At 58.5% G+C, this 115,343-nt stretch carries 88 protein-coding genes and 1 other RNA gene (2 of these 89 only partly in view); 49 read left to right on the top strand and 40 right to left on the bottom strand.

Features of this window, described 5'->3' with window-relative positions; translation table 11 throughout:
• Window positions 1-472 carry the 5' portion of a lipoprotein-releasing ABC transporter ATP-binding protein LolD gene (gene lolD, locus CKW20_RS05885; protein ID WP_020700644.1) on the bottom strand. It extends 212 nt beyond the left edge of the window, so the window shows 472 of its 684 coding nt (coding positions 1-472); its start codon is at window positions 470-472; the stop codon falls past the left edge of the window.
• A gap of 7 nt (window positions 473-479) precedes the next feature.
• The gene (locus CKW20_RS05880) at window positions 480-1,730 is read right to left on the bottom strand and encodes a lipoprotein-releasing ABC transporter permease subunit (protein ID WP_095052068.1); all 1,251 of its coding nucleotides are present in this window, start codon (window positions 1,728-1,730) and stop codon (window positions 480-482) included.
• A 94-nt stretch (window positions 1,731-1,824) separates the two neighbouring features.
• On the opposite strand from CKW20_RS05880, the gene CKW20_RS05875 reads away from it, so the two are divergent.
• Together CKW20_RS05875 and CKW20_RS05870 are read left to right on the top strand one after the other, a co-directional pair.
• The gene (locus CKW20_RS05875; protein ID WP_095052066.1) at window positions 1,825-2,406 is read left to right on the top strand and encodes a PilZ domain-containing protein; all 582 of its coding nucleotides are present in this window, start codon (window positions 1,825-1,827) and stop codon (window positions 2,404-2,406) included.
• 14 nt (window positions 2,407-2,420) lie between these two features.
• Window positions 2,421-3,143, top strand: a complete 723-nt coding sequence (locus tag CKW20_RS05870) for a glycerophosphodiester phosphodiesterase family protein (RefSeq protein WP_095052064.1) — start codon at window positions 2,421-2,423, stop codon at window positions 3,141-3,143.
• A 42-nt stretch (window positions 3,144-3,185) separates the two neighbouring features.
• Here CKW20_RS05870 and sthA read toward each other — a convergent pair whose 3' ends face one another.
• From sthA to CKW20_RS05855, 3 genes are all read right to left on the bottom strand, one after another.
• On the bottom strand, window positions 3,186-4,580 hold the full coding sequence (sthA, locus tag CKW20_RS05865; protein WP_095052062.1) for a Si-specific NAD(P)(+) transhydrogenase: 1,395 nt from the start codon (window positions 4,578-4,580) through the stop codon (window positions 3,186-3,188).
• Window positions 4,581-4,786: 206 nt separating this feature from the next.
• A complete protein-coding gene (locus CKW20_RS05860) occupies window positions 4,787-5,731 on the bottom strand; it encodes an FAD:protein FMN transferase (RefSeq protein WP_256585002.1) in 945 nt (314 codons plus the stop codon).
• A gap of 273 nt (window positions 5,732-6,004) precedes the next feature.
• Complete coding sequence (locus CKW20_RS05855) at window positions 6,005-7,468, bottom strand: glyceraldehyde-3-phosphate dehydrogenase (RefSeq protein ID WP_095052060.1); 1,464 nt, start codon at window positions 7,466-7,468, stop codon at window positions 6,005-6,007.
• 355 nt (window positions 7,469-7,823) lie between these two features.
• Here CKW20_RS05855 and mfd point away from each other — a divergent pair, with 355 nt between their 5' ends.
• From mfd to CKW20_RS05840, 3 genes are read left to right on the top strand one after another with little or no spacing between them, the layout of a single operon-like run.
• A complete protein-coding gene (gene mfd, locus CKW20_RS05850) occupies window positions 7,824-11,273 on the top strand; it encodes a transcription-repair coupling factor (RefSeq protein WP_095052059.1) in 3,450 nt (1,149 codons plus the stop codon).
• Window positions 11,274-11,283: 10 nt separating this feature from the next.
• A complete protein-coding gene (locus tag CKW20_RS05845; protein WP_095052057.1) occupies window positions 11,284-11,862 on the top strand; it encodes a CsiV family protein in 579 nt (192 codons plus the stop codon).
• Window positions 11,863-11,873: 11 nt separating this feature from the next.
• Complete coding sequence (locus CKW20_RS05840; RefSeq protein WP_095052056.1) at window positions 11,874-14,567, top strand: DEAD/DEAH box helicase; 2,694 nt, start codon at window positions 11,874-11,876, stop codon at window positions 14,565-14,567.
• A 123-nt stretch (window positions 14,568-14,690) separates the two neighbouring features.
• Here the strand turns inward: CKW20_RS05840 and CKW20_RS05835 are convergent, their stop codons facing one another.
• The 3 genes from CKW20_RS05835 to CKW20_RS05825 form a co-directional block, all read right to left on the bottom strand.
• A complete protein-coding gene (locus CKW20_RS05835) occupies window positions 14,691-15,428 on the bottom strand; it encodes an S-methyl-5'-thioinosine phosphorylase (protein ID WP_095052054.1) in 738 nt (245 codons plus the stop codon).
• Window positions 15,429-15,440: 12 nt separating this feature from the next.
• A complete protein-coding gene (gene nagZ, locus CKW20_RS05830; RefSeq protein WP_095052053.1) occupies window positions 15,441-16,451 on the bottom strand; it encodes a beta-N-acetylhexosaminidase in 1,011 nt (336 codons plus the stop codon).
• Between the two features lie 158 nt (window positions 16,452-16,609).
• On the bottom strand, window positions 16,610-17,317 hold the full coding sequence (locus tag CKW20_RS05825) for a TetR/AcrR family transcriptional regulator (protein WP_095052051.1): 708 nt from the start codon (window positions 17,315-17,317) through the stop codon (window positions 16,610-16,612).
• Window positions 17,318-17,546: 229 nt separating this feature from the next.
• Between CKW20_RS05825 and lexA the strand changes: the two genes are divergently transcribed.
• Together lexA and sulA are read left to right on the top strand one after the other, a co-directional pair.
• The gene (gene lexA / locus CKW20_RS05820) at window positions 17,547-18,155 is read left to right on the top strand and encodes a transcriptional repressor LexA (RefSeq protein WP_007907770.1); all 609 of its coding nucleotides are present in this window, start codon (window positions 17,547-17,549) and stop codon (window positions 18,153-18,155) included.
• A 10-nt stretch (window positions 18,156-18,165) separates the two neighbouring features.
• The gene (sulA, locus tag CKW20_RS05815; protein WP_008073066.1) at window positions 18,166-18,639 is read left to right on the top strand and encodes an SOS-induced cell division inhibitor SulA; all 474 of its coding nucleotides are present in this window, start codon (window positions 18,166-18,168) and stop codon (window positions 18,637-18,639) included.
• A gap of 93 nt (window positions 18,640-18,732) precedes the next feature.
• Here the strand turns inward: sulA and CKW20_RS05810 are convergent, their stop codons facing one another.
• The 7 genes from CKW20_RS05810 to CKW20_RS05780 all read right to left on the bottom strand — a co-directional run bounded on the left by CKW20_RS05810 (window position 18,733) and on the right by CKW20_RS05780 (window position 27,190).
• Window positions 18,733-18,966, bottom strand: coding sequence for a hypothetical protein (locus CKW20_RS05810; RefSeq protein ID WP_095052267.1), 234 nt, complete (start codon window positions 18,964-18,966; stop codon window positions 18,733-18,735).
• 141 nt (window positions 18,967-19,107) lie between these two features.
• The gene (locus CKW20_RS05805) at window positions 19,108-19,632 is read right to left on the bottom strand and encodes a DUF6586 family protein (protein WP_095052049.1); all 525 of its coding nucleotides are present in this window, start codon (window positions 19,630-19,632) and stop codon (window positions 19,108-19,110) included.
• Window positions 19,633-19,775: 143 nt separating this feature from the next.
• A complete protein-coding gene (topA, locus tag CKW20_RS05800) occupies window positions 19,776-22,403 on the bottom strand; it encodes a type I DNA topoisomerase (RefSeq protein ID WP_095052048.1) in 2,628 nt (875 codons plus the stop codon).
• Window positions 22,404-22,517: 114 nt separating this feature from the next.
• Window positions 22,518-22,754, bottom strand: coding sequence for a DUF1653 domain-containing protein (locus CKW20_RS05795; protein WP_007907781.1), 237 nt, complete (start codon window positions 22,752-22,754; stop codon window positions 22,518-22,520).
• A 98-nt stretch (window positions 22,755-22,852) separates the two neighbouring features.
• Entirely contained in the window at window positions 22,853-24,028 is a 1,176-nt protein-coding gene (fadA, locus tag CKW20_RS05790) for an acetyl-CoA C-acyltransferase FadA (protein ID WP_095052046.1), read from the bottom strand.
• A 30-nt stretch (window positions 24,029-24,058) separates the two neighbouring features.
• Window positions 24,059-26,206, bottom strand: coding sequence for a fatty acid oxidation complex subunit alpha FadB (gene fadB / locus CKW20_RS05785; protein ID WP_095052045.1), 2,148 nt, complete (start codon window positions 26,204-26,206; stop codon window positions 24,059-24,061).
• 546 nt (window positions 26,207-26,752) lie between these two features.
• Window positions 26,753-27,190, bottom strand: coding sequence for a hypothetical protein (locus tag CKW20_RS05780; RefSeq protein ID WP_095052044.1), 438 nt, complete (start codon window positions 27,188-27,190; stop codon window positions 26,753-26,755).
• 104 nt (window positions 27,191-27,294) lie between these two features.
• On the opposite strand from CKW20_RS05780, the gene CKW20_RS05775 reads away from it, so the two are divergent.
• On the top strand, window positions 27,295-27,732 hold the full coding sequence (locus CKW20_RS05775) for a universal stress protein (RefSeq protein WP_030128421.1): 438 nt from the start codon (window positions 27,295-27,297) through the stop codon (window positions 27,730-27,732).
• A gap of 183 nt (window positions 27,733-27,915) precedes the next feature.
• Here CKW20_RS05775 and CKW20_RS05770 read toward each other — a convergent pair whose 3' ends face one another.
• The gene (locus CKW20_RS05770) at window positions 27,916-29,835 is read right to left on the bottom strand and encodes an ATP-binding cassette domain-containing protein (RefSeq protein WP_095052042.1); all 1,920 of its coding nucleotides are present in this window, start codon (window positions 29,833-29,835) and stop codon (window positions 27,916-27,918) included.
• Between the two features lie 213 nt (window positions 29,836-30,048).
• Here CKW20_RS05770 and CKW20_RS05765 point away from each other — a divergent pair, with 213 nt between their 5' ends.
• The gene (locus CKW20_RS05765) at window positions 30,049-31,977 is read left to right on the top strand and encodes a transglycosylase SLT domain-containing protein (protein WP_095052041.1); all 1,929 of its coding nucleotides are present in this window, start codon (window positions 30,049-30,051) and stop codon (window positions 31,975-31,977) included.
• A 79-nt stretch (window positions 31,978-32,056) separates the two neighbouring features.
• On the opposite strand, the gene CKW20_RS05760 is transcribed toward CKW20_RS05765, so the two are convergent.
• On the bottom strand, window positions 32,057-33,841 hold the full coding sequence (locus CKW20_RS05760; RefSeq protein ID WP_095052266.1) for an ABC transporter transmembrane domain-containing protein: 1,785 nt from the start codon (window positions 33,839-33,841) through the stop codon (window positions 32,057-32,059).
• A 266-nt stretch (window positions 33,842-34,107) separates the two neighbouring features.
• Here CKW20_RS05760 and CKW20_RS05755 point away from each other — a divergent pair, with 266 nt between their 5' ends.
• On the top strand, window positions 34,108-34,287 hold the full coding sequence (locus CKW20_RS05755) for a PA1571 family protein (protein WP_007907798.1): 180 nt from the start codon (window positions 34,108-34,110) through the stop codon (window positions 34,285-34,287).
• A gap of 187 nt (window positions 34,288-34,474) precedes the next feature.
• Here CKW20_RS05755 and pdxB read toward each other — a convergent pair whose 3' ends face one another.
• Entirely contained in the window at window positions 34,475-35,617 is a 1,143-nt protein-coding gene (gene pdxB, locus CKW20_RS05750; RefSeq protein ID WP_095052039.1) for a 4-phosphoerythronate dehydrogenase PdxB, read from the bottom strand.
• Between the two features lie 277 nt (window positions 35,618-35,894).
• On the opposite strand from pdxB, the gene CKW20_RS05745 reads away from it, so the two are divergent.
• Window positions 35,895-37,304, top strand: a complete 1,410-nt coding sequence (locus CKW20_RS05745) for an MATE family efflux transporter (RefSeq protein WP_095052038.1) — start codon at window positions 35,895-35,897, stop codon at window positions 37,302-37,304.
• Here the strand turns inward: CKW20_RS05745 and tusA are convergent.
• Both tusA and rlmM read right to left on the bottom strand, forming a co-directional pair.
• Window positions 37,301-37,552, bottom strand: a complete 252-nt coding sequence (tusA, locus tag CKW20_RS05740) for a sulfurtransferase TusA (RefSeq protein WP_095052036.1) — start codon at window positions 37,550-37,552, stop codon at window positions 37,301-37,303. The two genes, CKW20_RS05745 and tusA, sit on opposite strands and share 4 nt — an antisense overlap.
• Before the next feature lie 185 nt (window positions 37,553-37,737).
• Window positions 37,738-38,811, bottom strand: a complete 1,074-nt coding sequence (rlmM, locus tag CKW20_RS05735; protein WP_095052035.1) for a 23S rRNA (cytidine(2498)-2'-O)-methyltransferase RlmM — start codon at window positions 38,809-38,811, stop codon at window positions 37,738-37,740.
• A 222-nt stretch (window positions 38,812-39,033) separates the two neighbouring features.
• Between rlmM and acnA the strand changes: the two genes are divergently transcribed.
• The 7 genes from acnA to CKW20_RS05700 all read left to right on the top strand — a co-directional run bounded on the left by acnA (window position 39,034) and on the right by CKW20_RS05700 (window position 47,877).
• Window positions 39,034-41,775 carry an aconitate hydratase AcnA gene (gene acnA / locus CKW20_RS05730; RefSeq protein ID WP_095052034.1) on the top strand — a complete coding sequence of 914 codons (2,742 nt, stop codon included), beginning with the start codon at window positions 39,034-39,036 and terminating at the stop codon, window positions 41,773-41,775.
• Between the two features lie 257 nt (window positions 41,776-42,032).
• Window positions 42,033-42,824, top strand: a complete 792-nt coding sequence (locus CKW20_RS05725; protein WP_095052032.1) for a CPBP family intramembrane glutamic endopeptidase — start codon at window positions 42,033-42,035, stop codon at window positions 42,822-42,824.
• A 457-nt stretch (window positions 42,825-43,281) separates the two neighbouring features.
• Window positions 43,282-43,983 (top strand): ABC transporter permease, encoded by a 702-nt coding sequence (locus tag CKW20_RS05720; RefSeq protein ID WP_256580733.1) that lies wholly within the window; start codon window positions 43,282-43,284, stop codon window positions 43,981-43,983.
• Between the two features lie 13 nt (window positions 43,984-43,996).
• Window positions 43,997-44,650, top strand: a complete 654-nt coding sequence (locus tag CKW20_RS05715) for an ABC transporter ATP-binding protein (RefSeq protein ID WP_030128432.1) — start codon at window positions 43,997-43,999, stop codon at window positions 44,648-44,650.
• 48 nt (window positions 44,651-44,698) lie between these two features.
• Window positions 44,699-45,805, top strand: coding sequence for an ABC transporter permease (locus CKW20_RS05710; RefSeq protein ID WP_095052031.1), 1,107 nt, complete (start codon window positions 44,699-44,701; stop codon window positions 45,803-45,805).
• Between the two features lie 40 nt (window positions 45,806-45,845).
• Window positions 45,846-46,925: a polysaccharide biosynthesis/export family protein gene (locus CKW20_RS05705; RefSeq protein ID WP_095052029.1), complete on the top strand. Its 1,080-nt coding sequence runs from the start codon at window positions 45,846-45,848 to the stop codon at window positions 46,923-46,925.
• A 163-nt stretch (window positions 46,926-47,088) separates the two neighbouring features.
• The gene (locus CKW20_RS05700; protein WP_095052027.1) at window positions 47,089-47,877 is read left to right on the top strand and encodes a YqiA/YcfP family alpha/beta fold hydrolase; all 789 of its coding nucleotides are present in this window, start codon (window positions 47,089-47,091) and stop codon (window positions 47,875-47,877) included.
• A gap of 185 nt (window positions 47,878-48,062) precedes the next feature.
• On the opposite strand, the gene CKW20_RS05695 is transcribed toward CKW20_RS05700, so the two are convergent.
• The 6 genes from CKW20_RS05695 to CKW20_RS05670 form a co-directional block, all read right to left on the bottom strand.
• Window positions 48,063-49,082 (bottom strand): SGNH/GDSL hydrolase family protein, encoded by a 1,020-nt coding sequence (locus tag CKW20_RS05695; RefSeq protein WP_176466855.1) that lies wholly within the window; start codon window positions 49,080-49,082, stop codon window positions 48,063-48,065.
• Between the two features lie 242 nt (window positions 49,083-49,324).
• The gene (locus tag CKW20_RS05690) at window positions 49,325-50,251 is read right to left on the bottom strand and encodes an FkbM family methyltransferase (RefSeq protein WP_095052024.1); all 927 of its coding nucleotides are present in this window, start codon (window positions 50,249-50,251) and stop codon (window positions 49,325-49,327) included.
• Entirely contained in the window at window positions 50,248-50,928 is a 681-nt protein-coding gene (locus CKW20_RS05685) for a 6-hydroxymethylpterin diphosphokinase MptE-like protein (protein ID WP_095052023.1), read from the bottom strand. Before CKW20_RS05685 ends, CKW20_RS05690 begins: the two co-directional genes overlap by 4 nt.
• Window positions 50,915-51,880: a hypothetical protein gene (locus CKW20_RS05680; RefSeq protein WP_095052022.1), complete on the bottom strand. Its 966-nt coding sequence runs from the start codon at window positions 51,878-51,880 to the stop codon at window positions 50,915-50,917. Before CKW20_RS05680 ends, CKW20_RS05685 begins: the two co-directional genes overlap by 14 nt.
• Window positions 51,864-54,014, bottom strand: a complete 2,151-nt coding sequence (locus tag CKW20_RS05675; RefSeq protein ID WP_176466854.1) for a glycosyltransferase — start codon at window positions 54,012-54,014, stop codon at window positions 51,864-51,866. Before CKW20_RS05675 ends, CKW20_RS05680 begins: the two co-directional genes overlap by 17 nt.
• Before the next feature lie 208 nt (window positions 54,015-54,222).
• Complete coding sequence (locus tag CKW20_RS05670; RefSeq protein WP_095052020.1) at window positions 54,223-55,158, bottom strand: SIS domain-containing protein; 936 nt, start codon at window positions 55,156-55,158, stop codon at window positions 54,223-54,225.
• 266 nt (window positions 55,159-55,424) lie between these two features.
• On the opposite strand from CKW20_RS05670, the gene CKW20_RS05665 reads away from it, so the two are divergent.
• The 7 genes from CKW20_RS05665 to CKW20_RS05635 all read left to right on the top strand — a co-directional run bounded on the left by CKW20_RS05665 (window position 55,425) and on the right by CKW20_RS05635 (window position 64,571).
• Window positions 55,425-56,480: a phosphotransferase family protein gene (locus CKW20_RS05665; RefSeq protein ID WP_095052019.1), complete on the top strand. Its 1,056-nt coding sequence runs from the start codon at window positions 55,425-55,427 to the stop codon at window positions 56,478-56,480.
• A 412-nt stretch (window positions 56,481-56,892) separates the two neighbouring features.
• Window positions 56,893-58,908, top strand: coding sequence for a capsular polysaccharide biosynthesis protein (locus CKW20_RS05660; RefSeq protein WP_095052018.1), 2,016 nt, complete (start codon window positions 56,893-56,895; stop codon window positions 58,906-58,908).
• A 38-nt stretch (window positions 58,909-58,946) separates the two neighbouring features.
• Window positions 58,947-60,179: a capsule biosynthesis protein gene (locus CKW20_RS05655; RefSeq protein ID WP_256584990.1), complete on the top strand. Its 1,233-nt coding sequence runs from the start codon at window positions 58,947-58,949 to the stop codon at window positions 60,177-60,179.
• Window positions 60,176-60,952: an SDR family oxidoreductase gene (locus CKW20_RS05650; RefSeq protein WP_095052016.1), complete on the top strand. Its 777-nt coding sequence runs from the start codon at window positions 60,176-60,178 to the stop codon at window positions 60,950-60,952. Before CKW20_RS05655 ends, CKW20_RS05650 begins: the two co-directional genes overlap by 4 nt.
• Before the next feature lie 67 nt (window positions 60,953-61,019).
• The gene (locus CKW20_RS05645) at window positions 61,020-62,489 is read left to right on the top strand and encodes an LTA synthase family protein (RefSeq protein WP_095052265.1); all 1,470 of its coding nucleotides are present in this window, start codon (window positions 61,020-61,022) and stop codon (window positions 62,487-62,489) included.
• 10 nt (window positions 62,490-62,499) lie between these two features.
• Complete coding sequence (locus CKW20_RS05640) at window positions 62,500-63,111, top strand: N-acetyltransferase (protein ID WP_095052015.1); 612 nt, start codon at window positions 62,500-62,502, stop codon at window positions 63,109-63,111.
• A 71-nt stretch (window positions 63,112-63,182) separates the two neighbouring features.
• Entirely contained in the window at window positions 63,183-64,571 is a 1,389-nt protein-coding gene (locus CKW20_RS05635) for a capsule biosynthesis protein (protein ID WP_256584989.1), read from the top strand.
• Window positions 64,572-64,661: 90 nt separating this feature from the next.
• On the opposite strand, the gene CKW20_RS05630 is transcribed toward CKW20_RS05635, so the two are convergent.
• Both CKW20_RS05630 and CKW20_RS05625 read right to left on the bottom strand, forming a co-directional pair.
• On the bottom strand, window positions 64,662-66,011 hold the full coding sequence (locus tag CKW20_RS05630) for an aminotransferase class I/II-fold pyridoxal phosphate-dependent enzyme (protein WP_095052013.1): 1,350 nt from the start codon (window positions 66,009-66,011) through the stop codon (window positions 64,662-64,664).
• 8 nt (window positions 66,012-66,019) lie between these two features.
• Window positions 66,020-73,582: a type I polyketide synthase gene (locus CKW20_RS05625; protein WP_095052012.1), complete on the bottom strand. Its 7,563-nt coding sequence runs from the start codon at window positions 73,580-73,582 to the stop codon at window positions 66,020-66,022.
• 324 nt (window positions 73,583-73,906) lie between these two features.
• On the opposite strand from CKW20_RS05625, the gene CKW20_RS05620 reads away from it, so the two are divergent.
• Window positions 73,907-75,472, top strand: a complete 1,566-nt coding sequence (locus CKW20_RS05620) for a PAS domain-containing methyl-accepting chemotaxis protein (protein ID WP_095052011.1) — start codon at window positions 73,907-73,909, stop codon at window positions 75,470-75,472.
• Between the two features lie 176 nt (window positions 75,473-75,648).
• On the opposite strand, the gene CKW20_RS05615 is transcribed toward CKW20_RS05620, so the two are convergent.
• Complete coding sequence (locus tag CKW20_RS05615; RefSeq protein ID WP_095052010.1) at window positions 75,649-76,326, bottom strand: alpha/beta family hydrolase; 678 nt, start codon at window positions 76,324-76,326, stop codon at window positions 75,649-75,651.
• Window positions 76,327-76,421: 95 nt separating this feature from the next.
• Between CKW20_RS05615 and ccoN (CKW20_RS05610) the strand changes: the two genes are divergently transcribed.
• The 18 genes from ccoN (CKW20_RS05610) (at window position 76,422) to CKW20_RS05520 (ending at window position 92,874) form a co-directional block, all read left to right on the top strand.
• Entirely contained in the window at window positions 76,422-77,846 is a 1,425-nt protein-coding gene (ccoN, locus tag CKW20_RS05610) for a cytochrome-c oxidase, cbb3-type subunit I (protein WP_095052009.1), read from the top strand.
• A 10-nt stretch (window positions 77,847-77,856) separates the two neighbouring features.
• A complete protein-coding gene (gene ccoO / locus CKW20_RS05605) occupies window positions 77,857-78,465 on the top strand; it encodes a cytochrome-c oxidase, cbb3-type subunit II (RefSeq protein WP_095052008.1) in 609 nt (202 codons plus the stop codon).
• A 3-nt stretch (window positions 78,466-78,468) separates the two neighbouring features.
• Complete coding sequence (locus tag CKW20_RS05600) at window positions 78,469-78,666, top strand: cbb3-type cytochrome c oxidase subunit 3 (RefSeq protein WP_095052007.1); 198 nt, start codon at window positions 78,469-78,471, stop codon at window positions 78,664-78,666.
• Window positions 78,663-79,616 carry a cytochrome-c oxidase, cbb3-type subunit III gene (gene ccoP, locus CKW20_RS05595; protein WP_095052006.1) on the top strand — a complete coding sequence of 318 codons (954 nt, stop codon included), beginning with the start codon at window positions 78,663-78,665 and terminating at the stop codon, window positions 79,614-79,616. The genes CKW20_RS05600 and ccoP (CKW20_RS05595) overlap by 4 nt, the downstream gene beginning before the upstream one ends.
• Before the next feature lie 482 nt (window positions 79,617-80,098).
• Window positions 80,099-81,541, top strand: coding sequence for a cytochrome-c oxidase, cbb3-type subunit I (ccoN, locus tag CKW20_RS05590; RefSeq protein WP_095052005.1), 1,443 nt, complete (start codon window positions 80,099-80,101; stop codon window positions 81,539-81,541).
• Window positions 81,541-82,149 carry a cytochrome-c oxidase, cbb3-type subunit II gene (gene ccoO, locus CKW20_RS05585; RefSeq protein ID WP_009042961.1) on the top strand — a complete coding sequence of 203 codons (609 nt, stop codon included), beginning with the start codon at window positions 81,541-81,543 and terminating at the stop codon, window positions 82,147-82,149. The genes ccoN (CKW20_RS05590) and ccoO (CKW20_RS05585) overlap by 1 nt, the downstream gene beginning before the upstream one ends.
• Window positions 82,150-82,154: 5 nt before the next feature.
• Complete coding sequence (locus CKW20_RS05580) at window positions 82,155-82,340, top strand: CcoQ/FixQ family Cbb3-type cytochrome c oxidase assembly chaperone (RefSeq protein WP_003175465.1); 186 nt, start codon at window positions 82,155-82,157, stop codon at window positions 82,338-82,340.
• Window positions 82,337-83,320 (top strand): cytochrome-c oxidase, cbb3-type subunit III, encoded by a 984-nt coding sequence (gene ccoP / locus CKW20_RS05575; RefSeq protein ID WP_095052004.1) that lies wholly within the window; start codon window positions 82,337-82,339, stop codon window positions 83,318-83,320. The genes CKW20_RS05580 and ccoP (CKW20_RS05575) overlap by 4 nt, the downstream gene beginning before the upstream one ends.
• A 183-nt stretch (window positions 83,321-83,503) precedes the next feature.
• Window positions 83,504-83,758, top strand: a complete 255-nt coding sequence (locus tag CKW20_RS05570) for a type II toxin-antitoxin system Phd/YefM family antitoxin (protein WP_095052003.1) — start codon at window positions 83,504-83,506, stop codon at window positions 83,756-83,758.
• Entirely contained in the window at window positions 83,758-84,168 is a 411-nt protein-coding gene (locus CKW20_RS05565) for a type II toxin-antitoxin system VapC family toxin (RefSeq protein ID WP_095052002.1), read from the top strand. The genes CKW20_RS05570 and CKW20_RS05565 overlap by 1 nt, the downstream gene beginning before the upstream one ends.
• A gap of 206 nt (window positions 84,169-84,374) precedes the next feature.
• Window positions 84,375-85,790, top strand: a complete 1,416-nt coding sequence (ccoG, locus tag CKW20_RS05560) for a cytochrome c oxidase accessory protein CcoG (protein ID WP_095052001.1) — start codon at window positions 84,375-84,377, stop codon at window positions 85,788-85,790.
• An 11-nt stretch (window positions 85,791-85,801) separates the two neighbouring features.
• Window positions 85,802-86,341 carry a FixH family protein gene (locus CKW20_RS05555; RefSeq protein WP_095052000.1) on the top strand — a complete coding sequence of 180 codons (540 nt, stop codon included), beginning with the start codon at window positions 85,802-85,804 and terminating at the stop codon, window positions 86,339-86,341.
• 135 nt (window positions 86,342-86,476) lie between these two features.
• Window positions 86,477-88,927 carry a heavy metal translocating P-type ATPase gene (locus CKW20_RS05545; RefSeq protein WP_095051998.1) on the top strand — a complete coding sequence of 817 codons (2,451 nt, stop codon included), beginning with the start codon at window positions 86,477-86,479 and terminating at the stop codon, window positions 88,925-88,927.
• Window positions 88,928-88,949: 22 nt separating this feature from the next.
• Entirely contained in the window at window positions 88,950-89,168 is a 219-nt protein-coding gene (gene ccoS / locus CKW20_RS05540) for a cbb3-type cytochrome oxidase assembly protein CcoS (protein ID WP_095051997.1), read from the top strand.
• The gene (locus tag CKW20_RS05535; RefSeq protein WP_095051996.1) at window positions 89,161-89,844 is read left to right on the top strand and encodes a sulfite exporter TauE/SafE family protein; all 684 of its coding nucleotides are present in this window, start codon (window positions 89,161-89,163) and stop codon (window positions 89,842-89,844) included. The genes ccoS and CKW20_RS05535 overlap by 8 nt, the downstream gene beginning before the upstream one ends.
• 192 nt (window positions 89,845-90,036) lie before the next feature.
• Complete coding sequence (gene hemN, locus CKW20_RS05530; protein ID WP_095051995.1) at window positions 90,037-91,419, top strand: oxygen-independent coproporphyrinogen III oxidase; 1,383 nt, start codon at window positions 90,037-90,039, stop codon at window positions 91,417-91,419.
• Between the two features lie 92 nt (window positions 91,420-91,511).
• A complete protein-coding gene (fnr, locus tag CKW20_RS05525) occupies window positions 91,512-92,246 on the top strand; it encodes a fumarate/nitrate reduction transcriptional regulator Fnr (protein WP_095051994.1) in 735 nt (244 codons plus the stop codon).
• Between the two features lie 79 nt (window positions 92,247-92,325).
• The gene (locus CKW20_RS05520) at window positions 92,326-92,874 is read left to right on the top strand and encodes an adenine phosphoribosyltransferase (protein ID WP_095051993.1); all 549 of its coding nucleotides are present in this window, start codon (window positions 92,326-92,328) and stop codon (window positions 92,872-92,874) included.
• A gap of 67 nt (window positions 92,875-92,941) precedes the next feature.
• On the opposite strand, the gene CKW20_RS05515 is transcribed toward CKW20_RS05520, so the two are convergent.
• The 4 genes from CKW20_RS05515 to dnaX form a co-directional block, all read right to left on the bottom strand.
• Window positions 92,942-94,090 (bottom strand): acyl-CoA dehydrogenase family protein, encoded by a 1,149-nt coding sequence (locus CKW20_RS05515; RefSeq protein ID WP_095051992.1) that lies wholly within the window; start codon window positions 94,088-94,090, stop codon window positions 92,942-92,944.
• Window positions 94,091-94,288: 198 nt separating this feature from the next.
• Entirely contained in the window at window positions 94,289-94,891 is a 603-nt protein-coding gene (gene recR, locus CKW20_RS05510; protein ID WP_095051991.1) for a recombination mediator RecR, read from the bottom strand.
• Between the two features lie 344 nt (window positions 94,892-95,235).
• The gene (locus CKW20_RS05505) at window positions 95,236-95,574 is read right to left on the bottom strand and encodes a YbaB/EbfC family nucleoid-associated protein (RefSeq protein ID WP_007905413.1); all 339 of its coding nucleotides are present in this window, start codon (window positions 95,572-95,574) and stop codon (window positions 95,236-95,238) included.
• A gap of 67 nt (window positions 95,575-95,641) precedes the next feature.
• Window positions 95,642-97,756 (bottom strand): DNA polymerase III subunit gamma/tau, encoded by a 2,115-nt coding sequence (gene dnaX, locus CKW20_RS05500; protein ID WP_095051990.1) that lies wholly within the window; start codon window positions 97,754-97,756, stop codon window positions 95,642-95,644.
• 145 nt (window positions 97,757-97,901) lie between these two features.
• Between dnaX and CKW20_RS05495 the strand changes: the two genes are divergently transcribed.
• Window positions 97,902-98,648, top strand: a complete 747-nt coding sequence (locus CKW20_RS05495; RefSeq protein ID WP_095051989.1) for an ABC transporter substrate-binding protein — start codon at window positions 97,902-97,904, stop codon at window positions 98,646-98,648.
• An 11-nt stretch (window positions 98,649-98,659) separates the two neighbouring features.
• Here CKW20_RS05495 and CKW20_RS05490 read toward each other — a convergent pair whose 3' ends face one another.
• Window positions 98,660-100,360: a bifunctional diguanylate cyclase/phosphodiesterase gene (locus tag CKW20_RS05490; protein ID WP_095051988.1), complete on the bottom strand. Its 1,701-nt coding sequence runs from the start codon at window positions 100,358-100,360 to the stop codon at window positions 98,660-98,662.
• A 419-nt stretch (window positions 100,361-100,779) separates the two neighbouring features.
• Here CKW20_RS05490 and CKW20_RS05485 point away from each other — a divergent pair, with 419 nt between their 5' ends.
• The gene (locus CKW20_RS05485; protein WP_007933342.1) at window positions 100,780-101,094 is read left to right on the top strand and encodes a helix-turn-helix domain-containing protein; all 315 of its coding nucleotides are present in this window, start codon (window positions 100,780-100,782) and stop codon (window positions 101,092-101,094) included.
• Between the two features lie 185 nt (window positions 101,095-101,279).
• Here CKW20_RS05485 and ffs read toward each other — a convergent pair.
• The 6 genes from ffs to CKW20_RS05455 form a co-directional block, all read right to left on the bottom strand.
• Window positions 101,280-101,376, bottom strand: an RNA gene (gene ffs / locus CKW20_RS05480) — signal recognition particle sRNA small type.
• A gap of 157 nt (window positions 101,377-101,533) precedes the next feature.
• Window positions 101,534-102,697: a putative zinc-binding metallopeptidase gene (locus CKW20_RS05475; RefSeq protein ID WP_095051987.1), complete on the bottom strand. Its 1,164-nt coding sequence runs from the start codon at window positions 102,695-102,697 to the stop codon at window positions 101,534-101,536.
• 154 nt (window positions 102,698-102,851) lie between these two features.
• Window positions 102,852-105,209: an NAD-dependent DNA ligase LigA gene (gene ligA, locus CKW20_RS05470; protein ID WP_095051986.1), complete on the bottom strand. Its 2,358-nt coding sequence runs from the start codon at window positions 105,207-105,209 to the stop codon at window positions 102,852-102,854.
• A gap of 177 nt (window positions 105,210-105,386) precedes the next feature.
• Window positions 105,387-106,238 carry a cell division protein ZipA gene (zipA, locus tag CKW20_RS05465; RefSeq protein WP_095051985.1) on the bottom strand — a complete coding sequence of 284 codons (852 nt, stop codon included), beginning with the start codon at window positions 106,236-106,238 and terminating at the stop codon, window positions 105,387-105,389.
• Window positions 106,239-106,495: 257 nt separating this feature from the next.
• Window positions 106,496-109,984 (bottom strand): chromosome segregation protein SMC, encoded by a 3,489-nt coding sequence (smc, locus tag CKW20_RS05460; protein ID WP_095051984.1) that lies wholly within the window; start codon window positions 109,982-109,984, stop codon window positions 106,496-106,498.
• A gap of 2 nt (window positions 109,985-109,986) precedes the next feature.
• Entirely contained in the window at window positions 109,987-110,646 is a 660-nt protein-coding gene (locus CKW20_RS05455) for a GntR family transcriptional regulator (protein WP_095051983.1), read from the bottom strand.
• A 266-nt stretch (window positions 110,647-110,912) separates the two neighbouring features.
• Between CKW20_RS05455 and xdhA the strand changes: the two genes are divergently transcribed.
• The 3 genes from xdhA to xdhC all read left to right on the top strand — a co-directional run.
• The gene (gene xdhA / locus CKW20_RS05450) at window positions 110,913-112,367 is read left to right on the top strand and encodes a xanthine dehydrogenase small subunit (RefSeq protein WP_095051982.1); all 1,455 of its coding nucleotides are present in this window, start codon (window positions 110,913-110,915) and stop codon (window positions 112,365-112,367) included.
• Window positions 112,360-114,756 carry a xanthine dehydrogenase molybdopterin binding subunit gene (gene xdhB, locus CKW20_RS05445; RefSeq protein WP_095051981.1) on the top strand — a complete coding sequence of 799 codons (2,397 nt, stop codon included), beginning with the start codon at window positions 112,360-112,362 and terminating at the stop codon, window positions 114,754-114,756. The genes xdhA and xdhB overlap by 8 nt, the downstream gene beginning before the upstream one ends.
• Window positions 114,757-114,881: 125 nt before the next feature.
• Window positions 114,882-115,343 carry the 5' portion of a xanthine dehydrogenase accessory protein XdhC gene (xdhC, locus tag CKW20_RS05440; protein WP_095051980.1) on the top strand. The gene runs 384 nt beyond the window's last position, so the window shows 462 of its 846 coding nt (coding positions 1-462); it begins with the start codon at window positions 114,882-114,884; its stop codon lies off the right edge, out of view.

Raw genomic sequence — 115,343 nt, 5'->3', positions numbered from 1 at the left:
CAATGGCCACACGCTGGCGTTCACCACCGGACAATTCCGCCGGTTTGTGCTCCAGACGATGGCCCAGCCCTACCCGCTCCAGCAACGCCGTCGCACGCTGACGCGCTTCCGGGATCGCGGTTTTACCGATCAGCAACGGCATGCAGACGTTTTCCAGCGCGGTGAACTCAGGCAGCAAGTGATGGAACTGGTAAACGAAACCCAGCGACCGATTGCGCAGCAGGCCACGGGCCTTTTCGTTCAATGCCGAGAGTTCTTCACCGGCCAGCCAGACACTGCCCTTGGTCGGCGTATCGAGGCCGCCCAGCAGGTTGAGCAAGGTACTTTTGCCCGAACCCGAGGTACCGACGATCGCCACGCGCTCACCCGGATGCAGCTCCAGCTGCAGACCGGCCAGAACCTCTACCGATTCCGGGCCTTCCACGTAGGATTTGCCCAGGTTGCGGCAGCTCAAGATTGCTTTATCACTCATGCCCGACTCACTCATAACGTAGCGCCTCCGCAGGCTGGGTGCGCGCGGCACGCCAGGCTGGATACAGGGTGGCGAGGAAACTCAGGACCAACGCGGCGGCGCAGACCATCAACACGTCCTGGCTCTGCACTTGCGACGGCAGGTAATCGATGAAATACACGTCGGCGTTCAGGAATTTGTGGCCGATCAGCCCTTCAAGGGCCGAAATCGCGGCGCTGACGTTCAACGCGGCGAAGATCCCGACCACGGCGCCGATCAGCGTCCCGACCACGCCAATGACCGTGCCCTGGACCATGAACGTCGCCATGATCGAACCCGGCGTGGCGCCGAGGGTGCGCAGGATCGCGATGTCGCCCTTCTTGTCGTTCACCACCATCACCAGCGTGGAAATGATGTTGAACGCCGCAACAGCGACAATCAGCAGCAATAACAAGCCGATCATGGCTTTTTCCATGCGGATCGCCTGATACAGATTGCCGTGGGTGCGGGTCCAGTCGCGGGCGTAATACTGATCTTCGCCGAGCTGCTGGGCGATGGTCCACGCGACGCGTGGCGCCTGGAACAAGTCGTCGAACTTCAAGCGCAGGCCCTGGACCTGATCCGGCTTCCAGCGATGCAGCTTTGCCAGATCCTGCAGGTTGGTGATGCCCAGATACCCGTCGATTTCACCGGCGCCGACATGGAAGATGCCGACCACGGTAAAGCGTTTCATCCGCGGGAACATCCCGGCCGGGGTCACCGTGACTTCCGGCGCGACAAACGTCAGCTTGTCACCGACCGCCACGCCGAGCTTGGCCGCGGCTTTGTCGCCGATGACGATGCCGAAACTGCCCGGCGCCAGGTCGTCGAGTTTGCCCTGCTGCATGAAGTTATCAATGATCGACACCTGCCGTTCCTGCACCGGGTCGATGGCATTGAGCAGCACTTTGGAGACCTTGCCGTTGTTGGTCAGCAGGCCCTGCATCTGAACGAAGGGCGCAACCGCCGTCACCTGCGGGTTCTGCTTGACCTTGGCGGCCAGGCTTTGCCAGTCGCTGATCGGCTCACCGGACTCGATGGTCGCGTGGGGCACCATGCCCAGCACGCGGGTGCGCATCTCATGATCGAAGCCGTTCATGACCGACAGCACGACAATCATCACGACCACGCCGAGGGCGAGTCCGATCATCGAGGTCAGGGAAATGAACGACACAAAATGATTGCGACGCTTTGCACGGGTATAACGCGTGCCAATAAATACGAAGAGAGGTCTGAACATGTCGGGGCTTGTTCGGAGGGAAAAGGAACGTCCTTGTGGCGGGGGTCGATAACCAGCTTTACACTCAGACCACCGCCGCTACCATGGGTTCGCCATGTCGACATTAGATGAAGAAGATCGCCGCGAATACTACCGTATCGAGGACACGATCGCACTGGAAATTCGGCCCCTGTCCGCTCCCGAAGCCGCAGGCCAGGAAGTGTTGCAGGATGCTTCCCCGCTGTTCAACCTGCTTAGCGAACTGCACCTGAGCGAATTCGAGTCGCAACACCTGCTACGCCAGATCAGCGAACGCGACCGGACCATTGCCGCGTTCCTGAAATCCCAGAACAAACGCATCGATCTGCTGAGTCAGGTGGTCGCCCTGACGGTGCCTGGACAGATCGGCGAGCCGCAGCCAGTGATCATCTCCGAAGGGGGCATCGATTTTCAGTATCCGACGCCCATCGCCACCGGCGCGCACCTGTCGGTGAAACTGGTGCTGATGCCGCAAGCCCTTGGCCTGTTGCTGCGAGCCCGTGTCACCCATTGCGACCGCAAGGGCGACGGCTACGACATTGGCACCGAGTTCGAATACCTGTCCGATGCCCAGCGGCAATTGCTGGCCCGTTACATCTTGCAGCGACAGGCACAAGAACGACGCCTGGCGCGCGAACAAAACGAATCAGGCATTTAATTTAAGGAAGAACCGTGACTCTCATCTACGGCCATCGCGGCGCCAAGGGCGAAGCACCGGAAAACACCCTGACCAGCTTTCAGGAATGCCTCAAGCACGGCGTACGCCGTTGCGAACTGGACTTGCACCTGTCCAGGGACGGCGAGTTGATGGTGATCCACGACCCGACCCTCAAACGCACCACTGACCGGCGCGGCAAAGTGGTCGAACACACGACTGCGGAATTGGTGACCTACGACGCACGCAAAGGCGGCCCGGGCTGGATCAAACCCTGCCCGATCCCAACGCTGGAGGAACTGTTCGAGAAATGCGATTTCGAGCACTGGCAGCTGGAAGTCAAAAGCGCTTCACGCACCCGCGCCGCGACCACCGTATTGGCGATTCGCGAAATGGCGCAGCGTTTCGGTATGCGGGACAAGATCACGATTACGTCGAGTTCACGCGAAGTATTGAAAGCCGCGCTGGACCTGGTGCCGGACGTGTCTCGCGGATTGGTGGCCGAGTACGCCTGGCTCGACCCGTTGAAGGTCGCGCAAAACTATGGCTGTGAGATTCTGGCGCTGAACTGGACCCTGTGTACGCCGGAACGCCTGCAGAAGGCGCAGCGTCAGGGGCTGCATGTGTCGGTATGGACAGTCAACGAGCCCGCGCTGATGCGCAGACTCGCCGACTTCGGCGTTGACAGCCTGATTACAGACTTTCCCGGTTTGGCCATCGCCACGCTCGAGAATTGCTGAAATCGGTCTCCCCGACCGGCTCAGGCCACCGGCCGGAGCCGCTCAAAAAAGCCGGTTGAGGCCATCGTATGCCGCTACCCGATAGGCTTCGGCCATGGTCGGGTAGTTGAACGTCGTGTTGACGAAGTACTTCAGCGTGTTCAGTTCGCCCGGCTGGTTCATGATCGCCTGACCAATGTGCACGATCTCCGACGCCTGATAACCGAAGCAGTGAACGCCCAGCACTTCCAGTGTCTCGCGGTGGAACAGGATCTTCAGCATGCCTTGCGGCTCGCCAGCGATCTGCGCACGCGCCATGCCCTTGAAGAACGCCTTGCCCACTTCGTACGGCACCTTGGCCTGAGTCAGCTCCTGCTCGTTCTTGCCAATCGAGCTGATCTCCGGAATGGTGTAGATGCCGGTTGGCACGTCGTTGACGAAGCGCCAGCTGCCATTGTCGACAATGCTGCCAGCGGCCGAACGGCCCTGGTCGTGGGCGGCACTGGCCAGGCTCGGCCAGCCGATCACGTCACCGGCGCCATAAATATTCGGCACGCAGGTACGGTAGTTTTCATCGACTTCGATCTGGCCACGACTGTTGACCTTCACGCCAATATTTTCCAGACCCAGCTGATCGGTGTTGCCGGTACGGCCGTTGCACCAGAGCAAGGCATCGGCCTTGATCTTCTTGCCGGACTTCAGGTGCAGGATCACACCGTTGTCCACGCCCTCGACGCGGTCGTAGTCTTCGTTGTGGCGAACCGTGATGTTGTTGTTGCTGAAGTGGTAACTCAGGGCCTGGGAAATTTCCGAGTCGAGGAAGCTCAGCAACTGACCGCGGTTATCCACCAGCTCAACCAGCACCCCCAGACCACTGAAGATCGAGGCGTATTCGCAACCGATCACGCCAGCGCCGTAAACGATGAGTTTGCGCGGGGTGTGGCCGAGACTGAGGATGGTGTCGCTATCGTAGATACGCGGGTGATGGAAATCGATGTCCGCCGGGCGATAAGGGCGCGAACCGGTGGCAATGATGATGTGCTTGGCCACCAGTTTTTCAACCACGCCGTTGGCGCAGACCACTTCGATGGTTTGCTCGTCGGCGAAGCTGCCGGTGCCGAAGAACACGTCGACGCGGTTACGAGCGTAGTAGCCGGTGCGCGAAGCGACTTGTTTGGAGATGACTTTTTCGGCGCTTTTCAAAACGTCCGGGAACGAAAACCAGCGCGGCTCACCAATGGCCCGGAACATCGGGTTGGTGTTGAACTGCATGATCTGCCGGACCGAGTGACGCAAGGCCTTGGACGGGATGGTGCCCAGGTGGGTGCAGTTGCCGCCGACCTGGCGACGACTATCGACCATCGCCACCTTGCGTCCTGCTTTGGCGGCATTCATTGCCGCGCCTTCTCCCGCCGGGCCGGAACCCAACACCACCACGTCGTAGTTGTAGACAGCCATGCATACTCCTCAGAACAGGCCGCGGTGCCCTCGGCACCTGCGGCTAAATCACGCCGATCTGCGGCGTGAAGGAACAATTTGGGGCCAGTGCAGAACCCGGACACAGTCTATAGAAGCGTCAACGCCGGGCACATTAACCCTTGGTCGCGTCGTAGGCTAGTTTTGCCTGCACTACAACGCCATCAAAAATGCTTTTGATGCCGCAATCACTTGGTTTTCTCCGCGGCCAGGCGCTCAAAAGCCTGAGTGGTGCGGACGTCAAAACCTGTATCGGCACGCATCACAAAAAATGCACCAATGCCATGCGCTTCGGCATAGTCCCAACCCCGTTCAGGACCGAGAATCAGCAGCAGCGTCGATAGGCCATCGGCCATTAATGCTGAAGGATGAATCACGGTGACTGATGCCAGTGTGTGTAGGACCGGCGCTCCGGTGCGGGCATCGAAGGTGTGGGAATAGCGCTGGCCGTTCTGTTGAAAATAATTGCGGTAGTCGCCGGAGGTGGACATGCCGTAGCCGTCGATGGCGATGATCCGCTTGGCCACTTGTTGGTCATCGCGGGGTTCTTCCAGAGCAATGCGCCACGGTGAGCCGTCGAGCTTTTTGCCGGCGGCCTTGAGTTCGCCAGTCACTTCAGTGAGGTAGTTGCGGATGCCTAGCGCTTCGAGCCTTGCGGCAATCGTGTCGACCGCGTAACCGGCAGCGATGCTGTTGAAGTCGACCTCAACCGCAGCGTCCTTGCACAATTGATCACCGTCGATACTCAAGTGGGTGTGACCAACGCGCCTCTGCACCTCAGCGAGCGCTTCGGCGCTCGGAACTTTTTCTTCACGCGCCTGCGGACCGAATCCCCAGAGGTTGAGCAGCGGCTCTACCGTCAAGTCGAAGGAACCTTCACTCAGCGAGGACAATCGCTCGCCGACGCGGACCAATTCGAGGATCGGCGCGGGCATTTTCTGACAATGATTGGCGGGGAGAACGTTGAACCGTTGGATATCGGAGTCGCTACGATAGGTCGACATTTGCTGATCGACTTCAGCGAGGACTTTTTCAACCTGGACGCGGACGTCTGCCGGGGCGGGAAGATCGGCGTGGCGCAGGTATTTGATCGAATAACTGCTGCCCATGGTGGGACCGCCGAAGCTTTCCATCGAATCGCCGTTGCCGCAACCGGATAAGGCGCCTATCAGAACCACGAGGCCGCACAGCCGCCATCTCAACAAATCTCGCCCTCCCTGAAACCAACAAAACGGCCATTATGCACCACCTCTGTAGGAGCGGGCTTGCCCGCGAAAGCGGTGTGTCAGGCGACATCAATGTTGACTGTACTGCCGTCTTCGCGGGCAAGCCCGCCCCTACAAGGATCACCCCACAAACAAAAACGCCCCGAACAAAGTCGGGGCGTTTTCATGTTCGGCTAAGGCTTAGCGCGGGAATGCTGGCGGGTTTACACCGGCCATGTCTTCCATCACGCGAACTACCTGGCAGCTGTAGCCGAACTCGTTGTCGTACCAAACGTACAGAACAACGCGATTGTCCTGAACGATGGTCGCTTCAGCGTCCACAACGCCTGCGTGGCGCGAGCCAACGAAGTCGGTGGAAACCACTTCCTGCGAATTGACGTAGTCGATTTGCTTGTGCAGATCGGAGTGCAGCGCCATGTAGCGCAGATACTCGTTCATCTCTTCACGGGTGGCGGCTTTCTCAAGGTTCAGGTTGAGAATGGCCATCGACACGTTCGGCGTCGGAACGCGGATCGCGTTACCGGTCAGCTTGCCGGCCAGCTCAGGCAGCGCCTTGGCAGCAGCGGTGGCAGCACCAGTCTCGGTGATGACCATGTTCAGCGCTGCGCTACGGCCACGGCGATCGCCTTTGTGGAAGTTGTCGATCAGGTTCTGGTCGTTGGTGTACGAGTGAACGGTTTCGACGTGACCGTTGATGATGCCGAACTTGTCATTCACAGCTTTCAGCACCGGCACGATGGCGTTGGTGGTGCAGGAAGCGGCGGAAACGATCTTGTCGTCAGCAGTGATTTCACCGTGGTTGATGCCGTGAACGATGTTCTTCAGCTTGCCTTTGCCAGGCGCGGTCAGAACAACGCGGTCGATACCCGGGCATGCCAGGTGCTGGCCCAGGCCGTCGGCGTCACGCCATACACCGGTGTTGTCCACCAGCAGCGCGTTTTTGATGCCGTACTGGGTGTAGTCCACCTCAGTCGGGTTCTTCGCGTAGATAACCTGGATCAGGTTGCCGTTGGCGGTGATGGTGTTATTGGCTTCATCAATGGTGATGGTGCCATTGAACGAACCGTGCACCGAGTCGCGACGCAGCAGGCTGGCACGTTTGACCAGATCGTTCTCGGCGCCCTTGCGGACAACGATGGCGCGCAGACGCAGGCCGTCGCCACCACCGGTTTTCTCGATCAGGATGCGCGCCAGCAGGCGACCGATACGACCGAAGCCATACAGGACAACGTCGGTGCCAGTACGGCCGGAACCATTCTGCTTGCCGACCACATCGGCCAGTTCGTCACGGACGAACGCTTCGGCGGTACGGCCATTACCTTCGGCTTTGAATTTGACAGCCAGCTTGCCCAGATCTACCGAAGCAGCGCCGAGCTTGAGCTCGCTCATTGCCTTGAGCAGCGGGAATGTTTCGTGGACGGACAATTCGCTGTCATCGGACTGGCGATGGCGAGCAAAGCGGTGAGCTTTGAGAATCGCGATGACAGACTGGTTGATCAGACTGCGGCCATAGATCGAGCTCACCACGTTGTTATTGCGGTAGAGCTGACCGATAAGCGGAATCATCGCTTCTGCGAGTGCTTCACGGTCGATCCATTCACCAAGACACTGGTCGGGCTTCTGAGTCACGGGAACCTTCCACATGTAGGGGCAGAAAAAAGGGGCTACATTATGCCGCCGAGTGCCTCCCGTAGCAATGCGCGCTTGTCGCACAAGCAGTAACAAAATCCCGTTCAAAAAAAATTACGCTCCGCTCCAGCCCAGTAAAACCGGGGCTTTCAGCACAGTCAATTTTTCGACGATAACGCAACCGTGTCCGTAACCCTCCGAAACACTGACCGGTTTCGGCACTACATTTTCAGTATCAAACCGCCATTTTTTGTCATAACCACTACATTTCACCCAACCTGTGCATATAGACACAGTCTGCAACTGACAGCCGGCACCTGAGGCCGTTACAATTGTCGACTTTGTCGCAACGCTTGGAGCTCAACCTTCCGTGCCCGTTCTGCGTCTACCGCTTCTCCCTGCCGCGGCAGGTAAACAGCACTGGGGCAACCTGCCCGGTGCCGCCCTGAGCCTGGCCATAGCCGAGGCCGCCAGCGCTGCCAAGCGCTTTACCCTGCTACTGACCGCCGACAGCCAGAGTGCCGAACGGCTGGAACAGGAGCTGAGTTTCTTCGCCCCGGATTTGCCTGTTCTGCATTTCCCCGACTGGGAAACCCTGCCCTACGACCTGTTCTCGCCACACCAGGACATCATCTCCCAGCGCATCTCCAGCCTGTATCGGCTGCCGGAGCTGGCGCATGGGGTGCTGGTCGTGCCGATCACCACGGCTCTGCACCGTTTGGCGCCGACCAAGTTTCTGCTCGGCAGCAGCCTGGTGCTGGACGTCGGCCAGAAGCTCGATGTCGAGCAAATGCGCAGCCGGCTTGAAGCCAGCGGCTATCGTTACGTCGATACAGTCTATGAGCACGGCGAATTCACCGTACGCGGTTCGCTGATCGATCTGTTCCCGATGGGCAGCAAACTGCCCTTCCGCATCGACCTGTTCGATGATGAAATCGAGACCCTGCGTACCTTCGATCCGGAAAACCAGCGCTCCATCGACAAGGTGGACACCGTCCGCCTGCTGCCGGCGCGGGAATTCCCGCTGCAAAAGGACGCGGTCACCCGTTTCAAGGCGCGCTTCCGTGAGCGTTTCGATGTCGACTTCCGCCGCTGCCCGATCTTTCAGGACTTGAGCAGCGGGATTACACCGGCGGGTATCGAGTACTACTTGCCGTTGTTCTTCGACGAAACCTCCACCCTGTTCGATTACCTGCCCCAGGACACTCAAGTGTTTTCCCTGCCTGGAATCGAACAGGCCGCGGAGAATTTCTGGAACGACGTACGCAATCGCTATGAAGAGCGTCGCGTCGATCCATCCCGTCCTTTATTGCCACCGGCCGAGCTGTTCTTGCCCGTGGAAGATTGCTTTGCCCGCCTGAAGAGCTGGCCCCGTGTGGTTGCCAGTCAACAGGACGTGGAAACCGGTGTCGGTCGCGAGCGCTTCCCGGCTCAGCCGCTGCCGAACCTGGCCATCGAAGCCAAGGCCACTCAGCCGTTGGCGGCGCTGGCGGGCTTCCTCGACGAGTTCCCTGGCCGCGTGCTGTTCACCGCCGAGTCCGCGGGCCGTCGTGAAGTGCTGCTGGAATTGCTGGAACGCCTGAAGCTGCGGCCGAAAACCGTCGACAGCTGGCCAGACTTTGTTGCGAGCAAGGAGCGCTTGGCGATCACTATCGCGCCGCTCGACGAAGGTCTGTTGCTGGACGATCCAGCCTTGGCCCTGGTCGCTGAAAGCCCGTTGTTTGGTCAGCGCGTGATGCAGCGCCGCCGCCGCGAGAAACGCGCCGACGCCAACAACGATGCAGTGATCAAAAACCTCACCGAGCTGCGCGAAGGCGCACCGGTTGTGCACATCGATCATGGTGTCGGCCGTTATCTGGGGCTGACGATCCTGGAAATCGATAATCAAGCCGCCGAATTCCTGACCCTTGAATATGCCGAAAACGCCAAGCTGTACGTCCCGGTAGCCAACCTGCACTTGATCGCTCGTTACACCGGCAGCGACGATGCCTTGGCGCCACTGCACCGCCTCGGCTCCGAGACCTGGCAGAAAGCCAAACGCAAAGCCGCCGAACAGGTGCGCGACGTGGCCGCCGAGTTGCTCGACATCTATGCCCGTCGCGCCGCTCGCGAGGGCTATGCCTTCGCCGATCCGAAAGCCGATTACGCGACGTTCAGCGCCGGTTTCCCGTTCGAAGAAACCCCGGACCAGCAGACCACCATCGAAGCGGTGCGCGAAGACATGCTCGCACCGAAACCGATGGATCGCCTGGTCTGCGGCGACGTCGGTTTCGGCAAGACCGAAGTAGCGATGCGCGCGGCGTTCATCGCGGTGCATGGCGGTCGTCAGGTGGCGATTCTGGTGCCGACCACCCTGCTCGCCCAGCAACACTACAACAGTTTTCGCGACCGCTTCGCCGACTGGCCGGTGAGCGTGGAAGTGATGAGCCGGTTCAAGTCAGCCAAGGAAGTCAACACCGCAGTCGCGGACCTGGCCGAAGGCAAGATCGACATCGTTATCGGCACGCACAAGCTGCTGCAAGACGACGTGAAGATCAAAAACCTCGGGCTGGTGATCATCGACGAAGAGCACCGTTTCGGTGTCCGTCAGAAAGAACAGCTCAAAGCACTGCGCAGTGAAGTCGACATCCTGACGCTGACCGCCACACCGATTCCACGCACGCTGAACATGGCGGTATCGGGCATGCGCGACCTGTCGATCATCGCCACGCCGCCGGCCCGCCGCCTGTCGGTACGGACCTTCGTCATGGAGCAGAACAAGAGCACGGTCAAAGAAGCCCTGCTGCGTGAGTTGCTGCGTGGCGGTCAGGTCTACTACCTGCACAACGACGTGAAGACCATCGAGAAATGCGCCGCCGACCTCGCCGAACTGGTGCCGGAAGCGCGGATCGGCATCGGCCATGGGCAGATGCGTGAACGCGATCTCGAACAAGTGATGAGCGACTTCTACCACAAGCGCTTCAACGTGCTGATCGCCTCGACCATCATCGAGACCGGCATTGACGTGCCGAGCGCCAACACCATCATCATCGAGCGCGCCGACAAGTTCGGTCTGGCGCAGCTGCACCAATTGCGTGGCCGCGTCGGTCGCAGTCACCACCAGGCGTATGCTTACCTGCTGACACCGCCGCGCCAGCAAATCACTCCCGACGCGGAAAAGCGTCTGGAAGCGATCGCCAATACCCAGGACCTCGGCGCGGGCTTCGTACTCGCCACCAACGACCTGGAAATCCGTGGCGCCGGCGAACTGCTGGGCGACGGTCAGAGCGGGCAGATCCAGGCCGTCGGTTTCACGCTATACATGGAAATGCTCGAGCGCGCGGTGAAGTCGATCCGCAAGGGCGAACAGCCGAACCTCGATCAGCCGCTGGGCGGCGGTCCCGAAGTCAATCTGCGTGTACCGGCATTGATTCCCGAGGACTATCTGCCAGATGTTCATGCTCGATTGATTCTCTACAAACGCATTGCCTCAGCCACCGATGAGGAAGGCCTCAAAGACCTGCAAGTGGAGATGATCGACCGTTTCGGCCTGCTGCCTGAGCCGACCAAGAATCTGGTGCGGATCACGGCGCTGAAATTGCAGGCCGAACAACTGGGCATCAAGAAAGTCGACGGCGGCCCGCAAGGCGGTCGAATCGAATTCGCGGCCCAGACCCCGGTCGACCCGCTGACGCTGATCAAATTGATCCAGAGCCAGCCCAAACGCTACAAATTCGAAGGCGCCACGATGTTTAAATTCCAGGTGCCAATGGAGCGCCCGGAAGAGCGTTTTAATACCGTAGAGGCGCTGTTCGAGCGCCTCATTCCGACCACTGCTTGAAGGACGCCGCATGCGCCTGTTTCGCTCACTGACCTTGTTGACGATGTTAATCACGACGCTGGTCGCCCCCACGGCATTTGCCGACGATCTATATCAGGTTGAAATGATTCTGGTACGGCAAAACGCTGTGCCCGCCATCGTCAGCCGCGCCGCGCCGGAAGACTGGGATGCCGGCGCCCAACGCATCAGCCCCGACAGCTTTCGCACGCCAAGCCTTAATCCCGAAGTGGAAAAACTCACCGCCAGCAACGAATACACGGTGTTGCTGCACAAGGCCTGGCAACAGAACCTGGGTGAAGAAGCCAGCAAAGTGGCGATCAGCGAGGGTAAAGAACAATTCGGTCAGTTCCCGATCGAGGGCACACTGAGTCTGAAGCTGGGGCGCTTTACCGATGTCGACGCCGATTTCTGGGTCAACCAGATCGATGCCAACGGCCTGGTCACCGCCAGCGAACGCCTGAAGCAGGAAAGCCACACCAAGAACGGCCAACTGAACTTCCTCGACAACGGCCACCTGGGTCTGCTGATCAAGATCACCTCGCCGACCGCCCCTGCGCCTCGGCCAGTCCCCGATGTAATTCCGGACTGATTGAAGCCCTTATGTCCTCCGCGACCCTGAGCAAACCCCTGGCAACATCCTGGGTCAGCCGATTCAAGGAACAGAGCCTGGAGCGTGGCCGTCGCTACGCGCTGGAGAACCGCGTCAGGATCGTCGAAGTCGGCGATGCCACCATCACCGCTGCATGCGAAGGGTCCGGCGGTAACGTTTACCGTCAGACCATTCGCCTGCGCGAGTCAGCCAAAGCTACATTGCTGATGGTCGATGCCACCTGCACCTGCCCGGTGCGCAGCAACTGTAAACATTGCGCAGCGGTACTGCTGAAGGTCCAGGAAACCCTGACCTATCCCGCTGCCGCGCAAGATGCCGAGTTACTGGAAAAGCTTCAGGCTGTGCTGGAAAATCGCAGCCCGAAAGCGCCGCCGCAAGTCCTGGTGGACAACGTGCAACCGGTGCCGCGCCTGTGGCTGGCGAGCATTGAGTTCAGTGCCTTCGAACCGCGCAACGGCAAGATGCAGCGGTACATCCAGCATCGCGCGGCGCTGTCCTTCAGCTATCTGGATGAATACGTCAGCGGACAGAAAAACACTGACATCCTGATTCGCCAAGAGACGCAGACGTTGCGGGTAAAGCGTCACCCGGAAGTCGAACAGGCCTACAGGGAACAGTTACGAATCCTCGGTTTCAAGATCGCCACCCGACAAAGCAAGGCCCTGCCGGAAAGTGCCGGCGAACTCTACGAGATGGTCAACGACAGCGCCTGGCTGACCTTCACCCTCAACGAGCTGCCGAAGCTGCGCACCCAGGGCTGGGAGTTACAGATCGACGAAGATTTCGGCTTCGACCTGACCGCCGTCGATGACTGGTACGCCACTGTCGAGCAGGCACCGGAGCGCGACTGGTTCGATCTGGAATTGGGGATCATCGTCAACGGCGAACGGCTGAGCCTGTTGCCGATCCTGTTGAACCTGATGCGCTCCCACACCGAAATCCTCAACCCGGAACGCCTCGCTCGACGTCGCGACGACGAGCTGATCCTGGTGAACATTCCGCAACGCCGCAGTACCGACCAAGGTCCGTTGCAGGTCGCCCTGCCCTTCGGCCGCTTGAAACCGGTATTGGCCACCCTCGGCGAGTTTTATCTGCAAGAGCCCGGCGAAACCACACTGCGCCTGAGCAAGGCCGACGCCACACGATTGAATCCGCTGGAAGGTCTGCCATTGCTTTGGGAAGGTGGCGAGCAGATCCGCACCCTTGCCCAGCGCCTGCGCGACATAAAGGACCACACCGCCGCTGCGCCCGAAGGCTTGAATGCCACCTTGCGCCCGTATCAGCTGGAAGGACTGAGTTGGATGCAGTCGTTGCGGCAACTGGAAGTCGGCGGGATTCTCGCGGACGACATGGGTCTGGGCAAAACCCTACAGACCCTGGCGCACATTCTCAGCGAGAAGAACGCCGGGCGCCTTGATCGGCCGTGCATGGTGGTCATGCCCACCAGCCTGATCCCCAACTGGCTCGACGAAGCCGCGCACTTCACGCCGCAGCTCAAAGTGCTGGCGCTGTACGGTGCCAGTCGCAAAAAGCATTTCGAGCACCTGGCCGATTACGACCTGATTCTGACCACCTATGCGCTGCTGCCCAAGGACGTCGAGCGCCTGGCCGTGCAACCGTTTCATGTACTGGTGCTGGATGAAGCGCAGTACATCAAGAACCCCAATAGCAAGGCCGCCCATGCAGCCCGTGAGCTGAATGCTCGCCAGCGCCTGTGTCTGAGCGGCACGCCGCTGGAAAACCATCTGGGCGAGCTGTGGTCGCTGTTCCACTTCCTGCTGCCTGGCTGGCTCGGTGACGTGAAAAGCTTCAATCGCGATTACCGCGTGCCGATAGAAAAACGTGCCAGCGAAGTAAGACTTCAGCACCTCAATGGTCGGATCAAACCGTTCCTGCTGCGCAGGACCAAGGAACAGGTGGCCACCGAACTGCCACCGAAAACCGAGATCATCCATTGGGTCGAACTCAACGAAGCCCAGCGCGACGTGTACGAAACCATGCGCTTGGCCATGGACAAAAAAGTCCGCGACGAAATCACCCGCAAGGGTGTGGCGCGCAGCCAGATCATCATTCTTGAGGCGCTGCTGAAACTGCGTCAGGTGTGCTGTGATTTGCGCCTGGTCAACGACGCCGCCCTGCCCGCGCGCGGCAGTACCTCCGGCAAGCTCGATAGTCTGATGGAAATGCTTGAAGAGTTGTTTGAGGAAGGTCGGCGAATCCTGCTGTTTTCGCAGTTCACCTCAATGCTGTCGCTGATCGAGGATGAGCTGAAAAAGCGTGGCGTGGCGTATGCGATCCTGACCGGACAAACCCGCGACCGACGCACGCCAGTGAAGGAGTTCCAGAGCGGCACGCGTCAGATCTTTCTGATCAGCCTGAAGGCTGGTGGCGTAGGACTGAACCTGACCGAAGCGGATACGGTGATTCACTACGATCCCTGGTGGAACCCGGCGACGGAACATCAGGCGACGGATCGCGCCTATCGCATTGGTCAGGAGAAGCCGGTGTTCGTCTACAAGATGATTGCCAGGGGCACGGTGGAAGAGAAGATTCAGCATCTGCAGAAGGAAAAATCCGACCTCGCCGCCGGCGTGCTGGATGGGCGCCAGACCGGGGACTGGAAATTGCAGAGCGATGATATCGAAGCGTTGTTTGCGCCGCTGCCGGAGAAAATTGATAAGTAGCGGCGATAGGTAGATCGCCTTCGCGGGCAAGTCGGATCGCCGCCCGCTCGCTCCTACAGGAAATCACTGTACCTGTGGGAGCGTGGCTTGCCCGCGACGGGGTCGACTCGGTTTAACGATCTATCAACCTCTCAACACCCGCGCCAACGTCGACTTCACCTTACCCATCCCGTCATGCAACGCCTGCTCGATCTCGGCCATGGTGATCACCGCCGTCGACTTGCCCGCCGCCGGGTTCACTACCAGCGCCAGACAGGCGTAATCCAGCTCCAACTCACGCGCCAAAGCTGCTTCCGGCATGCCGGTCATGCCGACGATGTCGCAACCGTCACGTTCCAGCCGCGCAATTTCAGCGACGGTTTCCAGACGTGGGCCCTGGGTACAGGCGTACACACCATGGCTGCTGTAGCCAACGCCTTCAGCCGCCAACGCCGCGATCAATTGCTGACGCAAGGGTTCGCTGTAGGGATAGCTGAAGTCGATGTGTGTGACCTGTTCCAGGTCATCGGCGAAATAGGTGTGTTCGCGACCGCTGGTGTAGTCGACCAATTGATGTGGCACGCAGAAATGCCCGGTGCCCATCGCAGTATGAATCCCGCCCACTGCGTTGACCGCGAGAATCGCTTCGGCACCGGCCTGCTTCAAGGCCCACAGGTTGGCGCGGTAGTTCACCTGATGCGGCGGGAAACGGTGTGGGTGCCCATGACGCGCGAGAAACAGCACTTCCTTGCCGGCATACTCACCGATCTGCACCTCGGCCGAAGGCGCGCCATAAGGCGTGTCCACCGCCAATGACTGACGAATGCTCAAGCCTTCGAGTTGAGTCAGGCCGGTGCCACCGATGATCGCGTAAACCGTCATTACGGAAAATCCTTAATCAATCAATTGAGCTTCTCTGAGCGCGCCGATGGCCGCCAGCCAGCGTGGATCTTGACGGTATTCGGTGCTGGCGTACGCCTGCCCGCGCATCCGCGCAATACGCGCCGAAGGTTTGACCTTCAAACGCTGGGCGGCGCTCAAGGCCAGCTCGGCAGCCGCGCGATCGTTGCACACCAGACCCATGTCACAACCGGCAGTCAATGCCGCTTCGATGCGACTGGCGGCATCGCCAACCACGTGGGCACCGGCCATCGACAGGTCATCGCTGAAGATCACGCCATCGAACTGCAGCTCGCCGCGCAGAATGTCCTGCAACCAGCGACGGGAGAAACCTGCAGGCTGGGAATCGACTTGTGGATAAATAACGTGGGCCGGCATGACGGCGGCCAGTTGCTTGCTCAGTCGTGCGAATGGCACCAGGTCGTTGGCGCGGATCTCGTCGAGGCTGCGCTCGTCGTTGGGAATCGCGACATGGGAATCGGCCTCGGCCCAGCCATGACCGGGGAAATGCTTGCCGGTGGCGGCCATGCCGGCGCTGTTCATACCGCGGATGAAAGCACCGGCGAGCAAGGCTGCACGCTCGGGATCACCTTCGAACGAACGGGTGCCGACCACCGCACTGCGCTGATAATCCAGATCCAGCACCGGGGCAAAGCTCAGGTCGAGACCGACCGCCAGCACTTCGGTCGCCATGATCCAGCCACATTGCTCGGCCAGGTATTCGGCATTCGGGTTATCGGCGATGGCACGCATGGCTGGCAGCCGCACGAACCCCTGACGCAGCCGCTGAACCCGACCGCCCTCCTGATCCACCGCCAACAGCAGATCGGGACGAATGGCGCGGATCGCGGCGCTCAACTCTCGCACTTGACGCGGATGCTCGATGTTGCGGGCAAAAATGATCAGGCCGCCCACTTCGGGCTGGCGCAACAATTGGCGATCTTCAGACGTCAGCCAGGTACCGGCGACGTCCACCATCAACGAGCCTTGCAGGCCAGCAGTCATAGAAATTCCTTGATTACGATAAACCCGGCTCGCACGAATTCGCCGCCATGGGCTGTGCCCGGCAGGTCGGCGATATCAATGAGGGGCGGATTCAGAACGAGAGTCGGCATGGGCGGCTAGCTTAGCGGATGTCAGCTGCCGCGCCCACCCGTGTGCGGTTAAACCTTGGCGGCGACCGGGGCCGATTTGCTGCGCGGACGCAACTGCGCGGTAGCCATGGCGGTGTCGGTAACGCCGGTTTCAGCGCGCATGCCAGCCGCCAGAAATGGCACCATCAGACGCATCACTTGTTCGATGGAGGTGTTGACGCCGAAATCGGTCTCGGCAATCGCACGCAAGGCCTTGATCCCCGACATGCTGAACGCCGCGGCACCGAGCATGAAGTGCACGCGCCAGAACAGTTCGATCGGGGGAATGCGCGGAGCGGCCTCGTTGACCAGCATCATGTAGCGGCGGAACACCTTGCCGTACATATCTTCCAGATAACGACGCAAGTGCCCTTGGCTCTGACTGAAGGCCAGTCCCAGCAAGCGCATGAAAATGGACAAGTCATTACCGCTGCGTGGCTGCACCACCAGGGCTTGTTCGACGAGGATCTCAAGCAGCTCTTCAAGGGTTGGCTTGTTCTCGGGCCTGGCCTGACGGCGCTCCAGCTCTTTATCGAGACTGAGGCAGAATGGCCCGAGAAAACGCGAGAAGACCGCCTGAATCAGCGCCTTCTTCGACCCGAAGTGATAATTCACCGCCGCCAGATTGACACCGGCCTTGCTGGTGATCAGACGCAATGAGGTTTCAGCAAAACCTTTTTCCGCGAACAACTGCTCGGCAGCATCGAGAATGCGTTCAACGGTTTCCGACTGGGCCATGGCTACTCCGCCTGACAAACACTTGTTTGAAACATACGTTTCAGCCTTGGCCTTGTCAAGTCTGGCGGTTCGTTTTGGGAATGGTCGGTCAGGTATTTAACCATACAACAGTACCGCTTCAACCAGCGAGCGAAATGACCGTCCAGCGGCCGACAAAAAAAGGGGCATTGCCAAGACCAATTCACTGTATATAATCCCAGTCACTGTATAAAAAGACAGAGCGATCAATATGCTAAAGCTGACGCCACGCCAAGCAGAGATTCTGGCCTTCATCAAACGTTGCCTCGAAGACAACGGCTACCCGCCGACCCGTGCGGAAATCGCTCAGGAACTGGGGTTCAAGTCGCCCAATGCGGCGGAAGAACACCTCAAGGCGCTTGCCCGCAAGGGAGCGATCGAGATGACCCCGGGTGCCTCCCGCGGCATCCGCATCCCTGGCTTCGAAGCCAAGGCCGACGAGTCCAGCTTGCCGATCATTGGCCGGGTGGCTGCCGGTGCGCCGATCCTCGCCCAGCAGCACATCGAAGAATCCTGCAACATCAACCCTTCGTTCTTCCATCCTCGCGCCGACTATCTGCTGCGGGTCCATGGGATGAGCATGAAGGACGTCGGCATTTTCGACGGCGACCTGCTCGCCGTCCATACCACCCGTGAAGCCCGTAACGGTCAGATTGTGGTGGCACGGATCGGCGACGAAGTGACCGTCAAGCGCTTCAAGCGCGATGGCAGCAAGGTCTGGTTGATTGCCGAAAACCCTGAATTCGCCCCTATCGAAGTCAACCTGAAAGATCAGGAACTGGTTATCGAAGGCTTGAGTGTCGGCGTGATTCGCCGCTAAAGGAGGCTTTATGCAGTTCCCACATACCTCACAGCAAGCCCAACTGCCGTTGTTCGAGGCGTTCATGGCACAGCCATTGGCGCCGATCCTGAAAGACGTGGTCGAATCGCCCTGGAGCGCCGAGCCTGAAGTCTTCAGCGAGCTATCACTGCGCGGCGCGGCCGGGAACTGCCTGAACCTTCTGGCACCGATTCTCAGGGAACTAAGTCAGGATCAGGATGCACGCTGGCTGACACTGATCGCCCCGCCCGCCAGCCTGACACAAGCCTGGTTACGCGACGCCGGCCTGAACCGTGAGCGCATTCTGCTCCTGCAACCGCGTGGCACACAGAGCGCTCAGCAGTTGACCTGCGAAGCCTTGCGACTTGGCCGAAGCCATACGGTCGTCAGCTGGCTTAACCCGCTGAGCACAACGTCGCGGCAACAGTTGATCAGCGCCGCCCGTATCGGGGATGCGCAAAGTCTGAATATTCGACTGGGTTAACTGACAAACACGGTGCGCGCTGAACAGCGCGGGGCTTCTCCAAGGATAGAGAAGCCAACCCGTAAAGGTATCCGAAGAATCCGACGGGCGGGATCAATGAAGAACCCGAGGCCCCTCATCCTTATCAAATTCGCCTTCAACCAGGCGTCCTGCCATCTGAACACCGACGCTCAACATCGCCTTGGCGACTTCCACATGCTGGCCTTGCAGGAAAACCTTGGCATCCTCGGAGAAATCCAAAGTAACCAGAGAACCCTCGTCCTCGGCCCTGCGCAGCTCGATTCGGCCGTCTGGTAACTCGACAATTTCTAGAAAGGACGTTGGCATAAAGGTCTGTTCTCCACGAAAGGCGGGGATTATATAGGCATCAGCCAAGCTTCGCTCGGGATCTTGACCAAATGCCATCACGAAGAGAAATTTCTGACATCACTCTTCCTTGAGCGGCCCCATCCCTAAACACTCAATCTTTCAGCACTCGTTCAACCCTTCGCGAAACCGAATCGCCAGGCCTTTAAGGTTCTGACGCCAGCTCTCCAGCTCTTCGCGACTCAGCTCTTCAGGTGCCTCTTCTTCATCCAGATTAACAGCCAGAATGAGCGGCTGCGTCACATCGCCCTTGGGCTTATGCGGAGCGCGAGGCGGCTGAAACAATGCGGCATATGCCGACAGCAGTTTGGCCAGCCAGGTTTCAGGGTTTTGCGCCAGTTCGACCATCTCGGCCATTTCCGGAATAGCGATGGTTTCGAGCACTTCGCGGGTCAACAGCATCTCTGCCCGTGGCGCATTAGCCTGAGGCAGGCGATAGAAACCGGCGATTTCATGGCACAGCCCCAGCAAAGCACCGTACAGGTGAAACAACGCCGATTCGCGCCCGGCCTGAATCAGCGCCAAGGCGTTCATCGCCCGCCCCTCTTCGGCTTTGGCGAGCGCTTCCAGCGACAGGCCGGCGAAATAAATCTTCTGGTTGGTACGGGTATAGAGTTCGTGGGCCATGACGGCAGCCTCCACAACGAAATAATTGCTTCACGCAGGTCAGACAGTGTCGTGGATCACCTGAGCCTCCCGCAAGCCCAAAACAAAAAAGGCCGCATGAAAACCCGAGGGTTGTCATGCGGCCTTTTTTTATACAGCGGCTTTTAAGCTTTGGCTGCCGGACGCTTGTCTTCAACCGTCCACTTGCCGCCGTCGTAATACGCCTTCCAGCCAGTCGGCTTACCATCAACCTCAGTCTGCACGTACTGCTCTTTGGTCTTGCGGCTGTAACGGATCACTGCCGGGAGGCCGTCCGGATCTTTCTTCGGCGCTTCGCAAAGGAAGTGATACTTCGGATCGATCTCATCCTTGTGCGGCACGATCTCCATGACCAACGGAGCACGGGTCTCGCGGTTTTTCGGGAACTGGCTGGCCGCCAGGAACAGGCCGGAAGCACCGTCGCGCAGGATGTAGGTGTCGTTGACCTTTTCGCACTTGAGCTCAGGCATCTTCACCGGGTCCATCTTCGGCGGTGCCGCATCACCGCTTTTCAGCAGCTTGCGGGTGTTTTTGCAGGTTGGATTGGTGCAACCAAAGAATTTACCGAAGCGGCCAGTCTTGAGTTGCATCTCGCTGCCACACTTGTCGCATTCCAGGCTCGGACCTTCATAGCCCTTGATGCGATAGGTGCCCTCTTCGATTTCGTAGCCAGCGCAATCCGGGTTGTTACCGCAGATGTGCAGCTTGCGCTTCTCGTCGAGCAGATAAGCGTCCATGGCTGTGCTGCAGATCGGGCAGCGATGCTTGCCACGCAGGACCAACGACTCGGACTCACCCTCATCATCCGCAGCGATTTCATCGCCCGGCACCAGGTTGACGGTGGCTTTGCAGCGCTCTTTCGGCGGCAGGCTATAGCCCGAGCAACCGAGGAACACGCCCGTCGAGGCAGTACGAATCTGCATCGGACGACCGCAAGTCAGGCACGGAATGTCAGTCATGACCGGCTGGTTGGCCCGCATGCCGTTTTCCGGGCTTTCGGCCACTTCGAGTTTCTTCTTGAAGTCGCCGTAGAACTCGTCGAGCACGTTTTTCCAGTCGCGCTCACCCTGAGCAACATCATCGAGATTCTCTTCCATGCCGGCGGTGAAGCCGTAGTCCATGAGATTGGAGAAGCTCTCGGCCAGACGCTCGGTGACGATGTCGCCCATCTTTTCCGAATAGAAACGACGGTTGTGCAGCGCTACGTAGCCGCGGTCCTGAATGGTCGAAATGATCGCCGCGTAGGTCGAAGGACGACCGATGCCGCGTTTTTCCATTTCCTTAACCAGGCTCGCTTCCGAGTAACGCGCCGGCGGTTTGGTGAAGTGCTGGGTCGGATCAAGCTTGATCAGCTTCATCGCGTCGCCCTGGGCCATATCCGGCAGCACATCGTCATCGCCAGGCTTGGTGATTTGCGGCATGACGCGGGTGTAACCGTCGAACTTCAGGATGCGACCCTTGGCGCGCAGTTCGAAGTCACCGGCACCGACAGTGACCGTGGTCGACAGGTATTGGGCCGGCAGCATCTGGCAGGCCAGGAACTGGCGCCAGATCAGCTCGTAAAGTCGCTCGGCATCACGTTCCATGCCCGATAGTTTGCTTGGCTCGGTATTGGCGTCGGACGGACGAATCGCTTCGTGAGCCTCTTGTGCGCCTTCCTTGCTGCTGTAGACATTCGGGTTTTCCGGCAGGTATTTCTTACCGAACTCACCTTCAATATAAGTACGCGCCATCGTCACGGCATCGGCCGAGAGGTTGGTGGAGTCGGTACGCATATACGTGATGTAGCCGGCTTCGTACAAACGCTGGGCCATCATCATGGTTTTCTTCACACCGAAGCCCAGGCGGTTGCTTGCGGCCTGTTGCAGGGTGGAGGTGATGAACGGTGCCGACGGTTTGCTGCTGGTCGGCTTGTCTTCGCGCTTGACGATGCTGTAACTGGAAGCCTTGAGCTTCTCCAGCGCGGCCATGGCCTGGGCTTCGTTGAGCGGCTTGAAGGCTTCGCCTTTCTCGCGGGCCACGTCGAAGCGCACGGTCGCGCCCTTGGCGGTGCCGAGGTCGGCATGCACTTCCCAGTACTCTTCCGGGTTGAACGCGCGGATTTCACGCTCACGCTCGACCACCAGCTTCACGGCAACCGATTGCACGCGACCGGCGGACAGGCCACGGGCGATCTTGGCCCACAGCAGCGGCGAAACCATGTAACCCACCACACGGTCGAGGAAGCGGCGCGCCTGCTGGGCGTTTACCCGATCGATGTCCAGCTCGCCCGGTTTGGAGAAGGCTTCCTGGATCGCTTTCTTGGTGATTTCGTTGAACACCACGCGCTTGTAGCGGCTGTCGTCACCACCGATGGCTTCGCGCAGGTGCCAGGCAATGGCTTCCCCCTCGCGATCCAAGTCGGTTGCGAGATAGATGGTGTCAGCATCTTTGGCGAGCCGGCGCAGCTCTTCGATGACTTTTTCCTTGCCCGGGAGGATCTCGTACTTGGCTTTCCAACCATGATCGGGATCGACACCCATGCGCGAGACCAGCTGCTTGCGCGCTTTCTCTTTCGGCGTGAGCACCGGACCTTCACCTGCGGCGGCCTTGCCGCGCTTGGCGGCAGGTTCTTTGCTGGCGCTAGCCGAACCGCTGGTGGGCAGGTCTCGGATATGGCCGATACTCGACTTCACCACGTATTGGTTACCCAGATACTTGTTGATGGTCTTGGCCTTAGCCGGGGATTCCACAATGACCAGCGATTTGCCCATGGATCAGAAAATTCCTGAATTCTAGAAGTGAAAGGCGGTTGGCGCCTGACGCGGCACCGCTATATATAGTGGCTACAAGGTGAGGTCAAGCGCAGGAATCTGCGCGCACTCCCCTTATGGCTGAGGAAAAACGCTCGGTTCGGCTTGCACCAAAGCAAAGCGTGGCACCTGTTCGCCGTCAACCTCGACCGACTCCAGGAACATGCTCAAGGGACGCACCCAAAAGCCGTAATCGCCATACAGGGCTTGGTAGAAGACCACTTCTTCTTCGGTTTCAGAATGCCGCGCAACAGCGAATACGCGGTACTGCGGACCTTTGTAATGTTCGTAGAGCCCAGGTTGTATCGGCATGCTTTGGCCCTCACTCAAATTTTTTCAAAATAAAAATAAAATAAATCCGGAAAAACAAAAACCGGGGCACTTGGCCCCGGCTTCCATCAGCGAAACGCTTAAACGCGTTCGAAGACGGTGGAGATGCCTTGGCCGAGACCAATGCACATGGTAGCCACCCCGAAGGTGCCGCCATTCTGCTTCATCACGTTCAGCAAAGTGCCGGAGATACGCGCACCGGAACAACCGAACGGGTGACCCAGGGCGATCGCGCCGCCGTGCAGGTTAACCTTCTCGTTCATCTTGTCGAGCACTTTCAAATCTTTCAGCACTGGCAGGGCCTGTGCGGCGAAAGCTTCGTTGAGCTCGAAGAAGTCGATATCGCTGATGCCAAGGCCCGCGCGCTTCAGTGCTTTTTGTGTTGCCGGTACTGGACCATAGCCCATGATCGCCGGGTCCACACCTGCCACTGCCATCGAACGAATCACCGCCAAAGGCTGAATGCCCAGGTCCTGTGCACGCTGCGCCGACATTACGATCATGCACGAAGCACCATCGGTGATCTGCGACGAAGTACCGGCTGTCACGGTGCCGCCCTTCGGATTAAACGCTGGCTTCAGAGCCGCCAGGCTTTCCAGGGTAGTTTCCGGACGAATGGTTTCGTCGTAGTCGAACAGTTTCAGGAAACCGTTCTCGTCGTAGCCCTGCATCGGGATGATTTCGTCTTTGAACTTGCCTTCCACAGTCGCCTTGTGGGCGAGCTGGTGGGAGCGCACGCCAAAGGCGTCTTGCTGTTCACGAGTAATGCCGTGCATTTTGCCGAGCATTTCCGCGGTGAGGCCCATCATGCCCGAGGCTTTCGCCGCATACAGGGACATGTGCGGGTTCGGATCGACACCGTGCATCATGCTCACGTGACCCATATGCTCGACGCCACCAACCACGAACACGTCACCATTACCGGTCATGATCGCTTGCGCAGCGGTGTGCAGAGCACTCATCGACGAGCCACACAGGCGGCTGACGGTCTGGCCGGCCGAGGTGTGCGGGATCTGCGTCATCAGGGACGCCATGCGGGCGATGTTCCAGCCCTGCTCCAGGGTCTGGTTCACACAGCCCCAGATCACGTCTTCGACTTCGCTCGGGTCGACCTTGACGTTGCGTTCCAGCAATTTGCTGATCAGGTGCGCCGACATGTCTTCGGCGCGGGTGTTGCGGTGCATGCCGCCCTTGGAGCGGCCCATCGGCGTACGACCGAAGTCGACAATCACGACGTCTCTAGGATTCAAGCTCATATACTTTCACTCTCGCTCTAGTGTGGGCGCTTAACCGAAGAAGCTCTGACCGTTTTTGGCCATTTCACGCAGCTTCGCGGTCGGGTGGTACAGCGCGCCCAAATCAGCGTACTGGTCAGCCAGGGCAACGAACTCAGCAACACCGATCGAGTCGATGTAGCGCAGTGCACCGCCACGGAATGGAGGGAAACCAATACCGTAGACCAGACCCATGTCGGCTTCGGCGGCGGTTTCGACAATGCCGTCTTCCAGGCAACGCACGGTTTCCAGGCACAGCGGGATCATCATCCAGTTGATGATGTCCTCGTCAGTGACTTCGCGCTGTTCGAACACGATTGGCTTGAGCACTTCCAGTACCGAAGGATCGGCGACTTTCTTCTGCTTGCCGCGCTTGTCGGTCTCGTAGGCATAGAAGCCTTTGCCATTCTTCTGGCCCAGGCGCTTGGCTTCGTAGAGCACGTCGACGGCCGAACGGCGGTCGTCCTTCATGCGATCCGGGAAGCCTTCAGCCATGACATCACGACCGTGGTGACCGGTGTCGATGCCGACCACGTCCATCAGGTACGCCGGGCCCATCGGCCAGCCGAATTTTTCCATGACCTTGTCGATGCGGACGAAGTCCACACCGGCGCTGACCAGCTTGGCGAAGCCGCCGAAGTACGGGAACAGCACGCGGTTGACCAGGAAGCCAGGGCAGTCGTTGACGACGATCGGGTTCTTGCCCATTTTCTTGGCGTAGGCAACGGTGGTGGCAACAGCCACTTCGCTGGACTTCTCGCCACGAATCACTTCAACCAGCGGCATCATATGCACCGGGTTGAAGAAGTGCATGCCGACGAAGTTTTCCGGACGCTTGAGGGCTTTGGCCAGCAAGGTAATGGAAATGGTCGAGGTGTTGGACGCGAGGATGGTGTCCTCTTTGACCTTGTCTTCGACTTCGGCCAGAACGGCTTGCTTGACCTTCGGGTTCTCGACAACGGCTTCGACGACCAGGTCGACGTGACCAAAATCGCCGTAAGACAGCGTAGGACGAATGCCGTTGAGCACTTCAGCCATTTTCGCAGCGGTCATGCGACCTTTATCAACGCGGCCCACCAGTAGCTTGGCGGCTTCGGCCAGACCTTGCTCGATGCCGTGCTCGTTGATGTCTTTCATCAGGATCGGCGTACCTTTGGAGGCCGACTGATAAGCGATACCGCCACCCATGATGCCAGCGCCCAATACGGCGGCTTGCTTCACGTCCTTGGCGATTTCGTCATAGGCCTTGGCCTTTTTCTTCAGCTCCTGATCGTTCAGGAACAGACCGATCAAGCTCTGCGCGGCAGAGGTCTTGGCCAGTTTGACGAAACCGGCGGCTTCGACTTCCAGCGCCTTGTCACGACCGAAGTTCGCGGCTTTCTGGATAGTTTTGATCGCTTCAACCGGAGCAGGGTAGTTCGGGCCCGCTTGACCGGCCACGAAACCTTTGGCGGTTTCGAACGACATCATTTGTTCGATGGCGTTGAGCTTGAGTTTCTCGAGCTTCGGCTGACGCTTGGCTTTGTAGTCAAATTCGCCGGAGATGGCGCCCTTGAGCAGGTTCAGAGCCGCTTCCTGCAATTTCTCAGGGGCGACGACGGCATCGACGGCACCGACCTTCAGCGCGTCTTCAGCGCGGTTTTCCTTACCGGCAGCAATCCACTCGATGGCATTGTCGGCACCGATGATGCGTGGCAAACGCACAGTACCGCCGAAGCCTGGGTAGATGCCCAGCTTGACTTCCGGCAGACCGATTTTGGCGGTGCCGGCCATGACACGGAAATCTGCCGCCAGGCACATTTCAAGACCGCCGCCCAGTGCGATGCCATTGATTGCGGCGACCGTCGGGACGTTAAGGTCTTCGAAATCGCTGAAAATCTTGTTGGCTTCGAGGTTACCAGCGACAAGCTCTGCATCCGGCAGCTTGAAGTTGTCGACGAATTCGGTGATGTCGGCGCCGACGATGAACACGTCCTTGCCACTGCTGACGATCACACCCTTGATCGAAGCATCTGCCTTGATGGTGTCTACAGCCTGACGCAGTTCGTTCAGGGTAAGACGGTTGAACTTGTTGACGGACTCACCCTTGAGGTCGAATTTCAATTCGACGATGCCACTTTCAAGAGCCTTAACCGTGATGGCTTTACCTTCGTAAATCATCAACTGATCTCCACGATATGGAAGCTGAACAGTACACGTCGGACGCAGGCGACTGGCTCGGCAAGGACGTTTATCGTCGATGCTACGCCAATTCACCCGGCACACCCGCCAACGCGATAGTCGGGATTCTGTAGGAGCGCTCTGTAATACAAACGCTCAATTCATACGCCCGTTTGATTTGGGTGTGTCACCTTCACGGAATTTCCGGCAATTGTCAATCGCCCAAAATACTGGTTGAAACGCGACTTTCCGGTCACTTCCGTACCACGAAGCCCTGCAACACGCGGATGCATGTGAGGCCATTCATAGAATCAATAGTTAGAAAAGTCGCCCTAATGTCCGGCAGCCTGTGTTTAACAAGCTACGCTGGGCGGGACCCTGAAGAAAAAATTTGAACGCTTTGACGAATGCCCAGCGTAAGATCAGCGCACAAAGAATTACCGGCCTGCCTGGCCAACCTCAGCCCGATGATGATGTCGGGCTTTTTATTGCCTGCAAAACCTGTAGCAGCAGCCTCGCAGCCTCGGCAGCTGCTACTGATCGGGTTCAGGCGAGTGCTTTGAGGGTGGTGTCGATTTGTTGCAAAACAGATGCCTCGCCCTTCTCGCCCCAATACAGGGCAATCATTTGCTTGTCCGCCTCGACCTTGTAGACGTTGGCAGGCAATTTTTCGAAATGATTCAGCAGCATCCCATCCTCACAGACCTCTTGCCACTGATTGACCCACACGCCCGGCGCCTTCTGCCAGTAACTCCAGCACGCCGGTCGCGTGCCACGGCGCGGCCGATGGTATTGGGCGCAAGGGCTCGGCGGCTCCTGGCTCAGCCAGTGCGGCCAATCCTGGGGCGCCAGTTGCATGGCCAGGCCAATGCGCCGCGCCTCCATTCGCAGGGCCATGCGCCCGCTCTGACTACGAGAGGGCCGCAACCAGGCCAGCGGGCTCAAGACCACCAGCAGGATTGACACCACTATCCAGACCGTCATATCTGTACTCCCGATTCTTGATGAGCCCATTGAGTCACTTTGAAACCAATGCGCTTGAAACCAGCCATACTTACCAATATTGCAATCCTCAGGAGGAGCACCTCATGCCCTACCACCACATTCTGGTCGCTGTAGACCTAACCGAAGAGTGCGATCCTGTCATCCACCGAGCTCGCGAACTTTCGGTGAGCAATGGCGCGAAGCTGTCCCTGGTGCATATCGTCGAACCGATGGCCATGGCCTTTGGCGGCGACGTACCGATGGACCTTTCCCAGTTGCAACAACAACAGTTCGATCAGGCCAAAGAGCGCCTTGAGCGATTGATCGTGAAATACCCGGAACTCTCCAAGGAATACAGTCACTTGACCTACGGCCAGCCGCGCCAGGAGATTCACCACCTCGCCAAGGAGCAAACGTGCGACCTGATCGTGGTGGGCAGTCATGGCCGACACGGTCTGGCGCTGTTGCTCGGTTCCACCGCCAATGACGTACTGCACGGCGCGCCTTGCGATGTGCTCGCGGTGCGCCTGATCAAAAGCTAAACCCCTTGTAGGAGCTGGCTTGCCAGCGAAAGCGGCGGCCCAGTCAACATCGTCGCTGAATATAAAATTGCGTTCGCTGGCAAGCCAGTTCCAACAACAAGCCAACTCCTGCAAAGAGATGCATTTCATACGAAAAGCCCGGCGTTCATCACTGAACGCCGGGCTTTTTTATCGCTGGATCAATCAGGCATCCAGCTCGGCCCAGCGCTCGACCATCACGTCGAGTTCAGCCTGCAACTGCTCCAGCTGAGCGATCACCGCAGCCGTTTCGGCAGCAGGACGCTGATAGAAACCGGCATCCGCCATCTGCGCTTCAACTACCGCGATCTGCTGCTCCATGGCTTCGATCTGACCCGGCAAGGCTTCCAGCTCACGCTGCAATTTGTAGCTGAGCTTCTTCTTTGCCACCGGCGCCTCTACTGCCGCAGTGACTGGCACTGGTTCAGCAGTGACGACAGCCGAGTTCAAGTCGGCCTTGCCGGACTTGCTCTCGGTCACACCCAACAGGCGCGGCGAGCCGCCCTGACGCAGCCAGTCCTGATAACCGCCGACGTATTCGCGAACCTTGCCTTCGCCTTCGAAGACCAGGGTGCTGGTGACCACGTTATCGAGGAATGCCCGGTCGTGGCTGACCATCAGCACGGTGCCGTTGAAGGTCAGCAAGACCTCTTCCAGCAGCTCGAGGGTTTCCACGTCGAGGTCGTTGGTCGGTTCGTCGAGTACCAGCAGGTTCGCCGGTTTGCTGAACAGTTTAGCCAGCAACAGACGGGCACGTTCACCACCGGACAGCGCCTTGACCGGCGTGCGGGCACGCTGCGGGCTGAACAGGAAGTCGCCGAGGTAGCTCAGCACATGGCGGCTCTGACCATCGATATCGATGAAGTCGCGACCTTCGGCCACGTTGTCGATCACGGTCTTTTCCAGGTCCAGCTGATGGCGCAACTGGTCGAAGTAGGCCACGTCGATGCGCGTCCCCTCTTCCACTGTGCCGCTGGTCGGCTGCAGGCCGCTGAGCATCAGTTTCAGCAGCGTGGTCTTGCCGGTACCGTTGGCGCCGAGCAGACCGATACGGTCGCCGCGCTGCAGAACCATCGAGAAATCCTTGATCAGGAACGGACCGCCCGGGTGCGCGAAGCTCACGTTCTCGAGGACCATGACCTGTTTACCGGACTTGTCGGCGGTATCCAGCTGAATGTTGGCCTTGCCGGTGCGCTCACGACGCTCGCTACGCTCGACGCGCAAGGCTTTCAGGGCGCGGACGCGGCCTTCGTTACGGGTGCGACGAGCCTTGATGCCCTGGCGGATCCAGACTTCTTCCTGGGCCAGTTTCTTGTCGAACAGCGCGTTGGCGGTTTCTTCAGCCGCCAGCGTCGCCTCTTTGTGCACGAGGAAACTGGCGTAATCGCCGTTCCAGTCGATCAGGCCACCGCGATCCAGTTCCAGAATGCGGGTCGCGAGGTTCTGCAGGAATGAACGGTCGTGCGTGATGAACAGCACGGCGCCCTGGAAATCCTTCAGCGCTTCTTCAAGCCAGGCAATGGCGCCGATGTCCAGGTGGTTGGTCGGTTCGTCGAGCAGCAGCAGATCCGGTTCGGAAACCAGGGCTTGGGCCAGCAGGACGCGTCGACGCCAGCCGCCGGACAATTCGGCGAGGGTCTTGTCGGCCGGCAGTTGCAAGCGGCTCAAGGTGCTGTCGACCAGTTGCTGCAAACGCCAGCCGTCTCGGGCTTCGAGGTCGTGCTGAACGTGCATCAGTTTGTCCAGGTCAGCGTCGGTGACGATGTTCTGGCTCAGGTGATGATATTGCGCGAGTAGCTCGCCGACACCGTCCAGGCCTTCGGCAACCACGTCGAACACAGTCCGCTCGTCGGCTACCGGCAATTCTTGCGGCAATTCGCCAATCTTTAGGCCAGGTGCGCGCCAAACAGAGCCGTCATCGGGCTTCTGGTCGCCCTTGACGAGCTTCATCATGCTGGACTTGCCAGTGCCATTGCGGCCGATGATGCACACCCGCTCACCACGGGCGATCTGCCAGGACACCTTGTCCAACAACGGCATAGCGCCGAAAGCAAGGGACACATCGCTGAATTTGAGCAGGGTCATGAGCTTCTCCAAAAACCGGGCGCGCATTCTACCTGACTTGAGGCTGCAGAAGGCCGGCAATTTCAATGTCGAAGCACTCTGCACAACAATTGTTGCGAACTTGTGCCGACCGCTCGGCAAAGCTTTCGCCCCTTGCTGGCAAAAGGCTAAGCTACAGACAATTCAGTGCCGCGCTTGCTGGCACTTGTCATGATTTCTCTGCCCGGACGTCTCATGCGCAGTCGCCTTTTCAATCTTTTTTCATGTTTGCTTCTTACAGCCGCTGTCGCTCAATCCGCCCAGGCGGTGGACCTGTCCACCCAACGCCAGTATTACGATGAAGCCAAGCGTGCCTTGGCCAAAGGCGATACCGGCCCTTATTTCCGTTACCGCCAGGCTCTGAGCGATTATCCGCTGGAGCCCTATCTGGCTTATGACGAATTGACCGCGCGCCTGAAAACCGCGAGCAATGCCGAAATCGAAAAATTCCTCGCCGAACACGGTGACCTGCCGCAAGCCAACTGGATGAAGTTGCGCTGGCTGCGCTGGCTGAGCGAACGCGGGGATTGGGCAACCTTCGTCAAATATTATGATCCCAAACTCAATTTCACCGAACTCGACTGCCTGAACGCGCAGTATCAGATCAGTCATAACCGCAAGGCCGAAGGCTACGCCAACGCCAATAAACTCTGGCTGACCGGCAAAACCCAACCCGACGCGTGCGATGGTGTGTTCGGCATGTGGGCCGCCGAGGGTCAACTGACCGAACAGAAACGCTGGGAACGCACCAAGCTCGCCGCCCAGGCGCGCAACTATCCGCTGGCCAACAGCCTGATCAATAGCCTGACGACACTCGCCCCGCGCGGTCGCCTGCTGGTGGATGTGGCGCAGAAGCCCGAGTTGCTCAATCAGCCATCGCGCTTCATCCCGGCCGATGAACCGATGTCCGACATCGTCAGCCTCGGCCTGCGCCGTCTGGCCCGTCAGGATCCGGACAAAGCCATGGCCCTGCTCGACGGTTACGCCAGCAGCATGCACTTCTCCCGTGACGAAAAAGTCGCGATTGCCCGAGAAATCGGGCTGACCCTCGCCAAACGTTTCGACAGCCGTGCGCTGGACGTGATGACCAAATATGACCCGGAGCTGCGGGACAACACCGTTTCCGAATGGCGCTTGCGCCTGCTGTTGCGCCTGGCCCGTTGGGACGATGCCTATCAATTGACCCGCCGCCTGCCCCAAGACCTGGCCACCACCAACCGCTGGCGTTACTGGCAGGCTCGCAGCCTGGAGCTGGCACAGCCACAGAATCCGGAAGCCCAGACGCTTTACAAGAACCTGGCTCATGAGCGCGACTTCTACGGTTTCCTGGCGGCCGACCGCTCGCAATCCCCCTATTCGCTGAACAACAAACCGCTGGTACTCAGCCAGGCGCTGATCAACAAGGTGCGCAATACCCCTGGCATACGACGTGCCCTGGAATTCCATGCGCGCGGGCAGATCGTCGACGGTCGTCGCGAGTGGTACCACGTCAGCCGGCACTTCAGCCGCGATGAAATGGTCGCTCAGGCGAAATTGGCTTACGACCTGAAATGGTATTTCCCGGCGATCCGTACCATCAGTCAGGCGAAGTACTGGGACGACCTGGATATCCGCTTCCCGATGGCCCACCGCGAAACCCTGGTGCGCGAAGCCAAGGTCCGTGGACTGCACTCGAGTTGGGTATTCGCCATCACCCGTCAGGAAAGCGCCTTCATGGCCGATGCGCGCTCCGGCGTCGGCGCCAGCGGCCTGATGCAGCTGATGCCCGGCACCGCCAAGGAAACCGCGCGCAAGTTCAGCATTCCCCTCGCTTCGCCGCAGCAAGTGTTCGACCCGGACAAAAACATCCAGCTCGGAGCCGCTTACCTGAGCCAGGTCCACAGCCAATTCAACGGCAACCGCGTCCTCGCCTCTGCCGCCTACAACGCCGGCCCCGGCCGCGTGCGTCAATGGCTGCGTGGCGCCGATCACCTGAGCTTCGATGTGTGGGTGGAAAGCATCCCGTTCGACGAAACCCGGCAGTACGTGCAAAACGTGCTGTCGTACTCGGTGATCTACGGCCAGAAGCTCAACTCACCACAACCGTTGGTGGATTGGCATGAACGGTATTTCGACGATCAGTGAGCCTGCTTTGAAACGCTGACAAAAATGCCCGCATCGATTGATGCGGGCATTTTTTATGGCGCTCTACTGGGTCGGTTACTTAGTCGGTTACTTGGTCGGTTGGGGCATGGTGCCCATCACTAAACTGCAACGCCGCCAGCCGTGCATACAGCGCATTACTCGCAATCAACTCCTGATGCGTCCCCACCGCCACCAGTTTCCCTTGGTCCATCACTGCGATCCTGTCAGCATTTTTCACCGTAGCCAGTCGGTGGGCGATGACCAGTGTGGTGCGATTTTTCATCAGGCTGGGCAGGGCTTGCTGGATCAGGTGCTCGCTCTGGGCGTCGAGGGCGCTGGTGGCTTCGTCCAGCAGCAGGATCGGTGCGTCTACCAGCAGCGCTCGGGCGATGGCCAGGCGCTGGCGTTGCCCGCCGGACAAACCGAGACCAGCGTCGCCGAGGTGAGTCTGGTAGCCGTTGGGCATTTGCTCGATGAAGTCGTGTGCGTAGGCGATTTTCGCGGCTTCCTGGACCTGAGCCAACGTCGCCGTCGGGTGGCCGTAGCGAATGTTCTCTTCGATACTGCCGTAGAACAGCGCCGGGGTTTGTGAGACGAGGGCGAAACAGCGGCGCAGGTCCAGTGGGTCGAGTTGAGTCAGCGGCACACCGTCCAACAAGATGCGTCCTTGGGCGGGGTCGTAAAAGCGCAGCAGCAGGTCATACACCGTTGACTTACCGGCACCGGACGGCCCGACCAACGCCAGGGTTTCACCAGCGTTAATCGTCAGATTCAAACCATCGACGGCATAGCTTTGCGGACGCGACGGGTAGGAAAAGCGCACATCTTGCAGCACCAGATCGCCCTTCACCCGCTCAGGCAAAGTCACCAGGCCCTGGGTTGGTGGCTGGATGATGTTTTCCGAACGCAACAACTCTGCAATACGTTCCGCCGCCCCCGCCGCTCGCTGCAGTTCGCCGATCACTTCACTCAACGTGCCGAAGGCACCGCCGACGATCAGGCTGTAAAAGACGAACGCTGCCAGTTCACCCGCAGAAATCCGCCCGGCGATGACATCCATGCCACCGACCCAAAGCATCACCCCGACTGCGCCCAACACCAGCAGGATCACCAGGGTAATCAACCAGGCTCGCTGGAAGATGCGCTTGCGGGCGGTGTTGAAAGCCTCTTCCACGGTCGTGGCAAAACGCTGCTCGTCCTGAACCTGATGGTTGTAGGCCTGCACGGTTTTGATCTGACTCAGGGTTTCAGAGACATAACTGCCGATATCGGCAATCCGGTCCTGACTCAGACGCGACAGAGTGCGCACCCGGCGACCAAAAATCAGGATCGGCGCAACCACCAGCGGCAATGCGACCACCACGATGCTGGTGAGTTTGGGGTTGGTGATAAACAGCAAGACAATCCCGCCGATCACCATCAACCCATTACGCAGAAACAGTGACAGCGAAGAGCCGATTACCGATTGCAACAGCGTGGTGTCGGCAGTCAGCCGCGACTGGATCTCGGAGCTGCGGTTGTCTTCATAAAAGCCCGGATGCAGGTAGACCAGATGGTTGAACACCCGACGGCGGATGTCCGCGACAACACGCTCGCCGATCCACGACACCAGGTAAAACCGTACAAAGGTGCCAATCGCCAGGCCAACCACCAGCAGCATGAACACGCCGATCGATCGGTTGAGCAAATGCGGCGACTGGGTCATGAAACCCTGGTCCACCAGCAGGCGAATACCCTGCCCCATGGACAAGGTGATGCCGGCAGTGACGATCAACGCCAACAAAGCGCCCAAGGCCGGCCAGCGATAAGGCGCGAGGAAACGGCTGGCCAGACGAATGGCGCGGCGGTGACGAGAAGAGAGCATGAAGATCATCCGATGGCGCAACCAATGGGCTTTGACTCAACCAAGCCTACACCGTCAACGGGATTGAACGCTGTAAATCATAATGAGTCAGGTTAATTATGACCGCCAAGACTAGTGACTAGAGATTATTGGTCTAAAGTCCGGGTGGAAACGTCAGGGTATTTCTGATGGACTAAAGGTGCCGACCTGAAGATCGCAGGGAGTTGTCACAGCCCGGTCACCTGGCGGTTCTACAGTAAGCTCACAACCTGAAGAGGAGACAGGCCATGTCCTTGCAAAACAGCAGCGATGACAAAATTCCAGTGATCCGCACGCAGCCAGACCAGTCTCTGGGTTGCTCGATTATTGATAAGGATGGGCACGAAGTACCGATCACTGAAAACATGATCCAGGACGCTTGCCGCGAACTGGAGAAGCGATTGGTCAAGCCTGCCGAACAAGAGTGATATAGCCACCGTCTTCTTGACCCGGCTCTTTTAGCCGGGTTTTTTATGGGTGTTTATCCGGAAATGGCGGTGCGCCCATCGCGAGCAGGCTCGCTCCCACATTTAATCTCAGTCGTATAGAAAAACCTGTATCCACTGAAGATCTATTGTGGGAGCGAGCCTGCTCGCGATAAGGCCAACGCGGTACTCAGACAGCCGAAGCACCCAACGCCGCCACGATCTGCTGCAACGCCGGCGAATCCCCCTCGATCCGCACCTGCAACCCATCGATCTCACGCCGCAGCGGGTAATGCTTGCGCAGTGCATCGAACGCCGCACGCTGCTCGCTCACATTACCTACAAGGCTGCGACGGAAATCCGCATCGTCACGGCGCGGGTCGTATACACCACGGCACAACATCGCTAGCGCCCAGGCCGGATCGCAATTGGCGGTCAACGTCACCGCCGACAGCCACGGCGCTGGAAGCAAGTCGCTCAGGCTGACCTGCTCCGGTTGCCCAAGGAACTCGCAAAGCGCCTGATAGATCTGCGCCGTCCCGCGCTGCCTGCCGTCGAGGCTGTAACCGGCAATATGCGGCGTCGCCAGCACACACAATTCGGCCAATGCCATATCGACCTCAGGCTCACCCTCCCAGACATCCAGCACCGCTTGCAGATCTTCACGTTGCAACAGCACCTGGCGCAGAGCGGCGTTGTCGATCACCGGGCCACGACTGGCGTTGATCAGCCAGGTGCCCGGCTTAAGTTGGTTCAAACGGTTTTTATCGAACAGATGCCAGGTCGACTGAGGGCCTTGCTTGTTCAGCGGAGTGTGCAGGCTGATGACGTCGCATTGCTCGATGATCTGCTCGAGACTGACGTAATCGCCCCCTTCAGCGGCCTGCCGTGGTGGATCGCAGACCAGCACGTTCCAGCCCAGCCCCCGTAAAACCTTGACCAGTCGCCCGCCCACTTCACCGGCACCGACCACGCCGTAGGTGCGTTGAGTCAGGTCGGCACCTTCGATTTCGGCCAGGGTCAGCAGGCTGCCCAGCACGTAATCGACCACGCCCCGGGCATTGCAGCCTGGGGCGCTGGACCAGGTGATGCCGGCCTGTTGAAAGTAATCCAGATCCAGGTGATCGGTGCCGATGGTGCACGTGCCGACAAAGCGCACCTTGCTGCCTTCGAGCAACGCGCGATTGACGTTGGTCACCGAGCGCACCAACAGCACATCGGCCTGTTCGACAGTGGCGCGGTCGATGGCACGTCCCGGCACTCGGCGAATTTCACCGAAGCCTTCGAAGAAGGCATCGAGCAGCGGGATATTTTCGTCGGCAACAATCAGCATGGCAGGCTCCTTTGGCGGACCGGCAGTGTAGGCGGAGATGACCGTGGTGGGCCAGCAGGCATTGCGCACCTGGAATCTGTAGGAGCGAGCTTGCTCGCGAAGACGGCGGCACAATCAATGTTGAGGCTGCCTGACATACTGCTTTCGCGAGCAAGCTCGCTCCTACAGGAGGCTCAAGCAACCGATTACAAATCCGCAACACAGGATTTTTCCTGACCACCACGTCAAGGCGTAGAATGCGCCGCCTTGCGCATCAAAATCCTTTGGACGTTTCGCCTTGAATTCCGTGACTGACCGCCCCGCCGCTATTTCCCTCAACCGCCCGGCCCGGGTTCGCCTGGAGCTGAAAAACCTGCTAGGCCTGGCGTTGCCGATCATGATCGCGCAACTGGCGACCACCGCCATGGGCTTCGTCGATGCGGTGATGGCCGGACGTGTCGGGCCTCGGGATTTGGCGGCCGTCGCGCTGGGCAACTCGATCTGGGTACCGGTGTTTCTGCTGATGACCGGCACCCTGCTGGCCACCACCCCAAAAGTCGCCCAGCGCTTCGGCGCCGGCACGCACAGCGAGATTGGCCCGATCGTGCGTCAGGCCTTATGGCTGGCACTGGTGGTGGGCCTGATGGCGACCGGCATGCTGTTCAGCGCCGAACCGATCCTGCACATCATGAAGGTCGATCCCGAGCTGATCGGCCCGTGCATGCAGTATCTGCATGGCATTGCCAGCGGCCTGCCCGCTGTCGCGTTCTATCATGTGTTGCGCTGTTTCAGTGATGGTCTGGGACGGACGCGGCCGGCGATGGTGCTTGGCCTGTGCGGGTTGGCGCTGAACATTCCGCTCAATTACATCTTCATCTATGGCCACTTTGGTGTACCGGCCATGGGCGGTGTCGGCTGCGGCTGGGCCACGGCGATCGTGATGTGGGTGATGGCGCTGGGCATGGCCGGCTGGGAGCGCTGGGCGCCGGCCTATCAGTCGAGCCAGTTGTTCAGCCGTTTTGACTGGCCGCAGTGGGCGGTGATCAAGCGCTTGCTGGGCATCGGCCTGCCAATCGGCATCGCGGTGTTCGCCGAGTCGAGTATCTTCGCGGTGATCGCCCTGCTGATCGGTAGTCTCGGCGCCACCGTGGTCGCCGGGCACCAGATTGCCCTGAACTTCAGCTCGCTGGTGTTCATGATCCCCTACTCCCTCGGCATGGCCGTGACTGTGCGGGTCGGCCAGGCACTCGGCCGTGAGGAACCACGCGAAGCACGCTTCGCCGCCGGGGTCGGCATGGGCACTGCGCTGGCTTACGCCTGCTTGTCGGCGAGCATGATGTTGTGGCTGCGCGAACCCATCGCCGCGATTTACACCGCCGACCCGACGGTGATTCAGGTGGCCGCGATGCTGATCGTGTATTCGGCGCTGTTCCAGTTTTCAGATGCGATCCAGGTGACAGCGGCCGGCGCACTGCGTGGCTATCAGGACACGCGGGTGACGATGATCCTGACGCTGTTCGCTTATTGGGGGATTGGTTTGCCGGTGGGCTACGCCCTGGGCCTGACCGACTGGTTCGGCACGCCGAGCGGCCCGAGTGGGCTATGGCAGGGCTTGATCGTCGGCTTGAGTTGCGCGGCACTGATGCTGTCGATCCGCCTGGCGCGCAGTGCACGCAAGCGGATTCGCATCAGTCGTTCGGCGGGTTAAGCGAGTTTCTTGCGGATCCAGTAGAGGTAGGTGCCTGCCTCTTCATGCTGCGCGACCAGTTCGTGGTCGAGGAATACGCAAAACTTCGGAATGTCGCGACGGGTCGACGGGTCGGTGGCGATCACCTTCAGCAGGCCGCCGGGCGCCAGGTCACGGATGTGCTGGTGCAGCATCATCACCGGTTCCGGGCAATTGAGGCCGGTGGCGTCGAGGGTGCCGTCTACCGGCGTATCGATCATTTCACTCATGATTCACTCCTGAAACTTGCCGGCATTGTCGCGCATTGCCGGGTGTCTAGTCACTGACAGCTGATCGTTCCCACGCTCTGCGTGGGAATGCATCCCGTGACGCTCTGCGTCACATCCAAAGGCGGAACGCGGAGCGTCCCCGGCGGCGTTCCCACGCAGAGCGTGGGAACGATCGGCACACAAAGTCAGCGGGACTTGGGTTTCTTCACGTCCAATCGGCGCAAATGGCAGGTCACTTCTTCACGGTCGTGGTACAGCTGCTTGCAGCCAATCTCGACCCGAATGCCCCGCGCCTTGAACCCGTCGGCAATACGCTCCAGCAAGCGCTTCACTTCGGCATAACGCTGTTTCATCGGCAGCTTGAGGTTGACCACCGCTTCGCGGCAATGCCCCTCGCCAATCCATTCTTCCAGCATCGCCGCGTTGCGCGCCGGTTTCTCGACGATGTCGCACACCATCCAGTCGACCGGTTGCTTGGGCTTGAAGGTGAAACCGTCAGCCATCAAGTGCTGCACCAAACCGGTGTCCATAAGGCTTTCGGCCATCGGGCCATTGTCGATGGCGGTCACCAGCATGCCGCGGTTGACCAGTTGCCAGGTCCAGCCGCCGGGTGCAGCGCCGAGGTCGACGCCAGTCATGTCGCTGTGCAAACGCTCGTCCCACTGGTCGCGGGGAATGAAATGGTGCCAGGCTTCTTCAAGCTTGAGGGTCGAACGGCTCGGCGCTTCACGCGGAAACTTCAAGCGTGGAATGCCCATCGGCCACATCGCCGAATTGTTCGATTCGGCCAGACCCATGAACACTTCGCGACCGCTCTTGAAGGTCAGTAGCAACCGCGGCTTGTGGGCGTCTTCCACCAGTTTGCCGGCCGCCATCAGCGCCTTGCGCAGGTGGACTTCGAACTTCTTGCAGAAATTCGACAGCTCTTTGCCATCGTTGGTGTCGACCATTTCCAGCCACAGGCTGCCGCATACCGGGAAGTCCGCCATGTGCGCAAGGATCACGCTGATGCGGTCGGTTTCCGGCAGATCAATAAAGATCCCGCGAGCCCACTGACGCGGGAAGATCAGATCGGCGAAACGCTGCCCACGCATCAGGCGCTCGGCGCCGTCTTCTTCGGTGCAGATAAATTCGGCGCAGGCGCTGGCGGTTTTGGCCTTGGCATAACCGGCCACGTTCAGCCGCGCGGCATGTTCGGAAATCTCGGAACAGACTTCGCCTTCGAAGCCCGGCCGGCAATGCATAAAGAGGGTGTTCATTTTTACTCCTGGGCAGTTGGCGAAGAATTCAGCCACTGCGCGATGCCCAGACTTGCGTTGAAGCAAAGCCTGTCACGAAAACCGGCGCATGATAGCCGAGATCGGAACCTTGGACTTGCCCATAGGGTCCAGTTATTAGCCTTAACGTCTAAACAGGGCTAGGTTAAGAGCTCTGTCTGTCCCGCCAGTCCGTAGCCGTGCGGACCCAAAGGAGATATTTCAATGCCGTCCCTCGATAGCCTGAAAACCCTTAAAACCTTACAAGTCGACGACAAGACCTATCACTATTTCAGCCTGCCCGAAGCCGCCAAAAGCCTGGGCGATCTCGAAAAGCTGCCGATGTCGTTGAAAGTGTTGCTGGAAAACCTGCTGCGCTGGGAGGACGAGAAAACCGTTACCGGCGCCGACCTCAAGGCGATTGCCGCCTGGCTCAAGGAGCGTCGCTCCGATCGCGAGATCCAGTACCGCCCGGCGCGGGTATTAATGCAGGACTTTACCGGCGTCCCCGCCGTGGTCGACCTGGCCGCCATGCGCGCCGCCATGGCCAAGGCCGGTGGCGACCCGCAGCGCATCAATCCGCTGTCGCCGGTGGACCTGGTGATCGACCACTCGGTGATGGTCGACAAGTACGCCAGTTCAAGCGCCTTCGAACAGAACGTCGACATCGAAATGCAGCGCAACCACGAGCGTTACGCCTTCCTGCGCTGGGGCCAGAGTGCCTTCGACAATTTCTGCGTGGTGCCACCGGGCACCGGCATCTGCCACCAGGTCAACCTTGAATACCTTGGCCGCACGGTCTGGATCAAGGACGAGGACGGTCGCACCTATGCCTTCCCGGATACTTTGGTCGGCACCGACTCCCACACCACCATGATCAACGGCCTCGGCGTGCTCGGCTGGGGCGTCGGCGGGATCGAAGCGGAAGCAGCGATGCTCGGCCAACCGGTGTCGATGCTGATTCCGGAGGTGATCGGCTTCAAACTCACCGGCAAGCTTAGGGAAGGCATCACCGCCACCGATCTGGTGCTGACGGTGACCCAGATGCTGCGCAAGAAAGGTGTGGTCGGCAAATTCGTCGAGTTCTACGGCGACGGCCTCGCCGACCTGCCGCTGGCCGACCGCGCGACCATCGCCAACATGGCCCCGGAATACGGCGCCACCTGCGGCTTCTTCCCGGTGGATGAAGTGACACTGGAGTACTTGCGCCTGTCCGGCCGCACGCCGGAAACCGTGAAACTGGTGGAGGCCTACAGCAAGACCCAGGGCCTGTGGCGGCTGCCCGGCAAGGAGCCGCTGTTCACCGACAGCCTGGCCCTGGACATGGGCAGCGTCGAGGCCAGCCTCGCCGGACCGAAACGCCCGCAGGACCGCGTCTCGCTGCCGAATGTCGCGCAAGCGTTCACTGACTTTCTCGGCCTGCAATTCAAACCCTCCAGCAAGGAAGAAGGTCGCCTCGAAAGCGAGGGTGGCGGTGGCGTCGCGGTGGGTAACGCCGATCTGATCGGCGAAACGGACTACGACCACGAAGGCCGTACTTATCGGCTCAAAGACGGCGCGGTGGTGATTGCCGCGATCACTTCCTGCACCAACACGTCCAACCCCAGCGTGATGATGGCAGCCGGGCTGGTGGCGAAGAAAGCCGTGGAGAAAGGCCTGAAGCGCAAACCGTGGGTCAAGAGTTCGCTGGCCCCCGGCTCGAAAGTGGTCACCGACTACTATAAGGCAGCGGGCCTGACCCAATACCTGGACCAACTCGGTTTCGCCCTGGTCGGTTATGGCTGCACCACCTGCATTGGCAACTCCGGGCCGTTGCCAGAGCCGATCGAAAAAGCCATCCAGAAAGCCGACCTGACCGTTGCCTCGGTACTCTCGGGCAACCGCAACTTCGAAGGTCGCGTACACCCCTTGGTGAAAACCAACTGGCTGGCCTCCCCGCCCCTGGTCGTCGCCTATGCGTTGGCCGGAACGGTGCGCATCGACATCAGTAGCGAGCCATTGGGGCACGACAAGGACAACAACCCGGTTTATCTGCGAGACATTTGGCCGAGTACCCAAGAAATCGCCGACGCGGTGACTCAGGTAAACACCGCGATGTTCCACAAGGAGTACGCCGAAGTGTTTGCCGGCGACGCGCAGTGGCAGGCGATCGAAGTGCCGCAGGCGGCGACTTATGTCTGGAAGGATGATTCGACCTATATCCAGCATCCACCCTTCTTCGATGACATCGGCGGCCCACCGCCAGTGGTCAAGGATGTCGAAGGGGCCAAGGTCCTCGCGCTGCTCGGCGACTCGGTGACCACCGACCACATCTCCCCCGCCGGCAACATCAAGACTGACAGCCCCGCCGGCCATTACCTGCGCGAGAAAGGGGTGGAACCGCGGGACTTCAACTCCTACGGTTCCCGTCGCGGTAACCACGAAGTGATGATGCGCGGCACCTTCGCCAACATCCGGATTCGCAACGAGATGCTTGGCGGCGAAGAAGGCGGCAACACGATTTATATTCCAACCGGCGAGAAGCTGCCGATCTATGACGCAGCCATGCGTTACCAGGCGTCAGGCACGCCACTGGTGGTGATTGCCGGGCAAGAATATGGCACCGGCTCGAGCCGCGACTGGGCGGCCAAGGGCACCAATCTGCTGGGAGTCAAAGCGGTGATCGCGGAAAGCTTCGAGCGGATTCACCGTTCCAACCTGGTGGGCATGGGCGTGTTGCCGTTGCAGTTCAAGCTGGATCAGAACCGCAAGAGCCTGAACCTCACCGGCAAGGAAACCGTAGATATCCTTGGCCTGACGGGCGTCGAACTGACCCCGCGGATGAACCTGACACTGGTCATCACCCGTGAAGATGGCAGTCAGGAAAAGGTCGAGGTGTTGTGCCGCATCGATACCCTCAATGAGGTGGAATACTTCAAGGCCGGTGGGATTTTGCATTATGTGTTGCGGCAGTTGATTGCCTCATAACAGCCTGCTGACAACGACACCGCCTTTGGGCGGTGTTGTTGTTTACGCGGTGTACGTCTCTATAATCGCGCCGCTTGCTGAATCGGTGTCATTCACCATTTTGTGTCCGACCTATGCCCCCCTGTAGGAGCGAGCTTGCTCGCGAAGGCGGCGGTACAGTCAACATTGATGTCGTCTGACACACCGCCGTCGCGAGCAAGCTCGCTCCTACAAAGGGGCCGAGGCCTATTGCAGAATCTCTGACACAAGGACTTCACATGTTTGCTCTGCCATGGACCTATCTGGCACTTCTCTCCCTCGGCTACAGCATGGCGCTGCTCTATGGCCATCTCAGCTGGCTCGCCGTCCTCTCTTTCGCATTGCTGCTGGTTGCCGGTTTCGCCGTTCGCCAACAACAGATTCCCATCGGCCGCTACCTCGGCCATGGCTTGTTCATCGTTCTGACGGTGGCGCTGGCAGTGCACTGGCTTCCCGGTTTCTACAACGGTCGCGCCATCAATCCCCAGCGTTTCACCGACGATGCTGTCTCGTTTGCCATGTACCTGAATCAGGACAAACCGCTGATCGGCTTCTGGCTGTTGCTGGCCTGCCCATGGATTGTCGGCCGGCGCTCCCTGCGACTGTCGGTTTATGCCACCGCCCTCGGCTTGACCGTGAGCGCCGTGCTGGCTTTGGGAGGCGCGCTGTTGCTGGGCGTGATCAGTTGGGCACCGAAGTGGCCCGATCAGGCCTGGCTGTGGGTGCTGAACAACCTATTGCTGGTGACGCTGGTAGAGGAAGCGTTGTTTCGCGGCTATATCCAGGGCGGTCTGAGTCGGCACTTCAAACACTTGCCCCATGGCGAAAACCTCGCGCTGTTGCTCGCCTCGTTACTGTTCGGCCTCGTTCACCTGGGGGCTGGCTGGCAATGGGTATTGCTGGCAAGCCTGGCCGGTCTTGGCTATGGCCTGGCCTATCGTTTCGGGGGGTTGGGCGCGGCCATCGCCACCCATTTTGGCTTGAATCTGCTGCACTTCGGGTTGTTCACGTATCCGATGTTGGCCGGGTAACTCATCGGCGAAAAACCAGAGCCAAACCCGGTACCCTCCACGGCTCCGGGTATTTCGCACCGATCATTCGGGCATTCCGACAACGCGTACAAGTCATTCAAACTACCCACGTTATTTTGACGCCGCCAGCGACAACACCCAATAAACACCAAGAAAAATCGCTTTTTTGACGCCCGATTTGCGAGCTCGAACAGTTATTTTTTGTCAGTCACTAGCTGGGAACCAATCGGCTTGACTACTGTCTCCGCCACCGTTTAACCTCGCGCACCACGAACGGAAGCCGTCTGTGCTACGTCGACAGACAGTCCTCTGAAAATGAATTCAAGCAACGCGTTTATCGCGCCGTTGTGCTGTGCGGTAAATAATTGTGAAGCCTCGCTCGCCCCTCCAAATCAAAAAATCCGTCATCTTTGCTCTGGTGTTACGCGAAGCGCGTGCGCGTATTGGTGAGAGCCGCATGGGCGCGGTGTGGATGCTGCTCGAACCGATTTGTCACCTGCTGATTCTCAGCGTGTTGTTCTCGCTGATTCGCGGCAAAAGCGTGGCAGGCCTGGACTTTCCGGTATTCGTGCTGGTGGGCCTCGCCCCCTTCCTGCTGTTTCGTAACACTGCACTGCGCCTGATGGACAGCCCCAGGGAAAACCGTTCGCTGTTTGCCTATAAACAGATCAAGCCACTCGACACCTTCATTGCCCGCGCACTGGTTGAGTTCAGCATCTCTGCCACGGTGTACGCCATTCTGGTATTCGGCTTCGCCTGGTACGGTTTCGATATGTCGGTCAAGTCGCCAATCCAATGGGTGCTGACCATCCTTCTCGGACTTTTGTTTGCCTTTGGCCTGGGCATGCTGCTCTCGCTGATCGCCCATGCCATTCCCGGCAGCAAACTGTTCATTCGCATGATGTTCTTCCCGCTGTACTTCATCTCCGGAGTACTGATCCCGGCAGCCTATCTGCCGCACGCGATGCTGCCGCTGCTACTGCTCAACCCGTTCCTGCATCTGCTGGAACTGATCCGCGCCGAAATATTTCCGTTCTACGTTCCAGTCGATGGCGTTTCGCTCCATTACGTCATCGCCTTCACCCTGGTTTTGCTGTTCGTGTCGCTCGGTACCTACCGGGTTCGTCGACTGCATTTGATCTCCACCAAGAACGGCTAACCGCAGGCTTCCCGTGTTCGAGCTCAGAAACATCACCAAGTCGTACTTGACCCCCAAAGGCCGTCGCCATGTTTTCCGGGACCTGTCACTGAAGATCCCCGCCGGAAAAAACATCGGCCTGATCGGTCGAAATGGCGCAGGAAAATCAACTCTGGTACGCCTGCTGGGCGGTGCCGACGTTCCGGACTCCGGCACCATCGCCACCGACCAGAGCATCTCCTGGCCGGTGGGTTTGTCCGGCGGTTTTCAGGGCAGCATGACCGGCCGCGAGAACATCAAGTTCGTCGCCCGCGTCTACGGTGCCGTAGGCGAAGCCATGCGCGAGAAGGTCCGCTATGTCGAAGACTTCGCCGAAATCGGCAGCTGGATCGACGAGCCCGTCAAAACCTACTCATCGGGCATGCGCTCGCGCCTGGCATTCGGCCTGAGCATGGCGTTCGATTTCGACTACTACCTGATCGACGAAGTCATGTCCGTGGGCGACGCACACTTCAAACGCAAGTGCGCCGAAGTCTTCGAGGAACGACTGCAGAAGTCCAAAGTCGTGCTGGTCTCGCACAACATGAATGAAATTCAAAAACTCTGCGATGTCGTGCTGCTGGTGCGAGATGGCGGAGTGCAGATCTATGACGATGTCGCTGAAGGCATCAACGCCTACAACACCTGATCGCCCTGACCGTGGCGTGATTGTTTTATTTTCAAGGATCGTGTGCATATGAGCAGTACGGGTAAATTCAAGGGCTGGCGCCTGACGCTGGGGCTGATCGTGGTACCGCTGGCACTAGCCATCGTTTACTACAGCTTTTTTGCCGTGGACCGCTATGTCAGCTCCGCGCAAGTCGTGGTTCGTCAGGACGGCAATAATTCTGGCGCCCAACTACCAGGCTTGAGCATGTTGCTCAGTGGCACCAACCCCGCCTCCCGGGAAGAGACCCTGTACTTGCGCGAATACATCGTGTCGATGGACATGATGCAACTGCTTGAAGATCGTCTGCACTGGGTCGAGCAATACACCCAACAACGCAGCGACCCGTTCTTCTGGCTGGCCAAAGACACCGAGCGCGAAGACCTGCTCAAGTATTACCAGCGCATGGTCTCCGCGCATTACGACGAAACCACCGGTTTGCTCAGAGTTGAAGTACAGGCGTTCAGCCCGGAACTGGCCGAACAAATGGTCAAGACCATCCTCGAGGCCAGCGAGCACTTCGTGAACGAAGTCTCCCACAGCATCGCCCGCGAGCAGATGCGCTTCGCCCAAGGCGAACTGGAAGGCGCGAAAAAGAACTACACCAAACGCAAAGAAGAGTTGCTGCGCTTCCAGAACGTCAACAAGGTACTGGACGGCAAAAGTTCGGCTCAGGGCCGCGCAAGCATTATCGACACACTTGAAGGCGAGTACTCCAAAGAGCGCGCAGTGCTCACGCAAATGCTCTACAAGCTTCGCCAGGACTCCCCTCAGGTCAAACAACAGCAGCAACGGGTCAGCGCGATCCGCGAACAGCTGACAGCAGAAAAACGCCTGCTGGTTTCCGCCCCCGATGGCGACCAGCTCAACGTCGTGGCTTCGCGCTTCCAACAGTTGACCCTGGACTCCGGCATTGCCGAGGAAACCTACAAGACCGCCGTTGCCGCACTGGACAACGCACGCATCGAAGCCAGCAAAAAGATTCGCACGCTGGTCACCGTGGTCACCCCTAATACACCGCAGATGGCCCTTTACCCAGAGCGCCCGTACAACTTGGCGACCATTTTCCTGGCTCTACTGCTGCTCTACGGCATTACTCGCTTCCTAATTGCATCGATCGAGGATCATCGTGATTAAATCCATTTCTGGCCTGCCCCTTCGCCCCCTGAACTTGAGCATGCGAAACAGCGCAGTTGCGGGTTTGATGCTGGTGACTCTGACGCTGGCAGGTTGCGGTGGCACCCTATCCGGTGCCGGGCCCTACAAAGGCACCATTGAAGAAAAGAACACCACTTATGACTTGGTAGACATCAACGCCAATACCATTGCGCCGTTTATGCGTTCGGAGGCCAAGCCAGTCAAAGCAACCATTTCCAGCCCGGTGGCGCAAAGTGTCCGCTTGATGGGTGGCGATGTGATCAGCGTGCTAATTACCGATAACGCCCCGGAAGGCACTGGTCTGTTTGCACCCCTCTCGACTGGCGGTACCCAACTTAAAGTGCGCATCGACTCCCAAGGCATGATCTCTCTGCCCTATGTCGGCCATCAGTTCGTCGCGGGTATGACTCTGATCCAAGTTGAGGACATGATTCGGCAAAAGCTCAAGGGCGTAACTTCAGACGTACAAGTACACGTTGATCTGGTTGGCGACCTTTCCGGCTCCGTCCTCGTGGCCGGTGCGGTAAAAGCCCCTGGACGTTTTTCAACCCTGCAAGGTCCGCTGACCCTTCTTGACGCCATCAATCAGGCTGGCGGTCCGCAACTAGAGCCGCACTTGGTCAATGTCACTGTGCGCAATGGCGATCAGGCCAACACCTTCAACTACGAAGAAGTCCTTGCCGGCAATAACTTTGTCCTGAAGCCCAACTCGGAAGTTGTTCTGGACCGCTCACGCCAGCGCTTCGTGGCAATGGGCGCCGTAGGCGAGCCCGGCTTGCACGACCTACCGTCCCAAAATGCGAGCCTCCTCGATGCTTTGGGCTCCGTCGGAGGTCTGAAAGAGACGAATGCGAACCCTCAAGGGGTCTTTGTATTTCGCATGGGGGACTCCAGCCCGAAACAACCCGCAAAACCAATCGTCATGCGCATCGACATGCGTGATCCGGCTGCCATCTTTTATGCGCGCCAAGTCATGCTCAAACCCGACGATACGATTTATGTGACCAATGCTGCTGTCTATGAATGGCAAAAAATCATTGGCCCAATCGTACAAACCCTTTTACTTGGACGTGCAGTTGGTGTGAGCCCTACGAACTGACAATCAGGAACAACCAATCCCTCTACACTGTCGCCTCAACTGTAACGAGGCGACAGATGAGCATGTTCAGCCGCCCCAATTCCCCAACGTGGATACTCCCGTTCCAAGTATCTGTTAGTACCGTACCGCCATTGTTCATAGCCCATCACAATGAGTGCCTCAGATGGAAGCCATCAGCAGCAAAACTGTCCCTTCTTCGATCGTCAGTCAATCTGCTGAGGACAGTGCAGAAATCAGCACCGGCAATGAGAATGTCTCACCACCCTCCAATGTGGAAAGTGCTTTTCAACGATTTGCGCACAAAGCCAATGGTATCGATGCACTTGTTATGTGTGGCAATAATCCAAAAAGAGCAGTCATCTCTTTCACAAGTATGAACCCAGGGAAATATGAGCGCTGGTCGTGGTTCTACAATAGACATAAGGAGGGATGCGAAGATCTATACATTATCTTCAGGGACAATGACCACCGCTACTACATAGGCAGCGACACAGCCCCTACACAAGTCCGATACCACAAATTTATTAGCGAACACTTACAAAAGCACAATCTCTCCAGCAAAGACACATTCTTGGTGGGCAGTTCTATGGGTGGGTATGCCGCACTATATTTTGGCTTTTGGATGGATGTTGCAGGGGTAATTGTTACCAACCCTCAAGTTGACTATCAGAGTTCACGCAGGCATTCGCTACAAAACTGGGAGCGTCAGATTCGTGAAGCGGGTACAAACTGGGTTGATTTAAACGATTTCATTTATAGATTCCCATCCAAACCCAAGCTCTATATAGAACATGGCGACTATCCAGCAGATGCAGCAGCAGCGCAAAAGTTATTTTCAACACTTGACGATTTGAAGCTTACATATACACGCTGTTATGTAGGTGGCGACCATAGCTCGACCAACATGAATGCAAACATACTGTTCAAAATTATTGATTTCTGGGAACAGTAATTTAGATCTGTTTTCCGCACGCTATAACGCAGGACTATCTAACTGCGCCAGAGGACCGAAGATACAAACAGGCATTGACAGGTCGACTGCTCATCTCTCCACTTGCCACTGCCCACCTTGCACAGTAAAGAAAAACGCCAAGAAAATCACCCCTTCCTTGGCACCCAGAAAAGATTAAGTTCATTCTATTTCTTGATAACTTCGAGTGCCATGTTATTCATACTAACAAAGCATTCTTCATCAAAAACCCTAAGACCAATACGAAGTTGCTGCACGTTGTCAGGCAGAGCGATCGGTATTGAAAACTGTTGCCTGCAATTTGCTATGAGATCTACATAAAAATGCCAACCAGACGACTTGGAAAAGGAATACTTGTGCTCACTGGAGAATATTGGTTCCTTATCAAACTCGACTTGAACCACTAAAGCCTTATGCTTCCTGACCGCTTTGGCCGCGCAGTCGACGTTAAGCGAAACAATATAATTTGACTGAACTTCATTTGGAAGTTCCTGCCACGCCAACCAGTGTAAATCCAAATGCTTTAAACCAAACTCACTCACAGTTAAAGACTGCGAAAAACACAGTGCGTTCTCAGTCGGCAACGAGCCCTTTATGTGTTCGAATATGCTTTTCGCGGCGACGGTTGCCCCTACATGACTGACGTGGAGCTTATCGTAGTAATAAATATCATTCTTCATAATCAACTTATCTAAATCGATAAGATCAACAAATTCATTAGCAGCGAAGGCCCGAACGTTTGAATTTATAAGCTTTAAATCTTCATTACTCTGAATTTCAGGATAAGTACAAACATAAAAATCTATATTATTGAGCTTACAGATAAAATTTACAACCTTCAGATTATCGACCACCTGACTTATATTTTCACCCACAGATGACTTTGTCCAACCTTCACTTAAATCTTCCGGCACCAGGTTCCCATGAAACTTACTGCTATTGCTGTAGCCACTCTCATACCTTAACGCGGCAAGGTCATTGGACGACGTGACAAATACAATTGCTTTCGGCGCATGATAAACAATTTTATTTAACAGAAGATTAGTTGCATTTAAATTGGTAGTACCTGAAACACCAGCATTTAAAACCTGAAAGTCATACCCATTCGTCAAAAGCATCCTTTCGAGTTGTGAGGCTATTCTCTTATCCTCATCGATATATAGATTCTCCACAAATGAATCGCCCATCAACACTATTGTCCGAGACGAGCATTGGTGGGTACCACTGATGATGTATCCATTCGCATCCGTCCTGACGACGTAAGCACTATTCTTATCGAGCCGCGGCCGTGCATTCAAATACGACTCATCCGGAGTGTAAGTTCTGTGAATGTTTGCCTGAAATTCTTTTAGTCTTATTTGTCGCTTTGACATTATCACACTCTCGAAAAAACCAATGCAAACATCTACGAAAGACTGACAACCGTGTGTTAATTGAGCTCGATAACTTCCAACCCAGGAAGCAGACTCATCAACTCACCGCCATTCTTCACACTTATAAATGTATTGTAATCCGGTGGATCTACAGAAACCGGCGGCGACATATGCTGCACAAGCTTCATGGATGATTCAGATATTTTATAATACTTGTATCCAAGCGAGTTAAAGAAAACAATAATATCATCGGTCTTAGCGGCAGGCAAAAGCTCACATATTATATCTGGCAAGTGAGTACTGATTACATTCCGCGCACCCTTCATTATTAGATGCTCGGCTCCCTCTGCATCTATTTTCATTAACCCAACACCAGAAATTGCATTTGACTCAATGAAAGAATCAAGGGTAATGGATCTGACTCTTTTTGACTCATGAGGGGCACGCGCACAAGCTTCAGGAACCGTTGAGGATCCAGACACTAAAATATCCTGACCAGAATATATAAGTAAATCTATTTCCGAATCGCAATCTGAAACAGCAAAATTAAAACAATTTATATTTGCAGCCGAATTGGCAGCTTTGTTTATCAAGAGTCTGGAGTACACTCGATCCAATGCTTCAATTGCATAGATTTTAGATTTAGGACTAGCCTTGGATGCGGCGAGAGAGTAAACGCCGGAATAAGCGCCGATATCAAAAATGCTCGCGCTTCTTCGCGCCAATGCAGTCCATAATTTTAGGCTAGTGCCTTCATACGCATCCATGCCTCTCCAGAAATATGCTTGCGCAACAAAATCGTCATTGTTACTAAACATCGTAAAAGACGGCACGCCTGAAATGTCTACATCAACAAAACCATAATAAGGCGACGCTTTCGGACTTGCCAATTGCTCCAATACATTCTGCGGCAAGTCATTTATGTACTGAAGAGCGCCTTTTAAAGCAATCGCACCAGCATTTCTTGAATTTATAACATTCATGCGAAAACATCACTTGATTCTACTGCCCGAGCAAAAGGCTCATATTCGATATAGGGCCGAAGAAACGACATCTCGCTGCAACTGACCAATCTCTTGCCCTCACTTTCAAGTAGATTACTGGCGTTCACAATGTTCCATATTTGAACACTAGTAAAACTATCCTCCAATTGCGGATTAGTTTCCGTATAAAATCTTGGCGACTCCGCCTGATACCTTAGGTCGCACCCCAACAGGTATATTTCGGAAACACCTAAATAATAGGCTAGTTGAATTGCAAGCATTGTGGTCGTACAACCGAAAAAATAACCAGCATGGAGATTTTTTGAGAAGCCATCGCGCTGCAATGCCGGAATATAGTAAGTAGGGTTGGCCAACTCCTTGTGGTCTAGCTCTTTCAGCTCAGACCGGAGCACCCGAACTGTTTCTGGATGAAGAGCTGTTGTCGCCAGATGTTTTTTTTCAGGATGGGTTATAAAACGCGTATCAGATAATACGTAGTAATCAGAACGGAAATTATGGGTGGCCTCCAACAAAGTGGATGCATTCATTCCAATGGTCAACTCTCCCTTGAGAACAGAGAGATCTTCCTTGGCAATAGAAGGCCCATTTGCCAAAATAAAAGCGCGCCGCCCGGCCTCTTTATTTTTTAACGATTTTATGTTGTTAAATAATTTCATATGCTTTATCGAAGACCGTTGCCATTTTTTCTGGAGTAAGGTGGGCTTTAAAAAATTCGAAGCTTTGCTCTTGGAGTTCAGCCGTTTTCTGCCAGTCATTGGCAAGATCTTCTAGCAAACTTGCAATACTTTCTCCGGTCGCATAGACGAATGGGGGAAACAATCCGTCCGTAAAGTTCGAAAACACGGCTTTACAGAAAAAATCAGCCCTGTTAATAGTAACGTTGCCTGCTGCCAATCCTTCGATTGAAACCTGATGAAAACCGCCAGTGGCTATTTCATCAATGGTAACGTGACATGTTTTTCGCATGGCCATCAACGTTTTTGGCGCAACCGGCTCTTTAGGAATGATCGCTTCGATTTTTCCTAACTTTACAAGAGCATCTATCGCAATATCGAGCTTTTCAACGTGCTTATTATTCCATCTACCAGGGCGCAGATGAGTAGGACTAAAAATCACACGAAGCTTTTGATTTTTTTGTCTTGGAGAAAAACTAGGAACATCATGGACAATGTTCGGTACGAAAACATGATCCTTATGAATTCTTGGCTGAAACTGCCCTACTACCAAATTGGCGCTAAAGGGTAAATTTATTTCAGCATGTCGAGGCAAATACAGAGGCCCTTCTCTTAGCGGTGAATGCGCCTGATAGAAGTAACGCGCATTCTGATTACTACTTATCAAACGCTCTGCCCATGCATGCGGTATATCATTATGCACATGTATAATATCAGCCGCATGAATAGCCGCATCAATGAATGGTTTGGTAAACTCATTCTCTAAAATATATTCTTCTATGAATTTTCCAGCCAAAGGCCCTTTGTCCGGATAATCATTCAGCGCCACCGCAATCGAGTCATGACCACTCAATCGTTGCGCAAGAGCAATTTTCGAAGGTGCTGCAACCAAAGGCGTTTGTGAAACGTGAACAATCTTATACTTCTTTAACATCAAATAGCCCCCCATCCATCAAACACGCTTCAATCAGGCTTGTGGCGGAATGACCCGCTTCTACTGCTTCACAAAGACTTCGATAACGCATGTAAGTCGACTCAAGCACTGCAATACCCACGATTGAATTCGATACTTTTTCGTAAATATCCATCATCGTTTTCGAGCTTGTATAATCCGTCTTTCTTATTTTTAGTATTCCCTGGTGATGATGCTCATCAAAACCAACGAAATCTGCCTTATCGAATGCACATACCCCGCGGATATGCAGGGGCAGCAACATGTCGCGCTTTTTCGGAAAGCCTTCTTGCAGAATTCGCCGCATAGCCAGCGAGATGCCATCTACCGTTTCTATTTTAATAACACGTCTGAGCTTACTATTTTTTACATCTTCAGCATCCGTTGAAACAACACCATCTACGGAGTCTGGGTCGACAGACAAGTCGCTGCATGTTTTTATCAAAATTATCTTTTGCTCTACCCCTGCATAACGCAGCGCATTGCATACATTGCTAGGAGCATTCAGCAATACAATAAAATTCAAAAAAGATAGACTATTTTTATTCTTTATATCTATTCGATTTACAATTGACAAAGCCGACTGAGCTTCCGAAACATTAAATTTTCCAAACTTCATTCTTGAAGAATTTACATACTTGAAATCTTCAAACTGATTTAGATCATCAACAATTTTTTGCACCAATGATTCATCTTCGAATTCGTGATGCATGAAGGCGATAGAGTATCCCGCTGGCTTCGACTCACTAACCCTAACCTCTATCCGTCCACTTTCCTCTATTACAGTGCAATAGTCTCTGGACGGGAAAGAGGCGTTTGAATCCAAAGCTACGTTTGCGCCGATTGAAGGCTCAGCCACCAAATCACTTACCGATGGTTGAACCATGAAGTCGGGGTGATTTTTAAACTCCTCTCTTAGTGCCATCAACTTTTTTAGTTTGCGCTCAGAAATCTTCCTGCGCAAATATTTCGCCTCCGTGGAGTCTCGAAAAAAAGCGACCGGGTGAAAAATTAATTTTTGAGCTTTCCTGACAAGTGTAGAGCTTTTCTTTTTTTTCATTTGTTCCTGCTGGCTTTGAACCAAGTTCTTTAGATAATTCTCTATGTTTGCGGCGGGGCGGTGAATAAGATTTTTTTTATTGTCATTCTCAGCCAACAGCTGCGTTATTCCTTCACGAAAGGTCAGGTTTAATTTTTCAGATACATTATTCTGATCTTTCCACGGCGTTTTCAGAGCACCTTCAATCTTCGATACGAACGATGCGATATCACCTGAGGGCACGGAAACCAGATTGGAGTTTCCATCAAAATATTCCACCACTCCCAAGTGTTGCCACAATACAACTTTACAACGAAATGCTAAGGCTTCTATAGCAACCATAGAGGCTGTTTCAAATATACTGGGGACTACAACTATCTTTGATAGTGAATAGATTTCACTCTTCGCCATCACGCGACCATCAAAGAAAGTTACATTCTTAAAATCATTGAGAATAGTGCTATCCGTAGGCGGACATACAATCGCAAACCTTAATTGCGGAAGCCTGGAGACTATCTCTGCCAGATACATTATTCCCTTAAGGCGTTGGAACCGCCCCACGAAAGTCACATCAAATTTTTGCACATGATTTGCCCTAGCGCTTATTTTTGGCGCCGGATTTGGATAGGCATATGGGATTTTATTAAATTTGAATAGTGCACAGCTAGCAAAATACGAAGCCCATGATGGAGAGCTGAGAAAACGGGCGCGGGATATTTCTTTTTGTTCTTTGCTAACAGCAGATGGGGTGTGAGGTAGACCTTGAACTGCCGCACCAAGACTTCTGGAGCAATGCAACCGTATATGTATTGGGTATGCCGTCGGCACCAAACATGTAGCAGCAAGCGACTCGGGCGCCTCGATACAAGTTATATTCTCTTTAAAACCCAGAATCTCAGCCTTCACTCTTACTCGAAAATCCTCAATAGTTTCCAAGCTGCTTATCTGAATTACTCCAACTTCTAACCCTAGCGCAGACAATTGCTCCCCTGCCAATCTGACATAGGCAGTGACGCCGCTGTCCGCTCGGTTAAAAGGATCAATAAATATATATATTCCGCTACTAGAGCTTGCCACTTGGGATCCTTTTATCCGCTGGATAACCTTTGTTGCAGTAGAATTATCCAGGTAAACATCTTCTAAATTGAATTACTAAGACAAACTACACACCCTGATTTACTCCGAATCCTTCAAGGCTAATGCTGCGGGAAGAAACGAAGTAAATAGCCCACTGCATCACTCGAACTTTCAGGAATGCTTGATCAAGGGCCTCAAGCAAAGATCCTCAATCAAAAATCTCCACAACCCCCACAACCTCATCTCCCTCATCCGCCGTCACCGGCAATGCCCGAATCTTGTGATCCAGCATATAAGCCTCAGCTTCAGACAACTGGGCAGACGCCTTGACCGTATGCGGATTCGGCGTCAGGAACGTCGCCACGTTTTCATTTACAACCCCCGGGTTGTCCAGCAACGCGCGGCGCAGGTCGCCGTCGGTGACGATGCCGATCAGTTTGTCTTGTTCCATCACCAGGGCCAGGCCGAGGCGGCTGGAGGTCATGACCAGCAGGCAGTCGTGGAATGAAGTGTCGCGGGTGACTTTGGGGATGTTGGTGTGCATGACGTCGCTGACGCGGGTCAGCAGTTTGCGGCCGAGGCTGCCGCCGGGGTGGTAGCGGGCGAAGTCCATCGGTTTGAAGTCCAGCGCGGCGATCAGTGCCACGGCCAGTGCGTCGCCCATGGCCATGGTGGCGAGGGTCGAGGTGGTCGGTGCCAGGTTGTTCGGGCAGACTTCGCGGTCGACGGAGATGTCGAGCCAGATGTCGGCGTGTTTGGCCAGGGTCGATTGGCCGTTGCCGGTCATGGCGATGATTTTGTTGCCGAAGGATTTGAGGCTCGGGATCAGCTTGATGACTTCTTCGGTTTCGCCGCTGTAGGAAATCAGGATCAGTACGTCGATCGGCTTGAGCATGCCGAGGTCGCCGTGGAAGGCTTCGGCCGGATGCAGGAACAGGCTCGGGGTGCCGGTGGAGGCGAAGGTGGCGACCATTTTCTGGCCGATCAGCCCGGATTTGCCCATGCCGCAGACCGCCGCGCGGCCCTTGCAACCGAGGATGAGTTCTACGGCGCGCTGGAACTCGCCATCCAGACGTTCTGCGAGTTGGCTGATGGCTTGCGCCTGGGCGCAGAGTGCATCTTTGGCGATGGGAAGGTGATTCATGGGGAAACGATCGTTCCTTGATTTAAGTGGCGCGTATGTTAACGACTCAATAGGCTGACGAAAACTAACATTGCCATCATTCTGATGACCTCCCGGAAAAAAAACGCCATTTTCCTTAGCGTCGGGCCGCGAACATGGCAATGGCCGGTCGGAATCCGTACTATCGCGCCCCTTCTGAGCGACTGTTATAAACAGTCGGCAAGGACGCTGCGCCCTTCACGTGTGTGTCAGGCCAGAAACCGGATGGTTGTTTACAGTTGGAACGCATGAGCAGCGAATCGAATACCGAACTATCAGTCAGCGGCAGGCATGCGTTCTGGTTAAGCCATGCCACGCTGGAAAAACGCTTGGGTTTTCTTTTGCCGACTTATCGGGCGGACGGATTCAGCATTACCACGACTGATTTGGCGTCCAACGCTTCGTTCGTCAATTACGTGCGCCATCACCGGCTGACCGAACTCGGCACCGGTGCAACACTGGACGTGGTCGAAAAATCGATTCGTAAAGTCGGGTTCATCACCAGCCTGGAGTCGCGTTTTTATCGTGAGCGGGATGTGCTGGCCGACAGTGTTCACTTCAAGCACCCCACGTGCCTGGGCGTTATCGAAACGCCCTGGGAAAGCCTGATTTTTACCGACTACGTTCAAGGGCGAGCACCGCGAATGGCGGCGATAGCCGTGAATGTGGCACGGGGAATAGCCGAAATCGAAACCTTGTCCAGCCGACATGTGCAACGGACTTCGCGGTGGCAGGCTCACAAGTTCTGGACGATGGATTTTTTTCGCCCCTGGTATCTGCTGCGGTCACGTTTCAATTACCAGCGCTTTTTACCTGCCTTGGAGAACCTGGCCAAACTGGATGAGCGATTCAGCGGTCTGGCTGACCAGATGCGCGCCTTGAGCCCGACGCTGCGCCGAGCGGCCGCAACGGCCAGGAACAGCCAGCGCTGTTTTTGCCATATGGACTATTTGCGCAAGAACCTCTTCCTCTCACCCCAAGGGCTGCAATTGATCGACTGGAGCGAGGTCAAGGTCGGGCGTATCGGTTTCGATGGCGGCGCGTATCTGAGCGCGATCTTTCGGCGCAATGATTTGCCGGGCTTTATCAAGGTGCGAGATGAGTTTTTGCAGGCCTATGCCCAAGCGCTGGATGAACGATTCGATCGGCAGAGCGCGATGCTCAACCTCAATTATATTTTCCTGCTGAATTCGCTGTGGCACTGCTTGCGGCCGGAGACGATTGCCGAGTACCGGAAAAAAGAAAAAATGACGTCCTTGCGTGAGAAGTATGACTACCTGTTGGCGCTCCCCCTTCCCGCATAGGTATCTACACATCTATTGAGCTATAGAGATTCACTGCCGGGGCTTGGTGTTTTTGGAGTACCTATCCGTTTCTGTGGTCACGGCCGCTTCTGGGGAAAAGGAGCAGACATCAAGATCAGATCAGAAGCCGAAGCAACGGCAAGATCAACAGCTTCGCGGGCAAGCCCGCTCCTACAGGGATCGGCGTACAGCTTTCGCTTTTCGCCACAAACCCTAACAACCCACACCGCTCAGCGCAGCCCCCACCCGATAACGCCCCCTATTTGTAGGAAATTTTCCTTCTTTATCGTTATAAATTGTCAGCTTTGTATTATCATCGTGCCACCTATGGAAGAGCGTTGCCTGAGGCGCTTCTGGATTTTCACGCGTCTCGCCATCGAGTGCGTCACCCACGGATACCCGCCGTTTTTTTATGGACAATAGCCTCCTGAATCGCCCGTGCCTGTTGGCTCTGTCCAAAGGCGTTCAGCAAGTCACTACCCTGCCTGCCCTGTTGCCCGACTACCGATTGTTGTCGGGTTCGACTCGTGACATCGCGCAAGCCGATGTGTTGCTGGCATGGGGACGCAAACCAAGCGCACTGCTCGCCCAACGGGAAGCCCAAAAAGCCGGTCTGCCTGTGCTGTCGGTAGAGGATGGTTTTTTGCGTTCGATGGGCCTTGGAGCGGATGAGCCGCCGCTGTCGCTGGTCGTCGATGACCTGGGCATTTATCACGATGCCAACGCGCTGTCGCGCCTGGAAGTGTTGATCCCGACAACCTTGAGTGAGTCTCAGATTCTTAGAGCCCGGGCCCTGCAGGCGAGCTGGCGGCAAGAGCGCGTTTCCAAGTACAACAACGCCCGTATCGAACGTTGCGAGTTACCGCAACCTTGCGTCTTGGTCGCTGACCAGACCAAGGGCGATGCCTCACTTCAGGGTGCCGGTGATGCTGATTTCGAGCGCATGCTCCAGGCTGCACTCGATGAGCACACTCACAGCACGGTGGTGGTGAAGGTCCATCCGGATGTGGTGGCGGGTCGCAAGCAGGGCCACTTTGATCTGGCAGCACTGAGCAAACGGCCGCGAGTCCAGGTGATCAGCCGTAATGTTCATCCCGCCGAGTTACTGAGCGAAGTCCAGGCGGTGTACGTGATGACTTCGCAACTGGGCTTCGAAGCGCTGCTATGGGAAAAGCCGGTGCACACGTTCGGCATGCCGTTTTATGCCGGTTGGGGTTTGACTCGGGATGCACGGCCTGCGCCGTCGCGTCGTCAGCCGGTCAGCCTTGAACAGTTGCTGCATGCGGCACTGGTTGAATACCCGCGTTATGTGGACCCGGAATCTGGTCAGCCCTGCGAGCCCGAAGTGGTGCTGGCCTGGCTCGGCCTGCAACGGCGGATGCGCAGTCGCTTGCCGGAAAACCTGCAGATGTTTGGTTTTTCCAAGTGGAAGCGGCCGCTGGTGGCGGATTTTTTCAACGGTTCATCCATCCGTTTCGCCGGTCGCCACGCAGAGACAACCGTCCCGGTCGTTAGCTGGGGCTGCATGCACGATTCGGCATTGGCCATCAAGAACAGCCACTGTCATATCGGCCGGGTCGAAGACGGCTTCCTGCGCTCAGTCGGCCTTGGCGCAAAGAAAGTTCGCCCACTGTCCTGGGTCTTCGACGATCTGGGCATCTACTACGACGCCACGCGCCCTTCGCGCCTTGAACACAACTTGCAAAACGACGCCTGCAGCCCTGCCCTGCTGGATCGGGCAGGCGCCCTGCGTGAAGCGATTTGTGCCGCCGGCGTTACCAAATACAACCTCCCCGGCATGCAGTGGAAGCGGCCCGCCGGCGTGAGCAAGGTCATTCTGGTGCCGGGCCAGGTTGAGTCCGATGCCTCGATTCGGTACGGCGCTCACCGCATTCGCCGCAATCTCGATTTGTTGCGAGCGGTGCGCGAGCGCCATCCGCAGGCCTGGCTGCTCTACAAACCGCATCCGGAAGTGATGGCCGGGACACGCCAGCGCGGCGAGGACGAAGAGCAGACGGCGCACTGGTGCAATCAGGTGGTGGGTGATGTGCCCTTTCACCAATTGCTGCTGGAAGTGGATGAGGTTCATGTACTGACTTCCCAATCCGGCTTCGAAGCCTTGCTGCGAGGGATTCCGGTCACCACGTATGGCCAGCCGTTTTATGCCGGCTGGGGTTTGACCACGGATGAAGATATGCACCCCGAGGTTCAGGCGCGTCGCACCAGACGCTTGAGTCTCGACGAGCTGGTGGCCGGCACCCTGATCAACTACCCGACTTATGTAAGCCGCATCACGCAAAAATTCACCACCCCCGAACGAACTCTATTGGAACTGCAGAACTGGCATGAAGTACCAGCTCAAGGAAAGAAGCCAAGATGGCAAGAAGTGATTCAACGGTTGCTCCCTATCGTCTTGAGAACATCGTAAAAGAACAGTTGGCCCCCGCTGGTATTGCAAGACGCTCCGTGTCGACCAGACCGCGCAACTCCTTTTTGTTTCTGCAAGGTGTCAGCTCACCCTTTTTTGCGCGCTTGGTTCAAGCCCTGCGTGCCGAAGGGCAGTGGGTCAAATCCGTCAGTTTCAATATGGGCGATACCCTGTACGGCGCGGGTTCGCGGGTGTTTTATTCGGCGCGTCCCGAACAGCTCGAGGAGTTCTACAGCCAAACCTTCAAGGCGAACGGCATCACCGATCTGGTGCTGTTCGGCGACTGTCGCCCGGTGCATTTGCCAGCCGTTACGCTGGCGAAACGCCTGGGCGTGCGGGTGCATGTTTTCGAAGAAGGGTACTTCCGGCCTTACTGGGTCACGCTGGAGCGTGACGGGGTGAACAACCATTCGTTGCTACCAAGGGATCCGGAATGGTATCGGGAAGTCGGCAAGTACATTCCGCGTTACCACAACGGTAACTCGTTCAAGTTGTCCTTCACTTCCCGGGCGTTCCACGATGTGATGTATCACGTCGGTGGCGCCCTGAACAAAATCTGCTTCCCGCACTACAAGACCCACGCGCCTTTCAACGCAGCGGTCGAATATGCCGGCTACATTCGCCAGGGCATTCGTCTGGCGAGCGCCAAGGGACGAGATTCATCGGTCATCAGTGAAGTGGCACGCAACCGTCACCCGACGTTCCTGCTGCCCCTACAACTGGACAGTGACGCACAAATCCGCGACCACTCTCAGTTCAACACCATGAAAGACGTGTTGAAACATGTGCTGGCCTCGTTTGCCCGTCATGCGCCCAGTGATGCGCGCCTGGTCGTCAAGAACCATCCGCTGACGCCGGGCATCGTCAACTACCATCGCATCACCCTGCGCATTGCCGGCAAATTCGGCATTGCCGATCGGGTGGACTTTCTGGAAAGCGGTCACATGCCGACGCTGCTGTCGCACGTGGCCGGAGTGATCACTGTGAACAGCACCGTGGGCGGTTCTTCGTTGATGCACAACGTGCCGACCATCGCCCTGAGCAATCCGATTTATGCACTCAAGGGCTTGACCCACCAAGGCAGCCTCGACGACTTCTGGCGCATGCCAGAACCGCCTGACCCTACGCTGTTCCAGCGCTTTCGCAGCACAGTGATTCATACGACCCAGGTCAATGGCGGCTTCTATACGCGCTGTGGCATCGACATGGCCGTGAACAATTCGCTGGAAGTGCTGATGGCAAAAACCTCCAGGATTGAACGGTACTTATGACCCGGCACAAAAACCCACGCTGCATTCTTATTACTGGCGCCACGGGTGGCATCGGCGGTGCGCTGGCACCTGCCTATGCCGCACCGGGCGTGACCCTGATCCTGCAAGGCCGACGCACCGAGCGCCTGGAAGAATTGGCCGGGCAATGCCGCGCTGCCGGCGCCCGGGTGATCCTGCACGCGCTCGACGTCCAGGACCTGGTTGCGGTGCGCGAGTGGATCAGCCAGATCAGTGAAACCGAGCAACCGGACCTGATCATCGTCGGTGCCGGGGTCAATACCGCTACGGGCCCGAACGCGGAAGATGAAGTCTGGGAACTGTCCCAGGCCTTGATCGAAGTGAACGTCATGGCGGCCATTGCGACCGTGCAAGCGGCGTTGCCGGCCATGCGTACTCGAAAGCACGGCCAGATCGCGCTGTTCAGTTCCCTTGCCGGTTGGCGCGGACTGCCTGTCACACCCAGCTACAGCGCCAGCAAAGCGGCGATGAAAGCTTATGGCGAAGCCATGCGCGATTTGGTCGCCGCCGATGGCGTGCGGATCAATGTGATCATGCCGGGTTATGTCGAGTCGAAAATGTGCGTCGAAATGCCTGGGCCGAAGCCGCTGCTGTGGAACCCGGACAAAGCCGCACAGCGGATACGTCGCGGCTTGGCAGCCGATCAGGCACGCATCAGTTTCCCCTTCCCCTTGAACCTCGGATGCTGGGCCCTGGGGGTAATTCCTCCACGGATGTCGTCTGTAATTTTGCGATGGCTGGACTACAGTGCCTGAATTTCTGAACAGTACGTTCTGCTGGGTCATCCTTGGCGGATTTTTGCTTTCCTGCGTCATCGAAACGATGCTGACTCCCAGGCCCGCCTTGCGCCGGCCATTGCGCAGCTGGCTGCTCCACGCAGGGGCCTGGTTGTTCTCGGTGGCCCTGCTTTATGGCATCACCGGACGCCCGTATTTCAGCGCCGTGAATGTGCTGGCCCTGTGGCTGTTGATCGTTTTGGTGAGCAATTCCAAGTACCACTCATTGCGTGAACCCTTCGTCTGCGCAGACTTTGAATACTTCAGTGATGCCATCCGCTTTCCACGCCTGTACCTGCCCTTCTTTGGCATCGGCAAGACGATTGCGCTGGCGCTGGCCTTTGTCGCCTATCTGGCCTGCGGACTCTATTTCGAAGCCGCCGCCACTGATGCGCTAGCGGTGGGTGCAACGGTACTTGCCAGTGCGGTGGTGCTGTTGATCACCGGTAGCTGGAAACCGCTGCAACCGAGCTACGACGCCAGCCTGGATTTGACCCGCTGGGGTTTGGCTGCCAGTTTGTGGACCTACTTTTGTGCAGCCCGGCGCAAGGTACACCTCGACGAACTTGACTCGCCTTTCGCGATCGACCCGCGCCTGGCGCTCACTCCGCCTGCCGCTGCCCTGCCTGACATGATCTCGGTGCAGAGCGAATCGTTTTTCGATATCCGCAGGCTGTGGCCCGGCATCCGCGAACAGGTGCTGAGCCAATACGATGTGCTGCGCGCAGAAGCGCTGGCCCATGGTCGGTTGCAGGTCGCTGCCTGGGGCGCCAATACCGTGCGTACCGAGTTCGCCTTTCTCACGGGCATTGCCGGCGACAGGCTCGGCGTGCATCGCTTCAATCCCTACCGCCATCTGGCCCGCCAGGGGCTGCCAAGCATCGCCGCCGAAATGAAACGCAAGGGTTACCGCACGGTGTGCATTCACCCCTACGCGGGCAGTTTCTACGGCCGGGATCGCGTGTTGCCGGCGCTGGGTTTCGATGAGTTCATCGACATCCGAAGCTTCGACGACGGGCAAAAGGCCGGCCCTTTCATTGGCGATTGTGCCGTGGCGGACAAGATCATCGAATTGCTCGGTGACAGCGCCCGCGCTCAGCCTTTGTATATCCATGCCGTGACGATGGAGAACCATGGGCCTCTGCACCTGGAGAACGTTACTGACGCCGAGTTGCCGACCTGGTTCGATCGCCCGCTGCTCGACGGCATGCGTGACTTGGCGCCCTATCTGCGGCACTTGAGCAATGCCGACCGGATGCTCGGCCGGTTACGCGAGTACCTGCTGGCCCGCCCCATGCCGACCGGGCTGTGTTTCTTTGGCGACCACGTGCCGATTCTCCCAGATGTTTATGCCGCGCTGGGTACGCCGGATGGCGATACCGACTATTTCATCTGGTCCAACCAGGCCCTCACCCATAACGCCGCAAAAACGATGGGCGTTGAACGGTTGGCCAAAGCCTTCACCGAGCACATGAGTCAAGGCACGACCTGCGTCAAAAGCGCGAGCGCGGCCTAGATGGCAATCCATGACTGAAACCGCCATCGCCCCCCTACGGATCGTTCTCGGTTCCAGCTTGCCGGAACATGATGTCTCGATTGCGCGGATGATCACCTCGGGACGCGGCTCGCTGGCGTTGATCCTCGGCGATGAAGCTTGCCGTTATCGCCTGCTCGGCCAATCGATCAACTGGGACCGGATTCTGATTGCGTACCGCGATTGCACGGCGCTGGGCTATGCCGCCTTCAAGCACCATCGGCGTGGGCCTTTCTCGCCCGGTGTCAGGCCTTTTGTGCGTGAATTCGGATGGCTGAGGGGCGGATTGCGCTATCTGCTGTTTGTCATTTCTGAATGCCGGGAGTGGTATTACGGGTTCTATCTCTATGGCTTGCGCGTGACCCGGCAAGCACGCCATCAGGGCATCGCGACTTCGCTTCTGGGCGAGATTTTCTATCAGGCCCGGCAATCCGGCCATGACCGGGTAGAGCTTGAGGTCCAGGTGAAAAATCAGCGTGCCCAGCGACTCTATACGCAGCAGGGATTCATCAGGGTCCGAACCACACCGGTGAATTGGCTCGGCCGCCTGCTGCCCTTTCCAGCGGTGATGAACATGCGCCGCTCACTGACATCCCACCCATGAGCTGCGACGAGATGAATCGATCGGTACCTGCTGTTGAATCACTGGTGGATGGTCCAGGCTGGATCGGAATCATGTCCCAGTGGGTGATGTGGCGGGTTTTTCATCTCCCTGAGTTTCTTGATCCCGAAGGTGTACCCGCCTGGCTATGGCGCCGAGGCCGGAATAAACCCAAAGGGCTCAAGGCGATTTCCGGGATTGGCTACAAGCGCTCCTCTGACCATGCCCGGGTGTTGTGCAAGCGCTGGGGCATTCCTTACATCGCACTGGAGGACGGCTTTCTGCGCTCATCCTCTCTCGGGGTCGAGGGCGATACACCGATGTCGATGGTGGTCGATCCGATCGGCATCCACTACCTGGCGGATCGTCCGTCATTGCTGGAAAACATCCTCCAGCAACCCCAACGGCTGACGACCCGGGAAATCTCCACGGCTGCGCAGCTGATTGCGCTGATGCGCAGCAGCGGCATCGGCAAGTACAACAATGCACCCGACCTCAGTGACGACGATTCATTGGGGCGCAAGGTGCCGCTGATCCTGGTGGTGGATCAAACCTGGGGCGACTTCTCGATTCCGGGTGGTGGTCTGTGTGAGGCAGATTTCATTCGCATGCTCGATGCGGCGCTGGCGGAAAACCCCGGTGCCGATGTTCGTGTGCGGATTCATCCAGACTGCCTGAGCGGGCACAAGAAAAGCTGTTTGCTGGAGGCAGCGACCGCGCGCGGCGTGGCCCTGGAAAGTCGTCATGTGTCTTGGGCATCGTTGGCGCGACGGGCCGCGCGGGTGTACATCGCCACCAGCCAGGCCGGGCTCGAAGCCTTGATTCAGGGCGTACCGGTGACGTGTTTCGGGTTGCCGTTCTACGCCGGCTGGGGGCTGACCGACGACCGCATGCCGATCCCCCGGCGCCAGGCCCGGCCAACGCTGGAGCAACTGGTGGCCGCCGCCTACATTCGCTACTGCCGCTATGTCGACCCGCTGACCGATCAGCGCTGCGACGTGCTGACCGTCGCCCGGCAACTGGCCCGACAAAAGGAACAGGACAGCCTGTTCGCCGGCGCGTTGACCGTGCTCGGTGTGCCTCGGCGCCGGCAGCCGGCGATCCGTACCTTGCTCGACAGCCGTTGGGGCCGGGTGACGTTCACCCATGACAACGCCGACCTGATGACGACAGTGGCTCGCGAAGACGGCAAACTGTTGGTGTGGAGCGCCCATGAACCTCACGACCTGCCATCACGGGCCAAAGCACACGGTGTACCGCTGTGGCGTATACGCCCGGGCAGCGCAACGGTCAGCTTGATCGTGAAGCGCAACGACGGAACCGAGCACCCACTGGTGCAAGTCCGGGGCATGCCCTGCAGCCAACAACAGGCGCTCGAACACAGCGCACGCCCCAATACAGGCCTGCTCGACAACTGCCCGCGCTATCGGCAAGTACAGCGCTACCTCAATCGTATGCTGTAGAAGCCGGCTTGTCGGCGAAGACGTTTTCATGGGCGGTGCATGACGTGAGGCCGTCTTCGCTGGCAAGCCAGCTCCTACACAAGCCAGTTCCTACAGCTTTTGCAGTTCCTGCGCCACTGCGTTGACCGTTTCGGTGATTTGCTCCCGGGTGTGCAGGCACGACATGAAAAATCGCACACGCGCCGATTTCTCGGGCACCGCCGGATGAAGAATCGGTTGGGCGTTGATGCCACGACGGGACAATGCGCTGGACAGCTGGGTGGCCTTGAGCGAGCTGCCGGTGATGATCGGTACCACCGCCAGGCCGGTGCTGGTGCCGGTGTCCAGCCCCGCGTCCCTGGCCAACTCGAGGAATTGCCTGCCACGGGCCTGCAAGGTGGCAACGCGCTCGCCATCCTCGGGTAGACAACGCAAGGCTGCCAACGCTGCCGCAGCCACCGGTGCCGGCATGCCGACGCTGTAGAGAAAGCCCGGCGCCAGGAACTTGAGGTGTTCGACCAACGCAGACTCACCGGCGATGTAGCCACCGCAACTGGCCAGGCTTTTACTCAAGGTGCCCATCCAGATATCCACGTCGCTGCCGGCCAGACCGAAATGCTCGCGAATGCCCTTGCCGGTCTGCCCCATGACGCCCAGCGAATGCGCTTCATCGACCATCAACAACACTTGGTGTTTGTTCCTGAGTTCGACGAAACGAGGCAAATCCGGGAAATCGCCATCCATGCTGTAGATGCCTTCGATCACCACCAGCACACGCTCGAAATGCTGACGCTGATCGCTCAGCAGCCGATCAACCGCTTCCCAATCGTTATGGGCAAAGCCGAGGCGCCGGGCACCGGACAACTGGATCCCCTGGAGAACGCTGTTATGGATCAGTTCGTCATGCAGGATCAAATCCCGCGGACCGAACAGGTAACCGATGGTGGTCACGTTCGTCGCATGACCGCTGACGAAGGTAATAGCGTCTTCCACCTCATAGAGCCGAGCCAGTTCCTGTTCCAGTTCGCGATGGATCGGACGATCCCCCGACACCGGACGGCTGGCCGAAACCGAGGTCCCATAACGATCAATGGCCGCTTTGGCGGCTTCAGCGACAACCGGGTGCCCTGAGTAGCCCAAGTAGTTGTAGCTTGCGAAGTTCACGTAGCGGCTACCGCCCATGACGGTTTCTGCTCCCGCCAGGCCTTCGTGCAACTTGAAAAACGGATTGGTCAGGCCGAAGCGCGCGGCACCGTCGAGCATAAGGCGCAATTGCTGATAACCAGGGTGCTGATCGAATCGGCAAAATTGCGCGAAACCCTCACCCGGAGTGCCTTTGACGTCCTTCAGCGAAGGGCTTGGGGCGCCATCGCCGATCTTGCGCATGCGCCTTTCCAGGGCCTGCTGAATCAGCTTGTCCTTCATCGAAGTGGCAAGCCCGTGTGTCGTTTTAGTGGTCATGGGCCGGATCAATCAATCAAACGTGAAGGTTTCGAAGTCTGGGCGTCGAGCCCGTCACTCAACTGCACGATGTCGTCACGGGAAAGGTCGACTCCGTGGCGAGAGAACGTATCGCTCGCCAGTGACTGCAAGCTATTTCCACTCTCCGGTTGCACATCGCAATCCTGATTGCCGCGCAGCAGCTCGAGGATTCGAACGGTGATCTTGCCGATGCTTGAGGCTTCGCTCAGCTCCATCACCGGTAGACGCACACCAAATCGCTCCTCGACAGCCACCACCAATTCGACACTCATCAGCGAGTCCAGCCCCAACTCCTGAAGCGGGCGCGAGGCGTCCAGCTTGCTGGTTGGCAAACGCAGAATTTCACTGATTTCCTGCTTGAGCATTTCACTGAACAGTTCGATCAGCTCGGGGTCGTCCATTTCTGCCAACAGCCGCTGGATATCATCGACATCGCTTTCCTCGTCCTGCTCACCACCGTGCAACCTGGCCAGCTCATTGAACTTGGGCGAGCCGGCGGCCGGCAGGAATCGCGACAGCGCTTTCCAATCCAGCTCAAGCACGCCGAGCCCCGAACGCCGTTGCAACAACAAGCGCTCCAGGGTCTGCAGTGCCGCTTGCGACTGCAAGGCAGCACCGCCCATGCGACTTTGCAGGGCGTCTTTGATGTCCTGGTTGCGCGCCAGGAAACCCGCATCATCGATGGCCCCCCAGAGTACGCTGGTGGCCGGCAGCCCCAGTGCCAGCCGATGACGCGCCAGCGCTTCGAGCCAATGGTTGGCGGCGACGTAGTTGGCCTGCCCAGGGTTACCGAACAAGGTCGTGGCCGAGGAAAACAGCACGAAGAAGTCCAGTGGCAAATGGGCCGTCAGTTCATGCAGGTACTGCGCGCCTTTGGCCTTGGGCTCGAGCACGCGCTGCAATTGCTCGCGGGTCAGGTTGCGGATCAAGCCGTCATCGAACACCGTTGCCGCATGCACCACGCCACGCAATGGCCGGGCGCTGGCTTCGATGCGCGCCATGACCGACGCCAGTTGCGCGGCGTCGGTGATATCGCAGGCCAGCGCCTGGACCTCAATGCCTTGTTCGCGCCACAGTGCCAGCAAGGGTTGCGCCTCTTCGGTCGCGGCACCGCGACGGCCCAGCAAGACCAGGTGACGCGCACCTTTTTCCACCAGCCATTGCGCAGTGCGCAGGCCAAAACCGCTGAGCCCGCCGGTGACCAGGTAGCTGGCGTTCGCGGCCAACGTCAATGCCAGCGGTTGCGCGACCGGCGCGGTGACAACACCCTGGATCGGCGTGCGATACGTCACGACGATCTTGCCGATCTGTCTGGCCTGTTGCATGTAGCGGAATGCTTCGACGACTTCATTGGCATCGAAGGCGCGATACGGCAATGGGCTCAGAATCCCGTCGCGGAACAACGCCATCATTTCACCAAACAGCCGACGGGTCAGTTGCGGACGCTCGCTCATCAGCTGGTCGGCATCGATGCCGAAGTAGCTGATGTTGTTGCGGAACGGGCGCAGGCCGATTTTGGTGTTCTGATAAAAGTCGCGCTTGCCCAGTTCGAGGAAGCGGCCAAACGGCTTGAGTACCCGCAGGTTGCGATTGATCGCCTCGCCCGCCAGGGAATTGAGTACCACATCCACGCCGCGGCCATCGGTGATGCTCAGAATGTCCTCGGCGAACGCCAGCGAACGCGAGTCGAAGATATGCTCGACGCCCATCAGGCGCAGGAAATCGCGCTTCTCGTCGCTGCCCGCCGTGGCGTAGATTTCAGCGCCGCACCATTTTGCAATCTGGATCGCGGCAATGCCGACACCCCCCGCTGCACCGTGAATCAGGATTTTCTCTCCCGGCTCCAGGCGCGCCAAGTGATGCACGGCGTAATACACCGTGAAGAAAGTACTGGGGATGGTCGCCGCCGCTTCGAAGGACATGCCTTCAGGAATGCGTGCCACCGCGTTGGCGTTGGTGATCAGGCGATTGGCGAAGCTCGACGGACCAAAACCGACGACGCGGTCGCCCGGCTGGAAGTCACCCTCGACCAATGCTCCTTTGCCACGCACCACACCGGCAAATTCGAAGCCCAGCGTCGGCCCGGAGAAGCCATTTTCAATCGCTTCATCGGACAGCAGACCCAACGCATACATGACATCGCGGAAGTTCAAACCGGTGGCCTGCACCTCGATATCCAGTTCATCGTCGGCCGGCACTCGCGGCGCGCGTGCTTCCCAGCGCAAGTTGCGCAGTTGCCCAGGCAAATCGAAGCCGAGTTTGACCTGCGTCGGCGCATCCGGCAGCGCATGACCTGGCAACTCATCGGGCTGGACTCGCAGCCGTGCGACATAACGATCGCCCGCCGCGCTGACTGCCAGTTCGGTTTCTTCATCAACATTGAGCAGCGCTGGAACCAGGACCTCGACGCCGGCGCCAGGCGCCAGATCGAGCAGACGGACACGACAGCCGACCGCTTCGTTAGTCAAGGTCCGACCGAAGCCCCACAAGGCAGCATCGGCGATCGCTTGCACAGTCGTTTCCCGGTGGGCGCCCTGAGGTAACAAATGCACGGCGGCGCCTGAGGTCAGCAACCAGCAATCTGCAGCGACGCCGGCTGACTCACAGGCTTGAGTGATGGCGGCGGCGAGCATGCAGCGGTCAGCCTGCGCATCCAGCCCTTCGGAGGCGAACAGCCCGGCCAGCATCACAATGTGTTGAGGCGCCACTGGACATTCACGTAACTGTTGCGCAAGAACCAACGCCGAGTCAGGTGCAAGCAGCGTCACCTCTTGTCCTTGCGCACGCAACAGCGAGGTCAATGCCTGGGCAAACGGGGCTTCAGGACCATGTTCGTTGGCTACCAGCAACCAGCTTTGGCGCAGACATTCAGGGGCAACCGCGAGGGCCTTCGCGCCCTCTTCGGCGGCCAGCAACAGGTAGCTGCCGGACGCCGAGCCAGGAATCAACTCCAGAGGTTCGGACACCTTCAGCCCATGACGCCGCAGTTCCTGTTGCCAGAATCCCGGCGTCTGTTGCACCGATAATGCCTGTAGCTCCTGTCGGGCCAGCCACCAGGAAGGCTCGGCGCCGAAGGTGAAGTCAGCCCAGCGCGCGGGATGTTGCGCCAGCAGCAGCACTTCGCCATTGGCACACAGCCTTGCAGCGCCATGACGCAAGCCTTGACTGATGGCTTCCAGTGGAGCCAGGTCGGTGGCGACGAGGATCAGATCGAAGCCGTTGGCCGGCGTCCGAGCGACTTTCTCCGACGCTTCCAGGGTCAGGATCTGAAGATCCGGAAAGTCAGCCTGGAGCATCGATGCCGTTTCAATGTTCTGCGCCGAGTACTGATAGTCGACCCGGTCGAAATTCAGGCCGACGCACAGGTCTGCCGCCAGCGATGCGCCCTCGAAACCAAGCTCGAGAATACGCAGGCGCTGCCCATCGGGCAGAACGCTCAAACGTTGGGCGATGTGTTCTCGCAGGCTACTCAGCAACGCCTGCTGACCGGACGCACCGAGGACCAGACGGGTCAATACGGCGGGGGTGGTTTCCCGTGGCAGCAGTTGCGCAAGGCTCACCTGGCCGCTGATCAGCTCCAGCAGGTGCATGCCGATCCGGCCGACCGAATGAATGATCTGGAAGTGCTCGGGATAACTGCTGAACAGCTCCTGCCAGATGGCTTGCGCACTGGCTCGCTCGCCTTGATCGGCAAGCTGCCAGCCGCCATTGTCGATCGCGATCAGGCCGCCATCCTCCACCGCTTGCTCAAGCAGATGGTCGAGATAATGTCCTGCTTCCCAAGTGGAGCGCTGCTGCAGTGTCAGCTCACCGTCCAGTTTCTCAATGGCTTCCAGCAGGAAGCTGCCACACAGACCGTCGAGCAAAGGGTCGATTTCATCGGCATAACGGGCCAACCCCGGATCATCGGCGATAGCGCCAAGGTGCTCGCGCAGCGGCGCCTCCAGCCGCGAACCGACCCATGGCAATGCGCGTTCATTGGCAGGATAAGGTTTGGCCACCCCGACAAAGTCCACGAGTTTGATGTCGCCACTGCGATCCTTGTGCAGCCGGACACCACGGAAACGGGCATCCTCGATGCAGATGACCGCGTGTCCATGGACGTCGTACAAGGTGAAGTCTGCCAGCAGGGAATGCGCCGAGCGTCGCACCAGCGTGACCTGGGCCAGGCAAGGCGGCAGGCTGCCGGCAGCGAAACTGATACGGCCCAGTTTCACCGGGATAAAGGCCAGGCCCGTGCGACTGTCGGCCTCCTGGCTCAACAACTGGGTAATCAGCTGGAAAGCACTGTCCAGCAGTGCCGGGTGCAGATTCAATGTGGCCAGTTCAGCCTCGATCGGCGCCGGGACTGTCAACCGCGCCACCACCTGGTTGCCATCGATCCAGCCGGACTCGACCGCTTGATACGCCGGGCCATAATTGAGGCCGACCGCACGGGTCAGCGTCAGGTGTTCTGCCATGGTGAAGTCAGGAGCGCGTGCCGGCAAAACTGGAGCAGTACAGGCCAGCCTTGCGCCGCGTGCTTCACCGGGAATCCTCGCAACTACATGCTGCACCCACGGTTCAGCCTGGGCAGTGCTGCGCGACACGATGGAAATGGCACCGTCGGTGCTGTCGACCATCACCCGGACTTTTTTACTGAAATCCGCATGCAGCAAGAGCGGGCTGTGAATTTCCAGCTCTTCGATTTCCACATACGCACCGGGTTGATACTGCAGTGCTGCAGCCAGCGCGAGCTCGGTGAAACCTGCACCCGGGAACAATACCGAGTCGCCCACCTTGTGGTCACCCAAGGACGGGAACAGTTGCGTGTCCAGGCGATTGTCCCAGGTGAACTCATGCTCGGGCAGCGGATAACCCAGCAGCGGATGAACGCGCTCCCGGCGCAGGTTGCCGGAAGACTCGGGGGTGTCTGCGTGCCAGTGACGTTCGCGCTGCCAGGCGTAATTAGGCAGTTGCACGAAACGGCCGGTGTGGGGAAACAGGCACTGCAGGTCAATGTCGACGCCGGCAATCAGCACCTTCGCCAACGTTCGATCAATCAACTGCGGCGTTTCTTCACCACGCAACAGCGTCGGAATCACAACACCTTGCCGTTCCTGGCTGGCCATTGCATCGGCCACATAGGCACGCAGGATCGGGTGCGGCCCGACCTCCACGAATACGTTATAGCCCTGCCCGGCCAGCGCCGCACTGGCGGACTCGAACAGTACCGGGTAACGAATGTTTTTCCACCAGTACCCGGCGTCCAGGTATTCGCCGGCCAGCACATCGCCAGTCACGGTCGAATACATCGGTATAGCGGCGGGACCTGGGACGATATCGCTCAACACGTCGATGACCTGATCGGCAATCATCTCCATGGCCGGCGAGTGGAACGCATAATCGAGACCCAGGCGACGAACGAACACCTGACGCTCGGCCAGCACCTGCTCCAGAATGTCCAGCGCGGCCACGGGACCTGCGACGGTTGCGCCCTTGAAACTGTTCTCGCCGGCGACCACCAGTTCGCTGTCCAGGCCGAGCGTCCGCAACAGGCTCGCCGTATCTGCACCGGACAAGCCAACCGCCGACATCTTGCCGCGGCCCTTGGTCAAGCCTTGCAGGCGACTGCGATGATAGATCACACGTGTGGCGTCGTTCAGCGTCAGTGCACCGCAGGCCCAGGCGGCAGCGACTTCACCCACGCTGTGGCCAATGACGGCCACCGGCACGACGCCTTTTGCGGCCAGCATGCGGGTGACACCCACTTGCAATGCAAACAGCGCCGGTTGCGCAAACTCAGTCAACTGATAACGCTCATCGCCCAACTCGCCCGCCAGTTCGGCGATCAACGAATAGCCCGATAGCGGTTGAAAAATAGCATCCAGCTCGACAAGCGACTGATGGAAAACCGGGTCGGCCAGCAATGACTTGCCCATGCCCTGCCACTGCGATCCATTACCGGAGAAGACGAACACCGGACCTTTGGCCTCATCCAGGGCACGACCGCTTTCCAGCACTGTCGACAATGCCGGGACGCCCGGTTCCGTGGCGAAGTCCAGTAGCGCCTGAGCACTGCGCTGTGCATCGCAGCCGAACACTACAACCCTTTGCGGGTGCAGCTCGCGGCGGAACATCGACTGGTAGGCCACGTCGTAGAGGCTTGCCGCGCCCGGCCCGCTAACGCATTGCGCGACCTGTTCGGACTGAGCCGCCAGGGCTGCACTGTCTTTGGCAGAGACCATCAGCGGCACTGCCCGCGCCGGTTGGCTCGAGGCCTGTGGCGCTTGTGGCGGGCTTTCCAGGATGACGTGGGCGTTGGCCCCGCCGAAGCCGAAAGAGTTGACCCCGACCACCAGTTTTCCACTGGGTTTAAGCGCCTGGGTTTCGGTGACCACACTCAGGTTGAGGTCGGCGAAAGGAATGTTCGGGTTGAGTTTCTTGATGCCGATGGTGGCCGGCACCTTGCGTTCGATCACGCAGTACAACGCCTTCATCAAGCCCGCGACACCCGAGGCTGCCTCAAGGTGCCCGATGTTGCTTTTGATCGAACCGATCAGCAGTGGCTGGTCCGCCGGGCGCTGCTGCCCCAGAGCCTCACCGATAGCCCGGCTCTCGATAGGATCACCGACTGGCGTGCCCGTACCATGAGCTTCCAGGTAGTCAATGTCTGCGGCACTGATGCCGGCACTGTCGTAGGCCTGCTTCATCAGGGCAATCTGCGCATCCGCACTGGGGACGGTCAGACTCGACTTTCGCCCATCGGTATTGGCCGCACTGCCGGCAACGACCGCAAGGATCTGGTTACCGTCCTCGATCGCCTTGGCGTAATCCTTCAGGTAGAAAAGTCCCGCGCCTTCAGAACGGACATAACCGTCGGCAGACTCATCGAACACATGGCATTGCCCCGTGCGCGACAGCATTGATGCCTTGGAAAAAATCAGGAAGCCGAAAGGGTGAAGATGCAGACTGACACCGCCGGTAATCGCCTGGTCGATATCGCCGTTCTGAATGGCCTGGCAAGCCTGGTGAAAGGCAATCAGGGAAGAAGAGCACGCCGTGTCGATGGCCATGCTCGGACCTTGAAGGTCATAAAAAAAAGACAGGCGGTTGGCCGCGATACTGAAGGTATTGCCGGTGGCGGTTGCTGCATCGATCGTCGACATGTCATGCGCCAGGCGATAGCCGTAGTCGACACTGGCAATCCCCAGGTAAACACCGCAATCGCTGCCACGCAGGCTCGACGGTTTGACCCCGGCATTCTCGAACACTTCCCAGCCCAGCTCCAGCAACAGCCGCTGCTGAGGGTCCATGACCGCCGCTTCACGAGGAGAAATATTGAAGAACCCGGCGTCGAACGTGGAAATATCGCCCAGGGAACCTGAGGCAAAGGTGTAGGACGTTGCAGGATTAGCCTTGTCCGGGTGCAGAAACTCGTCCTTGGACCAGCGAGAAAAATCCGCTTGGGTGATAAAGCTCTGCCCATCCAGCAGGTGCGGCCAAAAAGTTGCAGAAGTGGAGCCTGGAAAACGGAACGACGTCCCTATGATTGCAACTTTCTTACGCATTGCGACTAACCCTTTTCATCCCCAGCCCCTTTCCAAAGGCTGAACAACAATCAAATCCCATTAATGTAAATGCTGGAAATCCGGCAATACTTTGCGTGCTAAGTAACTTTTCAAACCCTGACCGTAGATAACATCCTACGCAAAATAGCGGCGAATCATACGCGCCGACCCGATTAAGGGGAACCTGAAAAGTTCAACTGCGAGAGGTCTATTTTTTCAATTCACGCTGTGAATTTGATACACACATCAGGCTCTTGAAAAAAACATTCAACAAATCCGCGATGCAGCCGATAACGCCTGAAAGCCTTGCGGATTGAAAAAGCCATGCGTAACAACCAGCCCATTACACAACGCGAACGGACCTTCCCGGCTCAGCAACGGTTGATTTCTACTACCGATGCCAAGGGCGTGATTACCTACTGCAACGACGCTTTCGTCGAAATCAGCGGGTTTTCTCGTGAGGAACTGATCCGTGCGCCGCATAACCTGGTTCGTCACCCCGACGTCCCGGCTGCGGTATTCGCGCACATGTGGGGCACTCTGAAACAAGGCTTGCCATGGATGGGCATTGTCAAGAATCGCTGCAAGAACGGTGATCACTATTGGGTTAACGCCTATGTCACACCGGTGTACGACGGCAATCAGGTGATCGGTTACGAGTCGGTGCGGGTGAAACCCACCGCCGAACAGATCCGCCGTGCCGAAGCGCTCTACCAACGCATCAACCAGGGCAAGTCTGCGATTCCTCAAACTGATAAGTGGTTGCCGGTGCTTCAGGACTGGCTGCCGTTCATTCTGGTCAGCCAGTTGAGCTTCATGATCGGTGCCACCCTGACGTCCCAATGGGGCTTCGCCCTCGCGGCTGGCCTCTCGGTGCCGCTGGGCTTGATGGGCTTGAGCTGGCAACAGCGCGGGATCAAGCGTTTGCTGCGCCTGGCCGAGCAGACCACGTCCGACCCGTTGATCGCGCAGATGTACACCGACAGCCGCGGTGCCCAGGCACGCCTGGAGATGTCGATCCTCAGCCAGGAAGCACGCCTGAAAACCTGTTTGACCCGTTTGCAGGACACTGCCGAACACCTCACCGAACAAGCGAAACAGTCCGACACTCTGGCCCACAACAGCTCCACCGGCCTGGAACGTCAACGCGTCGAAACCGAGCAAGTGGCGACCGCTGTGAATCAGATGGCTGCCACCACTCAGGAAGTCGCCAGCCACGTGCAGCGCACCGCTGACGCCACTCAGGAAGCCAATCGCCTGACCGGCCGAGGTCGCGACATCGCCGGGGAAACCCGCGAAGCCATCCAGCGTCTGTCGGTTGTAGTCGGTGAAACCGGCCTGACGGTCACGCAGCTGGCCAAGGACAGCGATGAAATCGGCGGTGTCGTTGACGTGATCAAAGGCATTGCCGACCAGACCAACCTGCTGGCCTTGAACGCCGCGATTGAAGCGGCTCGCGCCGGTGAGATGGGTCGTGGTTTTGCGGTGGTGGCCGACGAAGTACGCCAATTGGCGCAACGCACCAGCGAATCCACCGGGCAGATTCACGCGCTGATCGCCAAGCTACAACAAACCGCCAGCTCGGCGGTGCAGACCATGGAGACTGGCCATCGCCAGGCCGAAGAAGGTGTGGCGCGGGTATTGGAAGCGGATCAGGCGCTGGTGGGCATCAGTGAAGCGGTGGCCAACATCACCGACATGACCACTCAGATCGCTGCCGCGACCGAAGAGCAAAGTGCAGTGGCCGAAGAAATCAGCCGCAATATCAGTAACATTTCACAACTGGCTGACCAGACCTCGGAACAGGCACAGCACTCGGCGTTGTTGAGTGAAGAGCTGACCAAGACCGCGAATACCCAGTATTCGTTGGTGGAGCGGTTTAATCGCTGATCGCTACTTGTAGAACCGAAACCCGGACGGTGAAAACTTCCGGGTTTTTTATTGCCTGGCAGATCGCTTTCGCGGGCAAGCCTCGCTCCTACAGGTCATGCGTCGATCGTGCGGGCACTGATTACCTGTAGGAGCGAGGCTTGCCCGCGAAGGGGCCCTGACTGCCACCGAAAATCTCACCGGAGAAACTCGGACACCTTCCCCGCCGCAGCCGCCAAATGCTGCTCATGGGTATACCCCGAAGCCTTCAAAGGCTTCAAATCATGGTCCGCCGCCTCCAGCCAGAACACCTCGATACTCGGCGCCAACGTGTAAGCCTCGACGGCCGCCCGACTGCCCAACGCATCCCGCTCCCCTTGCACAATCAACGTCCGGGTCTTCAGCGCCGCCAAATGCTCGACCCGCGGCTTCTCCGGTTTGCCCACCGCATAAAACGGATACCCTAGGCACACCAGCGCATCCGCGCCCAACTCATCCGCCAACAAACTCGCCATCCGCCCGCCCATGGACTTGCCGCCAATGGTCAGCCGCCCAGCGACATGGCGTCGCACCACGGCATACACCTCGCGCCAGCATTCCAGCAATTTCGGCGCCGGGTTCGGCGGGCGTTTGCCGCCATCGACACGCCGCTGCGCCATGTACGGAAACTCGAAGCGCAACACGTTGACCCCATGCGCAGCAAGGCGCATAGCCATGTCACTCATCCAGCCACTGTCCATCGGCGCACCGGCCCCATGGGCCAGAATCAACGTCGCCGAGGCCGGCGCTGTGGCGGCATTCCACAACCATCCATGATCCCGCACACACTGCGCCCATTGATCCCCGTCAATACTGGCCTTGTGCTCTTTGTCCATGCTTGCCTCGCTTTTAGTCTGCCTATAACTCCAGGCGAAGGAAGCGTTGCCTTGCGCAAACGCCCTCACTTCGGCTGAACCGTGGATGGGGAACCATGAACACTTCTATCAGTACCGCCTACAACTACAAGGTGGTCCGCCAATTCGCCATTATGACGGTGGTGTGGGGCATCGTCGGCATGGGGCTCGGGGTTTTTCTCGCCGCCCAGTTGGTCTGGCCCGAACTCAACTTCAATCTGCCATGGACCAGCTTCGGCCGGTTGCGCCCGCTGCACACCAACGCGGTGATCTTCGCTTTCGGCGGCTGCGCCCTGTTCGCCAGTTCGTTCTACTCGGTACAACGCACCTGCCAGACTCAGCTGTTCGCGCCGAAAATCGCCGCGTTCTGCTTCTGGGGCTGGCAGCTGGTGATTCTGCTGGCGGCCATCAGCCTGCCACTGGGTTACACCAGTTCCAAGGAATACGCCGAACTGGAATGGCCGATCGACATCCTGATCACCATTGTCTGGGTGGCCTATGCCGTCGTGTTCTTCGGCACGATCATGCAGCGCAAGACCAAGCACATCTATGTCGGCAACTGGTTCTTCGGTGGATTCATCATCACTGTGGCGATCCTGCACATCGTCAACAACCTGGAATTGCCGGTGAGTTTCACCAAGTCTTACTCGGTGTACGCCGGTGCGACCGATGCCATGGTGCAGTGGTGGTACGGACACAACGCCGTAGGCTTTTTCCTCACCGCCGGTTTCCTCGGGATGATGTACTACTTCGTGCCGAAACAGGCCGAGCGTCCGGTGTATTCCTATCGCTTGTCGATCGTGCACTTCTGGGCGCTGATCACTCTGTACATCTGGGCCGGTCCTCACCACTTGCACTACACCGCGCTGCCGGACTGGGCACAGTCGCTGGGCATGGTGATGTCGCTGATCCTGCTGGCGCCGAGTTGGGGCGGGATGATCAACGGCATGATGACGCTCTCGGGCGCGTGGCATAAGTTGCGCAGCGACCCGATCCTGCGTTTCCTCGTGGTCTCGCTGGCGTTCTACGGCATGTCGACCTTCGAAGGGCCGATGATGGCAATCAAAACGGTCAACGCCCTCTCCCACTACACCGACTGGACCATCGGCCACGTTCACGCCGGCGCGCTCGGCTGGGTGGCGATGATTTCCATCGGCGCGCTCTACCACATGATTCCGAAAATCTTCGGTCGCACGCAGATGCACAGCATCGGCCTGATCAACGCGCACTTCTGGCTCGCGACCATCGGTACCGTGCTGTACATCGCCTCCATGTGGGTCAACGGCATTGCCCAGGGCCTGATGTGGCGCGCCGTCAACGAGGACGGCACGCTGACCTATTCCTTCGTCGAAACTCTGGTGGCCAGTCACCCAGGCTTCGTCGTGCGACTGCTGGGTGGCGCGATCTTCCTCAGTGGCATGTTCCTGATGGCTTACAACACCTGGCGCACCGTGCGGGCCTCGCAGCCTGCCGAAGCCGCCGCTGCCGCGCAGATAGCCTGAGGAGTCCGCCATGAAACACGAAACAATCGAGAAAAACGTCGGCCTGCTGTTGTTGCTGATGGTGCTCGCCGTGAGCATCGGCGGCCTGACCCAGATCGTCCCGCTGTTCTTTCAGGACGTGACCAATAAACCGGTGGAAGGCATGAAGCCCTACACCGCGCTGCAACTGGAAGGTCGCGACATCTATATCCGCGAAGGCTGCGTCGGTTGCCATTCGCAGATGATTCGCCCGTTCCGCGCCGAGACCGAACGTTATGGCCACTACTCGGTGGCCGGTGAAAGCGTCTGGGATCACCCGTTCCTTTGGGGCTCGAAACGCACCGGGCCAGACCTGGCGCGCGTGGGCGGTCGCTACTCCGAAGACTGGCACCGCGCGCATTTGTACAACCCGCGCAACGTGGTGCCGGAATCGAAGATGCCGGCCTACCCGTGGCTGGTCGACAACAAGGTCGATAGCAGCCACACCGAAACCAAGATCCGCGCCATGCGCACCCTCGGCGTGCCGTACACCGACGACGACATCGCAGGCTCAGTCGCCTCGCTCCAGGGCAAAACCGAAATGGATGCGCTGGTCGCCTACCTGCAAGTCCTCGGCACTGCCATCAAGAGCAAGAGGTGAGTCATGTTCTTTGAATTGAGCACAGGAATGATCCGCGGCCTGGGCACGGTCGTGGTGTTCGTGGCCTTCGTCGGCCTGACGCTGTGGGTGTTCAACGGCAAGCGCAGCCCGGAATTTGCCGAAGCGCGTCTGCTGCCGTTCGCCGATGAGCCACAACCCGACACTACCCAAGAATCTGCAACAAGGAGTACCCGGCCATGACCACCTTCTGGAGTACGTGGATCTGCGTACTGACCATCGGCAGCCTGATCGGCCTGACCTGGCTGCTGATCGGTACGCGCCGAGGGGAAACCAAGGGCAGCACCGACCAGACCATGGGTCACAGCTTCGACGGCATCGAGGAATACGACAACCCGCTGCCGCAATGGTGGTTCCTGCTGTTCGCCGCAACGTTGGTATTTGCCGTGGGTTATCTCGTGCTTTACCCGGGCCTGGGCAACTGGAAAGGCATCCTGCCCGGTTACGAGAACGGCTGGACCGGTGTCCACGAATGGGAAAAGGAGATGAACAAGGCTGACGCGAAGTTCGGGCCGATCTTCGCCAAATTTGCTGCCATGCCCATCGAAGAAGTAGCCAAGGACCCGCTAGCACTGAAAATGGGCGGCCGCCTGTTTGCATCCAATTGCTCGGTGTGCCACGGCTCGGATGCCAAGGGCGCGTTCGGCTTCCCTAACCTGGCCGACAGCAACTGGCGCTGGGGCGGCGATGCCGAAATGATCAAAACGACCATCATGGGCGGTCGCATGGCCGCAATGCCGGCCTGGGGTGAAATCCTCGGCGACGCCGGCGTGAAGAACGTCGCCGCCTATGTGCGTCATGAACTGGCCGGCCTGCCCTTGCCTGCCGACAGCACAGCCGACCTGAGCGCTGGACAGCAAGCGTTCAGCACCACCTGCGTAGCCTGTCATGGGGCAAACGGCCAAGGCACTGAAGCCATGGGAGCGCCGAATCTGACGCAACCGGCCGGATTTATCTACGGTACAAGCCTGGCGCAACTGCAACAAACCATTCGTCATGGCCGCCAGGGCCATATGCCGGCGCAGAATGAACTGCTCGGCAACGACAAGGTGCAATTGCTGGCCGCTTACGTGTACAGCCTGTCTCAAGGCCTGAGCACCGAGCGTTTACAGGCTGAAGGCAAAAGCGAATAAATCTCGTCCGCTCCACTGCCGCATTCACCCGGATGCGGCAGTTCCCTGCCCCTTTGCGACGCATTGTCGCACCCTCCCCTGGTCTTCCTTTCGGTTCACCGGATTCAGGTCTAAGCTTCCTTGCGATGCGGACTGGCCAGCACCGGTTCCAGGTCGATCCAACCCTATGTGTTTGACGAACGTGCTCGATGACAGGCCGCAAAGGCTGGTAGATACCGGCTGTCGTGGCCATTGCCATCTATTACCCGATCGTTGTGTTTGAACACACCCCGTTACATCCGACCTGACCCCCTCGCCTTTTTCATCCGCTGCGGCATTTTGTCCGAGGGCAATTTTGTCCTTACGCGGCGCATGGAAAGGCCGCAGAATCAGCTTTTGAAAGCATTGACCCAGGTCATGGCGCGTTGCAATGCCCCCCTGCTTTCTCCATACTTGCGACCGATTTTTATCCTAATAAAACACCCAAACCGTGGAACCTTAGAATGAGCACAGCAATCAGTCCGACTGCTTATAACTATAAGGTAGTCCGCCAGTTCGCCATCATGACGGTGGTCTGGGGGATCCTTGGCATGGGGCTCGGTGTCTTCATCGCCTCGCAACTGGTCTGGCCGGAGTTGAACTTCGGTCTGGCATGGACGAGCTTTGGACGCCTGCGCCCGCTGCACACCAACCTGGTGATTTTCGCCTTCGGTGGTTGTGCTCTGTTTGCCACTTCCTATTACGTCGTGCAGCGAACCTGCCAAACGCGACTGATTTCCGACAGCCTCGCGGCCTTCACCTTCTGGGGATGGCAAGCGGTGATCGTCGGCGCGATCATTACCTTGCCAATGGGTTTCACCACCACCAAGGAATACGCGGAACTGGAATGGCCCCTGGCTATTCTGCTGGCCATTGTCTGGGTCACCTACGGTCTGGTGTTCTTCGGCACCATCGTCAAGCGCAAGACCAAACACATCTATGTCGGTAACTGGTTCTACGGTGCCTTCATCGTCGTGACCGCGATGCTCCATATCGTCAACCACATGTCGCTGCCGGTCAGCCTGTTCAAGTCGTACTCCGCCTACTCCGGCGCGACCGACGCGATGATCCAGTGGTGGTACGGCCACAACGCGGTAGGTTTCTTCCTGACCACCGGCTTCCTGGGGATGATGTACTACTTCGTTCCCAAGCAGGCCGAGCGTCCGATCTACTCCTATCGTCTGTCGATCGTGCACTTCTGGGCGTTGATCACCCTGTACATCTGGGCCGGTCCGCACCACCTGCACTACACCGCACTGCCGGACTGGGCTCAGTCCCTGGGCATGGCGATGTCGATCATCCTGCTGGCACCAAGCTGGGGCGGCATGATCAACGGCATGATGACCCTGTCGGGCGCCTGGCATAAACTGCGCACCGACCCGATCCTGCGTTTCCTTGTGGTATCGCTGGCGTTCTACGGCATGTCGACTTTCGAAGGCCCGATGATGGCCATCAAGACCGTCAACTCGCTGTCGCACTACACCGACTGGACCATCGGCCACGTACACGCCGGTGCCTTGGGTTGGGTTGCCATGATCTCGATCGGCGCGATCTACCACATGATCCCGAAACTGTTCGGTCGTGTGCAGATGCACAGCATCGGCCTGATCAACACGCACTTCTGGCTCGCGACCATCGGTACCGTTCTGTACATCGCCTCGATGTGGGTCAACGGCATCACCCAGGGTCTGATGTGGCGTGCAATCAACGACGACGGCACCCTCACCTACTCGTTCGTTGAAGCGCTGCAAGCCAGCCATCCTGGTTTCATCGTTCGCGCCCTGGGCGGTGCGTTCTTCGCCAGCGGCATGCTGTTCATGGCCTACAACGTATGGCGTACCGTACGTGCCTCGAACCCGGCTGAAGCCAAAGCTGCTGAACAGATTGCTGTAGTTGGAGCTCACTGATGAAGCATGAAGCAGTCGAGAAGAATATTGGCCTGCTGGCCTTCTTCATGGTTATCGCCGTCAGCATCGGCGGCCTGACTCAAATCGTTCCGCTGTTTTTCCAGGACGTCACCAACAAGCCGGTCGAGGGCATGAAGCCTCGCACCGCCCTTGAGCTGGAAGGCCGCGACGTGTACATCGCCAACGGTTGTGTCGGCTGCCACTCGCAGATGATCCGCCCGTTCCGTGCTGAAACCGAACGTTACGGCCACTACTCGGTCGCCGGTGAAAGCGTTTGGGATCACCCGTTCCTGTGGGGTTCCAAACGTACCGGCCCGGATCTGGCCCGTGTTGGCGGTCGTTACTCCGATGACTGGCAGCGTGCGCACTTGTACAACCCGCGCAACGTGGTGCCTGAGTCGAAAATGCCGGCCTACCCGTTCCTCGTGGAAAACAAGCTCGACGGCAAAGACACCGCCAAGAAAATGGAAGTCTTGCGCACGCTCGGCGTCCCTTACACCGACGAAGACATCGCCGGCGCCAAGGATGCCGTGAAGGGCAAAACCGAAATGGACGCGCTGGTGGCCTATCTGCAAGGCCTGGGCACCATCATCAAAAGCAAACGGTGATTTAGATGGATATCGGGATGATTCGTGGCCTGGGCACCGTTGTTGTGATGGTGGCCTTCATCGGTCTGGCGCTGTGGGTGTTCAGCCCCAAGCGCAAGTCGGAGTTTGAAGACGCGACCTTGCTGCCTTTTGCGGATGATCCCGAAGCCATCAAGCACGTCGAGCAAGCTTCTAGGAGTAACAAAGAATGACTACGTTCTGGAGTCTGTACGTCACAGTCCTCAGTCTCGGCACCATCTTCGCCCTGACCTGGCTGTTGCTGTCCACCCGCAAGGGCCAGCGCAGCGAAGCCACCGAAGAGACGGTTGGCCACTCCTTCGACGGGATCGAGGAGTACGACAACCCCCTGCCGAAATGGTGGTTCATGCTGTTCGTGGGCACCATCATCTTCGCCCTCGGCTATCTGGTGCTGTACCCAGGCCTGGGTAACTGGAAAGGCCTGTTGCCGGGTTACAACTACCTCGATAACGAGAAGCAGACCGCGTTCGCCAACGGCCAGACCGGCTGGACCGGCGTTCACGAGTGGGAAAAGGAAATGCTCAGGTCGGATACCAGGTTCGGCCCGATCTTCGCCAAGTTCGCTTCCATGCCGATCGAAGAAGTCGCAAAAGACCCGCAAGCCCTGAAGATGGGTGGCCGCCTGTTCGCCTCCAACTGCTCGGTCTGCCACGGTTCCGACGCCAAAGGCGCCTACGGCTTCCCTAACCTGACCGACGCCGACTGGCGCTGGGGTGGCGAGGCAGAAACCATCAAGACCACCATCATGGGCGGTCGTCATGCCGTGATGCCGGCCTGGGCTGAAGTGATCGGCGAACAAGGCGTTGCGGACGTTGCCGCGTTCGTGGTGACCAACCTCGATGGCCGCAAGCTGCCGGAAGGCGCCAAGGCTGACCCGGTTGCCGGCCAGAAACTGTTCGCCGCCAACTGCGTGGCATGCCATGGTCCTGCCGGCAAAGGCACCCCAGCCATGGGTGCTCCTGACCTGACTCACCCGGCGGCGTTCATCTACGGTTCGAGCTTCGCTCAACTGCAGCAGACCATCCGTTACGGCCGTCAGGGCCAGATGCCTGCGCAAGAACAGCTGCAAGGCAACGACAAGGTTCACCTGCTGGCCGCTTACGTCTATAGCCTGTCTCATGGCGAGAAGGCAGCGGACGCTAACGCCCAGTAAGGCAAACGCCTGATGCGACAAAAAACGGCCCCGCCAATGAGAATTGGCGGGGCCGTTTTGTTTTCACACAATCATGTCCGGCCCCTACCGACCAGTGGTAGCGACCCGCCACCTTATGAAGTTGCGATACGAACCACCAAGTAGTAACGTTTCTACAAAGCACTTTCAGGAGGGTCAGCCACGATGGCCATCACCACCATTTCCAGTCGTGAATTCAACCAGGACACAAGTAGTGCCAAAAAAGCCACGCGTCATGGGCCGGTTATCATCACCGATCGTGGCAAGCCTGCTCACGTACTGCTAAGCATTGAGGAGTACCAAAAACTGACTGGCATAAACGCCAACATCGTCGACCTATTGGTGATGCCCGAAGCGGCAGACATCGAATTCGAAACCGAGCGTACCGTCATCACTCATCGACCCGTGGATCTGTCCTGATGTTTCTACTCGACACCAACGTGATTTCTGAACTGCGTAAACCTCAGGCTGACGCGAACGTCGTCGCCTGGGCCAAAAGTGTCATCGCACCACGCCTGTTTATTTCGGCCATTACTTTGAAGGAACTGGAGACAGGGGTTCTTCGAATGGAGCGTCGTGACCCCGTTCAGGGGAAGGTATTGCGCACCTGGCTGAAGCGCCACGTTATACCGGCTTTCGACGCCAGAATCCTGCCGATCGACGCCGCCGTGGCGATTCGCTGTGCCGGCTTGCATGTGCCGGACCGTGCCAATGAAAGCGACGCCCTGATCGCAGCGACTGCATTGGTTCATGGCCTCACAGTGGTCACCCGCAATACCGGCGACTTTCAATCCAGCGGTGTTGCCCTGCTCAATCCATGGGACAAATGAACTCGCCGCACCGACGAAACGGTCCATACTCCACAAGTCAATTGATTCAAGTCATTACACTATCAATTGATTTCCCCCAACGCGACCAAAGGTCGCACCCTTGTACTAGAGCTACAGGCGTATCATTGCGCCACTGCAACACCTCTTTTTGACCGCGGTCGGCACGTACTGACCGGGGCATTTTTCCACTGCCGTGGGATGCAACGATGAGCAATCAGATTCCGGTACACGACGTCACTCCACCTGCCAAGAACGCCAACAACAGCGTCGACCTCTACGCCTCTCGAGAAAAAATCTACACCCGCGCTTTCACCGGCCTGTTCCGTAACCTGCGAATGATCGGCGGTGCCGGGTTGTTTCTGCTGTATTTCGGCACGGTGTGGCTGAACTGGGGTGGTCATCAAGCCGTCTGGTGGAACTTGCCGGAACGTAAATTCTTCATCTTTGGCGCCACCTTCTGGCCCCAGGATTTCATCCTGCTCTCGGGGATTCTGATCATCAGTGCGTTCGGCCTGTTCTTCATTACCGTGTATGCCGGCCGGGTCTGGTGCGGCTACACCTGCCCGCAAAGCGTCTGGACCTGGATCTTCATGTGGTGCGAAAAGGTCACTGAAGGCGACCGCAACCAACGCATCAAGCTCGACAAGATGTCGATGAGCACCAACAAATTCCTGCGCAAATTCAGCAAGCACACGATGTGGCTGCTGATCGGTTTCGTGACCGGCATGACCTTTGTCGGTTATTTCTCACCGATTCGCGAATTGGTGATCGAGTTCTTCACCGGTCAAGCCGATGGCTGGTCATATTTCTGGGTCGGTTTCTTCACCCTCGCCACCTACGGCAACGCCGGTTGGTTGCGCGAGCAGGTGTGCATTTACATGTGCCCGTATGCACGCTTCCAAAGCGTGATGTTCGACAAGGACACGCTGATCGTGTCCTACGACCCGCGCCGTGGCGAAAGCCGTGGCCCGCGCAAGAAAGGCATCGACTACAAGGCTCAGGGCCTGGGCGATTGCATCGACTGCACCATGTGTGTCCAGGTCTGCCCCACCGGTATCGACATCCGCGACGGCCTGCAAATCGAATGCATCGGCTGCGCGGCGTGCATCGACGCCTGCGACAACATCATGGACAAAATGGATTACCCGCGCGGCCTGATCAGCTACACCACCGAGCACAACCTCTCTGGGCAAAAAACCCATAAACTGCGCCCGCGTCTGATCGGTTATGCCTTGGTGTTGCTGGCGATGATCGCGTTGCTGGTGACTGCATTCTTCATGCGCTCGCTGGTCGGTTTCGATGTCAGTAAAGACCGCGTGTTGTACCGTGAGAACGCCGAAGGCCGGATCGAAAACGTCTACAGCCTGAAGATCATGAACAAGGACCAGCGCGACCATACCTATGTGCTGGAAGCCACCGGCCTGCCGGACCTCAAGCTGCAAGGCAAGCGCGAAATAAAGGTCGCCGCCGGAGAGATTTTCAGCCAGCCGGTCGAACTGTCCAGCGCACCGGAACAACTGCCGTCGAGCACCAACGAGGTGAAATTCATCCTCAAGGATGCCGATGACGCCAGCGTTCACGTTGAAGCCAAGAGCCGATTCATCGGCCCACAAATTCGTTGAGAGAAGTCATCATGCCCGCAGCAACTGCCGCAAGTCCCTGGTACAAGCATCTTTGGCCGTGGATCATCATCGCCATCCTGGCCTGCTCGGTGGCCTTGACCCTGTCGATGGTGACCATCGCGGTGAACAATCCGGACAACCTGGTCAACGACAACTATTACGAGGCCGGCAAAGGCATCAACCGTTCGCTGGACCGCGAACTGCTGGCCCAGACCCTGCTGATGCGCGCCAGCGTGCATCTGGATGACGTGACCGGCGAAGTCGACCTGCGCCTGAGCGGCAACAGCCAGCCGAAAACCCTTGAGCTGAACCTTATTTCGCCGACCCAGCCGGAGAAGGATCGCAAGATCACCCTGGCCCGCAGCGAAACCGAACAGGGCCGCTACATTGGCCAGTTGAACGACAAGATTGAAGGTCGCCGCTTTATCGAATTGCTGGGTGTTCAGGATGACAAGATTTGGCGCATGTTCGAAGAAGAACTGGTCAGCCACGACAAGGATCTGCTGCTGGGCGATGAACCGCTGCAGGGTGCAGAAGACCTGAAAAAATAAGCCTTATCCTGATCGTTCCCACGCTCTGCGTGGGAACGCAGCCAGGGACGCTCCGCGTCCCAGCCGAAGCGGACGCGGAGCGTCCGGGGAGGCATTCCCACGCAGAGCGTGGGAACGATCATCGGAACACGCCCCATGACAAGTCCAACCCCCTGCTACCACTGCGCCCTGCCCGTCCCGGCCGGCAGCCGCTTCACAGCCGCTGTCCTCGGGGATACCCGCGAGTTCTGCTGCCCGGGTTGCCAGGCGGTGGCCGAGGCCATCGTGGCCGGCGGGTTGGAAAGCTATTACCAGCATCGCAGCGAAGCTTCGGCCAACCCCGAAGCCTTGCCGGTACAGTTGGTGGACGAGTTGGAGCTCTACGACCGCGCCGATGTGCAACAACCCTTTGTCCGCCACGAAGGCGAACTCGCCGAAACCACTCTGTTGATGGAAGGCATCAGTTGCGCCGCCTGCGGCTGGTTGATCGAGAAACACCTGCGGGCTTTGCCGGCGGTGGCCGAAGCACGCCTGAACCTGTCCAACCATCGCCTGCATGTGCGCTGGGCCGACGCACAATTGCCGTTGAGCCAGGTACTCAGCGAATTGCGCCACATCGGTTACGCCGCCCATCCGTATCAGGCCGACCGCGCCAGCGAACAACTGGCCAGCGAAAACCGCCTGGCCCTGCGTCAACTCGGGGTCGCCGGACTGCTGTGGTTCCAGGCGATGATGGCGACCATGGCCACGTGGCCGGAATTCAACATTGATCTCAGCCCCGAGCTGCACACTATCCTGCGCTGGGTCGCGCTGTTTCTGACCACCCCGATCGTGTTTTACAGCTGCGCGCCGTTCTTCAAGGGCGCGATGCGCGATCTGCGCACCCGTCACCTGACCATGGACGTTTCGGTGTCGCTGGCGATCGGCAGTGCCTATATCGCCGGGATCTGGACCTCGATCACCGGGGTCGGCGAGCTGTATTTCGATGCCGTGGGGATGTTTGCGCTGTTCCTGCTGGCCGGACGTTATCTGGAACGTCGCGCCCGGGAACGCACCGCTGCCGCGACCGCTCAACTGGTCAATCTGTTGCCCGCCTCCTGCCTGCGACTGAGCGCTGATGGCCAGAGCGAGCGGATTCTGCTCAGCGAGTTGCGCGTGGGTGATCAGGTGCTGGTGCACCCCGGTGCGATTTTGCCGGCCGACGGCAAGATCCTCGACGGTCAGTCGAGCATCGACGAATCCCTGCTCACCGGCGAATACCTGCCACGACCTCGAACCCCGGGCGATGCCGTCACCGCCGGGACCTTGAACGTTGAAGGTGCGTTGACCGTGGAAGTCCTGGCGCTGGGTCAGGACACACGCCTGTCAGCCATCGTCCGACTGCTGGATCGCGCCCAGGCCGAGAAGCCGCGACTGGCGGAAATCGCCGACCGCGCCGCGCAATGGTTTTTGCTGTTATCGCTGATCGCCGCCGCCGTCATCGGCCTGGTCTGGTGGGAGCTGGATTCAGCGCGAGCGTTCTGGATTGTTCTGGCGATGCTGGTTGCGACGTGCCCGTGCGCCTTGTCGCTGGCCACGCCAACCGCCCTGACGGCTGCCACCGGAACGCTGCACAAACTGGGGCTTTTGTTGACACGCGGCCATGTGCTGGAAGGCCTGAATCAAATCGACACGGTGATTTTCGACAAGACCGGCACCCTCACCGAAGGTCGCCTGGCCTTGCGTTCGATCCGACCGCTGGGGTCGCTGACCAGCGATCAATGCCTGAGCCTCGCCGCCGCCCTGGAAAACCGCTCCGAACACCCGATTGCCCGGGCTTTTGGCCGCGCGCCGCTAGCCGCCGAGGAAGTTCACAGCATGCCGGGGCTGGGTCTGGAGGGGTTGGTCGGCACACAACGCCTGCGCATTGGCCAACCGGGGTTTGTCTGCGAACTCAGCGGCACTCAATCGCCAGTAATGCCTGATGAGCCCGGCCAATGGCTGCTGCTCGGCGACAGCCAAGGGCCGCTGGCGTGGTTCGTCCTCGACGACCGTTTGCGCGCCGACGCGCCCGCCCTGCTGGCGGCATGCAAGGCTCGCGGCTGGCGTACGCTGCTGCTGTCCGGCGACAGCTCGCCGATGGTCGCCAGCGTCGCTGCCGAATTGGGCATCGACGAGGCCCGTGGCGGTTTGCGTCCGGACGATAAATTGCAGGTGCTGCAACAACTGCACAAGGAAGGTCGCAAGGTGTTGATGCTCGGTGATGGGGTCAACGACGTGCCGGTGCTGGCTGCCGCCGATATCAGCGTGGCAATGGGTTCGGCCACCGATCTGGCGAAAACCAGTGCCGACGCGGTGCTGCTGTCGAACCGGCTCGACGCGCTGGTGCAAGCCTTCAGCCTGGCCCGGCGCACCCGTCGGGTCATCATCGAGAACTTGCTGTGGGCGGCGCTGTACAATGGCCTCATGTTGCCGTTCGCCGCCCTCGGCTGGATCACCCCGGTATGGGCCGCGGTCGGCATGTCGATCAGTTCGTTGATCGTGGTGCTGAATGCCCTGCGCCTGACTCGCCTGCCGAGCGCGCCGGCTGTCGGCACCACGCCAGAAACCCGCCCGCTGCCGGCCTGAGCCGCGCGGGCATGGAGTCCAGATGCCAGCTCTCTACGTGATGATCCCGGCCGCGCTGCTGATCGTGGCCATCGCTATTTATATCTTCTTCTGGGCAGTCGACAGCGGTCAGTACGACGACCTCGACGGCCCGGCCCACAGCATCCTGTTCGACGATCAGGACCCGAACCACAAGGCCGCGGTCGATGAGGTCAGCGGCCAACAGGCCAAACCGGACGACAAGGCGCCGCCCCATGCTTGAGTTGGCGCCACTGTTAGTCTCTGCGCTGATCCTCGGCCTGCTCGGCGGCGGGCATTGTCTGGGCATGTGCGGCGGCTTGATGGGCGCATTGACCCTGGCGATTCCCAAGGAACAGCGCAGCCGACGCTTTCGATTGTTGCTGGCCTACAACCTGGGGCGAATTCTCAGCTACGCCGCGGCCGGCCTGTTGATTGGCCTGGCCGGCTGGGCCGTGGCCAATAGCCCGGCGGCGATGTTCATGCGCATCCTCGCCGGATTGCTGCTGATCGCCATGGGACTGTACCTGGCCGGTTGGTGGAGTGGCCTGACCCGTATCGAAAGCCTCGGCCGTGGCTTGTGGCGGCATATCCAGCCGGTGGCCAACTCACTATTGCCCGTATCGAACCTGCCCCGCGCCCTGCTGCTGGGCGCACTGTGGGGCTGGCTGCCGTGCGGGCTGGTTTACAGCACATTGCTGTGGTCGGCGAGCCAGGGCAATGCGCTGGACAGTGCATTGCTGATGCTGGCATTCGGTCTGGGCACCTGGCCGGTGCTGCTCGCCACTGGGCTTGCCGCCGAGCGAGTCACAGCGTTGTTGCGCAAACGCAGCGTACGCATGACCGGTGGCTTGCTGGTAATGCTATTCGGCATCTGGACCTTGCCGGGGCCGCATCAGCATTGGCTCATGGGGCATTAGATCTGCGGTGCGCCCTTCGCGGGCAAGCCTCGCTCCTACAAGGTTATGCGCAAATCCTGTAGGAGCGAGGCTTGCCCGCGAAGAGGCCCTCACCGACAACACAAATCCCGACCCTTGATGCAAATCAAGATGCCTTTGCGCACTTCTCCCTAGACTCGCCGACACTGCCAGCCTATCCGGGGGAATGCCCGCATGCTCGACGCCATTCGTTGGGACACAGATCTGATCCGCCGTTACGACCTGGCGGGACCGCGCTACACCTCGTACCCGACCGCCGTGCAATTCGACAGCCAGGTCGGCAGCTTCGACCTGTTTCATGCCCTGCGCGACAGCCGTAAAGCCCTGCGTCCGCTGTCGCTGTACGTGCATGTGCCGTTCTGCGCGAACATCTGCTACTACTGCGCCTGCAACAAAGTCATCACCAAGGACCGTGGCCGCGCCCTGCCCTATTTGCAACGCCTGGAACAGGAAGTCCAGCTGATTGCCTGCCACCTCGACCCGACGCAGAAAGTCGAGCAACTGCATTTCGGCGGTGGCACACCAACCTTTCTCAGCCACGACGAACTGCGCCAGCTGATGGCGCAGCTGCGCAAGCATTTCACTTTGCTGGACGACGATTCCGGCGACTACGGCATCGAGATCGACCCTCGTGAGGCCGATTGGTCGACCATGGGCCTGCTCCGGGAACTGGGCTTCAACCGCGTCAGTATCGGCCTGCAAGACCTCGACCCGGTGGTACAACGGGCGGTCAATCGCCTGCAAAGCCTGGAAGAAACCCGTGCGGTGATCGATGCCGCTCGAACCCTGCAATTTCGCTCGATCAACATCGATCTGATCTACGGCTTACCGAAGCAGACGCCCGAGAACTTCGCCCGCACGGTCGACGAAGTCATCAACCTGCAACCGGACCGGCTCTCGGTGTTCAACTATGCCCATCTGCCGGAACGCTTCATGCCGCAACGGCGGATCAACAGCAACGATCTACCGGCTCCGGCGCAAAAGCTGGAAATGCTTCAGCGCACCATCGAACAGCTGACAGCCGCCGGTTACCGCTACATCGGCATGGACCACTTCGCTCTACCCGACGATGAACTGGCGATTGCTCAGGAAGAATCGACCCTGCAACGTAACTTTCAGGGCTACACCACCCACGGTCATTGCGATTTGATCGGTCTGGGGGTATCAGCCATCAGCCAGATCGGCGATTTGTACTGCCAGAACAGCAGCGACCTGAACCAGTACCAGAACGCGCTGGCGTCCGCTCAACTGGCCACCAGCCGTGGCCTGATTTGCAACGCCGATGACCGGCTGAGACGCGCGGTGATTCAGCAACTGATCTGCCATTTCAGCCTGGAATTCGCAACGATCGAACAAACCTTCAATATCGATTTTCGTGGTTATTTCGGCGAGCTTTGGCCTCAGCTGCTGAATATGGCCGAGGATGGACTGATCGAACTGGACAACCAACGAATCTGCGTACTCCCGGCAGGACGACTGCTGGTGCGCTCGGTGTGCATGGTCTTCGATGCGTACCTGGAACACAGCAATCGCCAGCGATTTTCCCGAGTGATTTAGAAGGTGAGGTTAAATTGTCGCAGGCTGGCCCGAATGTCCTCCAGTGGGTTACCCTTACGTCTTATGTGTGTTTTCCCACAAGGATTAAAGAAATGTCCGAGCCAGTAAAACTGCGCGCTCATAGCCAAGCCCATTGCAAGGATTGCAGCTTGGCCCCTCTCTGCCTGCCACTTTCTCTGAATCTGGAAGACATGGATGCGCTGGACGAAATCGTCAAACGTGGTCGCCCGCTGAAAAAAGGCGAGTTCCTCTTTCGCCAGGGCGACACGTTCGATTCCGTTTATGCAGTACGCTCCGGCGCCCTGAAGACATTCAGCCTGAGCGATGTCGGCGAAGAACAACTCACCGGTTTCCATTTGCCGAGTGAACTGGTCGGCCTGTCGGGCATGGACACTGAAAAACACCCGGTCTCGGCGCAAGCCCTGGAAACCACTTCGGTGTGCGAAATCCCTTTCGAACGCCTCGACGAACTGGCCTTGCAACTGCCACAACTGCGCCGTCAGTTGATGCGAGTGATGAGCCGCGAGATTCGCGACGATCAGCAAATGATGTTGCTGCTGTCGAAGAAAACCGCCGACGAGCGCATCGCCACCTTCCTGGTCAACCTGTCGGCACGTTTCCGCGCACGGGGTTTCTCGGCCAACCAGTTCCGGCTGAGCATGTCGCGCAATGAAATCGGCAATTACCTGGGCCTGGCGGTGGAAACCGTGTCCCGGGTGTTCACCCGTTTCCAGCAAAACGAACTGATCGCGGCCGAGGGTAAGGAAATACACATCCTCGACCCGATCCAGCTCTGCGCCCTGGCCGGCGGCTCGCTCGACGGCTGATTCTGGCGATGGCGGCTGAGCGAAACGGTTCAGCCGCCGTTATACTGCGACGTTTGCAGCCCGCCAGGATACTTCGACGATGGTCTTCGACTCCTTCGACATAAAATCCCTGATCCGCCCCGTGATCGACTTCCCCAAGCCGGGCGTGATCTTTCGCGACATCACCCCCTTGTTCCAGTCACCCACGGCCCTGCGCCTGGTGATGGACAGCTTTGCCCATCGTTACGTCGAGGCCGACTTCACCCACGTCGGCGCCATGGATGCCCGGGGCTTCCTGATCGGTTCGATCCTGGCTTATCAGTTGAACAAACCGCTGGTGCTGTTCCGCAAGCAGGGCAAATTGCCGGCCGACGTGCTGGCTGAGGGTTATGCCACCGAGTACGGCGAAGCCTTTCTCGAAGTCCATGCCGACAGTCTGTGTGAGGGTGATGCGGTGGTGATGTTCGATGACCTGATCGCCACTGGCGGCACGCTGATCGCGGCGGCCAACCTGATTCGGCGCATGGGCGCGCGGGTGCATGAAGCGGCAGCGATCATTGACTTGCCGGAGCTGGGTGGTTCGCAGCGGCTGGAAGACATGGGGATTCCGACGTTTTGCCTGACGCAGTTTGCGTTGAGCGATAAATAAGCAGGGTCTGTACTGACGCCATCGCGGGCAAGCCTGCCCGCGAAAGCTTCAGCCGCCACACCGTAGATTAAAGCCCCATCTGCTTACTGATGATCTCGTTCATCACTTCCCGCGTCCCGCCGCCGATCGACAGAATCCGATTATCCCGGTACAGCCGCTCCACCAGGCTCTCGCGCATGTAACCGAGGCCCCCGAGAATCTGCACGGCGTCGTTGGTGATGCGGTCCGCCGTGTCGGTGGCGAAATTCTTGGCCATGGAAATCTCCTTGATCACACTCTGCCCAGCAGCCATTTTCGCCGCCTGACGGTAAGTGAATTCCCGTGATACCTCCAGCATCGTGGCCATTTCCGCCAGTCGATGCTTGAGCACCTGGAACTTGCCGATGGGTTTGCCGAAAGCCTCACGCTGACGAGCCCATTTCAGGCTCTCCTCCAGTGCCAACTGCGCGGTCATGTTGGCCATCAGCGCCAAGGCCAGACGCTCGCTCTGGAAGTTGCCCATGATGCAGGCAAAGCCCCTGTTTTCGGCACCGATCAGATGGCCCGCCGGTACTCGGCAATCATCGAAAAACAGTTCGGCGGTGTCCGACGCCCACCAGCCCATTTTTTTCAACTGACGACCGACGGTGAACCCGGGCGTGCCCTTCTCGATCAGCAACAAACTGATGCCGCCAAACCCAGGTTCGCCGGTACGCACCGCGACGGTGTAGAAATCTGCCCGAATGCCGCTGGTAATGAAGGTTTTGCTGCCGCTGACCCGGTAAAAGTCGCCGTCACGGATGGCGCGGGTTTGCAGGTTGGCGACGTCGGAGCCGCCGCTGGGCTCGGTGACGGCCAGGGCGCTGATCTTCTCGCCCGCCAGCACCTGAGGCACAACGCGATCGCGAACTTCAGGCCTGGCCCACTTGAGAATCTGCGGCAAACCAATGTCCAGCGAGCCCAGCCCCGCGACCAGACCACCGGAACCACAGCGCATCAGCTCTTCACTGGCAGCGATCTTGGCGAACACATCGCCTTCGTGGCTGCCGCCCAAGGCTTCTGGATAACCAATGCCCAAAATCCCCGCCGCGCCGGCCTTCAGGTAGAGCTCACGGGGGAAGCTTTCGGCTTCTTCCCACTGGTCGATGTCCGGAAGAATCTCGCGCTCGACGAAACGTCTGACGCTGTCGCGGACCAATTGGTGGCTGGGGTCGAAGTATTCCTGAAAGGCAGGCATCGGCGAGCTCCACTGAAGGTTCAGCGAAGTTAACCGAGCGCTTGCTTGGTTTTCAATAGAGTTGTGTGAATCAGATGGACCGAGGTGCTTTCTTCGCGGGCAAGCCTCGCTCCTACAGGTATCGGTCGTCGGCAGATTACCGACGTGGCACTCGACTTGTAGGAGCGAGGCTTGCCCGCGAAGGGGCCTGCTCAGACACTACAAGGCAATCGGCTTACGCCCGGCAAACGAATGCGCCAATGTCCCGCCGTCCACCAATTCCAGCTCGCCACCCAACGGCACGCCATGGGCGATGCGCGAGGCGATCAGGCCTTTGTTGCTGAGCAACTGGGCGATGTAATGCGCTGTGGCTTCGCCTTCCACCGTCGGGTTGGTGGCGAGGATGACTTCGGCAAACGTACCCGCCTCTTCGATCCGCGCCATCAATTGTGGAATGCCGATGGCGTCCGGCCCTAGCCCGTCGAGGGGCGACAGGTGGCCCTTGAGCACGAAGTAGCGACCGCGGAAACCGGTCTGCTCCACCGCATAAACATCCATCGGACCTTCCACCACACACAGCAAGGTGTCGTCGCGGCGTGGATCGGCGCATTGCGGGCACAGATCATCTTCGGTCAGCGTGCGGCACAAGCGGCAATGGCCCACCCCTTCCATGGCCTGGCTCAGCGCCTGGGCCAGCCGCGAACCGCCGCTGCGATCACGCTCAAGCAGTTGCAACGCCATGCGCTGGGCAGTTTTCTGACCCACACCCGGCAAAATTCGCAGGGCATCGATCAGTTGGCGAATCAAAGGGCTGAAGCTCATGGGGAAAAGTCCGACATAACAACGAGACGCGGTTTATACCCGCGCCTCGAATGAGCGTCAATTATTCAGTCTTGCGCAACCTGCAGTTCGAATTTCGGCTGTATAGAGAGCAGACCTTTGTGGCGGTATGGCGTTCGATGTTTCTTCCCGCGGACCGAGTCGACTTCTTCGCGGGCAAGCCTCGCTCCTACAGGTACAGTGTGATCCTTGTAGTAGCGAGCGGTGCGGCGATCCGACTTGCCCGCGAAGGCGTCCTGATAGACGCCGCGTGCCCTCAGCCAGAAACAAAAATGCCAGGCGCGATGCCTGGCATTTTTTTAACCCATCCGATGCGCCTTGGCGAATCAGAATGGCAGCTTCATACCCGGTGGCAATTGCATGCCAGCGGTCACGCCAGACATCTTGTCCTGGCTGTTGGCTTCGATTTTGCGCACAGCATCATTGACGGCTGCGGCGAATACCGCCTCGAGCATTTCCTTGTCGTCTTCGCTCAGGCCTTCGACCAGGCTTGGATCGATGGTCACGCGCTTGACGTCGTGACGACCGGTCATGACCACGGTGACCATATCGCCGCCGGCCTTACCGGTGACTTCGGCGTTGGCCAGTTCTTCCTGCATCTTGGCCATTTTTTCCTGCATCTGCTGCGCCTGCTTCATCAGGCCGGCCATGCCACCTTTCATCATGGGAATCACCTCAAAAGTACTTGGATAAAAACAGCGCCCGGCGAATGCGGCCAAGCGCCTTCAGTTATTAGTCCTGACTGACCAGGGCCTCGACAGGTTCAATAGTATCGTGACGGACCACCGCCCCGAACTGCTGCATCATTTGCTGGATGAACGGATCGCCGTGGATCGATTCCTCGGCCTCGCGCTGACGGTTGGCACGGCGGCGGGAGGCGGCCTGGGCCGGAGTTTCCTGCTCGGGCTTGATCAGCTCCATGCTCAGGGTCAGCGTACGCCCGTGAAACTGATTCAGCGCATCGTTGAGGCGACGTTGTTGCGTCGCGTTGAACAAGGCGCTGTGGGCCGGATCCAGGTGCAACAGCCAATTGTCGCCATCGACGGCGATCAGCGTGCAGTTGGCGGCGATGCTGCCGGTCATGCCGGACACCGCCAGTTTCGGGAACAACTCCAGCCATTGCAGGGCCAGCCCGGTGGCCGGCATCGCGGCCGGTTCAGGTTCGGGTTCCGGCGCAGGTTCGGCGGTGTGCTCGCTGGCCAGTTCATCGAGATAGCTATAAGCCGAATCCATGTCCGGCTCGATGTAGTCCTCGTCCAGCGGCGGCTCGTCGTCCAGATCCATGCCTGGCGTAGCGGCATCGACTTCGGCCACGGACGGTTCCGGGATTGGCGCTGCAGCCCATTGCGGCGCATCCGGCACCACGCTGTCCGGCGTCGGCATGGGCATCGGTGGCAATTCGGGTTGTTCGCCAGCCGTTTCCAGAACCGGCTCAAGGGCGGGCTGCTGAACAACTTCGGGCGCTATCGGGTCGTTCCACGGCAGATCGACGACTTCTTCGACTGCTACGGGCTCGACAACAGGCACGGGCTCAGGCGCGACTGGATCAGGAATGAGCACGGCCGCAACTGGCTCAGGCTCGGCTGCCATGACAGGAGCCGGTGCAACCACGGGCGCAACCGAAACCGGAGCCGGAACCGGGACAACGGCCGCAGCGACTACCGGCGCTACAACCCGCGCGGCAGCCACTGAGTTTGCGGAATCAACTGTGGCCTGGCTGATCCCCACTGTCTTTAGCGGTTGCCTCGGCGCGTCCGCAGTGTCTGCCGGCCGGAACGCAAGCATTCGCAGCAGGACCATTTCGAAGCCACCGCGCGGGTCCGGTGCCAGCGGCAAGTCCCGGCGACCGATCAGGCCCATCTGGTAATAAAACTGCACGTCTTCAGCCGGCAATGCCTGGGCTAGAGCCAATACGCGGTCACGATCGCCATGGCCATTGTCGACGCCTTCAGGCAAAGCCTGGGCGATGGCGACACGGTGCAGCACATTGAGAATTTCCGAGAGCACGCCGTTCCAGTCCGGACCTTGTTCGGCCAGATGGCGCACCGCCTCGAGCAACGCCTTGGCGTCGCCTTCGATCAGCGCATGCAGGACGTCGTAGACCTGACCATGATCGAGGGTACCGAGCATCGCCCGCACGTCGGCGGCCATGACCTTACCTTCACCGAAGGCGATGGCCTGATCGGTCAGGCTCATGGCGTCGCGCATCGAACCGTCGGCGGCTCGGCCCAGCAGCCACAGCGCGTCGTCTTCGAACGGCACGTTCTCGACGCTGAGCACGTGGGTCAGATGTTCGACCACCCGCTCCGGGGTCATGTTCTTCAGGGAGAACTGCAGACAACGCGAAAGAATCGTTGCCGGAAGTTTCTGCGGATCGGTGGTGGCCAGGATGAACTTGACGTAGGGCGGCGGCTCTTCGAGGGTTTTCAACAGCGCATTAAAGGAATGGCTGGAGAGCATGTGCACTTCGTCGATCAGGTAGACCTTGAAGCGCCCGCGGCTCGGCGCGTATTGCACATTGTCGAGCAACTCGCGGGTGTCTTCGACCTTGGTCCGGCTCGCGGCGTCGATCTCGATCAGGTCGACGAAGCGGCCTTCATCGATTTCGCGGCACACCGAGCACTCGCCACAGGGGGTCGAAGTGATACCTGTTTCACAGTTCAGGCATTTGGCGATGATCCGCGCAATGGTGGTCTTGCCGACCCCGCGGGTACCGGTAAAAAGGTACGCGTGGTGCAGCCGCTGGCTGTCCAAGGCATTGATCAGAGCCTTGAGCACATGGGTCTGGCCGACCATTTCGCCGAACGAGCGCGGACGCCATTTACGTGCAAGAACCTGATAACTCATCGAAAACCGTCGCAACGAAGGAACAGAAGCGGCTAATGCTAGCGGAGCAAGGCCAAAATTGCATCCGGTGCGCTCGTCTATTCTGGCTAAGCTGCACTTTGTGGGGGCTTTTATTGACTCAGGTTTGAGCCGTACCGGAGCGTTTATGCGTTTTGCCTTGGGGGCATTGCTGTTGATCAGCCTGAGCGTCGCGGCCACCGAGGCGCCGTTACGGTTTGTCGTGTCCGACAGCTGGGCCATGCCCATGGTGCAAATCGAGCGTGGCCGACCGACCCAAGGCATCCTGCACGATATGATGATCAGCCTGGCGACTCAGGTCGGCGTGCCGGCCGAGTTTCACATTTTGCCTAGGGCACGGGTGCAGAACGCCATGGAGCACGGCGAAGTCGATGTGCGCTGTTATATCTCGAAATCCTGGCTGCCGAATCAATCTGGCGACTATATCTGGAGCGCTCCGCTGCTGGTTCAGCGCGACTTGCTGATTGGCCGGCGAGTCTCACCTTCGATCGATCCGGCAGATCTGCCGCACCAGTCGATCGGCACCGTGCGCGGCTATAGCTACCCGACATTGCAACCGCTGTTCGACGCCGACCGGCTGCATCGCGATGACGCGCGCAATCAGGAACAAGTGCTGGAAAAATTGCTGGCCGGGCGTTACCAGTACGCGGTGAGCAACCAATGGACCCTGGACTGGTTCAACCAGCGCCTGCTGCCCGACCAGCAACTGCAAAGCGTAGCGCTGGTGCACGAACAAAGTGTCGGTTGCTACATGCGCAACGACCCCAAGCTGCCTGTGCAGCGCATTCTGCGCACATTGCAGCAGATGAAAACGTCCGGGGAGATCGATGACATCATCCGGCTCTATACCGGCAACCCTGATGCCAGCCTGTAGCGCATGATGGCTCAGGCTGTCTGGTCGAGCGCTTGCCATTGCGACGGAGCGACAAACCCCGCCACCCAGCCCGGCACCTCATCGGACGGCATCGGGCGGGCGATGAAATAACCTTGAGCGACTTCGCATCCCAGCCGCAACAGCAATTCACCGTGCTCAACGCTTTCCAGTCCCTCGGCTATCACTTGCCGGCCGAATGCCCGGGCCAGGCCAATCACCGCCGTGGTCAGAGCCAAATCATCACGATCGATCAGAATGTCACGCACGAATGACTTATCGATCTTGATGGTTTGGGTGCGTAAACGCTTGAGGTAGCTCAGGGACGAATAACCCGTGCCAAAGTCACCCAGGGAAAACTGCACCCCCAACGCCTGGCAGGCCTGCAAACAGGCGCTGACATGCTGGATATTCTCGATCGCCACCGACTCGACGATTTCCAGATCGAGCATCTGCGGCGCGACCTGAGCATGTCGAGCGAGTACGTGCTTGAGTCGGTCGACGAAATCGGCGCGCTGAAAATGTCGCGCCGCGATATTGATACTCACCGGCCAGTCCTGCCCCGCCTGCTGCCAACGGTGCAACTGCGACAGAACCTGATCCATCACCCACTCACCGATATCGATGATCAGGTCCGTATCCTCCACCAGCGGCAAAAACTCCCGAGGTGACACCAAGCCGTTTTGCGGGTGCTCCCAACGCAACAACGCCTCGAAACCGACGACCACGCCATGGCGCATGTTCACCTTGGGTTGAAAATGCAGGCGCAATTCACCGGCGACCAGCGCCTGACGCACCCGATCGACGGTCTGGTGAGTGGCCTTGACCTCCTGATCCCGGGACACATCAAACAGATGAAAGCGGTTTCGCCCGCTTTGCTTGGCCACATACATCGCCTGATCGGCGTGACGCAGCAGGGTTTCGGCATCTTCATGGTCATGGGGAAACAGGGTGACGCCGATACTGGCAAACACATTGATGTCCTTGCCGTGCAGCGCGTACGGCGCGGAAATCGCCCTCAACACGCGATTCAGTGCTGCGTGCAATTCCGGCAGATCACGCACATATCGCAACACCAGCACAAACTCGTCACCGGCCAGTCGCGCCACCACGTCTTCGCCGCGCACAATATCGCGCAAGCGCTTGGCCACCTCCACCAGCAACATATCGCCACTGGCGTGCCCGTAACCGTCGTTGACCGCCTTGAACCCATCGAGGTCCAGCATGCACACCGCCAACGGAATGTTTTCATGCCGGGAGAACTCCAGCGCCTGATCCAGCAGATCCGACAGGAATGCGCGATTGGGCAGCCCGGTCAGCACGTCATGCCCGACCCGCCATTGCAAAGATTGCAGCAGTTGACGTTTTTCGCTGATATCGAAACGAATCGACAGGTATCGATCAATGCGCCCTTTGGCTTCATCGAACACCGGCACCATGGTGCTATCGACCCAATACAAGCTGCCATCCTTGGCGCGATTACAGATCTCGCCCTTCCAGATGTTACCCAGGGCGATGGTGCGCCACATGGCGGCGAAGAAATCGGCGCAATGCAAGCCGGAGTTCAGCAGACGATGGTTCTGCCCCAGCAACTCCTCGCGGCTGTAGCCGGATACAGCGCAGAATTGGTCGTTGACATAGGTAATCCGGCCATCCAGATCGGTCTCGGAAAAAATAGCGGCGGCATCCACGGCCCTGCGGTATTTCTCATCCATGAGTGAGGCTCACTGTCGCTAGCGGAGGTACCGCTCGACCAGCGCAGAATGCCCGGAAGAGATATTTTGAGAAGTACAGCGCAGAGACACGTTATCGCTCCATGAACAACATTTGATGGCCTCCGGATCGCCGCAGAACAACCAGGCTCAAAGGCCTTGGGCAAGGTAAGCAATACCGACCCTGGTAACATTTTTCGAGGGGTTTCAGACCGCCAAGGGCCTCTCCGCACACCGGGCAAGAGAAGACAATGCTGGCTTTTTCATATCGCCTAAACTTCAGAAAGCAGATCACTAAAAACCTTTCCGAAGCGGCGATTCTACGAAATGCATCACATTTTGCAAAGCAAGGTGATGGATCATGCAGTTGTCTAATGCAAAAATCTATCGTTAAGTTCTTGATTCTAAATGGGAATTGAGCGATGCAAATTTCAAGTTTGGGTCCAGCCATCCGACGCTACCGCAAGGTCGCAGGGCTTACTCAGGCTGAACTCGGCGAAAAAACCGGTTTTGACCCCAAAACCATCAGCCGCTTCGAAACGGGCACCTATACCCCCAGCGTGGAAGCATTGTTTTTGCTTGCCGACGTGCTGGGCGTGAAGCTGAAAGCCTTTTTCGCAGATCTGGGCGACGAAGATGAACAGCGGGCGTACCTGTTCAGCGTCATACACAAAGCCACCCCGAAGGATCTGGGAAAGCTGATCGCAGCGGTTGACCAGGCCTTGTCCAAGCCTTAGTGCCAGTAATGAAAAAAGGAGACCGACCTGTCGAATACGACAGATCGGCCTCCTTTTTTTGTATCCCGCTCTTTAATTCGGAAACGACGAAAAACCGCCCTGGATGAGCCCCATGGCAGCAGAAACAAAACAGTATTTTTAGATAGAAAACACGAAAGAGGATTCGTGCTGCGTTATGGTGGCGACCCCACCAGCCACACCCCGGCACACAATGTCACCGCTGCGGCTGCTCCCTTCCAGGCCTGACCGGGTTCACGGCTGATCGTTGCGGGGGGACCGATGGGGTCACCATAACGACGCTCACCTGACGGCGAGCCGCGCCATTGTACCTATCTGAGACGAAGTTACAACCGTTCGGGGATATTAAAAAATATGAGCGGCTTCAAGGACATGCGCTGGCCTAAAAGATCGCCCCTGCTACAGGGGCGATCTTTTGATCCTATTGCGCCAACACCTCATCCGCCCTGCCGCCCTCCTGCTGAATCACCAGGTGAATGAAGTGCAGCTTGGCAATCACCGCCGACGGCAGGACGAACGGGTAGAAATCCGGCTGACCCATGCTGCGTGACAATTCATTGAGCATGCCGGCCAGTTCGATCCATGCATTGACGAACGACAGGAACGCCGGGCCGCCGGGATGCTGTGGGTCGAATAGCGTACTGGGCGGAAACGGCTGGTAATCGAAATCCATTTCCTGCGCACTCATGCCAAAACCCAGGGCGGTGTCCACCGCATCCATCATGTGCAAGTAGTGAGCCCAGGTTTCCGCCCAGTCTTCCCAAGGGTGCATGGTGGCGTAGGCGCTGACGTAATGGTGCTGCCAGTCAAGCGGCGCGCCTTGCTGATAATGTCGTTCGAGCGCCTCGGCGTAACTGGCACGCTCGTCGCCGAACAAGCCGCGGAACGGTTCCAGCCAATGACTGTTGGCGACCAGGCGGTCCCAGTAGTAATGCCCTACCTCATGACGAAAGTGACCGAGCAGCGTGCGATAAGGTTCGTGCATTTGCACGCGAACCTGCTCGCGGTGGGCGTCGTCGGCTTCTTTGATATCGAGGGTGATTAGTCCATTGGCATGTCCGGTGGTTGGCAGTTTGCCTTCGAGGTCGATACCGATGAAATCGAAGGCCAGACCGATGTCTTCGTCCATGGATTTCGCAATGACCTGCAAGCCCAGACTGATCAGCTGCGCCACCAGACGACGCTTGGCGATTTCCACGTTGCGCCAGTGCTCGTGATTCTCGGGGATCGACAGGTCGGGGATGGTGCGATTCAGGCTACAGGCGATGCACAACGTATCGTGATCATTGACCGGCAGCAGCCAGTTGCACGCGGCCGGAGAATCGAGATTGGCGCAGCGGCGAAATACACCGGCGTCGGGATTGGCGTCGAGCAACCAGGTATCCGCTTGCGGGCCGGGCTGCAACGACGACAAGCGGCTCTGCTGCGGCTGATAACCCAGCGCCGCCGTACAGGCCAGGCACTGGCTGTTGCGAAAAAACAACGACTGCCCGCAGCGGCAATGCCAGACCTTGCTGTTGCGCGAACGCTCCCCCATGAAAGGCGCGGCGATGCGTGAACTGAGCTGTTCGAAGAAGCGGTACATGGCGATCTCTCCCTGGAGCCTGCCAAGACTAGATCATTCTTGTACCGTGATCGTTCCCACGCTCTGCGTGGGAATGCCGCCCTGGACGCTCCGCGTCCACTGTGACGCAGAGCGTCACGGGATGCGTTACCACGCAGAGCGTGGGAACGATCAGTTAAACCGAAATATTGTGTTTGCCAAGAAACCCGACAAACGCCTCTTCATCCAGCACCTTCAACCCCAGCTCATTGGCCTTGGCCAGCTTCGAACCCGCACCTGGGCCGGCGACCACGCAATGGGTCTTGGCCGAAACGGAACCGGCCACCTTGGCACCGAGGCTTTCAAGTTTGTCCTTGGCGACATCGCGACTCATCAGCTCCAGCGAACCGGTCAGCACCCAGGTTTGCCCGGCCAACGGCAACCCTTCGACGACCTTTTTCTCGCTCTGCCAATGCATACCGAAATCCCGCAGCTGCTTTTCTGCGGCCTCGGCGAGTTGACGATTTTCCGCCCCCGCAAAAAACTCGCGAACCGAAGTCGCCTGCTTCTCCGGCAGCGCCTGACGCATGTCCAGCCAATCAGCACTCATCACCGCTTCGAGCGAGCCGAACTTGTCCGCAAGCTTCTGCGCCCCGCCCGGCCCGACCGACGGAATGTGCAACTTGTCGAGGAAGCCGCCCAGCGTGGTACTGGCGGAAAATTCGGCACCCAGCTCGCCCTGGTCCTGAATCTGCAGGCCATGCTTGAGCAGATCCTTGATCACTTGCTGGTTATGCGGGTCTTCGAAGAAGCTGTGAATCTCGTGAGCCACTTCCAGCCCGACATCCGGCAAGTACGTGAGCACGTGCGGCAATGCCTGCTGAACCCGCTCCAGCGAGCCGAGAGAGCGCGCAAGGACCTTGGCCGTCTCTTCGCCGACATCAGGAATGCCCAAGGCGTAGATAAACCGCGCCAGACTCGGCTGCTTGCTGTCTTCGATTGCACCGAGCAGGTTCTTGCTCGACAGTTCGGCAAAGCCTTCCAGGTCGACGATCTGCTCGAACGTCAGGGCATAGAGATCGGCCGGCGAACTCACCAGGCCTTCGTCCACCAGTTGCTCGACGCTCTTTTCGCCCAGGCCTTCGATGTCCATGGCGCGGCGCGAAACGAAGTGAATGATCGCTTGCTTGAGTTGCGCACCGCAGGCCAGACGGCCGACACAGCGATACACCGCGCCTTCGCTGATGGTCTCGCGGCCCTTGCTGCGCTTGACCAGTTGCGTGCGCTCGACATGAGAACCACAAACCGGGCACTGCTCGGGAATCTGTACTGGCCGGGCATCTTCCGGACGGCGCTCGGTGACCACTTGCACCACTTGCGGAATCACGTCACCGGCGCGGCGGATGATCACCGTATCGCCAATCATCAGGCCCAGACGCGCAACTTCATCCATGTTGTGCAAGGTCGCATTGGCCACGGTGACACCCGCGACCCTCACCGGTTTCAAGCGCGCCACCGGCGTCACGGCACCGGTGCGACCGACCTGGAATTCCACGTCGAGCAGTTCGGTGAGCTCTTCCATGGCCGGGAATTTGTGGGCAATCGCCCAGCGCGGCTCGCGAGCGCGGAAACCCAGCTCACGCTGGGACGCGATGCTGTTGACCTTGAACACCACGCCATCGATTTCATACTGGAGCGCATTGCGGCGCTCACCGATGTCGCGATAGTAATCCAGGCATTCTTCGATGCCATGCGCCAGTTTCAGCTCATGACTGATCGGCATCCCCCAGGCTTTGAGTTGCTTCAGATTGCCAATGTGCGTGTCGGCAATATCGGCCGAAATCTGACCGATGCCGTAGCAGCAGAATTCCAGCGGACGGTTGGCGGTGATCTTCGAATCCAGCTGTCGCAAGCTGCCTGCCGCTGCGTTACGCGGGTTGGCGAAGGTCTTGCCGCCGACTTCCAGTTGCGTGGCGTTGAGTCGCTCGAACCCAGCTTTGGACATAAACACTTCGCCACGCACTTCCAGGGTCGCCGGCCAGCCGGTGCCATGCAGCTTGAGCGGGATATTGCGCACGGTGCGTACGTTGACGCTGATGTCTTCACCGGTGGTGCCATCGCCACGGGTGGCGCCGCGCACCAGCACACCGTCTTGATAGAGCAGACTGACCGCCAGGCCATCGAGCTTGGGTTCGCAGCTGTACTCCACCGCCGCGCCACTGCCGAACAGGTCGCCGACCGGCAGGTCCAGACCTTCCGTCACCCGGCGATCGAACTCACGCATATCGGTTTCTTCGAAGGCGTTGCCCAGGCTGAGCATCGGCACTTCATGACGCACCTGAGTGAACGCCGACAGCGCCGCGCTGCCGACACGCTGGGTCGGCGAGTCGCTGGTAATCAGTTCAGGATGGGCCGCTTCGAGGGCCTTGAGCTCGTGGAACAAGCGATCGTATTCGGCGTCCGGAATGCTCGGCTCGTCCAGCACGTGGTAGCGATAGTTGTGCTGATCGAGTTCGGCGCGCAGCTCTAGAATGCGGGTTTTGGCGGCGGTCATGGGTGTTCTCTCATAAAGCAAAAGAGCAGCCGAGGCTGCTCAATTTGTTGATGCGGTGCAGATTCATTGTAGGAGTCCGGCTTGCCGGCGAAGGCGTACTTGAGATCGCCTTCGCCGGCAAGCCGGGCTCCTACAGGGCATGGAAGTCGCGACTCAATCTTCCACACGTTACCAATTTCAGCGCTTCTGGGTCAGGGCGCGGCGTTCGAACTCGACGATGCGCTGACGGTAGTGCTCGATAGTCTGGGCGGTCAGCACGCTGCGCTGGTCGTCTTTCAGTTCGCCATTCAGCTCCTGGGACAGTTTGCGTGCCGCAGCCACCATCACGTCGAAGGCTTGCTTGGGATGACGCGGGCCTGGCAGACCGAGGAAGAAACTCACTGCCGGGGTGCTGAAATGATCGATGTCATCCAGATCGAAGACACCTGGCTTGACCGCATTGGCCATGGAGAACAGGACTTCGCCGTTACCGGCCATGCTTTCGTGACGGTGGAAAATGTCCATCTCGCCGAAACGCAGACCGCTTTCCAGAATGTTCTGCAACAGTGCCGGGCCCTTGAAGCCGGCCGGGTCGCGGCAGATCACGCTGATCACCAGCACTTCTTCGGCTTGCGGCTGATCTTTATCGACCGAGCTGGCGGGCTTGGTGTCATCCGGGAAATCGTCGTCACGGCTGTTGAAGCTCGGGCCGCCGTCCAGGTCCAGGTTGAGGTTCAAGTCGCCTTGCGATGGCTCGCCATGACCACGCTTGCCACGCTTGGAACCCGACTCGCGAGGCTCACGGGCAGGCATGCTCACCGACGGCAGATCATGCTCGTCCAGTTGCGGCTCTTTATGGTTATCCAGCACGCGGGGCGGGCCCAACAGCTCGGCGCTGGTGTCCTCGTCCGGCAGATTGGACAAACTTCGGTCAAGACGGAATTTCAGTTTTCCCTTGCCGCCGCGCATGCGACGCCAGCCATCGAAAAGAATACCGGCAATGACAATAATGCCGATGACGATCAGCCACTCGCGCAGACCGATTTCCATTTAATCCCGTGCCTCTATGAAAAATGCTGAAAAATAAGGGGTTTACATTGTGTAAACCGCTTTAAAACGTGGCGCCAACTCTATGTTCTGACAGGCGTTTTGCCCACGTATACGAAAAATTGACATTAAACTAGCACGACCAAAGACAACTTTACACCGTCTGTCACAATGGCTTGCGCGAATATGTCGATTGGCCAGCAAGTCAAGGCAGGTAAAAATCCCTACAGCTCAAAAATACTTGCCCTACAAGCAATGACTCAAGCGTCCACCATCGCCATCGCCTCCTCCACATCCACCGCCACCAAACGCGAGCAACCGGGTTCGTGCATCGTCACCCCCATCAATTGATCGGCCATTTCCATGGCGATCTTGTTGTGGGTGATGTAGATGAACTGCACCGTCTGCGACATCTCTTTGACCAGCCGTGCGTAGCGTCCAACGTTAGCGTCATCCAATGGTGCGTCAACCTCATCGAGCATGCAGAACGGCGCCGGGTTCAACTTGAAGATGGCAAATACCAGGGCCAATGCGGTCAGGGCTTTTTCGCCACCGGAGAGCAAATGGATGGTGCTGTTCTTCTTTCCTGGCGGCTGCGCCATGATCGTTACCCCTGTATCGAGTAGATCTTCGCCCGTCAGTTCCAAATACGCGCGTCCTCCACCGAAAACTTTTGGGAAAAGGGCCTGTAAACCGCCATTGATCTGATCAAAGGTATCTTTGAAGCGGTTTCGGGTTTCCTTGTCGATCTTGCGAATCACGTTCTCGAGGGTGTCCAGCGCTTCCACCAGATCGTCGTTCTGAGCATCCAGATAACGTTTACGCTCGGATTGTTGCTGGTATTCGTCGATGGCCGCGAGGTTGATCGCGCCGAGGCGCTGAATTCGTGCAGCAATGCGCTCGAGTTCTTCTTCGGCATCTTTCTCGTTGGCCCCGGCCAGCAGCGTGGCGAGCACGCCGTTGAGGTCGTAGCCATCCTCGAGCAGTTGATCCTGCAAGGTCTTGCGCCGCACCGTCAGCGCTTGCCATTCCATGCGCTGCTGCTCGAGCTGGCTGCGAATCAACTGGGATTGCTGCTCGGCCTGAGTGCGGCGCTTTTCAGCATCACGCAGTTCGCGGTCGGCGTCTTCCAGGGCGATTTGCGCGGTCTTGAGTTCTTCGTCGACGGTCATGCGCTTGTCGAGCAGCTCTTCGAGTTTCAGCCGCAGCTCTTCCAGCGGCGCCTCGCCCTCCTCCAGGTTGAGGCTCAGCTGTTCGCGCTTCTCGGTCAGACGCTCGGACTGCATTTCCAGCCGTTCGAGGGCCTGACGAGTGGAATCGTGTTGCGCCTTCAGCGAACCGAGGCGCACCGCCAATTGATGCGCATGGTCCTTGTGTTGCCGGGCTTCCTGACGCACCCGGTCGAGACGTTCGCGCAAGCTGTCGCGCTGCGCCAACAGCAACTCGCGCTGCTCGGTGTCCAGCGCCATGCTGTCGAGGGCTTCCTGCAATTGCAGGCGTGCCTCGCCGATGTTTTCGTGTTCCAGGGCGCGTTGCTCGCTCAGCTCGGCAAGTTCTTCATCGAGACGGGTGCGGCGCAGGGTCAACTGCTCGACTTTGGCTTTACCGGCGGACAACTGGGCTTTCAATTCGCCTTGCTGACGGGCTTCGTCTTGCAGCAGGCGGCGCAAATGTTCGCGGCCGTTTTCCTGCTGACGCTGTTGCGCCCTGAGATTTTGAAGTTGGGTTTCCAGGGTTTCGACCGTGGCTTCGCGCTCTTCGCGTTCAACGCCCAACCGCTGGATTTCCTGGCCTCGGGCGAGTACACCGCTTTCCGCTTCGCTGGCCCGGCGCACACGCAAAAAGTGTCGGCCGACCCAGTAACCGTCGCGGCTGATCAGGCTTTGCCCGGCGGCCAATTGCCCGCGCAAGGCCAAGGCCTGCTCAAGGCTGTCGACCGGTTTGACCTGCCCCAGCCATGGCGACAAATCAATCTGCGCCTCGACCTTGTCGAGCAAACTGCCAGGCACGCGCACGCCATCGCCGGCCGGGCTGAGCAGGCGCAAATCGCCTTGGGCAAACCCGGCCAGATCGAAATCACCAAAGTCATCCACCAGCACCGCTTGCAGGTCGGCGCCGAGCACGGTTTCCACCGCCAGCTCCCAACCGGCCTCGACCTTCAGGCCTTCGGCCAGACGCGGACGATCCGCCAGATGCTGTTCGCGCAGCCATTCGGCAGTGCCGGTGCCGGGATCGAGCGCGGCTTGCTGCAAGGCTTCCAACGACGCCAATCGACCGTTGAGCCGCTGCAAATCACCTTGGGCTTGCTGCTGATTTTGCAGCGCCAATTGCAATTCCTGACGCAGTTGCTCAAGCCGTTCGACCTGAGCCTCTTCGCTGGCCTGCAAGTCTTCCAGAGTGGCCTCGGACGCAGCCAACTGCTCGCTGAGCTCAATGATCGCCGCGTCTTCCGGATCCGCCGAGAGCAATGCACGTTCTTCGCCAAGACGTTTCTGGCGATCGGCCAAACGTTCCATGCTGGTTTCCAGCTGCTGGATCCGCGACTGCTGAACTTCAGACTGGCGGCGTGGCTCGGCGGCGGTGAGGTTGAACGTGTCCCACTGCTCCTGCCAGCCGTGCATTGTGGCTTCGGATTCCTCCAATGCCGCGGCGGCCTCTTCGGCGGCGGCACTGGTGACTTCCTGTTCCGGCGTGAGCATGTCCAGCTCTTCGCCCAAGGTCAGCAGCAAGGTGCGGTCGTGACCCAAGTGAGACTCGGTTTCCAGCCGCGCGCGCTCGGCTTCCTTCAGGTCGTCCTGCAACTGACGCAAGCGCTGCTGACCGTGCTGGATGCTCTGTTCGACCCGGGCGATGTCACCGCCGACCGAATAAAAACGCCCCTGCACCAGATTGAAGCGTTCGGACAGATCGTGATGACCGTCACGCAGGCGTTCGATGGCCGCGTCAGCATTGCGTTGCTCGGCCACCAGGGCTTCGAAGGTGACTTCCTGAGTGCCGATGATCGACTCGCGCTGGCCTACCTGCTCGTTCAATGCCTGCCAGCGCAGGGCTGACAATTGGGCCTTGAGCTGACGCTCTTCGCCTTTGTATTCCTGATACTTCTTGGCGGCCTCGGCCTGGCGGTGCAAGCGTTCAAGCTGACGCTCGAGCTCTTCGCGCAGGTCGGTCAGGCGGGCAAGGTTTTCGTGGGTACGGCGGATACGGTTTTCAGTCTCGCGCCGACGTTCCTTGTACTTGGAAATACCGGCGGCTTCTTCGATGAAATTGCGCAGGTCTTCAGGCTTGGACTCGATCAGCTTGGAGATCATCCCCTGCTCGATAATCGAATAGCTGCGCGGGCCCAGGCCGGTACCCAGAAAGATGTCAGTAATATCGCGGCGCCGGCATTTGGTGCCGTTGAGGTAGTAGGTGGTCTGGCTGTCGCGGGTCACTTTGCGGCGAATGGAAATTTCCGCATAGGCAGCCCACTCGCCGAGCAGGGTGCCGTCGGAGTTATCGAACACCAGCTCAATGCTGGCCTGGCTCACCGGTTTACGGCTGGTCGAGCCGTTAAAGATGACGTCAGTCATCGACTCGCCGCGCAAGTTCTTGGCCGAGCTCTCGCCCATCACCCAACGCACGGCGTCGATGATGTTCGACTTGCCGCAACCATTGGGCCCGACCACCGCCGCCATGTTACTGGGGAAGTTCACCGTGGTCGGGTCGACGAAGGATTTGAACCCCGCCAGTTTGATGCACTTGAGCCGCACGCTTAAGCGACCGTCAGGGCAGAAACCACCAGATCGCAACTGCGCTGGGCATACGCCGTCAGCACCACGCGGATCTGAGGAAAGTCACGAGCCAGCACGGCAGCAAGCAAGCGTTCGAACAGCTCGAGGAACTCACTCATCGAGGCCTTGCGCTGATCCAGGGCGAGGAAATACGCGCGGCTCATGGCCGGCTGCAAATTCTCGACGGTTTCCTGCAAATACGGGTTGTTGGCGAACGGATACGCGGCGCGCATCACGCTGAAGCTGTCGTCGACGAACGTGCGGATGTCCTGGCGCTCATAGCTGGCGGTCAGGCGCTGCTGGATCTGCACGAACGGCACCATGTCAGCCTGGACTTGCCAGCCGCTGGCCACGGCGTTGCCGAGCAGAATGTACAACTCGCTCATCAGCGTGCACAGACTCTGCACCTTGTGCGCCGTGAGTTCGGTCACGTGGGCGCCACGTCGCGGCAAAATCGCGATCAAGTGACGGCGCTCGAGGATCAGCAAGGCCTCACGGACTGAACCGCGGCTGACATTGAGCGCCAGCGTGACCTTCTGTTCCTGGATGCGCTCCCCCGGCTTCATTTCGCCGCGAATAATACGTTCGGCGAGGTGGTGAGCGATTTGCTCGGCGAGGCTGTCCGGCGCCTTGAACGTCATGGTTGTCCTTCAAACTCTTCGATCTGCACAAGCGGCGCAGTGTAGCGCAATTGATGGTTCATAGCGGAGTGCCCACCCAGCGGTTTTTGGCACGATTCAAGCAAAAGGCAAGCTATCCCGTGAGGGTCAATAATGAAGGAACGAGTCGTTGATCGACAAAATGCCATTTCCTGACCTTTAAGTCAGAAAATCATTGACCGAAAAGTCAGACCTGATAAATTCGGCTCATGTCGGTTAACAACAATAATGAGTTTGCGAGGCCTTCCGTGATCCAGTTTTTACTAAACCAGGAACTCCGTAGCGAGCACGCCCTGGACCCGAACCTGACCGTGCTCAATTACCTGCGCGAACATGTGGGCAAACCCGGCACCAAAGAAGGCTGCGCCAGCGGTGACTGTGGCGCCTGCACCGTGGTGGTCGGCGAGTTGCAGACAGACGACGATGGTCGCGAACACATTCGCTACCGCAGCCTCAACTCGTGTCTGACCTTTGTTTCGTCGCTGCACGGCAAGCAACTGATCAGCGTCGAAGACCTCAAGCACCAAGGCGAGCTGCACAGCGTGCAAAAAGCCATGGTCGAGTGCCACGGCTCGCAGTGCGGTTTCTGCACCCCCGGCTTCGTCATGTCGCTGTTCGCACTGCAAAAGAACAGCGACGCGCCCGACGCCCATAAAGCTCACGAAGCGCTGGCCGGCAACCTCTGCCGCTGCACCGGTTATCGGCCGATCCTGGCCGCCGCCGAGCAATCTTGCTGCGGAAAACAACCCGACCAGTTCGATGCGCGAGAAGCGGACACCATCGCTCGCCTGAAAGCCATCGCTCCCACCGACATCGGCGAACTCAACAGTGGCGACAAGCGCTGCCTGGTGCCGCTGACCGTGGCCGATCTGGCCGACCTCTACGACGCTTATCCACAGGCTCGCCTGCTAGCTGGCGGTACCGATCTGGCGCTGGAAGTCACCCAGTTCCACCGCACCTTGCCGGTGATGATCTACGTCGGCAACGTCGCCGAAATGAAACGCATCGAACGCTTTGACGACCGCCTGGAAATCGGCGCCGCTACCGCCCTCTCCGACTGCTACGACGCCTTGAAGGCCGAATACCCGGACTTCGGCGAATTGCTGCAACGCTTCGCTTCCTTGCAGATCCGCAACCAGGGCACCCTGGGCGGCAACATCGGCAACGCCTCGCCAATCGGCGACTCGCCACCGCTGCTGATCGCCCTCGGCGCGCAGATCGTCCTGTGCAAAGGCGACGTTCGCCGCACGATGGCGCTGGAAGATTACTTCATCGATTACCGGGTGACCGCGCGTCAGGAAAGCGAGTTCATCGAAAAGATCATCGTGCCGCGCGCCAGCGTTGAACAACTGTTCCGCGCCTATAAGGTGTCCAAGCGTCTGGACGATGACATTTCCGCCGTTTGTGCCGCGTTCAACCTGCGCATCGACACCGGCGTGATCGCCGACGCCCGCGTTGCTTTCGGCGGCATGGCGGCCATTCCAAAACGCGCCAAAAACTGCGAAGCCGCCCTGCTGGGTGCGCCGTTCAACAACGCCACCCTCGAACGCGCCTGCGCTGCATTGGCCGAAGACTTCACGCCACTCTCGGACTTCCGCGCCAGCAAGGAATACCGCCTCCTCAGCGCGCAGAACCTGCTGCGTAAATACTTCATCGAATTGCAAACACCGCACATCGAGACTCGGGTGACCGCTTATGTCTAATCATCACGCTGTAGAGAAGACCCAAGCCGAACTGGCTGAATTGTTCGCCAAGGACCTGACCACCGGCGTCGGCCGCAGCGTCAAGCACGATAGCGCCGACAAGCACGTGTCCGGTGAAGCGCAGTACATCGACGATCGGCTGGAATTCCCCAACCAGCTGCACGTTTACGCACGGCTGTCGGACCGCGCCCACGCGAAAATCCTCAGCATCGACACCCAACCCTGCTACGCCTTCGAAGGTGTGCGCATCGCCATCACCCACGAAGATGTGCCGGGCCTGAAAGACATCGGCCCACTGTTGCCGGGCGACCCGTTGCTGGCCATCGATGACGTGCAATTCGTCGGTCAACCGGTACTCGCCGTGGCGGCAAAAGACCTGGAAACCGCGCGCAAAGCGGCCATGGCCGCGATCATCGAATACGAAGATCTCGAGCCCGTTCTGGACGTGGTCGAAGCCCTGCGCAAACGCCACTTCGTGCTCGACAGCCATACGCATCAGCGCGGCGATTCGGCCACTGCGCTTTCTACTGCCGAACATCGCATTCAAGGCACGCTGCACATCGGCGGCCAGGAACACTTTTATCTGGAAACCCAGATCTCTTCGGTGATGCCGACCGAAGACGGCGGGATGATCGTTTACTGCTCGACCCAGAACCCCACCGAAGTGCAGAAATTGGTGGCGGAAGTGCTGGACGTGTCGATGAACAAAATCGTCGTCGACATGCGCCGCATGGGTGGTGGTTTCGGCGGCAAGGAAACCCAGGCCGCAAGCCCGGCGTGCCTCTGCGCGGTGATCGCGCACCTGACCGGTCAACCGACCAAAATGCGCCTGCCGCGTGTCGAAGACATGCTGATGACCGGCAAGCGTCACCCGTTCTACGTCGAATATGACGTCGGCTTCGACAGTACCGGGCGACTGCATGGTATTGCCCTGGAACTGGCGGGTAACTGCGGTTGTTCGCCGGACTTGTCGGCATCGATTGTCGACCGTGCGATGTTCCATGCCGACAACTCTTATTACCTGGGCGATGCAACCATCAACGGTCACCGTTGCAAGACCAACACCGCGTCGAACACCGCTTACCGGGGCTTCGGAGGCCCGCAAGGGATGGTCGCGATCGAAGAAGTGATGGACGCGATTGCCCGCCATTTGGATCTCGATCCGCTGGCGGTGCGCAAGGCCAACTACTACGGTAAGACCGAGCGCAACATCACCCATTACTACCAGACCGTCGAGCACAACATGCTCGAGGAAATGACCGCCGAACTGGAAGCCAGCAGTCAATACGCCGAGCGCCGCGAAGCGATCCGTCGCTACAACGCCAACAGCCCGATCCTGAAAAAAGGCTTGGCACTGACCCCGGTGAAGTTCGGTATTTCCTTCACTGCCAGTTTCCTCAACCAGGCCGGTGCACTGATCCACATCTATACCGACGGCAGCATTCACCTGAACCATGGCGGCACCGAAATGGGTCAGGGCCTGAACACCAAAGTTGCGCAAGTCGTGGCTGAAGTGTTCCAGGTGGAAATGGACCGCGTGCAGATCACCGCGACCAACACCGACAAGGTGCCAAACACTTCGCCAACCGCTGCGTCGAGCGGCGCCGACCTCAACGGTAAAGCGGCGCAGAACGCGGCGGAAATCATCAAGAAACGCCTGGTGGAATTCGCCGCGCGGCAATACAAGGTCAGCGAAGAAGACGTGGAATTCCACAACGGTCACGTGCGGGTTCGCGATCACATCCTGACGTTTGAATCGCTGATCCAGCAGGCGTATTTCGCCCAGGTTTCGCTGTCGAGCACCGGCTTCTACAAGACCCCGAAAATCTACTACGACCGTAGCCAGGCCCGTGGTCGGCCGTTCTACTACTACGCCTTCGGTGCGGCCTGCGCCGAGGTGATCGTCGACACCCTGACCGGCGAGTACAAGATGCTGCGCACCGACATCCTCCACGACGTCGGCGACTCGCTGAACCCGGCGATCGACATCGGTCAGGTCGAGGGCGGTTTCATCCAGGGCATGGGCTGGCTGACCATGGAAGAGCTGGTGTGGAACGACAAAGGCAAACTGATGACCAACGGCCCGGCCAGCTACAAGATCCCGGCGGTGGCAGACATGCCATTGGACCTGCGGGTGAAGCTGGTGGAAAACCGCAAGAACCCGGAAGACACGGTGTTCCACTCCAAGGCTGTAGGCGAGCCGCCGTTCATGCTTGGCATCGCCGCTTGGTGCGCGATCAAGGACGCCGTGGCCAGTTTGGGCGACTACCAGCATCAACCGAAAATCGATGCACCGGCGACCCCGGAGCGGGTGTTGTGGGGCTGTGAGCAGATGCGGCAGTTGAAGGTGGCCAAGGCCGTGGAAGCCGAATCCGAGGTGGTGGTTTGATCGTTCCCACGCTCTGCGTGGGAATGTCGCCCGCGACGCTCTGCGTCGCATTGTGAACAGCGGACGCGGAGCGTCCAGAGATGCATTCCCACGCAGAGCGTGGGAACGATCTTGAGAGGTGAAACATGTACAACTGGATCGACGCCCTCGCCGACCTGCAAACCCGAGGTGAGCCCTGCGTGTTGGTGACCATCATCGAAGAGCTCGGCTCGACGCCGCGTAATGCCGGCTCAAAAATGGTCATCAACGCCACGCAAACGTTCGACACCATCGGTGGCGGGCATCTGGAATACAAGGCCATGCAGATCGGCCGCGAGATGCTGGCCAGCGGTCGGCAGGACACCCATCTGGAGCGCTTCAGCCTCGGCGCCAGCCTGGGCCAGTGCTGCGGTGGCGTGACCGTATTGCTGTTCGAACCGATGGGCCAGGTTCAGGCGCAGATTGCCGTGTTTGGCGCTGGGCACGTCGGTCGGGCGCTGGTGCCGCTGCTCGCCAGCCTGCCCTGCCGGGTGCGCTGGATCGACTCACGGGAAGCCGAGTTCCCCGAACAGATTCCCCACGGCGTACGCAAAATCGTCACCGAAGAA

It is taken from the genome of Pseudomonas sp. Irchel s3b2 (assembly GCF_900187445.1).
In the GTDB taxonomy this organism is placed as follows: domain Bacteria; phylum Pseudomonadota; class Gammaproteobacteria; order Pseudomonadales; family Pseudomonadaceae; genus Aquipseudomonas.
The sequence above is the reverse complement of the archived record's forward strand: the minus strand, read 5'-3'. Positions and strand labels throughout refer to the sequence as shown.

What these genes read in the sequence shown, in the direction of transcription:
- CKW20_RS05880 (WP_095052068.1), bottom strand. Translation starts at nt 1,730, where the DNA reads ATGTTCAGACCTCTCTTCGTATTTATTGGCACGCGTTATACCCGTGCA.
- CKW20_RS05875 (WP_095052066.1), top strand. Translation starts at nt 1,825, where the DNA reads ATGTCGACATTAGATGAAGAAGATCGCCGCGAATACTACCGTATCGAG.
- sthA (WP_095052062.1), bottom strand. Translation starts at nt 4,580, where the DNA reads ATGGCTGTCTACAACTACGACGTGGTGGTGTTGGGTTCCGGCCCGGCG.
- CKW20_RS05860 (WP_256585002.1), bottom strand. Translation starts at nt 5,731, where the DNA reads ATGGAAAGCTTCGGCGGTCCCACCATGGGCAGCAGTTATTCGATCAAA.
- CKW20_RS05855 (WP_095052060.1), bottom strand. Translation starts at nt 7,468, where the DNA reads ATGTGGAAGGTTCCCGTGACTCAGAAGCCCGACCAGTGTCTTGGTGAA.
- CKW20_RS05845 (WP_095052057.1), top strand. Translation starts at nt 11,284, where the DNA reads ATGCGCCTGTTTCGCTCACTGACCTTGTTGACGATGTTAATCACGACG.
- CKW20_RS05840 (WP_095052056.1), top strand. Translation starts at nt 11,874, where the DNA reads ATGTCCTCCGCGACCCTGAGCAAACCCCTGGCAACATCCTGGGTCAGC.
- CKW20_RS05835 (WP_095052054.1), bottom strand. Translation starts at nt 15,428, where the DNA reads ATGACGGTTTACGCGATCATCGGTGGCACCGGCCTGACTCAACTCGAA.
- nagZ (WP_095052053.1), bottom strand. Translation starts at nt 16,451, where the DNA reads ATGACTGCTGGCCTGCAAGGCTCGTTGATGGTGGACGTCGCCGGTACC.
- CKW20_RS05825 (WP_095052051.1), bottom strand. Translation starts at nt 17,317, where the DNA reads ATGGCCCAGTCGGAAACCGTTGAACGCATTCTCGATGCTGCCGAGCAG.
- lexA (WP_007907770.1), top strand. Translation starts at nt 17,547, where the DNA reads ATGCTAAAGCTGACGCCACGCCAAGCAGAGATTCTGGCCTTCATCAAA.
- sulA (WP_008073066.1), top strand. Translation starts at nt 18,166, where the DNA reads ATGCAGTTCCCACATACCTCACAGCAAGCCCAACTGCCGTTGTTCGAG.
- CKW20_RS05810 (WP_095052267.1), bottom strand. Translation starts at nt 18,966, where the DNA reads ATGCCAACGTCCTTTCTAGAAATTGTCGAGTTACCAGACGGCCGAATC.
- CKW20_RS05805 (WP_095052049.1), bottom strand. Translation starts at nt 19,632, where the DNA reads ATGGCCCACGAACTCTATACCCGTACCAACCAGAAGATTTATTTCGCC.
- topA (WP_095052048.1), bottom strand. Translation starts at nt 22,403, where the DNA reads ATGGGCAAATCGCTGGTCATTGTGGAATCCCCGGCTAAGGCCAAGACC.
- CKW20_RS05795 (WP_007907781.1), bottom strand. Translation starts at nt 22,754, where the DNA reads ATGCCGATACAACCTGGGCTCTACGAACATTACAAAGGTCCGCAGTAC.
- fadA (WP_095052046.1), bottom strand. Translation starts at nt 24,028, where the DNA reads ATGAGCTTGAATCCTAGAGACGTCGTGATTGTCGACTTCGGTCGTACG.
- fadB (WP_095052045.1), bottom strand. Translation starts at nt 26,206, where the DNA reads ATGATTTACGAAGGTAAAGCCATCACGGTTAAGGCTCTTGAAAGTGGC.
- CKW20_RS05780 (WP_095052044.1), bottom strand. Translation starts at nt 27,190, where the DNA reads ATGACGGTCTGGATAGTGGTGTCAATCCTGCTGGTGGTCTTGAGCCCG.
- CKW20_RS05775 (WP_030128421.1), top strand. Translation starts at nt 27,295, where the DNA reads ATGCCCTACCACCACATTCTGGTCGCTGTAGACCTAACCGAAGAGTGC.
- CKW20_RS05770 (WP_095052042.1), bottom strand. Translation starts at nt 29,835, where the DNA reads ATGACCCTGCTCAAATTCAGCGATGTGTCCCTTGCTTTCGGCGCTATG.
- CKW20_RS05765 (WP_095052041.1), top strand. Translation starts at nt 30,049, where the DNA reads ATGCGCAGTCGCCTTTTCAATCTTTTTTCATGTTTGCTTCTTACAGCC.
- CKW20_RS05760 (WP_095052266.1), bottom strand. Translation starts at nt 33,841, where the DNA reads ATGCTCTCTTCTCGTCACCGCCGCGCCATTCGTCTGGCCAGCCGTTTC.
- CKW20_RS05755 (WP_007907798.1), top strand. Translation starts at nt 34,108, where the DNA reads ATGTCCTTGCAAAACAGCAGCGATGACAAAATTCCAGTGATCCGCACG.
- pdxB (WP_095052039.1), bottom strand. Translation starts at nt 35,617, where the DNA reads ATGCTGATTGTTGCCGACGAAAATATCCCGCTGCTCGATGCCTTCTTC.
- tusA (WP_095052036.1), bottom strand. Translation starts at nt 37,552, where the DNA reads ATGAGTGAAATGATCGATACGCCGGTAGACGGCACCCTCGACGCCACC.
- rlmM (WP_095052035.1), bottom strand. Translation starts at nt 38,811, where the DNA reads ATGAACACCCTCTTTATGCATTGCCGGCCGGGCTTCGAAGGCGAAGTC.
- acnA (WP_095052034.1), top strand. Translation starts at nt 39,034, where the DNA reads ATGCCGTCCCTCGATAGCCTGAAAACCCTTAAAACCTTACAAGTCGAC.
- CKW20_RS05725 (WP_095052032.1), top strand. Translation starts at nt 42,033, where the DNA reads ATGTTTGCTCTGCCATGGACCTATCTGGCACTTCTCTCCCTCGGCTAC.
- CKW20_RS05720 (WP_256580733.1), top strand. Translation starts at nt 43,282, where the DNA reads ATGGGCGCGGTGTGGATGCTGCTCGAACCGATTTGTCACCTGCTGATT.
- CKW20_RS05710 (WP_095052031.1), top strand. Translation starts at nt 44,699, where the DNA reads ATGAGCAGTACGGGTAAATTCAAGGGCTGGCGCCTGACGCTGGGGCTG.
- CKW20_RS05705 (WP_095052029.1), top strand. Translation starts at nt 45,846, where the DNA reads ATGCGAAACAGCGCAGTTGCGGGTTTGATGCTGGTGACTCTGACGCTG.
- CKW20_RS05700 (WP_095052027.1), top strand. Translation starts at nt 47,089, where the DNA reads ATGGAAGCCATCAGCAGCAAAACTGTCCCTTCTTCGATCGTCAGTCAA.
- CKW20_RS05695 (WP_176466855.1), bottom strand. Translation starts at nt 49,082, where the DNA reads ATGGGCGATTCATTTGTGGAGAATCTATATATCGATGAGGATAAGAGA.
- CKW20_RS05690 (WP_095052024.1), bottom strand. Translation starts at nt 50,251, where the DNA reads ATGAATGTTATAAATTCAAGAAATGCTGGTGCGATTGCTTTAAAAGGC.
- CKW20_RS05685 (WP_095052023.1), bottom strand. Translation starts at nt 50,928, where the DNA reads ATGAAATTATTTAACAACATAAAATCGTTAAAAAATAAAGAGGCCGGG.
- CKW20_RS05680 (WP_095052022.1), bottom strand. Translation starts at nt 51,880, where the DNA reads ATGTTAAAGAAGTATAAGATTGTTCACGTTTCACAAACGCCTTTGGTT.
- CKW20_RS05670 (WP_095052020.1), bottom strand. Translation starts at nt 55,158, where the DNA reads ATGAATCACCTTCCCATCGCCAAAGATGCACTCTGCGCCCAGGCGCAA.
- CKW20_RS05665 (WP_095052019.1), top strand. Translation starts at nt 55,425, where the DNA reads ATGAGCAGCGAATCGAATACCGAACTATCAGTCAGCGGCAGGCATGCG.
- CKW20_RS05660 (WP_095052018.1), top strand. Translation starts at nt 56,893, where the DNA reads ATGGACAATAGCCTCCTGAATCGCCCGTGCCTGTTGGCTCTGTCCAAA.
- CKW20_RS05650 (WP_095052016.1), top strand. Translation starts at nt 60,176, where the DNA reads ATGACCCGGCACAAAAACCCACGCTGCATTCTTATTACTGGCGCCACG.
- CKW20_RS05645 (WP_095052265.1), top strand. Translation starts at nt 61,020, where the DNA reads ATGCTGACTCCCAGGCCCGCCTTGCGCCGGCCATTGCGCAGCTGGCTG.
- CKW20_RS05640 (WP_095052015.1), top strand. Translation starts at nt 62,500, where the DNA reads ATGACTGAAACCGCCATCGCCCCCCTACGGATCGTTCTCGGTTCCAGC.
- CKW20_RS05635 (WP_256584989.1), top strand. Translation starts at nt 63,183, where the DNA reads ATGTCCCAGTGGGTGATGTGGCGGGTTTTTCATCTCCCTGAGTTTCTT.
- CKW20_RS05630 (WP_095052013.1), bottom strand. Translation starts at nt 66,011, where the DNA reads ATGACCACTAAAACGACACACGGGCTTGCCACTTCGATGAAGGACAAG.
- CKW20_RS05625 (WP_095052012.1), bottom strand. Translation starts at nt 73,582, where the DNA reads ATGCGTAAGAAAGTTGCAATCATAGGGACGTCGTTCCGTTTTCCAGGC.
- CKW20_RS05620 (WP_095052011.1), top strand. Translation starts at nt 73,907, where the DNA reads ATGCGTAACAACCAGCCCATTACACAACGCGAACGGACCTTCCCGGCT.
- CKW20_RS05615 (WP_095052010.1), bottom strand. Translation starts at nt 76,326, where the DNA reads ATGGACAAAGAGCACAAGGCCAGTATTGACGGGGATCAATGGGCGCAG.
- ccoN (WP_095052009.1), top strand. Translation starts at nt 76,422, where the DNA reads ATGAACACTTCTATCAGTACCGCCTACAACTACAAGGTGGTCCGCCAA.
- ccoO (WP_095052008.1), top strand. Translation starts at nt 77,857, where the DNA reads ATGAAACACGAAACAATCGAGAAAAACGTCGGCCTGCTGTTGTTGCTG.
- CKW20_RS05600 (WP_095052007.1), top strand. Translation starts at nt 78,469, where the DNA reads ATGTTCTTTGAATTGAGCACAGGAATGATCCGCGGCCTGGGCACGGTC.
- ccoP (WP_095052006.1), top strand. Translation starts at nt 78,663, where the DNA reads ATGACCACCTTCTGGAGTACGTGGATCTGCGTACTGACCATCGGCAGC.
- ccoN (WP_095052005.1), top strand. Translation starts at nt 80,099, where the DNA reads ATGAGCACAGCAATCAGTCCGACTGCTTATAACTATAAGGTAGTCCGC.
- ccoO (WP_009042961.1), top strand. Translation starts at nt 81,541, where the DNA reads ATGAAGCATGAAGCAGTCGAGAAGAATATTGGCCTGCTGGCCTTCTTC.
- CKW20_RS05580 (WP_003175465.1), top strand. Translation starts at nt 82,155, where the DNA reads ATGGATATCGGGATGATTCGTGGCCTGGGCACCGTTGTTGTGATGGTG.
- ccoP (WP_095052004.1), top strand. Translation starts at nt 82,337, where the DNA reads ATGACTACGTTCTGGAGTCTGTACGTCACAGTCCTCAGTCTCGGCACC.
- CKW20_RS05570 (WP_095052003.1), top strand. Translation starts at nt 83,504, where the DNA reads ATGGCCATCACCACCATTTCCAGTCGTGAATTCAACCAGGACACAAGT.
- CKW20_RS05565 (WP_095052002.1), top strand. Translation starts at nt 83,758, where the DNA reads ATGTTTCTACTCGACACCAACGTGATTTCTGAACTGCGTAAACCTCAG.
- ccoG (WP_095052001.1), top strand. Translation starts at nt 84,375, where the DNA reads ATGAGCAATCAGATTCCGGTACACGACGTCACTCCACCTGCCAAGAAC.
- CKW20_RS05555 (WP_095052000.1), top strand. Translation starts at nt 85,802, where the DNA reads ATGCCCGCAGCAACTGCCGCAAGTCCCTGGTACAAGCATCTTTGGCCG.
- CKW20_RS05545 (WP_095051998.1), top strand. Translation starts at nt 86,477, where the DNA reads ATGACAAGTCCAACCCCCTGCTACCACTGCGCCCTGCCCGTCCCGGCC.
- ccoS (WP_095051997.1), top strand. Translation starts at nt 88,950, where the DNA reads ATGCCAGCTCTCTACGTGATGATCCCGGCCGCGCTGCTGATCGTGGCC.
- CKW20_RS05535 (WP_095051996.1), top strand. Translation starts at nt 89,161, where the DNA reads ATGCTTGAGTTGGCGCCACTGTTAGTCTCTGCGCTGATCCTCGGCCTG.
- hemN (WP_095051995.1), top strand. Translation starts at nt 90,037, where the DNA reads ATGCTCGACGCCATTCGTTGGGACACAGATCTGATCCGCCGTTACGAC.
- fnr (WP_095051994.1), top strand. Translation starts at nt 91,512, where the DNA reads ATGTCCGAGCCAGTAAAACTGCGCGCTCATAGCCAAGCCCATTGCAAG.
- CKW20_RS05520 (WP_095051993.1), top strand. Translation starts at nt 92,326, where the DNA reads ATGGTCTTCGACTCCTTCGACATAAAATCCCTGATCCGCCCCGTGATC.
- CKW20_RS05515 (WP_095051992.1), bottom strand. Translation starts at nt 94,090, where the DNA reads ATGCCTGCCTTTCAGGAATACTTCGACCCCAGCCACCAATTGGTCCGC.
- recR (WP_095051991.1), bottom strand. Translation starts at nt 94,891, where the DNA reads ATGAGCTTCAGCCCTTTGATTCGCCAACTGATCGATGCCCTGCGAATT.
- CKW20_RS05505 (WP_007905413.1), bottom strand. Translation starts at nt 95,574, where the DNA reads ATGATGAAAGGTGGCATGGCCGGCCTGATGAAGCAGGCGCAGCAGATG.
- dnaX (WP_095051990.1), bottom strand. Translation starts at nt 97,756, where the DNA reads ATGAGTTATCAGGTTCTTGCACGTAAATGGCGTCCGCGCTCGTTCGGC.
- CKW20_RS05495 (WP_095051989.1), top strand. Translation starts at nt 97,902, where the DNA reads ATGCGTTTTGCCTTGGGGGCATTGCTGTTGATCAGCCTGAGCGTCGCG.
- CKW20_RS05490 (WP_095051988.1), bottom strand. Translation starts at nt 100,360, where the DNA reads ATGGATGAGAAATACCGCAGGGCCGTGGATGCCGCCGCTATTTTTTCC.
- CKW20_RS05485 (WP_007933342.1), top strand. Translation starts at nt 100,780, where the DNA reads ATGCAAATTTCAAGTTTGGGTCCAGCCATCCGACGCTACCGCAAGGTC.
- CKW20_RS05475 (WP_095051987.1), bottom strand. Translation starts at nt 102,697, where the DNA reads ATGTACCGCTTCTTCGAACAGCTCAGTTCACGCATCGCCGCGCCTTTC.
- ligA (WP_095051986.1), bottom strand. Translation starts at nt 105,209, where the DNA reads ATGACCGCCGCCAAAACCCGCATTCTAGAGCTGCGCGCCGAACTCGAT.
- zipA (WP_095051985.1), bottom strand. Translation starts at nt 106,238, where the DNA reads ATGGAAATCGGTCTGCGCGAGTGGCTGATCGTCATCGGCATTATTGTC.
- CKW20_RS05455 (WP_095051983.1), bottom strand. Translation starts at nt 110,646, where the DNA reads ATGACGTTCAAGGCGCCGGACAGCCTCGCCGAGCAAATCGCTCACCAC.
- xdhB (WP_095051981.1), top strand. Translation starts at nt 112,360, where the DNA reads ATGTCTAATCATCACGCTGTAGAGAAGACCCAAGCCGAACTGGCTGAA.